Annotated in this window: 97 protein-coding genes and 12 pseudogenes (1 of these 109 running past the window's edge); 48 read left to right on the top strand and 61 right to left on the bottom strand. The window is 43.0% G+C overall.

Going from position 1 to position 115343, the window contains the following annotated elements; genetic code table 11:
- Both QWZ07_RS00530 and QWZ07_RS00525 read right to left on the bottom strand, forming a co-directional pair.
- Positions 1-319: the start of an ATP-binding protein gene (locus QWZ07_RS00530; RefSeq protein WP_192854281.1), read on the bottom strand. The gene continues 2000 nt to the left of window position 1, outside the view; only the first 319 of its 2319 coding nucleotides appear in the window; it begins with the start codon at positions 317-319; its stop codon lies beyond the left edge, outside the window.
- A gap of 16 nt (positions 320-335) precedes the next feature.
- The gene (locus tag QWZ07_RS00525) at positions 336-644 is read right to left on the bottom strand and encodes an Hpt domain-containing protein (protein ID WP_192854282.1); all 309 of its coding nucleotides are present in this window, start codon (positions 642-644) and stop codon (positions 336-338) included.
- A 192-nt stretch (positions 645-836) separates the two neighbouring features.
- On the opposite strand from QWZ07_RS00525, the gene QWZ07_RS00520 reads away from it, so the two are divergent.
- From QWZ07_RS00520 to QWZ07_RS00510, 3 genes are all read left to right on the top strand, one after another.
- Positions 837-1430 carry a TfoX/Sxy family DNA transformation protein gene (locus QWZ07_RS00520; RefSeq protein WP_225998574.1) on the top strand — a complete coding sequence of 198 codons (594 nt, stop codon included), beginning with the start codon at positions 837-839 and terminating at the stop codon, positions 1428-1430.
- A 324-nt stretch (positions 1431-1754) separates the two neighbouring features.
- A complete protein-coding gene (locus QWZ07_RS00515) occupies positions 1755-1997 on the top strand; it encodes a hypothetical protein (RefSeq protein ID WP_192854284.1) in 243 nt (80 codons plus the stop codon).
- A gap of 117 nt (positions 1998-2114) precedes the next feature.
- On the top strand, positions 2115-2408 hold the full coding sequence (locus QWZ07_RS00510) for a winged helix-turn-helix domain-containing protein (RefSeq protein WP_192854285.1): 294 nt from the start codon (positions 2115-2117) through the stop codon (positions 2406-2408).
- A gap of 31 nt (positions 2409-2439) precedes the next feature.
- On the opposite strand, the gene QWZ07_RS00505 is transcribed toward QWZ07_RS00510, so the two are convergent.
- Complete coding sequence (locus tag QWZ07_RS00505) at positions 2440-2817, bottom strand: four helix bundle protein (RefSeq protein WP_225998575.1); 378 nt, start codon at positions 2815-2817, stop codon at positions 2440-2442.
- A 90-nt stretch (positions 2818-2907) separates the two neighbouring features.
- Here QWZ07_RS00505 and QWZ07_RS00500 point away from each other — a divergent pair, with 90 nt between their 5' ends.
- Positions 2908-4050, top strand: coding sequence for an RNA-directed DNA polymerase (locus QWZ07_RS00500; protein WP_225998576.1), 1143 nt, complete (start codon positions 2908-2910; stop codon positions 4048-4050).
- Positions 4051-4074: 24 nt separating this feature from the next.
- Here QWZ07_RS00500 and QWZ07_RS26540 read toward each other — a convergent pair whose 3' ends face one another.
- From QWZ07_RS26540 to QWZ07_RS00450, 11 genes are all read right to left on the bottom strand, one after another.
- Positions 4075-4215 carry a hypothetical protein gene (locus tag QWZ07_RS26540; protein ID WP_494403568.1) on the bottom strand — a complete coding sequence of 47 codons (141 nt, stop codon included), beginning with the start codon at positions 4213-4215 and terminating at the stop codon, positions 4075-4077.
- A 195-nt stretch (positions 4216-4410) separates the two neighbouring features.
- Positions 4411-4902 carry a hypothetical protein gene (locus QWZ07_RS00495; RefSeq protein WP_192854297.1) on the bottom strand — a complete coding sequence of 164 codons (492 nt, stop codon included), beginning with the start codon at positions 4900-4902 and terminating at the stop codon, positions 4411-4413.
- Positions 4903-4996: 94 nt separating this feature from the next.
- Positions 4997-7588, bottom strand: coding sequence for an adhesion domain-containing protein (locus QWZ07_RS00490; protein ID WP_192854286.1), 2592 nt, complete (start codon positions 7586-7588; stop codon positions 4997-4999).
- Between the two features lie 192 nt (positions 7589-7780).
- Positions 7781-8497, bottom strand: a complete 717-nt coding sequence (locus QWZ07_RS00485; protein ID WP_225998577.1) for a hypothetical protein — start codon at positions 8495-8497, stop codon at positions 7781-7783.
- 387 nt (positions 8498-8884) lie between these two features.
- On the bottom strand, positions 8885-9916 hold the full coding sequence (locus tag QWZ07_RS00480) for an OmpA family protein (RefSeq protein WP_192854287.1): 1032 nt from the start codon (positions 9914-9916) through the stop codon (positions 8885-8887).
- A gap of 216 nt (positions 9917-10132) precedes the next feature.
- Positions 10133-10930, bottom strand: coding sequence for a LysM peptidoglycan-binding domain-containing protein (locus tag QWZ07_RS00475; RefSeq protein WP_192854288.1), 798 nt, complete (start codon positions 10928-10930; stop codon positions 10133-10135).
- Position 10931: 1 nt separating this feature from the next.
- Positions 10932-11963, bottom strand: a complete 1032-nt coding sequence (locus QWZ07_RS00470) for a hypothetical protein (protein WP_192854289.1) — start codon at positions 11961-11963, stop codon at positions 10932-10934.
- Complete coding sequence (locus QWZ07_RS00465; RefSeq protein ID WP_192854290.1) at positions 11963-12685, bottom strand: fimbrial biogenesis chaperone; 723 nt, start codon at positions 12683-12685, stop codon at positions 11963-11965. The genes QWZ07_RS00470 and QWZ07_RS00465 overlap by 1 nt, the downstream gene beginning before the upstream one ends.
- Positions 12686-12695: 10 nt before the next feature.
- A complete protein-coding gene (locus QWZ07_RS00460) occupies positions 12696-15446 on the bottom strand; it encodes a TcfC E-set like domain-containing protein (RefSeq protein WP_192854291.1) in 2751 nt (916 codons plus the stop codon).
- Entirely contained in the window at positions 15446-15961 is a 516-nt protein-coding gene (locus QWZ07_RS00455; protein WP_192854292.1) for a hypothetical protein, read from the bottom strand. The genes QWZ07_RS00460 and QWZ07_RS00455 overlap by 1 nt, the downstream gene beginning before the upstream one ends.
- Positions 15962-16030: 69 nt before the next feature.
- A complete protein-coding gene (locus tag QWZ07_RS00450; protein ID WP_192854293.1) occupies positions 16031-16546 on the bottom strand; it encodes a hypothetical protein in 516 nt (171 codons plus the stop codon).
- Between the two features lie 301 nt (positions 16547-16847).
- Between QWZ07_RS00450 and QWZ07_RS00445 the strand changes: the two genes are divergently transcribed.
- From QWZ07_RS00445 to tnpC, 6 genes and pseudogenes are all read left to right on the top strand, one after another.
- Positions 16848-17765 (top strand): helix-turn-helix transcriptional regulator, encoded by a 918-nt coding sequence (locus tag QWZ07_RS00445; RefSeq protein WP_192854294.1) that lies wholly within the window; start codon positions 16848-16850, stop codon positions 17763-17765.
- A gap of 680 nt (positions 17766-18445) precedes the next feature.
- Positions 18446-18658, top strand: a pseudogene (locus tag QWZ07_RS26450) (transposase domain-containing protein); the annotation flags it as partial.
- A gap of 139 nt (positions 18659-18797) precedes the next feature.
- Positions 18798-19559, top strand: coding sequence for an IS5 family transposase (locus QWZ07_RS00440; protein WP_192854765.1), 762 nt, complete (start codon positions 18798-18800; stop codon positions 19557-19559).
- A gap of 347 nt (positions 19560-19906) precedes the next feature.
- Complete coding sequence (tnpA, locus tag QWZ07_RS00435) at positions 19907-20260, top strand: IS66 family insertion sequence element accessory protein TnpA (protein WP_261891224.1); 354 nt, start codon at positions 19907-19909, stop codon at positions 20258-20260.
- Entirely contained in the window at positions 20257-20613 is a 357-nt protein-coding gene (gene tnpB, locus QWZ07_RS00430; protein WP_192854740.1) for an IS66 family insertion sequence element accessory protein TnpB, read from the top strand. The genes tnpA (QWZ07_RS00435) and tnpB overlap by 4 nt, the downstream gene beginning before the upstream one ends.
- A 55-nt stretch (positions 20614-20668) precedes the next feature.
- The gene (tnpC, locus tag QWZ07_RS00425) at positions 20669-22252 is read left to right on the top strand and encodes an IS66 family transposase (protein WP_192854739.1); all 1584 of its coding nucleotides are present in this window, start codon (positions 20669-20671) and stop codon (positions 22250-22252) included.
- A 253-nt stretch (positions 22253-22505) separates the two neighbouring features.
- Here the strand turns inward: tnpC and QWZ07_RS00420 are convergent, their stop codons facing one another.
- The 3 genes and pseudogenes from QWZ07_RS00420 to QWZ07_RS00410 all read right to left on the bottom strand — a co-directional run.
- A complete protein-coding gene (locus tag QWZ07_RS00420) occupies positions 22506-24251 on the bottom strand; it encodes a hypothetical protein (protein WP_290253189.1) in 1746 nt (581 codons plus the stop codon).
- Positions 24252-24295: 44 nt separating this feature from the next.
- Positions 24296-24514 (bottom strand): hypothetical protein, encoded by a 219-nt coding sequence (locus QWZ07_RS00415; RefSeq protein ID WP_290253187.1) that lies wholly within the window; start codon positions 24512-24514, stop codon positions 24296-24298.
- A 161-nt stretch (positions 24515-24675) separates the two neighbouring features.
- Positions 24676-25440 (bottom strand): annotated as a pseudogene (locus QWZ07_RS00410) (IS5 family transposase); the annotation flags it as partial.
- 61 nt (positions 25441-25501) lie between these two features.
- On the opposite strand from QWZ07_RS00410, the gene QWZ07_RS00405 reads away from it, so the two are divergent.
- Positions 25502-26652 (top strand): IS3 family transposase gene (locus QWZ07_RS00405; RefSeq protein ID WP_192854759.1). Its coding sequence is split into 2 segments (ribosomal slippage): positions 25502-25745 and positions 25745-26652, totalling 1152 coding nucleotides; the frame shifts between segments, so codons are not numbered across the junction.
- Here the strand turns inward: QWZ07_RS00405 and QWZ07_RS00400 are convergent.
- From QWZ07_RS00400 to QWZ07_RS00390, 3 genes and pseudogenes are all read right to left on the bottom strand, one after another.
- Positions 26636-26842 (bottom strand): annotated as a pseudogene (locus QWZ07_RS00400) (transposase); the annotation flags it as partial. The gene QWZ07_RS00405 and the pseudogene QWZ07_RS00400 sit on opposite strands and share 17 nt — an antisense overlap.
- Before the next feature lie 324 nt (positions 26843-27166).
- The gene (locus QWZ07_RS00395) at positions 27167-28201 is read right to left on the bottom strand and encodes an IS110 family RNA-guided transposase (RefSeq protein WP_261891392.1); all 1035 of its coding nucleotides are present in this window, start codon (positions 28199-28201) and stop codon (positions 27167-27169) included.
- A gap of 94 nt (positions 28202-28295) precedes the next feature.
- Positions 28296-28447: pseudogene (locus tag QWZ07_RS00390) on the bottom strand (IS4 family transposase); the annotation flags it as partial.
- Positions 28448-28759: 312 nt separating this feature from the next.
- Here QWZ07_RS00390 and QWZ07_RS00385 point away from each other — a divergent pair.
- Positions 28760-28954, top strand: a complete 195-nt coding sequence (locus QWZ07_RS00385; RefSeq protein WP_192854693.1) for a hypothetical protein — start codon at positions 28760-28762, stop codon at positions 28952-28954.
- 203 nt (positions 28955-29157) lie between these two features.
- On the opposite strand, the gene QWZ07_RS00380 is transcribed toward QWZ07_RS00385, so the two are convergent.
- From QWZ07_RS00380 to QWZ07_RS00355, 6 genes and pseudogenes are all read right to left on the bottom strand, one after another.
- A complete protein-coding gene (locus QWZ07_RS00380; RefSeq protein ID WP_225998623.1) occupies positions 29158-31641 on the bottom strand; it encodes a dermonecrotic toxin domain-containing protein in 2484 nt (827 codons plus the stop codon).
- Positions 31642-31866: 225 nt separating this feature from the next.
- Positions 31867-32658, bottom strand: coding sequence for a hypothetical protein (locus tag QWZ07_RS00375; RefSeq protein ID WP_192854697.1), 792 nt, complete (start codon positions 32656-32658; stop codon positions 31867-31869).
- A complete protein-coding gene (locus QWZ07_RS00370; protein WP_225998624.1) occupies positions 32655-33173 on the bottom strand; it encodes a hypothetical protein in 519 nt (172 codons plus the stop codon). The genes QWZ07_RS00375 and QWZ07_RS00370 overlap by 4 nt, the downstream gene beginning before the upstream one ends.
- Before the next feature lie 144 nt (positions 33174-33317).
- A complete protein-coding gene (gene tnpA / locus QWZ07_RS00365) occupies positions 33318-33755 on the bottom strand; it encodes an IS200/IS605 family transposase (RefSeq protein WP_192854770.1) in 438 nt (145 codons plus the stop codon).
- A 114-nt stretch (positions 33756-33869) separates the two neighbouring features.
- Positions 33870-34838: pseudogene (locus tag QWZ07_RS00360) on the bottom strand (NAD(P)-binding protein); the annotation flags it as partial.
- A gap of 441 nt (positions 34839-35279) precedes the next feature.
- On the bottom strand, positions 35280-35936 hold the full coding sequence (locus QWZ07_RS00355) for a hypothetical protein (protein WP_192854428.1): 657 nt from the start codon (positions 35934-35936) through the stop codon (positions 35280-35282).
- An 889-nt stretch (positions 35937-36825) separates the two neighbouring features.
- Between QWZ07_RS00355 and QWZ07_RS00350 the strand changes: the two genes are divergently transcribed.
- The 18 genes from QWZ07_RS00350 (at position 36826) to QWZ07_RS00265 (ending at position 54304) form a co-directional block, all read left to right on the top strand.
- On the top strand, positions 36826-37197 hold the full coding sequence (locus tag QWZ07_RS00350; RefSeq protein WP_192854426.1) for a hypothetical protein: 372 nt from the start codon (positions 36826-36828) through the stop codon (positions 37195-37197).
- Positions 37198-37371: 174 nt separating this feature from the next.
- The gene (locus QWZ07_RS00345; RefSeq protein WP_132960179.1) at positions 37372-37674 is read left to right on the top strand and encodes a type IV conjugative transfer system pilin TraA; all 303 of its coding nucleotides are present in this window, start codon (positions 37372-37374) and stop codon (positions 37672-37674) included.
- Between the two features lie 41 nt (positions 37675-37715).
- Positions 37716-38021, top strand: coding sequence for a type IV conjugative transfer system protein TraL (traL, locus tag QWZ07_RS00340; protein WP_016800278.1), 306 nt, complete (start codon positions 37716-37718; stop codon positions 38019-38021).
- Entirely contained in the window at positions 38021-38581 is a 561-nt protein-coding gene (gene traE / locus QWZ07_RS00335; RefSeq protein ID WP_048663622.1) for a type IV conjugative transfer system protein TraE, read from the top strand. The genes traL and traE overlap by 1 nt, the downstream gene beginning before the upstream one ends.
- Complete coding sequence (gene traK, locus QWZ07_RS00330) at positions 38578-39300, top strand: type-F conjugative transfer system secretin TraK (RefSeq protein ID WP_192854424.1); 723 nt, start codon at positions 38578-38580, stop codon at positions 39298-39300. Before traE ends, traK begins: the two co-directional genes overlap by 4 nt.
- Positions 39300-40706, top strand: a complete 1407-nt coding sequence (locus QWZ07_RS00325) for a TraB/TrbI/VirB10 family type IV secretion system protein (RefSeq protein WP_192854423.1) — start codon at positions 39300-39302, stop codon at positions 40704-40706. Before traK ends, QWZ07_RS00325 begins: the two co-directional genes overlap by 1 nt.
- Before the next feature lie 10 nt (positions 40707-40716).
- Positions 40717-41097, top strand: coding sequence for a type IV conjugative transfer system lipoprotein TraV (traV, locus tag QWZ07_RS00320; RefSeq protein ID WP_192854421.1), 381 nt, complete (start codon positions 40717-40719; stop codon positions 41095-41097).
- 4 nt (positions 41098-41101) lie between these two features.
- Complete coding sequence (traC, locus tag QWZ07_RS00315; RefSeq protein WP_192854419.1) at positions 41102-43645, top strand: type IV secretion system protein TraC; 2544 nt, start codon at positions 41102-41104, stop codon at positions 43643-43645.
- Positions 43642-43989 carry a TrbI F-type domain-containing protein gene (locus QWZ07_RS00310; RefSeq protein ID WP_048663628.1) on the top strand — a complete coding sequence of 116 codons (348 nt, stop codon included), beginning with the start codon at positions 43642-43644 and terminating at the stop codon, positions 43987-43989. The genes traC and QWZ07_RS00310 overlap by 4 nt, the downstream gene beginning before the upstream one ends.
- A gap of 4 nt (positions 43990-43993) precedes the next feature.
- The gene (traW, locus tag QWZ07_RS00305; RefSeq protein ID WP_102333071.1) at positions 43994-44719 is read left to right on the top strand and encodes a type-F conjugative transfer system protein TraW; all 726 of its coding nucleotides are present in this window, start codon (positions 43994-43996) and stop codon (positions 44717-44719) included.
- Positions 44720-44751: 32 nt separating this feature from the next.
- A complete protein-coding gene (traU, locus tag QWZ07_RS00300) occupies positions 44752-45732 on the top strand; it encodes a conjugal transfer pilus assembly protein TraU (protein ID WP_390227546.1) in 981 nt (326 codons plus the stop codon).
- Positions 45733-45743: 11 nt separating this feature from the next.
- Positions 45744-46427: a type-F conjugative transfer system pilin assembly protein TrbC gene (gene trbC, locus QWZ07_RS00295; RefSeq protein ID WP_192854416.1), complete on the top strand. Its 684-nt coding sequence runs from the start codon at positions 45744-45746 to the stop codon at positions 46425-46427.
- Complete coding sequence (gene traN / locus QWZ07_RS00290; RefSeq protein ID WP_192854415.1) at positions 46424-48184, top strand: type-F conjugative transfer system mating-pair stabilization protein TraN; 1761 nt, start codon at positions 46424-46426, stop codon at positions 48182-48184. The genes trbC and traN overlap by 4 nt, the downstream gene beginning before the upstream one ends.
- Before the next feature lie 243 nt (positions 48185-48427).
- Positions 48428-49237 (top strand): type-F conjugative transfer system pilin assembly protein TraF, encoded by an 810-nt coding sequence (gene traF / locus QWZ07_RS00285; RefSeq protein ID WP_225998589.1) that lies wholly within the window; start codon positions 48428-48430, stop codon positions 49235-49237.
- A 15-nt stretch (positions 49238-49252) separates the two neighbouring features.
- Positions 49253-49690 carry a conjugal transfer protein TraF gene (gene traF / locus QWZ07_RS00280; RefSeq protein ID WP_192854413.1) on the top strand — a complete coding sequence of 146 codons (438 nt, stop codon included), beginning with the start codon at positions 49253-49255 and terminating at the stop codon, positions 49688-49690.
- Positions 49687-51048 carry a conjugal transfer protein TraH gene (locus QWZ07_RS00275; protein WP_192854412.1) on the top strand — a complete coding sequence of 454 codons (1362 nt, stop codon included), beginning with the start codon at positions 49687-49689 and terminating at the stop codon, positions 51046-51048. Before traF (QWZ07_RS00280) ends, QWZ07_RS00275 begins: the two co-directional genes overlap by 4 nt.
- An 11-nt stretch (positions 51049-51059) precedes the next feature.
- On the top strand, positions 51060-53765 hold the full coding sequence (locus tag QWZ07_RS00270; RefSeq protein ID WP_192854410.1) for a conjugal transfer protein TraG N-terminal domain-containing protein: 2706 nt from the start codon (positions 51060-51062) through the stop codon (positions 53763-53765).
- A gap of 86 nt (positions 53766-53851) precedes the next feature.
- Positions 53852-54304, top strand: coding sequence for a hypothetical protein (locus tag QWZ07_RS00265; protein ID WP_192854408.1), 453 nt, complete (start codon positions 53852-53854; stop codon positions 54302-54304).
- 167 nt (positions 54305-54471) lie between these two features.
- On the opposite strand, the gene QWZ07_RS00260 is transcribed toward QWZ07_RS00265, so the two are convergent.
- On the bottom strand, positions 54472-54744 hold the full coding sequence (locus QWZ07_RS00260) for a helix-turn-helix domain-containing protein (RefSeq protein WP_192854407.1): 273 nt from the start codon (positions 54742-54744) through the stop codon (positions 54472-54474).
- Positions 54745-55062: 318 nt separating this feature from the next.
- Between QWZ07_RS00260 and QWZ07_RS00255 the strand changes: the two genes are divergently transcribed.
- Positions 55063-55884: a restriction endonuclease gene (locus QWZ07_RS00255; protein ID WP_192854405.1), complete on the top strand. Its 822-nt coding sequence runs from the start codon at positions 55063-55065 to the stop codon at positions 55882-55884.
- 590 nt (positions 55885-56474) lie between these two features.
- Here QWZ07_RS00255 and QWZ07_RS00250 read toward each other — a convergent pair.
- The 6 genes from QWZ07_RS00250 to QWZ07_RS00225 form a co-directional block, all read right to left on the bottom strand.
- Positions 56475-57074, bottom strand: a complete 600-nt coding sequence (locus QWZ07_RS00250) for a Fic/DOC family protein (RefSeq protein WP_192854403.1) — start codon at positions 57072-57074, stop codon at positions 56475-56477.
- The gene (locus QWZ07_RS00245) at positions 57064-57216 is read right to left on the bottom strand and encodes a hypothetical protein (protein WP_165901749.1); all 153 of its coding nucleotides are present in this window, start codon (positions 57214-57216) and stop codon (positions 57064-57066) included. Before QWZ07_RS00245 ends, QWZ07_RS00250 begins: the two co-directional genes overlap by 11 nt.
- A 319-nt stretch (positions 57217-57535) precedes the next feature.
- Positions 57536-57973: an IS200/IS605 family transposase gene (gene tnpA, locus QWZ07_RS00240; protein ID WP_192854767.1), complete on the bottom strand. Its 438-nt coding sequence runs from the start codon at positions 57971-57973 to the stop codon at positions 57536-57538.
- 312 nt (positions 57974-58285) lie between these two features.
- Complete coding sequence (locus QWZ07_RS00235; RefSeq protein WP_192854731.1) at positions 58286-59317, bottom strand: IS110 family RNA-guided transposase; 1032 nt, start codon at positions 59315-59317, stop codon at positions 58286-58288.
- A gap of 307 nt (positions 59318-59624) precedes the next feature.
- Entirely contained in the window at positions 59625-59828 is a 204-nt protein-coding gene (locus QWZ07_RS00230) for a hypothetical protein (RefSeq protein ID WP_016786656.1), read from the bottom strand.
- Between the two features lie 368 nt (positions 59829-60196).
- The gene (locus QWZ07_RS00225) at positions 60197-60667 is read right to left on the bottom strand and encodes an arsenate reductase/protein-tyrosine-phosphatase family protein (RefSeq protein WP_192854732.1); all 471 of its coding nucleotides are present in this window, start codon (positions 60665-60667) and stop codon (positions 60197-60199) included.
- A 921-nt stretch (positions 60668-61588) separates the two neighbouring features.
- On the opposite strand from QWZ07_RS00225, the gene ltrA (QWZ07_RS00220) reads away from it, so the two are divergent.
- Together ltrA (QWZ07_RS00220) and QWZ07_RS00215 are read left to right on the top strand one after the other, a co-directional pair.
- Positions 61589-63061 carry a group II intron reverse transcriptase/maturase gene (gene ltrA, locus QWZ07_RS00220; RefSeq protein ID WP_290253144.1) on the top strand — a complete coding sequence of 491 codons (1473 nt, stop codon included), beginning with the start codon at positions 61589-61591 and terminating at the stop codon, positions 63059-63061.
- Positions 63062-63799: 738 nt separating this feature from the next.
- Entirely contained in the window at positions 63800-64384 is a 585-nt protein-coding gene (locus QWZ07_RS00215) for a hypothetical protein (protein WP_225998629.1), read from the top strand.
- Between the two features lie 124 nt (positions 64385-64508).
- Here the strand turns inward: QWZ07_RS00215 and QWZ07_RS00210 are convergent, their stop codons facing one another.
- Positions 64509-65708 (bottom strand): IS4 family transposase, encoded by a 1200-nt coding sequence (locus QWZ07_RS00210; protein WP_132982278.1) that lies wholly within the window; start codon positions 65706-65708, stop codon positions 64509-64511.
- Positions 65709-65848: 140 nt separating this feature from the next.
- On the opposite strand from QWZ07_RS00210, the gene QWZ07_RS00205 reads away from it, so the two are divergent.
- Positions 65849-66394 (top strand): hypothetical protein, encoded by a 546-nt coding sequence (locus QWZ07_RS00205; protein WP_192854645.1) that lies wholly within the window; start codon positions 65849-65851, stop codon positions 66392-66394.
- Between the two features lie 277 nt (positions 66395-66671).
- Here QWZ07_RS00205 and QWZ07_RS00200 read toward each other — a convergent pair whose 3' ends face one another.
- Positions 66672-68228, bottom strand: coding sequence for a carboxylesterase/lipase family protein (locus QWZ07_RS00200; protein ID WP_106341060.1), 1557 nt, complete (start codon positions 68226-68228; stop codon positions 66672-66674).
- Between the two features lie 121 nt (positions 68229-68349).
- Here QWZ07_RS00200 and QWZ07_RS00195 point away from each other — a divergent pair, with 121 nt between their 5' ends.
- The 5 genes and pseudogenes from QWZ07_RS00195 to QWZ07_RS00175 all read left to right on the top strand — a co-directional run.
- Entirely contained in the window at positions 68350-69261 is a 912-nt protein-coding gene (locus tag QWZ07_RS00195; RefSeq protein ID WP_192854647.1) for a LysR family transcriptional regulator, read from the top strand.
- 396 nt (positions 69262-69657) lie between these two features.
- Positions 69658-71697, top strand: a complete 2040-nt coding sequence (traD, locus tag QWZ07_RS00190; RefSeq protein ID WP_192854649.1) for a type IV conjugative transfer system coupling protein TraD — start codon at positions 69658-69660, stop codon at positions 71695-71697.
- Between the two features lie 183 nt (positions 71698-71880).
- A pseudogene (traI, locus tag QWZ07_RS00185) lies at positions 71881-76410 on the top strand (conjugative transfer relaxase/helicase TraI); the annotation flags it as partial.
- A gap of 110 nt (positions 76411-76520) precedes the next feature.
- Positions 76521-77720, top strand: coding sequence for an IS4 family transposase (locus QWZ07_RS00180; RefSeq protein WP_132982278.1), 1200 nt, complete (start codon positions 76521-76523; stop codon positions 77718-77720).
- A 9-nt stretch (positions 77721-77729) separates the two neighbouring features.
- Positions 77730-78995 (top strand): annotated as a pseudogene (locus tag QWZ07_RS00175) (DUF7146 domain-containing protein); the annotation flags it as partial.
- A 20-nt stretch (positions 78996-79015) separates the two neighbouring features.
- Here QWZ07_RS00175 and QWZ07_RS00170 read toward each other — a convergent pair.
- Positions 79016-79375 carry a hypothetical protein gene (locus QWZ07_RS00170; RefSeq protein WP_166672906.1) on the bottom strand — a complete coding sequence of 120 codons (360 nt, stop codon included), beginning with the start codon at positions 79373-79375 and terminating at the stop codon, positions 79016-79018.
- A 702-nt stretch (positions 79376-80077) separates the two neighbouring features.
- On the opposite strand from QWZ07_RS00170, the pseudogene QWZ07_RS00165 reads away from it, so the two are divergent.
- Positions 80078-81321: pseudogene (locus QWZ07_RS00165) on the top strand (IS1634 family transposase).
- 153 nt (positions 81322-81474) lie between these two features.
- On the opposite strand, the gene QWZ07_RS00160 reads toward QWZ07_RS00165, so the two are convergent.
- The 6 genes from QWZ07_RS00160 to darA all read right to left on the bottom strand — a co-directional run bounded on the left by QWZ07_RS00160 (position 81475) and on the right by darA (position 89174).
- Positions 81475-83214 carry an ABC transporter ATP-binding protein gene (locus tag QWZ07_RS00160; RefSeq protein WP_192854370.1) on the bottom strand — a complete coding sequence of 580 codons (1740 nt, stop codon included), beginning with the start codon at positions 83212-83214 and terminating at the stop codon, positions 81475-81477.
- 9 nt (positions 83215-83223) lie between these two features.
- Positions 83224-84516, bottom strand: a complete 1293-nt coding sequence (darE, locus tag QWZ07_RS00155) for a darobactin maturation radical SAM/SPASM protein DarE (protein ID WP_192854368.1) — start codon at positions 84514-84516, stop codon at positions 83224-83226.
- A 9-nt stretch (positions 84517-84525) separates the two neighbouring features.
- Positions 84526-85191 (bottom strand): ABC transporter ATP-binding protein, encoded by a 666-nt coding sequence (locus tag QWZ07_RS00150; protein ID WP_192854372.1) that lies wholly within the window; start codon positions 85189-85191, stop codon positions 84526-84528.
- 1 nt (position 85192) lies between these two features.
- A complete protein-coding gene (locus QWZ07_RS00145) occupies positions 85193-86431 on the bottom strand; it encodes an efflux RND transporter periplasmic adaptor subunit (RefSeq protein ID WP_192854363.1) in 1239 nt (412 codons plus the stop codon).
- Positions 86432-86433: 2 nt separating this feature from the next.
- Positions 86434-88740, bottom strand: coding sequence for a darobactin export ABC transporter permease subunit (darB, locus tag QWZ07_RS00140; RefSeq protein WP_192854361.1), 2307 nt, complete (start codon positions 88738-88740; stop codon positions 86434-86436).
- Positions 88741-89012: 272 nt separating this feature from the next.
- Positions 89013-89174, bottom strand: a complete 162-nt coding sequence (gene darA, locus QWZ07_RS00135; RefSeq protein WP_192854358.1) for a darobactin family peptide antibiotic — start codon at positions 89172-89174, stop codon at positions 89013-89015.
- 181 nt (positions 89175-89355) lie between these two features.
- Between darA and QWZ07_RS00130 the strand changes: the two are divergent.
- Positions 89356-90116 (top strand): annotated as a pseudogene (locus tag QWZ07_RS00130) (transposase).
- Between the two features lie 218 nt (positions 90117-90334).
- Here the strand turns inward: QWZ07_RS00130 and QWZ07_RS00125 are convergent.
- From QWZ07_RS00125 to QWZ07_RS00110, 4 genes are read right to left on the bottom strand one after another with little or no spacing between them, the layout of a single operon-like run.
- Positions 90335-93562: a type I restriction endonuclease subunit R gene (locus QWZ07_RS00125; RefSeq protein WP_192854355.1), complete on the bottom strand. Its 3228-nt coding sequence runs from the start codon at positions 93560-93562 to the stop codon at positions 90335-90337.
- Positions 93559-94707, bottom strand: coding sequence for a DUF4268 domain-containing protein (locus QWZ07_RS00120; protein WP_192854354.1), 1149 nt, complete (start codon positions 94705-94707; stop codon positions 93559-93561). Before QWZ07_RS00120 ends, QWZ07_RS00125 begins: the two co-directional genes overlap by 4 nt.
- Before the next feature lie 17 nt (positions 94708-94724).
- Positions 94725-95957, bottom strand: a complete 1233-nt coding sequence (locus tag QWZ07_RS00115) for a restriction endonuclease subunit S (RefSeq protein WP_192854352.1) — start codon at positions 95955-95957, stop codon at positions 94725-94727.
- Positions 95947-97653: a type I restriction-modification system subunit M gene (locus tag QWZ07_RS00110; protein ID WP_192854350.1), complete on the bottom strand. Its 1707-nt coding sequence runs from the start codon at positions 97651-97653 to the stop codon at positions 95947-95949. Before QWZ07_RS00110 ends, QWZ07_RS00115 begins: the two co-directional genes overlap by 11 nt.
- A 110-nt stretch (positions 97654-97763) precedes the next feature.
- Between QWZ07_RS00110 and QWZ07_RS00105 the strand changes: the two genes are divergently transcribed.
- The 4 genes from QWZ07_RS00105 to QWZ07_RS00090 all read left to right on the top strand — a co-directional run bounded on the left by QWZ07_RS00105 (position 97764) and on the right by QWZ07_RS00090 (position 100326).
- The gene (locus QWZ07_RS00105) at positions 97764-98360 is read left to right on the top strand and encodes a tyrosine-type recombinase/integrase (protein ID WP_192854349.1); all 597 of its coding nucleotides are present in this window, start codon (positions 97764-97766) and stop codon (positions 98358-98360) included.
- A 46-nt stretch (positions 98361-98406) separates the two neighbouring features.
- Positions 98407-99351: a phospholipase D-like domain-containing protein gene (locus QWZ07_RS00100; RefSeq protein ID WP_192854347.1), complete on the top strand. Its 945-nt coding sequence runs from the start codon at positions 98407-98409 to the stop codon at positions 99349-99351.
- A gap of 22 nt (positions 99352-99373) precedes the next feature.
- The gene (locus QWZ07_RS00095; protein WP_192854345.1) at positions 99374-99724 is read left to right on the top strand and encodes a hypothetical protein; all 351 of its coding nucleotides are present in this window, start codon (positions 99374-99376) and stop codon (positions 99722-99724) included.
- A 146-nt stretch (positions 99725-99870) separates the two neighbouring features.
- A complete protein-coding gene (locus QWZ07_RS00090; RefSeq protein ID WP_192854344.1) occupies positions 99871-100326 on the top strand; it encodes a hypothetical protein in 456 nt (151 codons plus the stop codon).
- A gap of 214 nt (positions 100327-100540) precedes the next feature.
- Here the strand turns inward: QWZ07_RS00090 and QWZ07_RS00085 are convergent, their stop codons facing one another.
- The 6 genes and pseudogenes from QWZ07_RS00085 to QWZ07_RS00060 all read right to left on the bottom strand — a co-directional run bounded on the left by QWZ07_RS00085 (position 100541) and on the right by QWZ07_RS00060 (position 105008).
- The gene (locus QWZ07_RS00085) at positions 100541-101836 is read right to left on the bottom strand and encodes a tyrosine-type recombinase/integrase (protein WP_192854343.1); all 1296 of its coding nucleotides are present in this window, start codon (positions 101834-101836) and stop codon (positions 100541-100543) included.
- Complete coding sequence (locus QWZ07_RS00080) at positions 101833-102966, bottom strand: tyrosine-type recombinase/integrase (protein WP_225998583.1); 1134 nt, start codon at positions 102964-102966, stop codon at positions 101833-101835. The genes QWZ07_RS00085 and QWZ07_RS00080 overlap by 4 nt, the downstream gene beginning before the upstream one ends.
- A 349-nt stretch (positions 102967-103315) precedes the next feature.
- On the bottom strand, positions 103316-103759 hold the full coding sequence (locus QWZ07_RS00075) for a lytic transglycosylase domain-containing protein (RefSeq protein WP_192854342.1): 444 nt from the start codon (positions 103757-103759) through the stop codon (positions 103316-103318).
- A 54-nt stretch (positions 103760-103813) separates the two neighbouring features.
- Positions 103814-104148 (bottom strand): annotated as a pseudogene (locus QWZ07_RS00070) (type I restriction endonuclease subunit M).
- Between the two features lie 78 nt (positions 104149-104226).
- On the bottom strand, positions 104227-104613 hold the full coding sequence (locus QWZ07_RS00065; protein ID WP_261891404.1) for a DUF7659 family protein: 387 nt from the start codon (positions 104611-104613) through the stop codon (positions 104227-104229).
- Positions 104614-104651: 38 nt separating this feature from the next.
- On the bottom strand, positions 104652-105008 hold the full coding sequence (locus QWZ07_RS00060; RefSeq protein ID WP_192854757.1) for a hypothetical protein: 357 nt from the start codon (positions 105006-105008) through the stop codon (positions 104652-104654).
- 468 nt (positions 105009-105476) lie between these two features.
- Here QWZ07_RS00060 and QWZ07_RS00055 point away from each other — a divergent pair.
- Positions 105477-105892: pseudogene (locus QWZ07_RS00055) on the top strand (transposase); the annotation flags it as partial.
- 66 nt (positions 105893-105958) lie between these two features.
- On the opposite strand, the gene QWZ07_RS00050 reads toward QWZ07_RS00055, so the two are convergent.
- The 9 genes and pseudogenes from QWZ07_RS00050 to QWZ07_RS00010 all read right to left on the bottom strand — a co-directional run bounded on the left by QWZ07_RS00050 (position 105959) and on the right by QWZ07_RS00010 (position 114282).
- Complete coding sequence (locus tag QWZ07_RS00050) at positions 105959-106858, bottom strand: Rpn family recombination-promoting nuclease/putative transposase (RefSeq protein WP_261891405.1); 900 nt, start codon at positions 106856-106858, stop codon at positions 105959-105961.
- Between the two features lie 445 nt (positions 106859-107303).
- Complete coding sequence (locus QWZ07_RS00045; RefSeq protein ID WP_192854761.1) at positions 107304-108053, bottom strand: alpha/beta fold hydrolase; 750 nt, start codon at positions 108051-108053, stop codon at positions 107304-107306.
- Between the two features lie 376 nt (positions 108054-108429).
- Positions 108430-108567, bottom strand: a pseudogene (locus QWZ07_RS00040) (JAB domain-containing protein); the annotation flags it as partial.
- A gap of 51 nt (positions 108568-108618) precedes the next feature.
- On the bottom strand, positions 108619-110373 hold the full coding sequence (gene ltrA, locus QWZ07_RS00035; protein ID WP_192854734.1) for a group II intron reverse transcriptase/maturase: 1755 nt from the start codon (positions 110371-110373) through the stop codon (positions 108619-108621).
- 542 nt (positions 110374-110915) lie between these two features.
- On the bottom strand, positions 110916-111302 hold the full coding sequence (locus tag QWZ07_RS00030; protein ID WP_225998628.1) for a JAB domain-containing protein: 387 nt from the start codon (positions 111300-111302) through the stop codon (positions 110916-110918).
- 663 nt (positions 111303-111965) lie between these two features.
- Positions 111966-112181 (bottom strand): hypothetical protein, encoded by a 216-nt coding sequence (locus QWZ07_RS00025; RefSeq protein ID WP_225998632.1) that lies wholly within the window; start codon positions 112179-112181, stop codon positions 111966-111968.
- 8 nt (positions 112182-112189) lie between these two features.
- Positions 112190-112699, bottom strand: coding sequence for a hypothetical protein (locus QWZ07_RS00020; RefSeq protein WP_192854758.1), 510 nt, complete (start codon positions 112697-112699; stop codon positions 112190-112192).
- A gap of 493 nt (positions 112700-113192) precedes the next feature.
- Positions 113193-113492 (bottom strand): hypothetical protein, encoded by a 300-nt coding sequence (locus tag QWZ07_RS00015; protein ID WP_192854728.1) that lies wholly within the window; start codon positions 113490-113492, stop codon positions 113193-113195.
- A 16-nt stretch (positions 113493-113508) separates the two neighbouring features.
- Positions 113509-114282 (bottom strand): ParA family protein, encoded by a 774-nt coding sequence (locus QWZ07_RS00010; protein WP_192854726.1) that lies wholly within the window; start codon positions 114280-114282, stop codon positions 113509-113511.
- 175 nt (positions 114283-114457) lie between these two features.
- Here QWZ07_RS00010 and QWZ07_RS26370 point away from each other — a divergent pair, with 175 nt between their 5' ends.
- Together QWZ07_RS26370 and QWZ07_RS00005 are read left to right on the top strand one after the other, a co-directional pair.
- Complete coding sequence (locus QWZ07_RS26370) at positions 114458-114631, top strand: Fic/DOC family N-terminal domain-containing protein (RefSeq protein ID WP_353959757.1); 174 nt, start codon at positions 114458-114460, stop codon at positions 114629-114631.
- 36 nt (positions 114632-114667) lie between these two features.
- Positions 114668-115240, top strand: coding sequence for a DUF2913 family protein (locus tag QWZ07_RS00005; RefSeq protein ID WP_192853988.1), 573 nt, complete (start codon positions 114668-114670; stop codon positions 115238-115240).
- Positions 115241-115343: the final 103 nt, after the last annotated feature.

The raw sequence follows: 115343 nt of genomic DNA, 5'->3' as shown, positions 1-115343 counted from the left end.
GCTTAGTGTTAATATGAGCCAGCTGTTTGTTACGCAATGCCTCGTTTTGCGAGTCATTGCCAAAATCATGAGCAAAATCGACCGCTACATGCTCCACTTCCGCAGTGATCAGCTCAACCTCTTTATCAAGCCCTGCACTTTGAGCTTTCACAAAGGCAAACAGAAGCTTTTTGTTATTCCCAGTAATGCTCTCCTTTATCTTTTCAAATTGGTTTTGCGAAGAACCCTGAACAATTTCGCTAGCGAAGTACGTAAGCAATGCAACAAATAAAACCAATATTGTTGCATTAACGAAAATGATTTTATTTTTAAAAGACATGTTTCTATTCTCCAACTTAAGCTTCACAAAGGTGAATCATGGCGTTAGACATATCCATCAAAATTTTCTTTCCGGCACTTTCATTAATTACCACGTCGTAATGCTCCAACTTCAGGCAGATTCTTGCAATCTCCATAGCCCCGCAAGATAACGCAATGCCTTTAACTTTATGGGCGAGATCTCGATTGGACTCACGTCCTTGAAAAATATCATCACTAACCTTGTGCAAACTCCTAATGGCAATCTGACGAAATCTAACTCCAATATCCGATTGAAAGTTACAACCCGTCGCCATAAGAAATACATTTGTGTCGATGCTATACATACCTAATTCTCTCACCTTCATGACACCCTAAATTTTGAACGCCTGTCACAAAACCGATATGGCAGATGGAGAATAAAAATAACCAAAATGCCGAATGGCATTGTCTATTTTTTAAGTTAGCTTATGCCATATTCACCAAGGGGGGATATTTGAAAAATAGATCACACTATTTACAATTATCGAGTGAAAATAATGGCTCATCTTTTCAGACAGACTTTTAGACGCTTGGAACAACTAGGGCGGGTGTCTATAAAACAAATATTTGGCCTTACTGCCTTCTATGTAGATAACGTTTTGCTCGTTCTACATAAAAGTGGGGAACTGTACCTCAGGGGAACATCGGCACAAGAAAGCTACTTTATTTACAAAGGCTACCCCAAGGTGAATGCAGGTACTCTGGGGGTAAGCCAAAATGCGGACTACTACAAGTTACCAGTAAACCCTTGGAGCAAATATTCTTTGACTCTATGTGAAGCGGAAGTCACACTAGACCAAATAGAGAGATCACGTAGCAGTTACCTTTCGGTTCCCAAAAGGCTCAAAGACTTACCCAACATGCGATTTTCAACAGAACAACTTCTTGAGAAAGCGGGCATAAACTCCATTGAGAAACTCAGAAGCCTAGGTACGATTGGTGCTGTAAAGGCTATCCAACACCATACCCGCTATAAGCCAACCATCGAGTTGGTTTGGTCATTAGAGGGTGCTATCCAAGGTATACACCGTTCACAGCTACCGACAAACCTAAAAAACGCATTGCGCGCCCAAGTTCAAAGTTATTGTTAATACAAAGCTATCGTTAATGTAAATTCCAAACGCGGTTAGTTTGATGCCATGGCTATTAAGCTAGGGGTTATTAAGCTAAACCGCCTTTCCTTAAGTGATTTCCCTCAAACTGAATCTTGTTAACTTAGCCTATCCATTCACTTAATAGTTCGCTCCGTTTTAATTCGCATTGCCTTCCTTTATTTTGGTTTCCTATTACTTCCTCGGTTTAAAATCACAATTCAATTCCCAATACGACTCAATTTATAACTATTTATTTTACAATCTACCCTACCGGCACCAAACTAGGCATATTAACAAAACATCTAAACAAGGTGCCTAGGTATGCGTTCGTTACTCTTTGCTTCAACAGCAGTATTATCAACTATTGTCTCTTTTCAATCGGCTGCCGCAAATGTCACTGTGCGCTGGACAGGGAAAGTTCCGACTTCTGACTGCGCCTCAAACCCTATTAGCAACCAAGTCGCGTTCAACTCATTAAGTGAACGCTGCAAGCTAGAGCTCAAACAGAGTAAAACAACCACGACGACCAAAAAAGAGAACAAGATGGTCTTATTCGACCTTTAATTTAAAATGATAAGCCACTAGGTAGGCATACCAACCAGTTTGATATTCAATCCGACCTTGTCTGCAAACGCAGCATAGAAATAATAAAGGTACGATGATTAAACTGGTTGTTTATTTATGAAAATCACTTTGCAACATGGGGCGCTCAGGCTCTCTATTGAGGGTTGTCCCACAATAAAAACCATTCAACTCACACTCAGTGAATTTTTAGTCCTCGAAGAGTTGCTCGCTCATCAAGGGGAACATTTAACAAAACATCACCTACTTAAAGCCGGTTGGCCCAATTCATACGTTTGTAATAATGCACTGAATATGGTGATCATGTCTTTAAGAAAGAAGCTTCTTAGGCTAGGTGGATGGATTGAAATCAGTACTATCCATAGAGTGGGCTATAGTCTACATATAAATTGACGATATATGTGTTTTGCCGTGAGTTTGCGCGCTATCCCCCTAAAAACCAACGTCGCCAACCCACAACTTGTCTTTGAATATTCCCGATACATTCAGTCAACACAGCCAGTCCGCCGTGAGACAAAAACTTCATTTCCCAAGCTAATAACAGCAGTGCCGAGATAGTTTCTAACGAAGCATTAACCTCCATCAGCAACTTTGCAGCCCGCTCTTTTCCAACCGTTGTTGACTTGCTTTGTAAATTCGCTAGCACTACGTTACGAATCGCGGACGTTATTTCCTTAAGCAATTGCTCACCAGTTGTAAACCGAAATGCTCTGGGAAAATGCTTATGTTGGTTCCAATATAACTTATACAATTTCTGTAAGTCATAGTATATTCGATTATGTTTAAAAGGTTGCCCCATCATTATCCCTCCTCAATTCGTCACAAACTTGTCTCTGAGTTATTCCGTAGTGCGCAACTTGCAGGTCGTAGCCAACAAAAGGCCACACAGACATTGCAGTTACCAACACACTGCCACGAGCTCTGTCATGCCATACTTAGCGGTACCTATAGCCCTGAACCCTACCAACACTTCGCCATTACCGAACCCAAATTCAGAGAGATTTACGCTCCTTCATTCAAAGACCGTATTGTTCAAATGTGGGTGTGTAGTCATTTAACTCCACTAATGGAAAAGCGTTTTATTGACGACACTTACGCAAACCGCAAAGGTAAAGGAACCTACGCGGCTATAGAAAAAAGCCAAAAATTAATGCGGCAACCAAAGCACCAATGGGCTATGTCGTTAGATATATACAGCTATTTTAACCAGATAGATAAATCCCTTTTACTCAATAAAATAGAACGGCTTATTGCCAATGCCACCATTCACCCACTTAAACAACATTGCCTTATTGAAGTGACCAAGCAAATCATTACTCATGATACCGCACGTGAAGCTCTTACCCGAACCGGGGACCAGTCTCTTTTGCACGCCATCCCGAAACATAAACGGCTTATTCACAGCCCAAAAGGAACAGGCCTGCCGATAGGGAGCGTTACAAGCCAATTAATGGGCAATTATTACCTCAACGACCTAGATCATTTTATTAAGCACGAGTTAAAAGTAAAAGGTTACGTGCGTTATATGGATGACCTATTTTTACTTGCCGACTCTCCTGACACCTTACGAGACTGGCAGCAAGAAATTAAGTATTACCTTAAAGAACACTTAAAGCTTAAACTGCACCCAACTAAGGTTCGCCTTGATAAAGTTACACATGGTTTTGACTACTTGGGTTATCGCATTTATGGACACCACAAATTTATACGCCAATCTACAGTACAATCACTCAAGCAACGATTGCGTTACTTTCGTTCTTTACTTGGGCCAAATAATACGTGTTTAAACGTGCTTCCACCCGAGCGAGGTCAATGGCAACGATGGTACAGAGCAAGCAACACGCCCCCATTAGGGCTTCCTTTATATCGCGCAATGCTAAGCACGATTAATAGTTATTACGGGTTATTAAGCCATGCTAACCACTGCAGATTACGTAAGTCGCTTTACCATCATCACTTCGGTGAATTAAAAACACTCTTTATTCCTGCGAATGCACACTATACCAGTGTTAAACTTCGTTCTTGCCACTTTTGATAAGGCGACACCGCTGGGTATATGTCAGCCTGATACGCACGAGGCGTAATTCTGATTGGATGGGTTGTTGCTGTTGACGTTGCCATTGTTGAGGTTCACGTTGTAGTAGTTGGAACCATTAGCCGTCGACGACCAGTAGTTGTTGTTGGTCGCCCAACCCTTCACGTTTGCACTTATTGTTTATACGGAGTGTTGCCTTTCGACTTGCTCCCCTTTATTACCTTTTAAGGCCATAAGTGCCGATAACATACCAGGGCCCGCTCACCAATGCCGTAACAAAGGTGCTCTCTAGGCGCAGCAAAGCTGCTATGTTCCCTGTTTTTTAGCGTGTCGCCTTATCAAAAAATATCATTACTACGTTTATCTTTCAGTCCAGCGAATAACATCAAGTAGCAACCTACCCTCAGGGTTAGATGTGTCCGGTGTGCATTCGTCTAACTGGTGCACTAACCATTGTGGCATCCAAACTTTAGAGAAACTGTTATCTGTTTTTAGTCTGGGATTTAAGTCAGACCGTTCATGTGCGGGTAAGTCGTTTTTGTGCGATAGATACCACTCTTCCCAATGCGACATATCGGCATAAAAATCAATGCTGATGACGCCTTTTTCGTTAGGATACACGCCGACTTTCGCAAGGCTACTTGCGGGTAACCCGCCCGATAGAACACATTGTGAACCGAGTTTTTTCACCACTTTAGCCGAGACTTTTAAAGCAGGTAAAGAGGGGCGAGTTTCCACCCACTGCTGCCATGCGTAAAGTGCTTGGTCATAAAAGCGAACAAATATGCCTTCATGAATACCGATGATTTTACCTTGTTGCTGACTCAGCTTGAGTTTTGTTTCAATATCCATCTCTATCCTTACTGAGTTTAAAAATAAACCGTTAATTTTTGAAAAGAAAAAACGGCCCTGCGGGCCGCAAACTCTAAACGTTGAACGTTAAACCCTAAGAACCTGAGACGCACGAGGCGTAATTCCGATTGGATGAGCTGGTGCTGGTGACGAAGCCAGTGCTGAGGGTCACGATGGAGAAGTAGTTGTAGTAGCCAACAACAGCCGTCGACGACCAGTAGTAGCTGTAGGCCGCCCAACCCTTCGCATTGAACATGTTGCCATTGTTTGCATAAAGACTACTCAACTCACCTTGCGTTGGTAAGCGCCAATCATTCTTACCATTGAGCGCAATGGTGTTATAGTGTTCGCAAAGTTGGCCGGCCTCGGAATTTGTGAAACGACCAAACTCGCCTGTAGGGCCAGTTGTACCTGTTTCATTCCACGTTTCGCTATATTCATCGAACTCTAACCCTTTTAAAAAGCTGACGCTTGGACTTCCGGTATACAGCATTCCGTCGCTTTCCGCCATTTTAATGCAGTCGCCTGCGCCGTTTGTTCTGTCATCATCGCCGACTTGCCCCCCACAAAGGTAGGCATTAAACGTCACTTGGCTTGTTGATTCCGTCTGCTCGCCCACCGTCGTGGTATAAGACGAGGTAACATCAAATGTCATTTTGATTTTCGGCGTTTGATACTGCGGATCCCATTTTACGCGAACTTTTTGCTCGCCCTGTGCATCGGTTTCCGTTGTCTCATCCACCAGAAGGGGGGTGACAATATCCGACGTATCGGGGTGCTCGCCAGTACTTACCTTTGACTCAACCGAATAACCTTCTACCGGGTTTTCATAGGCATCTTTCAGGGTTGCCGTTACCTCGTTACCTTCAACTGAGGTGTAGGAAGCGTTGTTGATCGTCGCTTCCGATGTCACACCTGCAGTCTTTTCATCACCGATGAAGTTTACTTCATGAGTTTGAGTCACACCGCCGACATCAAAAGTTACGGTCACCGTCTCAGCTTTCGTGCTGGTTAATGTAAACTCAGCAACACCTTGGCTATCAGTTTCTTGCGTCGCAGGGTCTAGTGTTGCATTAGAACCAGAGACCGATGCACTGATTTGCGTATCTGGCCTAACTTCATCGCCAAGTTTCAGCGCCACAGAGACCGTACCAACATCGGTACCATTCGCCACCACCTCTGTACTTGAGTCAGGTTGTACCTGAATCAGGCCTTGCTTGATACATGTAGCATAGTAATAGCCAGTCGGACTAAGGGCTCCCGCCTCAACGCTACCACTGTCAGACAAGTCTACCCGCTTAGCCTCTTCAGCCACATCGTCATAAGCAAGGTACGCGTATTCCGCTGGCCAATTGTGCTGCGTTTGCACATTGATGTTCCTTGCCATCTGCGAAAGTTCCTCTACCGTTGGCAGCGAGGCACCGCTTTGCTGACAATACTCTACCGCTGTTGGGTAACGCACCCCTGCCATGTCGATTGCCGGCGAGTACGCTGTATCACTGAGTTTGGCATCGTAAACTAGGCCTTTATTTGCTGCGTCAACCGTAGTAAGGGGCGCAGTAAACACATCCGCTAAATAAGGAATGTCTCCCCATTTACCTGACTGGTTTGGGTCTACAACCTCTACACGAATCAAACCCATATCATAAACGCCATTATGATCACTGACGGCAAAACTTATGTAGTGATAGCCCGGCTTTGGTGCTTGAAAGACGATCTTTTTGTTCCCGGTGTTCAGCGGATCTTTAGAGGCTGCTTCGGCGTTGAATGTATTAACGTAAACTAATTGATAATCATCACCATCATCAGATGTTACAAATTCACTGATGTCGATTTCTATTTCCGTAGAGACGTTAACAGCATCGGGATATTCAATAGTATCATTAATCGTAAAGCCTTGGTTCGCCTCATAGCCTACTGCGATATCCAAAACACCCATTAATACTAAGCCGTTCCCTGAATCTTCGAAGGTATAGAGCACACGGTCAATGCCGGTAAAACCTTGCGGCGGTGTATATTCCAAGACCTGATCATCTGTATCATTTATTTTAACTGAACTAGAACGAGCATACGGCAGTGTAAGTTCCCTTAATACAAACTCGTCACCTAAAGTAAAGCCAACTTTATCCAGTTCGCTTTTCAGTGAAACGCTCACATCTTCATTAATCAGTGTTGTCGCGCTCACTGGAACCAATTCGGTTGAGCTAGGATCGCTACTTACCGCAATGCGTGCGATCGCAGAGCTCGAATCCTCTCCACTACTATTATCACTCATTGCCATTGGCGCTTCAGCCACACGTCCCATTGGCGACAATGTTCTAGGGGTCACATGATACCGATAATCACACACCTTGGTATCAGAGGCCTGAATTACAAACCCAGTTTCTGTCATACTTTCTACTTGGCAGCTATTGTCGTTAGACAAGACCTCGACTTCACTCAGCGCAAAACCGCCGCCAGTAGATGAAAAGATCTTTGATGATAGGTCAACTTCAAATAATTCTGAATAACCAGTTGAGTAAGTGGCATTTTGAGCTGAAACTGTTGCTAATTGAGTTTCAGAAGACTGCCCGGTACTACTTTCGCCGCCATCGCCGCCACCGCCACACCCAACAAGACCAAGTGTTACTGCAAAAGCCAAGCTCGGACCTATACCGCTCCTCAAGTTTTTATTTAAGTCGTTCATAGTTTTTCTCACTAATTTCTTCATACATTTTTAAATTTCACATTACCCTTTGCCAACAAAAGCGCATTGGGCATATGTGATTTTTTGTAAATCAAAGTGCCATACCTGTAATTTTTAATTTATCAAAGACCACCCCAAAAAAATTAAAAACAATCAGTTAAAATAGATATTTAATAATATAATTAGCCACTCTTAGTGAATTAACTTCATTCCATTAGAGTAACTCTTATCATAAGACGTGACAGTCACATTAAGCTGCTCTCTTTGAACACCACTCAATAGAGAAAACGTTTTATCTCTGCCTGACATAACAGTGAATTTTTGCTTACATTGCACTTTATTATCGATATTACATGAATTAACATCGACATAAATTAACGTATTACTCTTATTATCGATGCGTAAATCCTCACCTTGATTGTAAATATTATAATCAAAATTTGGCATTGTCGTTAGGATAATATAAACAGGTGAAAAACCATAGTTTATCTCGACACCGTGAATTTTCTCTCCCTCTTCTTTATAACGACTAGGAGTAAATGGCAGCATAAACATCAAATCTTTGCTGTTATCGCAAGACGTGTTGTGGCATAAGCTACGAATACCCACGTCTTTCTCTTCGCCAGGTTTTAAAACTAACCTTGGATGCGTAAGAGATATTTTCCAATCATCCAGGTTATTTCTTGTATACCGATGGCGAACGATCTTGTCGCCATCAACCACTTGAATTTCTTCTACTTTTCCATCAACAAAAATCGGGTGAGGCTCGTCATTAATAAGTGTCACGACACCATTGCCCTTTTGATCCGCGACGACTATCATTTTATCGACATTAAAAGCATTGGCTGCGGTAGAAGTCATTGCCGCACTAATTGTAAAAGCTGTGAATAGATTAGATTTAATTCTCATGTTACTCTCTACTAAAAATGATATACTTGATGATATTACTCGTCTATTTTACTGAGTGCGTATATAACACCAAGCGCGACTAGAATGAGTACATACATGTTTAAAATATTTGATCCGATCATTACTCCGCTCTCTTACATTTGACCTTCATGTATATAACTGAGGTATTAATTGGCATATTTACGAGCCCAAACCATAAAAAGTGAGTAGCTCGATTGGTGAGCAGTATCGCGCGTTCAGGTTTGAAGGTATTGGGCATTTCTCAATTTCTAAGATGCGGGATGCGGGATGCAAGGTGTCAAAAATGAAAAGATTATAAAATTTAAGATGCAGAAAACAGTAAAAAGGGCACAATTGTGCCCTTTGTATTTATGTCAACACAATCATCTAGTTATAAGAAAATCCGATATTAACGCGACGGTTTTTGGCACGTCCAGCATTAGTATTATTATCTGCGATTGGGTTGGTCTCGCCATCAGAAAAGACATTCATTCGATCACGGCTAATCTCTGCGTTTTCAAGATATTGAGCAACACTACTTGCACGCTTTCCTGCTAGTTGCTTATTCAAAGTTTCCGAACCTTCATTGTCAGAATGGCCAACGATAATCACTTGCAACTCTTGCCTCTGTTTCATCAATTGAATGATTTTATCTACCTTAGAGGCCTGTACTTTTGATAACTCATAACTCGACACCGCAAACGAATCGATGCCAACGCTAGTAGGTAGCACTAAAGGTACTTTATTTGTATTTTCGAACTCTTCTGACTCTTCTTTTAGTTTGCTTTCAACAACGGTAGGTTCGATTAGTTGACTAGGGCGCTGACTCTCAATAACTTCATTCGATGTTTCCTTACCTAATCCAAATCGATATTTTAACCCTAACAGTGCGCTGTGGTTATTAAACAACCCAATCGAAGGTGAGTTATTACCTACCTCATGAACGTATTGGTAGCTAGTATTCACCTGCCAATGTTTTGAAATATCATACGCTAAGCCAACTTCACCTAATGGCGAAAGACCAGTCTCAGTTTGCTCAATACCTGAACTGTTGTCTTTATTCTTTAAATCCCAATATGCAGCGCCAATTTTACCAAATAGTGACCATTTTTCTGCAAACATCCAGTCATAACGAATACCAGACTGGATAATACTGGTGTCGATGTCAGTTGCCTTGTTATTAGCTTCCAAGGTACTCCAATGTTGATAGCCAAGGTCGATGCTCCAGTTATTGTTCCATTGATAGCCACCATAGATACCGAGAAGCCAGTTGTCTTCCATATCATCAACATCTTTAACTTCATCTGCAAAGTTATAGCCGGATTGTAGCCCGACAAATACATCGCTTTGATTTGGCTGAGCGTATGCGGTTGCTGATGATATTAATGCTGTACAAATAAATAAGTAATTTAATTTCATAATTCTATTTTCTATTTTCTATTTTCTATTTTCTAACTTGATGAATTGAAAGGTAAATTATAGAAAATCTTATAGTAAACTAAATAGCATTCCTAAAATCGATTTTTAACAGGTGATATTTAGAGATAGTCAAAGTTTTATAGCTACGAAAAAAAACACTGCCCAAAATGGCAGTATTTCTGTTTCAAGAAAGGAATTTTAATATAAACAGCCAATTTACTCTAAACAGACAATTTTGGGATAAACTATTTTCTCACCAGGGTAAATAACATTCAAATTACGGTTATAAAGGTATTGATTTACTTCGACTAATTCATCCAATGTAATATCAAATGTTTTTGCTATTTTTAGTAAATGGTCGCCAGAAGCTACTCGGTATTCAATTAAACTCTGTCGACATGATGGCGCTTTCTTAGTTGGGACAATAGACGCCAATTGGGTTTCCGGCGTTGTTACTTTAGTTGGCTCTTCAATTGGCTGCTCAACATTAGGCCTTGGATTGATATCGGAAAGGCCCTCTGCCGCTTCATTGCTTGAAAAACGATAAACCAATAGCGCATTAAATGCGTATAGATCATCTTGTTGACGAACTAAATCAAAGACGCCTTGGTAACCAAGGTCGGCATACCAATTTTGACCCAAATGATACTTAAGACCAAGTGATGCCGTTAAATTGGTATCATCACTAGAAAGCGCCCCTCCGACTCCTGCATATAAGGAAGCAAAATCACTAACAGGTAACAGTAAATCTGTTTCAATCATCACCGCTCGGAGGCTATCTATTCCAGGGTCAGAAAAAGCAGAAAAATCAGCATAGCCAAGTTCAAATAGTACGTTTTCATTAATGTTATATCCAACCGACGCCTTGTAACCAACCGCTTCAGTCTGTCCCATGTTGTCATCAAATGCAGAAAGCGTCATGCCGCCACTCATCTGAACAGGCAGATCCTCTGCTGACGTACTAATGGATAAGAACACAGCGACAATCGATGTCATTAGGTTTATTTTTTTCATATTAAATACCAGGCTCCAACATGATCGTAACTTCATCAAAATAATCACCGGAAACAGCTGAGCTGCCCTCAATATCGTAATCAAAGTCCAACGTGAAGTTGATACTTGTTTGCACTCCAGCACCTTCTGAAATAGCGGGGGTTTGATTCCTTAATTCCCCTTCATTGACTAAGTTACTAAGGTCACACTGATCGCAATTTATGCTATAAGGAATAACCACACTAGGGCTATTTGAATTAACCAATTCGTATGACTGTTGGGGCATGGTTAAAACAATTCCATCATTAAAATAACCGTTCGCTGTAATATCGAATGATGTTGTCGATGTTATTCTTTTCCCAATTGTGTCGTAGGCTGGCGTCATGACACCATCTCCAGTTACAAACACGCTATCGAGTTGAACAGGCTGATAATCAAATGAAAACAACATCACTTCATTGATGTTGCGATAAGTCATAATGCCGTCATTTTCGTAGTAGTAACGAATATTTACTGGCACAGAGGCGGAATATAGCCCCTCTGGTAGCCCACTAAATGCCGACACTATTTCACTTTCGCTAATATCGAAAATAGGTCTCAGGAATATAAATGGGCTCGATTTTTGTTTGTTAATTAATCGAACAGACGAAACACAACTCGTACCTTCAACAGTCACAATCGGTAGTGACACCTCATCAAATGAGCAGCCACCACTCACGGTATTCGCTGACTGAGCAAATTCAATTCCAGTGGTATTGTATTGAACGCCAGATATATCGATCGCTATTGATTTTGGGGTATTCCCATCCCCGCCAATTAAAGTCATCTCAGTTGGAGGTGTACCCGAAAACGTCGCGGCCGCCCACGCCTCTGAAGCCTGCAGCATAGGAGGAGTTTCCCACCTACTTGGCAGCATTTTACCGTTGTAACGTGTCACATTGTCCCAGCGAACACCACCAGCCTTCACTTCCGCGCGAATTTCAAACGCAGCTTGAGCCATATTTGTCGTCATTAATGCAATAAATGCTGCAATATATAGGATACGTCCAGACATTAGATTTTTCCTCTCATCACCGTTTCTTTCTTTGAATAGCTTTTGTCGTGAGATGTCACGGTGATCGTCAACTCGTTATTTTGCATACTTTCAATTAGAGGGAACGTCTTGTTTCTTCCCGATACAACAGTAAACTTTTGTTTGCATTGGACTGTATTTACAGCGCTACATGCATCAACAAAAAAGTTGAGCATAGTATTACTTTTATTTTCAACTCTCAAGCTGCCACCGTTATTGGTCAATTCGTAAGCATAATTAGGCTGTGTTGTAGGAATAATATAAACGGGTGCGAATCCGTAATTAATTTCCACACCACTCACTACTTCATCAGGCCTGTATTTACTTGGAGAAAAAGACAACATAAACATCAAATCTTGCGAATTATCGCATGCAGCGTTGTGGCATAAACTACGTATGCCAACGTCTTTCTCTTCTCCGGGTTTCAAAACCAACTTCTGGTGCGTTAATGACACCTTCCAATCGTTTAAGTTGTCTCTTGTATACTGCTTTTTTTCTACCTGCTCTCCGTCAACAATATTTATTTCATCAACCTTCGCTTGGACAAATATTGGTTGAGACTCGTCGTTGGTTAACGTAACGATACCGTTCCCTTTATCATCAGAAACAATCACCATTTTATCTACTGTAAAAGCTTGTACACTTATAGATAACAATATAACGGTGAGTGATACTAAATTTAGTAATACTTTATTGGATTTCATCTCGCTCTCCTTAATTAACTTGTGCAACAGGGTATGTAATGGCGTTGGTGCGATAAAGTCGCTTTGCCAGCAATTTTAACTGATCGATATCTCTTTTATGAAGCGCTATTGTTTCCGCCATGTTTATAGATTCATGAGCTATATAGATTGCCTTAAACGAACCGACTTCTTTCTGAATAACTCGATAACCGTGTGACTCGAGCTTTTTAAGTGCTTTATTCAGTTCAATCGAGCTTTCGTATGCACCTAAATACATCGCTTGCAGTCGTTCATCTGCATCAATCAAATCTATCCGCTTGTCTTGAGCTATTGGCAAACAATAGTTTTGACCAAAGTTCATCTGATTTGTTGAAGTAAACTCATAAGGCAGTAAGCATTGACTTTCTTTCGCTGACAATTCAAAGTTCATGCCTTCCAATACGGTTACTCGATAGACACCATCGGCCATTTCATTGACTTCGATACAACCTTCTCCATGACATTCCACTTCTGTAATCGATTGTTCTGAGATGTCATTAAAAGCACTGACGAACGAAACGATTCGACTGACTCTTGGCTCTATAGAAGCCACCGTTCCTGGGTGTGTGAACACGGTTACGTTGCTATCTCCAGAGTTATAAAGGTCAACGCTCTCTGAATCAAAATTCGCGCGATATTGACTATAATCTTCCAAAGGTACAATGGTTTCATCGTTATATACGATGAACTTACTGTTGTTTCGCCCTTCTTTTTTAAGAGAGAAGTAACCTTTTTCATCAAGCGTCTGCTCTGTGTTCTGCGACTGATGAATATCGACAAGCGTATAAGACGTTGCCGCTTTATCGGTAATATAAACGCCATCCGTCGTCACTATTTGAGTGCTAGACAAGCCCGCATTGATACCATTCGCGCCATTGGTTGACGTATGGGCGGAGGCATTCATTCGAGCGTATTTAGTTGTGCCGCTTGTCGCCAATAATGCATCTTGATACATATCATCTTGTTGTCGATTGTAGGTGTTGCTCACCTCAAGCGACGTATTAAAAGAGTCTGAGTCAATTAACTGATTTCGTCTTACTGTTGTTTTAAATTGATTAATGTCATCACTATCACTCGTCAGTCCCACGATGGTTTCTACTGTGTCTGACAACGGAACGCTCCATAACAAATTAATTGATGTGTCGTCCGTGGCCTCAGAGTAATCGACGTTAATATTAACTCGCGAATCTAAAACTGTAGCTGTGCTGTAACCAACGGAAATAAACTGCTGCTCCTGTTCATCCGAGTTACCTAAATTGTCTAGCTGCTTGTCGTTATTAAGCGAGTAAACCGCATACACAGATTGTCCACCAAGGAAGCTGTACGAAGAATTCAACGATAGACGTGAATAATCAGCATATCCGTACATATAAGACGCAACTGGATCTCCAAGCTCATTATCTAAAGATTCGTAAGAGAGACTTAAATAAGGGATACCAATATTAGCGTTCAAGTGAGATGCATCTTCGAATTGGCTGTAAACGGCTTCGGTACTCAAATCCCAATCAATCAGATTATATGCACCACCAACGGTGTACATGGTGCCACTGTCCGTTACCAATCCGCCCAAGCCTATTTGTAGCGAACGGGAGAGTTGGTAGTTAGCTAATGCCTTGCCATAAACATCGTCTTCAATATTTTGAATGCCAAGTTCCGTGTAGTCGTAATGGCTTCCTGAAAACATACCGGCAGTAACAACGAAATCCACTTCCCCTTGAGCCAGAGAGTCACTTTTGGTGTTATATACTTGATAAGTCTGGGTGTTGATAACTTGTCCACCACTTGTCACTTCAAGCACGACTTCATAGCGACCTGATGGCAACTTGTTGTAGGGGATTGAGTTTTGCCCTTCAGGTACGTTATCTTGAAAAATTAATCGACCATCGCGGGATACTTGTACTCCACCACTTGTTGGTGCATAAAAGCTCAAAACTTTATCGTTATTATGTCCGCCTACGAGTAACTTTTTAGAGGTACCTACCGTAATCGAGTTTTGAGCAACACGAGCAGTGTTATTCAAGAAGTCGGTAGAGTTAACCTCTGGCTCAAATTCAAAATGGCCCGCTTTCATTGAGTAAGAATCGATATCTAAGTGATACGCCGCTTCATACAATTCAGAACCGTTATCACTGTTGTTTGCATTGAAATCCGTTTTGAGGTGCCCGTAAGGCAGTCCAAGTGTCGTTTCATTATTTAAAGAAACGACCGAGTCTTGATCTTGATATTCACTCACGTACAGATCAAATGAATTGATTAACCCATTGTGTTGGCTCAGAGACGAGTGGTATACCAGTTCTTCATCGAGATTCGAGTATGACAATATCTGTGGAGATACAAAAACATAGACTTCTTGATCATTATAATTATGAACGATTTCAAACGTTTCTGGGTACAACTCACATTTATCGAGCTTACCTAAACACTCAGACTGATCTTGTATGCCAACCATTAATTGTTCTATGATTTTCTGCTGGTACTCAGCCGACACTGCATTATCATTTAAATAGTCAGATACCTGTGCGATCGCTTTTTTATTATTCGAGTCTAATTTTAACGTGTTAAACGACGTTAAAAATGGGACTGGTGAAGTAAGGGAACCATCTAAATTACGCATACGGACCGTTGATTTTTTCAATTCAAACAGTTCTTCAAAACCTTCTGGAATGTTTTGGCTATAACTTGAATAAGAATACAAAGGCAATAGCATTAAAATTGCCATTGTTGTGAGTTTGAACCTGAACATTATATATCTACCTCAATATTGAACTCTATCTCACCATTACATTCCTCCGGTTGGCCTGTTGTGGTGATATCTTTAAATGACTTAAATTTTAATACAATGTCATGCTCACTGTACTTATTATCGCCATCATTTAAATTGAAATTTGAAAAAGAGACGGAATCCCCCTCCGATATGCTTTGCCCATCAATCGTTAATTGAACGAAATCATCCTGAACATTGCTCACTCCAGAGTAGTCAATACAAGTCGACATATTTTTTGTTAACGTTGAAACATAAGGAATATCCGAAGACTCAAATGGAATATCTGTTTCAATTCTTAATGTGGTATTAACGTCATCAAACTTTGTTTTATCTTGATTTGACGCCAACTCCAGAAATGCTGGAATCAATTCAACAGAAGTAATTGAGTTTGTATAAAGATTGCCTACGTCTAGGCTCGTGGTAATGTTGAGCACTTTAAAAGCGGCGTTGGCATTCATACTCATGAAAGCCAATAGTATTAAGACTTTTTTCATATTAACTACCGTGCAGACAGATAAGGCTCGTAATTATTACGAGCCTTTAATTCGGGAATTGTCTACAAATCAAACAACGTCAGCCATAACCGTTAGCGACGCTTGTACAGTAGTATCAGCAACGTCGCTTGCATCTAGTTCAGCCGTTTGCTTTAGTGAAACTGAGATAGACTGTTTACTAGCGACAGAGTCTCCTTTCGCTACTTTACTACCATCCACGTAGGCTTCAAGAATTTGACCTGGTTGTACTATGTTGTCGTAGGTAGCGTTCATACTATGAACTGTCCAGGTAGCTGAAGCTAGCGCACCAATTATAGGTTCAGCTCCTGATGTAGCCGTATTACTATGAGCTTCTAGAACAACATTTGATGTCTGAAATGTACCATCAGCTTCTGCAACGATTTCACCTGTTAGTTCGAGTGTGCTAGAATCTTCACCAGTGATGATTAACGAATCTGATGCAATAGAACCTGGAACTAGACCAGTCCAAACAACTGTGGCTTTTGCAGGGTCTGCTGCGTTAGCGTTTGCCGCCATACCCATTAGAAGAACTGATGCTAGTGCGCTTTTTTTGAAATTTGACATTTTTACTTTCCTTTAAGGCTGTATATTTGATTAATAGTAACTTCCGTATCAAAGCGCAGTTTCCTTAACGCTCCTTGATAACCGGATGAAATGAATTATGCGGAACCACCGATAAAAAATATTGGGCATTAACAAATTTATAAATACAATTGTGCCAAGTTGATTCAACGCTCACATGCGAGTTTGTTTTATCCTATTTAGTTGACACAGCTCTCAATCATTTAATCCAACTCCCCTAGAGCGCTTGAACTACGAAATGAACTAAACAATACTAGAATTAAAAATAATCAGAGGAAAAAGAATGAGACTCACATTTTCCCAGTTTTTAGAATACGTAAGAGCAGATAAAAAATTGACACAACAGGAAATGGTCGACTTACTTAGTAGTTGTGAAACAGATTTTTCTAAGCTTGATCTCACGACCTTCAGTCGCTGGGAGAGAGGAGTAACAACACCCAAATTATCTAAGCAATTACTCATAGCGAGATTGATGGATGAAGACGTCTTAAAACTCATTGATCCAGAAGTTGAAGCCAAAATAAAGAATAAACGTCATTTTGAAAAAATGACCAACCGTATCCTTCACCCCTACTCAACAACTCCTAAAACGTTTTCTCATTACTATCACGGCCCATTAGCTAAACAACATAGTTTGTGTGAGCAGTTGGTTGGATTTCACCAAGACTATATGGGTATATGTGTCGACGCTGGGGATATACAACAAAGTAAAATGGTTTTGAATACATTTAGTGACTCTTCAAGTATGTTAATAGGACATTTACTTTACGGTTTTGTGCCGATCGAGCAGCAAGCTTCATCACTTAATCCAAACCAACTATCAACCTGCCCCTTTCTAGATCTAGAAAAAAGCATGGAACAACCTGTAGATCTGTATGTAATCTCTACGTTCGGTTCTTTGCCTACTCCTAGAATGGCTAGTATTATGTTTATGTTGGATATATTGTGCCAAAATACTCGCATCAAAAATCTAGTATTAAATTGTCATGATCAAGAAGCCTATGCGCTGTTCGAAACGAGTACAGACTGTGAACTTGTATCAAAAGGTAACGAAGTCCCTTTCGGAGGCGTTAAAGTTTTTGGGAAAAATTACAAATATGCGCAAATTAGAATCAAATCTGAAAGTATTCTCTCATTGAAAGTAATATCAAATATTCTTCCATTTATTCAGGATTACATTCAAAATTTATTAGGAGATTAGATACCCCGATGTATGCACGGGGTATTTACAGTGACAGCTCCATGCGGAGTTGGCCAGAATCCTTGTCGCCCTAATGTCTAATGTAATTAGCCATGACTTACTCGCTACTGACAAAGTAACCTGACGACAAAACAATGTTCTCTTTCCAGTAAACCTTACTTATCGAATCGAACGTTTTTCGCATGTGGTGCGAAGATTGGCTTTTAGTTTACCCATAACGTCTAAAATGCCGTATTTAGGTACATAGGCATCTACACATGTTGAACAGTCGACTTAGTTTAGGGCGCTGCTCTCAGGAGCAATAATCAAGTGAGTTAACTATTCTTTCAGTTGTACTGTGCATGAGTATTTCCATCACATCAAAGCCCATCGTGGGTCTAAATCAACTTCCACCTAATTACGTCACTAAGTCTTGCCATTGCACCTTCAACTAAGAGATATGAAGTATGCCAATAATATTTAACACCCAATAGCAGTATCATTTTTCTTTTATTAGCTCTGTTGTGAACAAAGATATGACATGTAATTGCGTTGAAAAAAGAATTGTTAGACTCCATAGAACTCTTATAGAAAAATTTGTTGGCATAAAAGAAAAATACAGATGCGAAAAGTGTTCTACTGTGTTTAAGGTCAAAGGCAAAAAGTAACTAAGACACATACAATATGGAGTATGGTGAGGTGCTGTGCTGCACAGTCTTAGCGAAACCGCTAAGGCTAACGACTGTCAGCCCTATGAGTCCCTCGAATACGTGCTACGAGAAATCCCGAAACTGAAGAGTGGGGTCCTTGTAACATGCCAAAAACGAAACAGTCCGTCACTCAAAATATGCCATTCAGTTAAAAGCTCCTTTCCTCAACAGGGGGCACATGAGCTTTTATTATCAGTTCTATAAGTCAAAGCTTCCTACAAACTTCGACAAGGTAACGGGAGCTTTGCTTACTAGGGCGTGTTGATCTTTCGTGAGTGTTTTTTGAACAGCATGGTAAAGAGTTATAATTTGCTTCGCCAAAAGTAAAACCATAACCAATACCATGCCAAGAACAATGCTAACTGATATTCGCTGGGAACTGCTACTCCAAGTTATGAAAAGTACGGGTCGTATTTACGATAAAACTGAACATCGAATGACATTTGAAGGAATACTTTATCGAATGAGAACAGGCATTCCTTGGCGGGATCTGCCCTCTGAGTTCGGAGAGTGGAGTACCGTTTACAGACGATTTAATCTTTGGTCAAAGAAAGGGGTTTTAGATAAACTTTTCAAAAGCTTATCTAGCATGGCAGATTTTGAATGGGTCTTTCTTGATGGCTCTATAGTTCGAGCGCATCAGCATAGTACAGGTGCAGCGACTGAAAGCTCAGAGCAAATAGGAAAAAGTCGCGGGGGCAACTCAACCAAAATTCACTTAGCCGTGGATAGTGGTGGCCTGCCGATTTGCTTTGATTTATCAGAAGGACAACGCCACGATATAGTGCATGCCGAAAGCTTAGTTGAGCAACTCGATGAAGTGAATACCATCGTTTGTGATAAAGGATATGACAGCGAACCTTTCCGCATTTTTGTTAAGGAACGTGGCGGAGAAACAGTAATTGCTAAACGCAATTACGGACAAGATATAGACAAAGACAGTATGGATTGGTGTCTATACAAGTATCGTCACTTGGTCGAAAATGCCTTTGGGAGAATTAAGCATTATCGAGCTATTTCAATTAGATATGACAAGCTAGAAAGGAATTATGCCAGCATGTTATCGCTGGCATTCATGTTAATGTGGTTACCGATGTATTGTTGAACGCGAAATGTACAGCAAAGATCAACACGCCCTAGCTAAACTGATTACTTTTTTTTGATGTTAAACTATGATGTTTTATTATTCTAAATTTTTCTGCTCATATTTTTAGGTCTACTCCTCTAATTTAGAAAACGTCAAAATCCTACATTACTGCACTAAAGATCGTAAAGCTTCACCTAATGTGGCAGCTGCGACATCGACTTTCCCTGCTAACTTAATTGCTTCGGCTTTAAATTCAGGTGCATGTTTGATTCGTGTTTTCTTAGGTAAGCGTCTTTAAATCGACTCATTCAATCCTTTTAATAAACGTCGTAACCTTTAACTTTTATCGTTAAAGGTACTCGAAAATGTCTCAGCATAGATCTCAGCAAGAATGGCTACGCCTTGTTCAGAAGTATTACAATAGTGAGCAGTCTGCCGCTCAGTTTTGTTTAGAGCACAATCTTCATCCAAAAACATTTGATAACAACCGTCGCAAACTACACCACTTAGTCAACCTGCCTAAAAAACGAGAAGATTCACTTTCTGAATTCGTTGTTGTTGAAAAAACAGCCATGCTAAACACCAAAACCGAGCAACTGCCTCCCTCTACGTTACCTACGGAATTACGCCTTGAAGCGGGGGCGTTCTCTCTTCATGTACCTCGTGATGTAGCACCTCAGTGGCTCGGTCTTCTATTGAAGGAGCTTGCTGTTGTATGAAAATGTTCCCTGATATCTCTGTTATCTATCTCCACAAGGCGCCCGTCGATTTTAGAAAGGGCATTAACGGCTTGAGCTTTATTGTTGAACAGAATATGAACCTTAATCCCTTCTCCGAAGCGCTATTCGTCTTCTGTAATCGCACGCGGGATAAGCTCAAAGTTCTCTACTGGCAGCGTAATGGCTTTTGCCTCTGGCAAAAGCGACTCGAAAAAGACAAGTTCGCTTGGCCAAGAAAAATGCCAGGGAAAACCCTCTCATTAACGGAAGAGCAGTGGTATTGGTTGCTTGATGGGCTCGATATTGAAAAAATGAAACCCCATCAAACATTGAATTACCAAAGTCTTAATTAAATTAAAAAATAATAGCGGATAAGGAACTTTCGCGGATCTCTGCGATCTTCCTTATATGCCATATAAAAATAATCCAGATGAGCTAGCGCTCTTACGTTCAAAAGTGACTGAGCTTGAATCTACGGTACTCACACTTCGCCAATCTCTAAACGAGAGCGAAATAACCATCCAATCTCTGGTTGAAAAACTCAACCTAGCGCGGCGTAAACGCTTTGGTAGCAGTAGTGAAACCCTGCCTCCTCAGGACTTAGAGTTCAATGAGGCGGAGACTCATGCCGATACGACAGGTGAAGAGGGAGCGCCCGATAATACGAATGATGACGCCTCGGAAGCGGAAAACACCTCATCCGAGACAAAACGTCGTGGTCGCCCAAAGCTTCCCGAAGACCTGCCACGAGAGCGAGTCGTGGTGGACATACCAGAATCAGAAAAAACCTGCTCGTGTTGTCAGTCGATACTCTGCAGGATGGGGCAAAGCACCAGTGAAAAACTGGTGTATATCCCGGCGAAGTTGTACGTTGAAGTCACTGAAAGACCCAAATACGTCTGTCGTCAATGTGATGCGTTAGGAGAGAAGAGCGTTGTTGCAATGGCTCCACCGCCAGCATCGATTATCCCGAAAAGCATCGCGACGCCCTCTTTGCTTGCGCAAATTATCACGAACAAATACCACTATGCCCTGCCTCTCTATCGTCAAGAATCGCTGTTCAGACAATATGGGCTAGCGCTCAGCAGAAAAACGATGAGTCAATGGATACTGCGTTGCGCTGATAAGGTAGAGCCGTTAATCGTCTTACTGAAAGAAACCCTCCTTGCACAAGATGTTCTGTTCGCGGACGAGACCACGTTGACCGTGCTCGATGACGAAAGAAAGAAAAGTTACATCTGGTTGTATGGGTGTGGTCCAGACCGGGGCGGTAATGCGCAATCTCCCGGTATCGTCTTGTTCGACAACCAGGAAGGGAGTCGGGGGCACCACTGCCCTGAATCGTACCTGTCAAACTACACTGGATACCTTCATGTTGATGGGTATAAAGCGTATGAAAAGACAGACGCGAAGTTGGTGGGTTGCTGGGCTCATGCAAGACGTAAGTTCATAGAGTCAGAGCAGAGCCAACCAAAAGGAAAGCAAGGAAAAGGGGGTAAAATCCAGTGGGCAGTCAGTTGGTTCCAAAAGCTCTATCGTGTTGAACAAGCCCTCAAAGATAAGACGAGGGAAGAGCGATATTTTATCCGCCAATCAAAGACTCAGTCTCTGCTCAATGAGTTCAAGGCGTGGTTAGATAAATCGGTCACTCAGGTGCCCCCTAAAAGTAAATTGGGTGAGGCGATTAGCTACAGTCTCAATCAATGGTCGAAGCTAGTAAGAGTTATCGATGATGGCGGGTTAAGCATGGATAATAACCGAGCGGAACGTTCAGTACGTCCGTTCACGGTAGGACGGAACAACTGGTTGTTCTCAAAGACTCATAATGGAGCCCGCGCCAGTGCAGTGTTGTACAGTCTTATCGAAACCGCGAAGGCTAACGGCTGTGAGCCGTATGAGTACCTCGAATACGTGCTACGAGAAATCCCGAAACTGAAGAGTGAGGATGACCATGGTCATCTTCTACCTTGGAACATGCCAAAGACGGAATAGTCCGCCCCTACAAAATACCGCTCAGAATGACAGATACCGCCTTAGTTGGCGGTATCTGCGTAGATATTAGAAAGTCAATGAGTCGGTTCGTAGACGCTTACTTTCTTAGTTGTCATTGTTTAGCTCGTTAATGGTTATACTTAGAGAGCATACAACATGGGTAGAGCTACAAGTAAAGCCCAACTGAGTGATAACCACCTACTGAAGTAGGTGGTTTGGGGCTGAAAATAAAAAGTAGTGTATCTTCGCAACCTTAATAGTAACGCGTACCAGGAAAACCTTGATGCAAACCTGTACGAATTACTTCATAACTATTTTTACCGAAGTGTGGGAAAGGCGAAAAAACAGTTCTGGGTATATTTACTGAAGGCCATTGAGCTAAGTAGCCTCTAGGAGCTGCAATAAAGCCTATATCTATACCCACTTTTTTTAGTTCAGTTTCAAGCTTAGAAAGATAGAACCCTCCTCCTACATTGCAAGATTGAACCTTAAGAACACCTAGTTGACGCAACCCTAGAGCATAAAGCTTGCGTGCGAGATCTACAGGTGTTATTGGCGCGTATGATCCATTCTGATTTGCACATATCGGACCATAAGGGTTACCATGAGCGACTATGTCCAAACGGTGATCAAATGTTAAAGATGAAAGCTGATTTGGCGCGGTTCCCGGAAACAATTCCTGTAGTGATTCCGATACCAATTCGTTACTACTTGAAAGGTTTTGCGTCGGAATACTATAACGATTTATCGAACTCTCACCAAAATGACGAAACAAAGACTCCGGCTGCCCCTTTCCTAATAGTAGGATATGTCTATAGCTCCCATCTGATGTCCAGTTTTTCAATGCATTATTTACTTCAGCTATAGCCCAACCTGACGTATTTCTGACAACTTTATGAGCACCTAACGAACCAACACCTTCGTACAAAGCATAATCGGTGCTCGAAGGAAAACGTCGAACTCTATGCCAACTTCCTATGATATTGGCTATATAATCTACCCCCTCTATCGCGCCCTCTCCGACATAATGATGAAGCTCAGATTCAACCTGCTTACCAACTACAGCTTCGAAATCACTTACAAAACTTGTTGCTAATGCCGATGAGTGTGAAACTGGTGCTAAAGCAGTCGCTTCTGAAGATGTGAGCTCGAGCGCCTCATTGACATATGCCGCATCCACAGTCTCTTCTCCTGCAAACATTGCCCTCGAAAAAATGGCGCCTTGGGCCGCCTCCCCTACAGCTAGCTCCCCTACAATTTCAGGAACAAAAATACCTAAAGCTTCAGGCGCAACCAAAGCGACCAACGTGATAGCAACCAACTTGGTTTTATCAAAATTCCAACGGCTATGGTGTGGCAGCCTTTCAGACTGGTGAGCACGGTTAACAATTGCTTCTCCGACTATCGAAAAACCAAACTTGTTATTCGGTAAGTCGCTCAATTGCGCGTGCCAACTTTGTAATGAATTACGTTTAAACTGACTAAATGATGCCCACTGTTGTATTAACATCTTTTGGGCTAATGCGCCCACTCTCGCATAAGGGTGAAAACCATTTTGCATAATAGAATAGTCATCGTATTGTGGCTTCCAAATAGATGCAGCGTCCTTTAGCTCAGCTAAAAGCGCAGCTTCTAACCGATCCTTGAACCCTCTCCCCCTAGAAAAGCCAGAAATAAAAAATTGGCGTAAAGCGTCTGAGCGTCGATTTCCGGTTTTATTCGCAAGCCTTCTAATAACCTCCATATGACTATAATTTTCCAACATCGTATTTAACGCTATGGAGTAGACTGCTAAATCCAAAGGGTCTTCTGCATAGTATCGGTGTAAATACAACTCTTCTTCTTCAGAAGGAGGAGAAGCGAACTCAAGTTCCACCTTCAGGCGATCTAAGAAGATAGTCCGCATATGATCAACATGAAGAAGCTCGTGAAAAGACAAATTAGGAGCCTGTGAAGCAACAAATATTATTGCAGCTTCATTTATAACTGATTGATTCAAGGAGGTAAGATTTTCACTTAGAAAATCAAAGTTATTGCGAGCTTTTAGATTAAAAAAAATTCTTCTGGTAAGTAAGCCACTCCAAACTTTTGCTTTGTCACATTCAAGGCATCGATAGCACTAAGTGCTTGAGTTTGCAGCTCCCAGTCCACCCAATGGTCTATATTTTCACGCCATATTTTATGGTGTTCGTAATGATTATAAGTTGAGGCTTCCGCAAAGAAGCTTACTATGAGTAGTGTCAAGCACAATATTCTTTTCATAATATATTTCCTTTTGTTCAGAACACCAGATTAAACACTGTTGCATATAAAGCTCAATTGGCAAATAAAAAACATAGATAACAATAATGCTAATTGAGTAGTATATTGGCTTTGTTGCTTAATTCTGAGACAATGTATGTCTGCCCCATTGTGCTTGATTCCTAAACGATATACTGAGTTTCAGGCATACCTAGCCCCGTAAGCTTATTCAATGCTTTGATCATTGCGTAAGTCTCACCAACCTGAGCGTTGTAGTTCCTCAAGCTTAACTTTCCGCCTAACAACTGTTTCACTCGATACATTGCTGTCTCTGATAGTGAGCGCTTATGATAGCCATACCGCTTTTTCCACTTCTTGTTGGAGCCGTAGAGCTTCTGGCAACCTACCGCTAAGTTACGAGGATGCCCTTGCTCCCAGAAGGCTGCCCCTTCTCTTGGATGGATGAGCGGAACAGCTCGCTTGATCAGTATGGCATCATGGCAATTCCTTGTGTCATAAGCGCCATCACCTGATATCTCAATGATTTTCCGACGTGTTTGCTTGAGTAAGTTGGGGAGCACTTCGGCATCGGTTACGTTAGATAAGCTCAGCTCTGCTGCGATTATTTCGTGGGTGCTTGTATCTACTGCGATGTGCAGCTTACGCCAGACTCTGCGCTTCCCATCAGTTCAATGCTTCTTGACCTTCCATTCCCCTTCGCCATAAACCTTGAGACCTGTGGCATCAATGGCTAGGTGTTGTATCGCACCTCTGGTTTTAGTTTTAAATGAAACCTCAACTTCCTTAGATCGACGGCTTATACATGTGTAGTGTGGGCAAACCAGCGGGATGTTAGCCAGCTTAAATACGGAGTCTAGAAAACCTTGCAGCGCTCTCAATGGCATAGAGAAAACGCGTTTCACCATCAGTGCGGTAGTAATGGCCATGATCCGCACCAGCAGTTTTGGACACTGAGTTAAGTGAGTACAATCACTAATGAGGTGAACCATGACAATTAAGAAGAAACGTATTATCCATTCTCCTGAATTTAAAGCAGAAACCCTGAAGCTGGCAGAGAAAGTGGGAGTCGCTGCAGCCGCAAGACAGCTCTCGTTACATGAATCTCAGATCTACGGTTGGCGAAAAGCCACAAAGAAGAATTCGAGTATTAGCCAACGAGAACAAGAATTGGCCGTTGAAGTCGCTAAGCTAAAGAGGCAGTTGGCAGAGCAAGCAGAAGAGCTAGAAATCGTAAAAAAGGCCGCCACCTACTTCGCGAAAAATCTAAAGTAAATTGCTATGAATTTATGCTCGAACACCTGCTGAGTTTCAGTATTTCCCGTATGGCTAAGGTGTTCAGAGTTTCTCGAAGTGGGTTTTATTATTGGGTTGAGAATCGCCACAAGGCGATTCAACGTGAGACAGAGCGCCAAAAGCTTGATACCAAAGTAAAAGAAGCTTTTGACGTTAGCAAAGAGCGAGATGGCTCAAGACGTATTCAGAAAGAGCTGGCAGAGAGCGGTGATAACCATAATGTTAAGACCATTGCCGCCAGTATGAAACGTCAGGATTTAGTAGCGAAAGCAGCACGCAAGTTTAAGTGTACAACAGACAGTAAGCATAAAATGCCCGTTGCTCCGAACTTGCTCGCTCAAGATTTTAACGCAACGGCTCCGAATCAAAAATGGGCAGGAGACATCACCTATGTTGCCACAAGCGAAGGCTGGCTGTACTTAGCTGTCATTATTGACCTTTATTCAAGGCAAGTTATTGGTTGGTCTATGGATACGAGAATGACGGCCTCACTGGTCTGTGATGCCTTATCAATGGCTTTATTCCGTCGAGGGTTTCCTGAGCAGGTTATAACTCATAGCGATCGAGGTAGTCAGTACTGTTCGAAAGACTATCGAGACCTCATAAGTACTTATAATTTAAAACAAAGTATGAGTAGAAAAGGGAACTGTTGGGACAACGCATGTGTTGAGAGCTTCTTCCACTCAATGAAAGTTGAAGCAATCCAATATGAGCCGATCATGACGAGAGAGCAGATGCGCCAAACGATCTTCGAGTACATAGAAGTTGATTATAATCGAACGAGAAGGCACAGTGCACTTGGGTATCTAAGCCCAATGAACTTTGAAAAGCAAAATGTCGCTTAGCTAAGTGTCCAGTCTGACTGGAGCAGATCACCAAGTCGCTGAATCGGCGAAGTCTACCACGCTTGCCTTGTTTGTTTTGCTTCCACTCGGCTATCGCTTTCTCATCAATCCAAAAAGTCAGAGAGCCACGGTTAATGAGTGATTGGTTGTATTGCTTCCAGTTGGTTGTTTTGTAGAGAGGTTTAGGCATAGGGCTACGAGAGAGAGTGGACGTAGCTGATCAGATCGTAGGTTCTTGCTTTAGTTCCATTGAATTACGCAACATATATGGACGCACCTCAGGATGCAATGGCTAATTGAAGGGTACGGTCGCTAACATATATCCGACGTCTTTTTAGATCGATAATAGACCTGCGCCATGATGTAATCCGCCCCTTACTGTCTTTTCAAAGCCACGGTTTCAATAACCCTGTTGCGTCTCAGAGTGTAGTAAGGATGGTTCACCGTTTATTCATCAGCTATTGCAAACTCAGTTGCTTCTTAAGGGAATTCCCCTTGAACTTACTATTTTTAATCAAACAGGCTTAAAGGCCTGATTAATATCGTATTCACTATTTTTCGCCAAGATGTGCCTTGCTACCCGCCCTAGTTTGTTTGCAAGAGCGACAATCGCTTTTGCTTTGCCTCGGCGTGCAATGAGTCCTCTTAACCATGCTCCCATAGCATCCGATTTTTTAGCTCCGCACCGAACCACTGCGCGAGCACCGTGAATAAGTAATGTTCTTAATTCACGATTGCCATTTTTCGATAGAGAGCCAAGAGTACTTTTTCCGCCTGTACTATTTTGTTTAGGAACCAGCCCACACCATGCAGAGAACTGACGACCATTTTGGAATTGGTTTCCAGCTCCTACTTCACTAATCAGTGCTGCTGTCAAAATCGGTCCAAAACCAAGAATATTCCGAATAGCCTCATACCTTGGATTTTGCTGACTCAATATGGTGACACTTTGAGTCATATCATCTATCTCTTCGCTCAGGCTGATAAAGTCATAGTATAAAGTTTGCAGTAAGTTCCTAATTACTGGAGAAAGCTCATTCTCTGCATCTTCAAGAGCTAGCGGTAAATGACACCGTAAAGCTTTAATGGAAATAGGAAATACAACACCGTACTCAGCAGCCAATCCCCTGATCTGGTTCGCCAAGGCAGTTCTGTTCTCCACCAAACGTTTACGGACACTGCGTATCGCTTTGAGGTCTTGTTGCTCAACAGATTTAACAGGAACGAAATAAATGTCAGGTCTAGAAAAGGCTTCGCAAATAGCTCTTGCATCATTGGCGTCGTTCTTTTGCCGCCCAACAAATGGTTTTACGTGCTGAGCTGGAATAAGCGCTACTTTATATCCCAGCTCTTGAAATATTCTGCCCCAATGATGAGAAGTTGCACATGATTCCATTGCAAGAGCAGTTTGCTCTGGTAGTTGGCGGATAGTATCAAGAAGCCTATCTCGCTTTATCTTTCTGTTTGACAAAATTTGTCCATCAGTACTCAACACACATACTTGGAAGAGATTTTTTGCTATATCGATACCGACAACTTTAATAGAGATACTTGTTACTCCTGTTCTCACTGGTTGTACTATTAGTTTGGTACAACGACGCTAGAAGGGAGGTGCGTCCATCACATCAAAGCCAGTTTACGCTTGCAAGCATTAACCAATAAGTATTTTCCGCACTTTCTTGCCACGACAACCAAAGGTCTGCCGAGAAATAACAACGATCAAATAAGGTCATGAACGTGCGGGGATATCATTGAATAGACGCTTAGTTAAGGTCGTTTCACCGATATGACAACCGAGGTCTGAACGACAGGGGGGAAGTAAGAAACTCAAAATAACAAATACCGCCTTATCTGCCAGTATTTTTGTTGATACTAGAAAGTCAATGAGTCGCTTCAAAAGCGACTGCTTGCAAGCTAATCACCAGGCAGGCAAAAATGCAAATATAAAAAGATGCCAATAGCCAAAGCGCTGACAATATGAAATCATGTTTATATAATGAAATTAAGAGCTATTAAGCTCCTCTCATTATACTCATAAACGTTACATTCAAATAGGTTAAGATTTCAAAACGTCTTGGCTTTTAATCAAATTCATAAGGTGACCAATATGAAAAAACTTAACACTTTAAGCTTAGTTGCATTATTCATTTCTGTGTCGGCTGGGGCTAAGCAACTCCCAGAAAATGACATCAACTCTAATACTTTAGTTACACCACTACTTTTAAATAGCAGTGGTGTACATAATTATGACGATGATTTTACTTATTACCAATGTTACTTAAACCCTGTGAGTTGCTTCTGATACATACAAAGGAACCCTAAAGCTCAATATGGAACCAACAAGAGCAAGGAGCTCAAAAACTTGGCAGGAACGCTATTTTTAGTAAGCCAGTAACGTAAGTTACTGGCTTTTTATGTGCATCTTATTTGGCATCCATTACATCAAAGCCTATAACAATCTCTATAAATTTATCTTTTGCCTAAAAACGCAGAGAGAAGTCCGAGTTAATGATATGTAGGCAGTGTGGCTTCAGTCTCATGCCAAAATAAATCGGCTCTGTTTATGTATCGTTCGCTAAAAGACATCTCAGGACTGAGTGGGTACTTCAACGTGGCTTTTATCTTCTCGAAAGCCCTTTCTGCCACTTCTAATGAAGCCTGTGAATGAGGATTAATCATCAGTTCCGCCGTTCTAAGTTCTTCGCTCTCTATTAATGTTGAGTACGATGTTTCAGCACCTGAGAAAGGTCCTAGTGCGAACATAATGTCTTCTGGCGGAATATTTAAGGTCGCAATCTCACTGAGGGACTTCCCTCTCAACAACGTATCCACCGACTTCCCACCATGATTCAACTCTATCGCATACACATAGCCACGTTGATTATGTAATGCGTAGTTGACCGCAATACGTTGATCGGTTGTGGTTGAAATCACGCCGCGGATCCCACGAGTGTGGTGAGCATGACTAATATACTCAATCGGCTCTACTTTACGATTGAAACCAGAATGAAATAACTCATCCGGTAGACGGTTATCGCCTCGAAAGACTAATGAGCCTCTCACCTCGGGATCGTAATTGCGATAAAATGGAAGGGAGTGAATTTCCTGCTGTGCTCTAGCACTCACTTCATGAAGCTTATCGACGTCGGTTAGGTAAGCATAGGGGTCGACCTTCTGCTCTAGCTCGAAAAAATCTTTCAATGCTTCGTCTTCTCTTCCTCCCCCCATATCAGCGTAGCCAGACCCACCCATGCCAGGGCGTTCTGGCAAATCTTCCGGTAAGAATAGTTCAGGTAACGTACTTCTCTCGCTTTCAGAACTCACATCATTGTTGACGACATCACCTCCCCCTCTGAGTCCAGCATTCTCTAGCCATTGTACTTCTCCAGTATCAGGGTTAACGGTTCTGACAATACGCGTCTCCGTTATTAATCGCCCACTAGAAGGATCGACTTCGCGATAGTAAGCAAACCCATCTGAACGAAGTAAAGTACTTCGACCACTATTGGTTAACTTGACACCTAAGAGCTCTTCGCTTGTTTGAGGGTGCACGATTAAACGAGGCATCGAGGTGAATCCTTCCATCTCTTCGATGGGAAAACCAGAGTTGGCCACCATAACATTAGGGAGAGACTCCGTCGCAATTTCAGTCGCTTCTGCTAATGCACGACCATATTGTGCAAGGGCGGGCAAAAGCGGCGTCGCTCCAATGATAGCGGCGTTGATCGAGCTCATCTTTGTGCCTTCTAAACGTTCTTGCAATGTGTCACCGTGTAACGCTTTGTCAAGACTCAACCCAAACAGGTTTGCACTCAAACCAATGTTCAATGGAATACCCATCTCAGGAGCAATAACATCAACCACCGGCAATAGGGTCATGACGCTATAAGCCACAGAAAGTAGGTAATCGCGTTGTGCCTCAAGATCGGATTTGATCATGGTATCTCCGTCACTGACTAAACGCGCTTTCATCTGTTCCGTCATTCGAGCAAACACATTCCCGTCGATACGATGACGCTTCATCATCATATAGCCCTCCGACCAATTATCAGTGGCAAATGCTTTTAAGGCCGTATCCACACCGGAATACGTTGCGCCATCTTGCCTTAAATAAAGGCTGAAATGTGACTGTAAATGTTTTCGGTTTGAGGGACTTCTTAAACTCTTGAATAAGTGTTTTTTGAGCTGACGTTCACTGCGGTATGCCCAAAATGGTTGTTGAGCGCCTGGAGTATAGAGCAAGCCCCCTTGGCCGTCTTTAGACTCAATCAATAAGATATCAGTCGAGTCATAACCGTAGACATCAAAACGATACACACTGACCTCTCTTCTTTGAGAAGAAGAGAGTATGGCGATGGCGAGTTGATACTGAGCTTGGTTGAGCAAACCATGATGGTACTGCTGATAGGCTGAAAAGGCGTAACTGTCTCTCACTAGTTGGGTGTAGCGTGTTGTATTCTCCGACCAAAACGTTGTTAACGCCTCACTATAAACGCCTTGAATATCTAACTCGTTGTAAGCGATATTCCACAGGGTCGATGAAAGTAAGCGGACTTCATTTTTTTCATCGAACGCTTCACCAGTCGCGCCTTGTGTATAGATCCCAGTATCAACATTGATGGTGCCAGGATACGAGTCTCGATAACGACTGAAGGCATTAAGCATAACCGCTTGAGTGAGTGTATAAGATTCGCTTGGGTGCTCGTAATGAGCCCAACCATTATAAGTTCGATGACTGCTCTGGGCCCCGTCAAAGTGGTGATAAAAAACTGCATCAGGATCAATATCATGGTACCCGTGTTGAGTTAATACTTCTTTTATCTTATCTGACGCCACTCGTATAGGGTCTGGCAAGGAAAGAATCATGTGCGCGTAATCTTTCGCAAAATCAAGCCGCCACGCTTTATCAAAGGGAGGGAGGGACTCAAACGGTAAAGAGGTGTTAACACTGACGTTATCCTTAGCAAGAGCGGGATTGTTTGACGTCATGAAAGCTATGCTCATAGCAAGGACAAGCATTATTTTTTTATACATAAATTGCCTTTATGGTGAAGATATTTTTCTAGAGTGAGAACAGGCGCTGTCGGGTTATTATCCGACATATCAAAAGCATTACACTCTATTTTTTACGACATCAAAGTCTTGATGTTTCACGAAAGAAAGATGTTTAATGCGGATTCTATTTTGGTCAAATAAGGCACCAGTACGTTCAACCTATAGGATAAAAAGACTGAGATAGGTGCTCGTCACCAAGACCAGAAATAGCTTAGAAAGAGCGGTTCGAATAGCAAGACCTTGAATAAATTGATTCAAATGATTCGAAGTTGCGAAACTACGTCCTCCCCAATCGATACTTTTTAGGTTAACGCACAAACTAAGGAAAAGAAGATGACTGGCCGTTACGATGCGAGCATGGAAAAAGTCATCGGCTCCAATCGCAATCAAAAATGAGGCTAAATGGCCAATAATCAATGTCAACTTGGGTAAGACAGCACGATACTCCACCAACAAAAGTTGTATCAACCAAACACCATAAATAACACTTAACTGCCAAGGTATCGCCTTGCCAACTAATAATAGTTTTCCCTCACCAAGTAGGCTCGTTTGCTCACCAGAGCACATCCAATGCGCGATCGTCGCTGCAAGCACCACCGAAATAAGCATCGAGAGATACGCTTTTTTTTTGAACTGCACCAAGATAAAACCAACGGATTGGAGAACAAAAAACACCATCAACCCTTTATCAAAGTCCGTTAGGCTGAGCCACTGGCTCACCGCGAGAAAACACAACAAGTTAAACCCCGTCTCTAAGCACAGGATACGCTTTATCTCGCCCGCATTTTCAACAGGTTGAGTCAACGGCCAAAACAGCAAAGGCAGCACTAATGTGAGCATTAACGCAAACCAAATCGAGCTCTGTACAAGCCAATAAAAACCATAGCCATACACACCACACAGAGTTAAGAATAAACCGGAGGATAAGGGAGAATACAAGGCAGATTTCATGCATTTTGCTCCTTATAGCAGGCCGCGCGCTCGGCTAGATCCATCATACACAGGTTGGCTGTTTCAATGCATCGCTCTAATGTCACAGGCACTCGCCAAGTTTGTCTCGGGTCCGACAAATATTCCCCGCTTAAGAAAACGTTCGAGAAGTTTTGCACAGTGGTCGTCAGTGTATTCTGAGAGGTCGGCTGAGTTAACGCGTGTTGCAGAACCCAATGGCGAGCCTGTCCTCGTTCATTAATAACGGCATCGCCATAAAAGTGATCGGCATATAAGGTTTTTAACTCTTCTGGCGTGACCATTTTCGCACCGAGGCCCACCCTAAATCCTTGGTAAGCAGGGTGCTCTAATAAGTCTAATCGCCCAAGAACTTGATACAATAGTTCATCTCTCACTTGCTCTTCAGTGCAGGACAGCATCGGTTTTTGGTAGAGGAGACCTCGAGCTTTATCGAGTGCCGTTGCCGTCACCGACAGGCACGTTGTCTCCCCTTTTGAGTGAGAGCGAGTAGTCACGTGATAGCTCAATCCCCAAGGAGAATCGAGTACCAAACCAACTGTCCTGCCCTTCAATGCGTCAGGTCTTCGAGAAAAAAAAATATCCGCCTTCTTAGAAGGCGGTTTTGCTTTATAACCCCCTAGAAGGGGGCGTCCACGCTATCAGTTCTTCAATAACTGCAGTTGTTGTTCATACTCTATGTCCTGTTTATCTTGGTGTCGGACATATCGTCGAATGACTTCTTCATTCACACCGACCGTATCTACAAAATACCCTCTAGCCCAAAAGTGATTTCCCCATAGTTTCTTACGTATATGTGGAAATTTATTGAAAAGTCTAATTGCTGTCCGGCCCTTTAAAACTCCTAACAAACTCGAGATCGACAACTTGGGAGGAATAATGACAACAAGATGAACATGATCTGGTTGAACATTTAACTCTAAAACCTCGCAGTCTTTCATATTGCACAAAATATAAATTGAACGATAAAGCTCCTTTCCAACCTTATCTTTCAAAATCTTATATCTATACTTTGGAGTCCAAACTATATGGTATTTGCAACGCCAATAGACATGTGATGAACTTCTGTAATCGCCCATGTGGTTGTTTCCTCTTACTTGTGGTGAATAAGAGGTTACTTCTAACATGGGCACTTCTTCAGGCTATAGCCTAGAGGAACAATCACCACCGCCCTAGGCGGTGGTTTTGAGGAGCCAATAAAACTGAAACCCGTGGCTCAGTACGAATTCATAACTCAACGCAGAGCTTACCTCTGAAAGTAGAGACTGGGTCACGTGAGCTGGGAGTGCCAACACGTAAAAATCGGCCTGAGCGGAACGTTCACCTTGCAAAAGTACGCCATCTATACGAGTTCGAGCTTTATTGGGATAAAGAGATTTCACTTTATGACCAAGGTGAAATTGAACACCTTGCTTTTGTAGGTAATGAGTCAGTGGGGAGATAAGTGCATCGCTAATCGGCTCCCTCGTCCCCAAACTGTACGCTTCGGGGGCTAAACCGTGCAACTCTCCCACTTTATTATTGAGCAAATCCAACACCGCCAAGGCTGGTGTATTGTCGGTGGCTCCAATCCAACCTAATAATACCGGTCGGAGGAAAGCTGCCAGTCGCGGCCTGGAGTCATAGGAGAAAAAGTCACTCACAGAAACACCAAGTAAGGCCTCCGTTGTGTAAGGCTTTTGTAATTGTTGCTTAAACCAGAGCGTATCCGTCAATGATACTTGAGCGTAAATCATTGAATAAGCGGATTTTGCATCATCCCATAGCTTTTCCAAGCGGGTAAAGTAGCCGCGTTGAAACTGCATTGTCTTGTTACTTTGTGCCCACGAAAACTGGACGAGCTCCTGAGGGTAAAGCGAATCCAAACAACTTCCAGAGCCCGAAGGGATCTCTTTCAGAAAATTAATCAAATTATGATTTTTCGCAAAAAACTGCCGATGAGTGAGTTCGTGAACCGCACCGCTCTCATCGACCGTTCCGATACACTTACCTCCGGTGAAGAGCTCTTTGTCGTAAACGGCAACATCAAAGCCGTGTTTGACACAATTATGAGCCATTGCTAAGCCAGAAATACCCGCCCCGAAAATGGCAACTTTGGAACGTAAAGGAGTCGTGTTGTCACAAGCGATGACTCCCGTTTCTTTAATGACATCACAAGTCATACGGCCTCCTCTAAGTAATCTAATGCTTGCGATGTTGGGGGAAGGATGCCGTCTTTAGACTGAACAATAAAGCCGGTAATGCCGGTCACAAAGCCAATAACACTTTTCATTTAAATTTTGTCCATTGTTAATTTTGGGAACATTCCCAAGGTGAAGGTTACCTCAAATTAGAATAAGCAACAATATGCATTTCAGCTAATTCTTTAAGAAGGTGGCTTGTAGTGATTTGTATGATGAGTAATCAATTAAGTTATCTAAGGCTTTATTTAGTGCCGTCTCTCTACGGAGCATTGACCTAAGATTGAGACAGGCTTATATCAACTCTAACAAACATTAATCATGAAAAAACCAGCAGCGATTACTACTGGCTTACTAATTAAACTCAACCTCTTTTAGAAGAAGCTGTTACTTGTTTTTCTAATGTTGATTCAATGCCATTGATTAAATTGAATCAAATCTAACAAGGCGCTCGCTGTAAGATAAATCAGCAGGAGTATGATTGAGCTCCACGGTAATATTTCCTGAGAGCTCTCCGTCAGCTTTGTAGACAGGGCAAGAGGCAATATCTGACAAGTAAGACTCTTCCATTGGGGTACTAAAGTAGTAGACCTTTTGTAGGTTACATTCGCCCACTTTCATCCCCAAATATTCCACTTGCGAACGCTGACGATAATAATGCGGGCTAATATCAAGCAGGTATTCAGGGGTATGGGTAGAGATTTCGCTGGTGTAGCTCTCATTGAACTCTCTCCCTGGGATAAAGTTTCCGTTCTCTACACTGTAAAGCACGTTGAGGTGCCAATAGATTAGCTCAGATTCGTCACTTATTGAATTCCCCGGTTTTGAATAAACACACAAAACCTGGCTATGCGGAATGTTTAAACCTTGATTGAATTGAAGGTCGCTGACGAGAGTCTTGATACCACAACGATGTAACGTAAAACCATTTTGCCTCATCGATTCGGTAACTTGGTTAGTTGATTGGTATTTGAGGTAGACCCCCTCAGGTGAATTACTGGTGATAATGTTACTTTCATTAGCATAAGTAAGCGAACTTAAACAGGCCGTTACAGACACTAAAAGTGTTTTTCTTTTCATTACTTTATATCCTTTATGATTGGCGGAAGAAAAATAACCCATAAAGGAAAAATGAAACAGAGCTCATATATTAATTTATAACCCAAACCCCGCGATCAATTGATCTCGCGAATGCTTAAATTTTCATTCACTTGTAGCGTCATTCTGTGAAACTGGGTCATGGAGCGGTAATCAGATAAGATACGTTCACTTCCAGCCCAAACTTCTTCACTAAAAAACCAACTAAAAGCAATACAAACTATTGCTCAATAACCATACCTTTATTATCACTGGTGGTTGATAAATAAGAGATAAGTCGATGGACGTAGCTGCTCAGGTAATAGGTTCTTAATTTAGTTCAACTGCATTACGTAACAAAGCCACTCCATTAAGCAGCAATTACGTTTTGGTTATAGCTCACTTATGCTGAGCTATAACGATATGTCGAAAAACAAGTCCATTGTGCGCTTCTTACATATTCAAACATTGCCGTCCTCATTTATGTTGATTCATACTGACTACGTTGATATCGCAGTCTTTGAGATCAAAGTCGAAAAACACATTCGTCGGCTTTTGGTTCCATCTGCATACCAACACCCGCATCACCGTAAGAGTGGCTGCCTTCACTATTGCAAAAAGCGCCGCAGATGGGCGCAGGCCTGCGTAATATGCCTAAAAAGTTCAGGAGCCTTACCTGGGGCGACGTCCAAGGCTGTTTTTCGACTCAATTAAGCATGCTTGTTAAGTGGTTCAACAGAGTTACTTGGGAATACCAGACACCACACCCTTTGGGTGTGCGTATTCTACTACAAGAATGCACAAGCCAGTTTGTAGCACGGCTCTTGAGAGAGAGCCCATTGTTTTGTTCTTTTAAAAGAGCAAAACAATGTCCTTAAAAGGAGTTTAAATAATGCAAATTGTATACGGATATTGTCGTGAAGATGAGGCGGGGAGTTTATTGGACCGCTTTGTTGAACAAGGGGATTTTGTCAGCTTCAAAGAACTGGGCTCGGTCGGGCGTGAATACATTGCATTTGCTGCTTTGTTACCTTTTACTGACCGCCTCCCCTTTCCTTTCTATTGGAAAGGTGTTCATTTCGTTTCGGTTCAAAAACACACCCAATCAGTCCGTCAACTCACGCCACCACCATCAAAGAATGCTCGCAAAAAACATTATCGTAAACTCAAGAATACGATCATGACCCCTCAAAATTGGAAACAACACGTCAGTCGCAATCGCGGTTTGAAGTATGTAAACGCTTCCTTGTTGCCTTTAATGTAATCGAGAAGAACCATGGGGCTCAACGGCAACACCTTCACTCATGCGGCCCAAAGCATTCCCCAAAATATGGGGAACTAACAACGTCCATTTTTCAACCCACCAGATGCACGACACCCCTTTTGATAAAGGCGGTGCGATGTCGTGCCTCTTTTATTTACATTTAAAGGTAACCACATGAAAGATAAAACCTCACGCTTCAACCTTCCTCTTACGTATTGGCGTCACTTTTGTACGCTCATGGCCGTCTACTTTGCCTGTGCGTCACCCGCTTACGCTGATGACCTTTTTGCCAGTGGTAAAGATACCGTGACCAACACGGTCGGAACGGGGTCTTCTGGCGAGTTCTACATTCTGGTGGCAGGCCTGATTGGCGGCATCATCGTTGGCATCATGCAAAAGAACTGGGTGGGTGGCATCATCGGCTTTTTCGTTGGCGTGGTGTTCTGGGAAGTCGGTAAAGGGTTTGTAGGCTTATAAACCACACAAGGAGAGCGCGAAACTATTCGCCTTATTTCACCATGGATCATCAAGACAAACAAACCCTCTTCGCTTTTCCAAACTACTTACAAACCGACGTCAAAATAGTCGGATTTCCAATCGATGAAATACTCCCTTCTATCTTGTTGTTTTTGATGTTGTTCAACATCAATCGGTTGGTCGCGGTCGCCGTGTGTATCGGATTTTTCCTCACCATTCGCAGCTTAAAAGTCCGACACGGCCCCAAATTCATCATTCACTTCATCCACTGGTATGGGGATGACACAGCGAATAAAACCATTTTTAAACGCACGCCCCCCGCCACAAAAAAATATTGGATTTACTGATGCTCAATGAACATAACGGCGAGGCGCTTAAAGCGGCTCGCTTTATCAATTACGTCCTCACCGCGGTGGTGTTGATCACCGCCTTAGGAACCGCTGGGTTGAGTTTTGCTTTATTAAGTCAAAACCAAGCGGAAAAGCGCACCTTCGTGCCACCTCATATCGACCGAGCGTTTACGATCTCAAGCGATGCGGTTGATGAAGCGTATCTTTCTATGATGGCCGATTGGTGGATACACCTAAAATTTAATGTCACGCCCTCTAACGTTAAACGTCAATTCAACTTACTCATTACCTACGTGCCGCCTAAATACTGGAGCGGCTTACAAGACAAGTTAATGCGAGAAGCCGAATTTATCATCGAGAACGACGTCACCAGTTTTTTTGAAGTTGACACACTGTCTATCAATCTCAATGAAATGAAAATACGGGTCAGAGGCACACTCAACAAAACCATCGCCGGGCGCACACTCGACCCTGAGCCCGTGACGTATCTACTCCAAGCCAATTATTCAAGTGGCTTGATTGAACTTCACACCATCGCTAAAGAGATACCGTTATGAAAATACGCTTGATTTATGCTTTTGTTGGTTTGTTGTTACCCATCATAAGCCACGCCCATACGATTGACGCAAAGACCTACTATTTTGAGCAAAATGACACCATTGTGTTGCCCTTATCCTCGGTCAACACCAATCGTTTAGTGGTGAAAGACGACAAGATAGTAAACCTTCATTGCCCTAGAGGATTTTGTCTCGCTAAAGCCAATCAACGAGACCAATCAGGCTCTATTACCGTCAAACTCAACATCGCCTTGCCTTTTACCGCGCACGTCACCACAGAAAAAGGCCAAAATTTCTCGCTTTTTATTAATCCTAAAGCCGTCCCTGCGGTGGTCAGCGAGTTCATTTCGCTTCGCTCTACTGAAGAGAAAAGTGTCTTTGAAAAAGACCTCGAATACCCTTTGGCCTTGGGGCAACTCTCCAAACAAATGATACATTGGCAGCGCTCCAAGACGCCTATCCCAGGGTTTCGTGTCCATCCGATTGACCCAGAGACACTCCCTAAAGACACGTCACCACTGGCCATTATTCCGCAAACCCTGTTTGTCGGTCGCCCTTTCTCAGGGCTTATTTATCAAGTTAAAAATCAATCCAGTGACACCGTGACACTGACCGAAGCGCAATTTTACAGTTACGCCAGCCGGAGCGCCTCGCTTGATCGTTATACCTTGGTCCCAGGTGAATCCACCCATCTGTACATCATCACAGGAGGACACTAATGAGACGATTTAAACAGTGGCTTTTAAGAGAGTCGGACTTAGAGGATGGAGTCAATGCCAATAAGCAAAGTAAGCAACGCAACCAAATACTCAGCTTATTGACCGTTGCGCTCTTGGTCGCGGTTTTTTTTGCATTTAAAGCCTTTAAACAACCTCGCTCCTCGCTTGATATTGCGCAAGAGGTCGTTGAGTCAGCCCCCAATTTTGGGGAAATCATTACTGATGATTTTACCGACAAAGACAACCGCTCAGCCTTGACCTTACAAGGTCAAGACATTGAAGACGTCAAAGAGAAGATGGAAAACCTCAATCGAGACGTCGAGCGTTTGATAATGAGCAATGAAAATACGCTCGCACAAATGAAAAAAGAGAACGAAACCTTACGCGATGAAATACGCAATAATCAAGAAGCGCACCGCACCGTCGCCTTGCCATCAACCCCAGCGTCAGCCTCGAAGGAAGCCAGTCACCTGACCGTCATGGGAGATCCGGCGCCATTTGGTTCGCGCCCTCTTCCTCCCAAACCTTTGCCCTCTTACGCCACCAATGATCTGCAAAAAGAGAGCTTTCAATACAGCAACGCCGATAAGGCCTCGTTTGATGACCAAGGACAAGCGTTTGACTCGTTTGATTTTTTTTGGACAGCCTCTTCAGAGTCAGCCTACCAACGCACCGTTGACAATTACGTCCCGTCGGGCACCTTTGTGACCGCCAAAATCACCGGTGGCGCGGATGCCAATGCCGGAGCATTCGGCCAAAGTGATACCGCCCCCATCGTGTTTCAAACCGTGCATGAAGGCGTGTTGCCCAATGGAGAAAAGAGCCACCTCAAAGACTGCACCATCATTGGAAGCGTGTACGGAGACCTCTCTTCGAGTCGTGGCGTGGCCCGCACTCACACCCTCAGCTGCATTCGAGACGGTCGCATTTTAGACATTCCTGTACAAGGCACTGTCTTTAACTTTGGTCGCAATGGCATCCGTGGTACTTCGATTTTACGTAACGGCAAAATCGTCCAAATGGCGGGGATCTCAGGCATCTTAACCGGACTGGGAGAGGCGGGAGCGGGATTGGCCAGCACCACCTCGACCTCAGCGCTGGGCTCAACGTCCAGCATCAACAGCGAAGATGTGGGATTAAGTTTATTGGGCAACGCCACCTCAGAAGTAGGGAGCAAGCTTTCGGATTACTACATTGCCTTAGCCGAGTTATACCACCCCTTCATCGAAATCAATCCAGGGGGCATCGTGAATATCGTCTTTACGAAAGGGTTCCCTCTCGATGATGAGGAGGCGATCAAACGCTATGTTGCTCGTCAGGAAAAAGAGCAAGCAAAACCGGACACCCTTTTAGAAACCATCACTCTCAACCCTCTTGCGGCAGAAGTTAACCAACAATTAAATTAAGGTCCGCTTTATGACTATCAAGCTTTTCACCGCGCTGCTTGTCAGCGCCCTCGCCGGCTGCTCGGCGGGCTTTCAAGACGAATTCAGCTGCCAAAAAATCGGCGGGACACCCGGCTGCGCCAGCATGGATGACATTCGCAACATCTCGACCCACCCAACAACCCAACAAGTCGTCGAGGCTAACGTCCTGGCTTCCCACCCTTTTGCCTTACTGCCAAGACGCACGCGTGAAGGCCACCCGATTCGAACCCAAGACACGGTTAGGAAGGTGGTGGTTTTTCCCTTTACTTCGGATGACACCACCACTTACCTCGACACAATGGATATTTACATTGTGTTAGACGAGTCTACCTGGACAGGTCGTCCTGTTCAGGCTATCAAAAAGGATTAACGTCATGGGCGTATCAAAAGATTTAAAGGGTTTTTATCAAGAAGCCAAACGTGAATATAACCACCTGCATTCTGAACTGCCTTACCGGACTTTTGATGCGCAGGACGGCCTCTTTCATAACAAAAAAGGCGTAGGATTTGGATTCAAATTAAGCGTCTTAGCGGGGGCGAATGACGATATGGTGGAGGCGTTTAACCGTCTCATCATGGATTTACCGACTGGCCACAAATGGGACTACCATGTTTCCATGATGGGCCACAACCACGTGAGTCATTTGATTGAGCAAAATGCCGCGTTGAAATCCGCTCGTGCGGGGATTTGCAGTGAATTAGCAAAACAAGAAGCCGATTACGCCAACTTTGCGGCTCACCACGGCTTTTTTCATCGTCAGAAGCATTACTTTGACATCAAAGATTACAGCGCGTGGTTGTTTGTCTCCAGTACCGACGATATTGACCAGGTGTTGGATTGCAAAGAGGCGCTCACCACGTCTTTATCCCAAATTGGACTGGAGCTCACGCCGCTTACCCCCGAAGGCTTAATCAACTACGTCGAAGGGATTCTCAATTTTGACCCCACACAAACCGCCCCTCGTGAATCTGACTACGCCCCCGAAGCGTTGATTTACAAACAAGTCCTCTCTCCTGATACCGAGTTTTTAACGCGCCGACATTACACCGACGTTCGCTTTAGTAACCGCCAACATCAAACGGTGACCTCGCGGATCATTTCCTTGGGCTTACGCAGTACGCCTCGCACTTTCCGCCTGTACGCCTTGCCCGATTGTTTTGCGTCCTTAAAGAGCGTGGCCAAAAATGTGCAATGTCCACACCTCATGACCCTCAATTTTCGCCATCAAGAATCGGGCAGTTTTGCGACCAAAAATGGCGGACGCATTGGAGAGCTAGAAGAAACGCTCAAGTCCCCGATGGCATTTTTCTTCCCTCAAGCGAAGAAAGAGCAGAGCGAACGCGAGCAAATTCGAGATGAAATGTCGGATGGCATCAACAGCATGGCATACATGCACCTGACGCTGACGTTATTTACCAACAAAAAATCCGAGCGGCTGCACCGCACTACGGCCATTAACGCCTTTCGCTCTGGCGGGCTTGATTTACAAACCGTCTCGATGCTGCAAGGCCAAGCACTCATGACGACCTTACCGTTCATGATGACCGATGGGTTTTGGGCCGATTGCGACCGTGCTGGACGCATTCAAACCGTAAAAACCGGCAATGTGGCCAACCTCTTGCCTCTAGTGATGGACGTAAAGAATTTCAGTGGCGGTATGATGCTGCCCACCATGCGCCAACAAGCCTTTTGGTTTAATCCGTTTAATTGTGGTTCAGATAACTACAACATCGCCCTGACCGGAGGCTCCGGGGCAGGAAAATCCTTCTTTGTGCAAAAGCTCGCCGAAACCCTCTTTGCCATGAACGGTAAAATCTGGGCGTTAGACAAAGGAAAGAGCTTTAAAAAGCTCACCTTGATGCTTGGCGGACACTACATGACGGCTGAGAAGATTTACCTCAATCCATTTACTCACCTGGAACGCATTGCTATGGGGGATGACTATACCGATGAGAAAGGCGAACAGGTCAACCCTCTTAAGGAAACGCTGCACACCATCACCGGACTCTTTGCGACCATGGCCTGCCCCACGCATGAAATGGGGGATTTTGAAAAATCGGTTCTCGGGGATTGCATCATTACCGCTTGGCAGGCACACAAAAGCGAGACGTTGGTTGACCATGTGCAAGAAGCGCTGTTTGCGGCAGCCGAAAAACAAGGCGGTGATCGCCGCCTTTCTGATATCGCCATGCAACTGAATAAATACCGCTCAGAGGGGATCTACGGGGACACCTTCAATAAACCGTCCATGCTGGATCCCAATGTCCACTTTACCACCATTGAACTGGACGGATTTCCCTCGGACATCATGCGACCGGTGATTTTTGCGCTGATGTCGAGCATTACTCAGCAGATGTACCTGTCTGGCTCTCGTTCAACGCCGAAGATGTGCATCATTGAAGAGGCGTGGTCTCTGATGGCGGGCTCTAATGCACAGGCGCAAGAATTCATCAACACCGGTTACCGCACCGCCCGAAAATTTGGGGGATCGTTCTGCACCGTGACGCAAGGGATTGAGGATTTTTACAGCACACCCGAAGCGCTCGCCGCGTTCAATAACTCCGATATTCATATCACTCTGCGTCAAGGCAGTGGATTGACAAAATTCATCAAAGACAACCCTTCACACTTTTCGCCCTATGAGCAGTTTGTCATCAAGAGCTTTGAAAAGTCCTCCATCGCCGGTTACAGCTCTGTCATGCTAAAAACCGGGGATGTGACCACCTTTCATCGCTTGTTTGCCGACCCCTTTACCCGAGCATGCCTTTCAACAGAGCCGCATGAGTTTGAATACTGTGAAAACTTGATGAACCAAGGCCTATCACTGATGCAAGCAGTCAATCAAACCGCCGAGCATTTTTACGGAAAGGAAATTGAGACCTTTAATACCCTCATCTATGGCAAGGAGGCCAAATGAAATCCATCCGTCACCCACGTCTTATCTATGCCTTGTTGGCTATAGCGTTAATGATGTTCACCCTGATAGCCATCAAGCTCAATACAGCGCCTCAAATCGTGGTCTTCGATCTCGAACAAACGTTATCGCAATATCAAGACCAACTCATTGAAGCCAACCTCGACGATCAAGAGCACAGCGCGCAACTGGCGACCTTTGATACGGATCTCAGGCGACTCTTGAAAGAATACGCGCAAGTGCACCACCTCGTGATCTTCGTGCCAGGCGCGCTCATCAGCGGCGCGCCAGATAGAACCACTGAGATCCAACATTACGTTATCGAGGCGCTTAAAAAGGAGTCATGAGCTTATGATTGTTCCCAGTCATTCATCCCTCACACCCACCGCCCTCTTAAAAGTGGTCAGTGTCACTTTACTGACCATCGCCCCCACCGCGCTTGGCCAACAGTTTGGGCGTCAAGGTGAACTGTTTCCTATTGCAGAAGTGGACATGTTGCAATGGATCAACAACCGATTGACACACTTAGAAGCCACGGGAGAAACCGCAAAGATGCAACAACAGTTTGTGGAGAGCGTAGAAAATAGCGTGCGAAGGCCCACTCCCGTAAAAGGGTTGACCACCACCACCGCGCCCAACACCTTTTACATCGATCCATCATTAAAGCTGGCCACCGATATCAAAGATGCACAAGGCAACCTCCTTTATGCCAAAGGCGTCATCATCAACCCCTTTGATACTGACACTTGGCCAGTCGACATTCCCAAACAATCATTCGATTACTCGCATGTGATTGTCTTTCTTGATGGGGACGACCCAAGACAGCGCGCTTGGGCCAAACAATACCGCGCAGATAAGCCGATAAAATGGACCCTCACCAACGGCAGTCCAGAAGACGTCGCCAAGGAGTTTGACGCCCGAATTTATTTTGACCAACAAGGTCACTACAGCCGTCAATTTCAAATCTCACACATTCCCTCTCTGATTGAACAAGATGGGGCGCGGTGGAAAATCACAGAGATCGATGTGACGCCGTTCACCACAGCCATGAACAAGAGTGAGACGGAAATAAAATAAGGAGAAAGACCTTGAGAACCCATGGGTTATTACTGTTTAGTTTGTTCCTATTTCCTTGGCAAACCCAAGCTCAATCCGCCGCTTGCACGGGGCATTTCTTAAATCCATTGTCTGACATTTGCTGGGACTGCCTATTTCCTATGACACTGGGCAGCGTGCCTCTCATTAGCTCGACATACCCTGACACCACCAATCCAAGTCTGCCTATTTCCTATTGTCCTAAGCCCCCGCCCATTTTTATGCAAATTGGCTTAAACATTGGGTATTGGGAGCCGTATTCCTTAGTGGACGTGACGCGAGCCCCTTATTGCATGGTCAACATGGGGATGCAGTTGAGTAATGACAATAGCCAACAAATAGGAGGCTCGCAGCACGACTCAAGCAGCAAAACCAGCGGCAATGCTTTCTATCACGTGCATTGGTACAAATATCCGGTGATTTATTGGCTACAACTGATGCAGTCGGCGGCCTGCATGGCCACGGATAATTTCGATGTGGCCTACCTCACCGAACTTGATCCCTTTTGGGATGATGATGAGATGTCGTTCATTCTTAACCCCGAGGCGATTTTATTCGGTCACCCCATCACGCAGCTCTCTTGTATCACCGAAGCCATGGCGACCACCACGGGGCGCGTTTTGCCTTTTGATGCACTTTTTTGGTGTTTAGGCTCACAAGGCAGCGTCTACCCATTAACCGGTAACAGCGCTTATTCTCATACCGGTCCTCAAGTTGGCACTCTAATGTTAGAGCGTTTTAATTTTAAAATGCACAGGCAAGGCATTGTATGGGAGACCTGGGGCGAGGATGGTGCGGTCTGTTATCAGTGGCCAGAGCCTATCTTACCGAAAAGTCGTTATCGCTATCAATTGTCGGCGCCGATTGGTGATGCCGCTCATTGTTATCCCTACGGCACAACGTCATCACTTTGGGAGCAAGGCAAAGATAACCCAACCACCGGCGGTAACTTCGGTTTTGTGAACTGGCGAAAACGTAACTGCGTATTTTTATAAGGAAAAAGACAATGTTATTTAACCCACGAGCCTCATGGCTGTTACTGATTCTGCTCACGAGCCCTCTGGCATTGGCCGAGACGGGTTACTCGCAAGAAGAACTCAAAGCCCTTGCCAAGCAAGAGCAAAGTATTGCAGCGCCAGCCCATCAAAGTGAACTGGCCCTCCTGCTAGAACGGAGTCAAAAACATAAGCAAGAAGCCCTGTCGATGAATCAACACCTCGATAACGCGTTGCAAGACTCGCCACTGGCGAGTGTTCTTGGGATGCCTCAAGTCAACCCAAACAAAGAGGCGCAAGGTGTGATGGTGTTTGTCTCACTTTCCATGCCAGATACCGCGCTCAAACAGCTACTCAAACAAAGTCAGCAATATCAGGTGCCTCTCGTGATACGTGGGGTACTGCCAGAAGGCATGGTCCCAACAGCCTCTCGAATACTGAGTTTGTTAGAAGCGAGCGACGAAGTAGCTATTGAGGGCGGTTTTGCCATCAGTCCACAGTGGTTTCGTCAATTTAAAATCACCCACGTCCCCGTGTTTGTGGCCATTGGCGACGCGTGCAATGAAGCGTATTGCCCACAAAGTGATTACGACATGGTTCACGGCAACCTTTCCCTACCCAACGCCTTAACGATTTTAAGCCAAGGCGATGTAGGACACATCGCCAAACAAGTGCTCAATAGGAGTTCCCCTTGAATACGCCCCTTTCACTCCCTTTTGTCTTGCTCTCTTTCAGCACCGCTCTCTTCCTCTCCCTTGATACCCTGGCCGACTCTCAAGAAAACACGTTTTACGACAACGTGGAATGGGCGAAAAACGCCCCAAATGAGGCTTACAACCCCTCAGAGATGACGCTTAACCTGTCCGACTTCTGCAGCGACAATAATCCAGGGTGTGAAAGCCAAATCCGACAGCCTGATGAAGCGGGGATGACTGACGCACAAATCACAAACCAATCCACGTTGGAGTTTGGCAGCAACGAACACGCTCAAGCGATACAAGAGGGGTTTGACAATAATAGTGCCACCATTAACCCCAATGATGACACGTATCGATTCGCCACCCTTGGCATCGATAATGCCTATGAGATCAGCCATGGTCAGTCTAATCAATACGTGGATTGTGACAACGCCACGCAGTGCGTCATCGATAACATCGCAAAGCAATGTCACCGGCCGACTCACAACCCAGTACCGTGTGAAAAAGTCCCCGTCGCCTCCGTGAGCCTCAGTGAAGTACTCTACCGCTGTCCATCCGGCTGGACACAGCAAGGGGAGGATTGCCAACGTCCCCTCCCACAATGCCGATACAATAATAAACATTATGTGAGTCAAACGGGAGGTGATGGCATTTTTTCATCGTCACGAACCACGTATTTATGGGGCGGGAAGCGAGTCTCTCCCAATCAAGGCTACACGCTTGGCGAGTTAAAACAGACCTATCACGTTAATTGGCAAGGGAGCGAACGCTGGGATAAACGCTACGAGATTTGTCGACCCACCACACAAACGAAAAAAGCCACGCTAAGCTGCTCAAACGGGTTCACCTTATCTGGTGGGAACTGCATTAAAAACACCATAACCTGGCGAACACAATGCAGCCTGATGAACTCGTGCAATGTCACTAATCAGCAATGCATTGAAGGTCGAGCCACTCGCACCATTAATGGCATTCCGACCACGCTTGATTGCTGGAAGTATCGGGTTGACCACCAATGCACTCGACCCAATACGTGCAACGCCCTGCCCGCCGATTGCACCACGACGTCAACCCATTGCAGCCTCCAGCAAAACGGTGTGTGCATTGAGGAAAAAATCAAAAAGTATTGCCCACAACGGCGCTGCAGCGCCACCCAATTAACCTGTGGAGAAGAGAGCTTTTGTCTGGATGGCGATTGCTTTGAAGCGATGGAGACCACTTCAAACCGCTTTAATGAAAACACCTCGGCATTAGCCGCGCTCGCAGAAGCCGCTGACGGTATTGGCGATCCACCAATGATATTTGCAGGACAAGGTATGAAATGCACAGACGCGGCTTTTGGTTTTGCCGACTGTTGTAAAGACGGCGGATGGGGCACCGACTTGGGTGTCGCTCAATGCAACGATGAAGAGAAGGCACTCGGTCAAGCCAAAGAGCAAGGCATTACGATAGCCCTTGGCAGTTATTGCTCCAAAAAGATCTTGGGCGCGTGTACCCGGAAAAAGAAGACCTACTGCGTCTTTGATAGCAAGTTGGCGCGCATCATCCAAGAGCAAGGCTCGAAAGGCCAACTTGGGATCAGTCTGGGAACCGCCAAACACCCCATTTGCGGCGCCCTTACTCCCGAGCAGCTTCAAGACATAGATTTTGAACGACTCGACTTTTCGGACTTTTATGACGACATGCACAGCAACACCAACCTGCCTTCGGCCTCAGAAATCCAAGAGCGATTACAAAGCGCCTATCGCCATTAACTTAATCTATGATGAGGATATAATATGGACTCCCTCCTACTCCCTTTACTTGTGGGCACCCTATCGACAACCGGGTTTGCTACCACCCTGATCCGCCATCTTCTGTTCAAACGACAACTCCATCAGCTCAAGCAAGAAATGATGAAGCACCAACAAAAACACGGCAACGATGAAGCACTTTGGACATTATTTCACACGCGCACCCATAAGATGCTGAGTTTCTGGCAAGAATGAGGTCACACCATGAAGGACTTATCCACAAAAACGGTGAACAACTCAATTAACCGATTAACAATCAAGTCCCTACCGTTGATGTTGTTGTCTGTGTTTGCCTTTCATAGTTTCGCCAATGAGCCCCCCAAAGGCTGGCGCTGGTATAACGAGGCCAAAGCGCCGAAAGCCCCTCCCAAAGAGGAGGAGCGCCTCCCCCCCAATCGCGTGTCTACTGTGATGAGCGCCACCGAGCAGATGCAATGGTTCCACCGTACATTTGAGGAAGCGTTAAACGATGCCACGATTAACCCAACCAATGAAGAGAAAAATCTAAAATTGATGAAGCTGAAAAAATTCATCGATGGCAAAACCACTCAAACGGGCATGACCTTCAAAAAGCTCATCAACGAACACCCCGAATACTCGTACACCAAAGACCGCCCCACAGAGCAAGCCGCAAGAGCGACGTACTATCAAGGTATCCAGCTCAAAAACGAAGCCACTGTGCGTCAATTAGTGCAAGAAGGTTGGGGCCTCTACTTCATCTACGAGGGGCAAGACGCCTTATCTCAAACTCTGGCGCCCTCCATCCAAGACTTTGCCCACCGATACCACATCGAACTGGTGGGGATCAGCAAAGACGGTCAGACCTTTGAGGCGATTGATGAAAACCGTATTGATAAGACAGGGCGAGTACAGGTGCGCTACACACCGGCTTTAATGCTGGCCAATGTTCACACCAAAGCGCTCAGACCCCTCGCCTACGGCTTCATTTCACAAAAAGACTTGCTCTCTCGCTTTCATAACGTCGCGACCGATTATCAAGACAGCGACTTTTAAATTAAGGTGCCCCTTATGAACGTTTTCCTTCGCACGTTATTGTTGAGTGCGCTGATGATGCTCGCCTCAACCTCATTCGCTCAAGCGCAACCTCTACCAGTGATGACAGGTCAATACGCCTTGGTGTTCTTCCATTTTAGTCAATGCCCTGAGTGTCACCACTTTGCTCCGACCATGAAACGACTCGAGCAAACTACCCAATTGCCTGTGTACGATTTCTCCTTTGACGGACAGCCCATACCCGGTTACACCACGCCGATCCCGACCACTTCTGACATCACCGCCGCGTTTTTTGGTGAGCTCAAACACGCCATTACGCCCGCCACGTTCTTAATCAACGTCAGCAACGGTAAGTACGTGCGTTTGAGTGAAGGCAATGTTCCGTACCCCGCGCTACTTAATAGCTACCAAGCCTTGCGCGCCGATGTGACCATCATGGAGAGTTTACAATGACGCGACCTACCCTCCTGGCTCTCTTAATGAGTCTTTCATGTTCACTTCATGCCGGCGGGCTGGGCGACGCCATGGACAACTTTTGGGATGACAGCAGCTTTAACAGCAACATCACGAACCCAAGTGCCTATCAAGGCCAATCCGCCACTTACTATAATGCGGGCAGCTTGTTTGCTCGCACCAACATCAAAAACATTCAATTGGCCGCCATCACCCTGCCTTCTGTCAGCGCAGGATGCGGTGGCATTGATGCCTTTATGGGCGGTTTTTCTCACATTAATTCGGACCAACTGGTGTCTTTTGGTAAAGCCGTCATTGCCAACGCCGTGCCCTTCGCGGTGGATTTAGCGCTGCAAACTTGGGCGCCGAGCATCAAAGAGAATCGGGACAAACTGCAGGCGATTGCTGACCAATTCCTCACCACCTCGATGAACTCTTGCCAAGTAGCACAATCGGCGGTCTCAGGTTTAGCGGCCTTTACCGATGGGGAAGCCAAGCGCCATGCCTGCGCCACACTTGGCACGCAAAGTAATGCCTTTTCTGACTGGTTAGAAGCGCAACACGAATGTCGCCACGTCAGTACCAATCAGAGCATGCTGGCCGGCAACACCGATGACGCCACTGCGCACGCAGTGAAAGTGAACTTAAATGTGGTGTGGGATGCGCTCATGAAAAGCGCTTACCTTCAAGACAATCAAGAGGTCGCCGAGTTTATCGTAAGCCTCACTGGCACCGTCATTTACGACGCGCAGGGGACGCCAAGCTACATTCCGGCGATGTTAGTGGGTAACGACACCGCCATTAACGCCCTTTTGACCGGAGGGGATTTGGAGGTGTATCGATGCGAAAACACCGAGACCTGCCTTTCGATGAGCCTAAGCGCCATCCGCTTAAGTGAAAGCCAAGCCTTTAACGCCAAAGTACGCCACACCGTCGATACGCTCTACGCCCACTTACAATCTGACCAACCTATCACCGACTCAGAGAAAAGCTTTGTTGAACTCAGTGACATTCCTATCTTGGCGATGCTCATTGATGATGCGCACCTCAACCTGCAACCAGAAAGCCATTTATACGCTCAAAATATTGCCGCCGATCTCTTGCATGCCTATCTCAATAACATGCTGATGATCGTCAATCAATCCATGACCAACCTCGCTTCGGTGAACCCAACCGACGTCAATCACACTCTCGAAGGCATCAACCGTGCAAGAGATTACTTACAAACCCTTCGAGACCGTCACAAAACGAAATTGAACGCGTACTTAGCCCTCACTGAACGCCTAAAACGCAAACGAAAGCTCCTTAGCCAATCGGCCAGTGACGCTACCTTATCGAACCTCACCTTTGGCCATTAAAGGAGATCCCCATGACCTTAGACTTTTATCTCTATGGCGCAGGCCCTCAATTACAACGAGCCTTGAACGCTGTCGCCACTTTTTTTACCACCAACACCTTTGGCTCGTTAATCGAAATCGCCTTACTACTGGCTTTTATCATCAGTGCCACTCTGTTTTTTGTGTCTCGAGACGCGAAACATGTGATGCGTTTTATGTTCATTTACTTGGCTATCCCCACTTTTCTTATCAGCATGAAAGCCACCGTCCATATCAATGACGCGCAAAATCCCATGCGCATTTATTACGTGAATAACGTGCCTTACATCGTCGCGATACCCGGTTGGGCGGCCACCACGTTCATGCACGGCTTAACCGAAGGCATTGAAATCGTCTTTAGCAGTACAGAGGATGAAAGCTACAGCTCCTCAGGCATGGTGTTTGGTTCGAATTTATACACGTTGCTTCGTAGCGCCAACGCCGAAACCATTGACCTGCAACGCTATTGGAAAGACTTTTATCACAACTGCATCGTCGGAGACATTCGAATTAACAAAAAATACACCATGCAAAACATCCTGCAAGCACCGGATTTACTCGGTTTTCTCGCCACAAAATCGATGTCCCCCATTCGTGGACTCTATAACCCCCAGGGTCAATACAGAACCTGCCGCGACGCTTTTCCTGAACTCACTCAACAATTTGATGAAGAGGCCAATCAAACCATGAATAAACTGGGCGCGTATATCTTGGGACGAGAGAGCAACATCCAATCAACGTTCTTAAGAAACGCCATCGAGAACAGTCACCAAGATTTAATTGGGGTCAGTAATAGCGCGGTCGATATTTTAAAACAGAACATGGTCATCAACATGACGCGATGGAACATCGAAAACACGCACCGAGGTATCGCGGCCAACTACGCCTACACCGCCAACCAAATGCAAACCACCACCATGTGGGCCAACATTGGGCTGCAAGCCAAAGAGTTCATTCCAATGATGCACTCAATCGGGGTCATTTTGTTTGTCTGCTTTGGGGCGATCATTGCCATCATCGCCTTGCTGCCACATATGGCGCTGCCTGTCCTTAAAAACTACGTGGGCAGTTTTTTCTATCTGGCCACTTGGCCGATGATATTCACCATCCTCAACGCAATCATGATGTGGTTCTTAGAAGGGGCGACCCAGGGCGCGACACAAGGATTACGCGGCATCACCCTCTCGAACATGAGCGGCATTGATTACGTCAACACGCGTTACGCCGCCATCACCGGTTACTTGATGATGTCCACCCCCGCGATTGCTTTGGCGTTAACCAAAGGAGCCGCGGCCATGATGAGCAGTTTAAACTACCAACTGGCGGGAATGATAAACCAAACCAATGCCCGCACGTCAGCCGCGGCCTCAAGCGGTGACATCAGCCACGGTAATACGCAACTGCAGACCCACACGTTTAACAACGTCAATGGCAATAAGTTTGATACGTCGACATTGCTGAAACAACACGGCAGTACCACGCAAAGCGAAGACGGTATGCTTTCAACGCAATACGGTGATACAACCGTGTATGACACTAGCCCTACCGCGTCGAATTTCCAGTGGAACGTCGCCAGCTCTAGTCAATACAGCGAAGCGGTGCAAGACTTGCACACTCAAGCTCAATCCAACCTCTCGACGCAACAAGCGGCCTTGTCGCAAAGCACACAAAGTGGCTCTCAATTGCTGGCCGATTGGAAAGAGAATTATTCGTCAACCCAAGGTTACGGTTTAACCCATGGACACGGTGCAACTGCAGCGGCTTCAAAAGGCTTAGAGCAGGTCAACTCCGCCACTGAGCAAGTCAGTGCAGCAACCGGATGGAGTCATGAGAAAGCGAATGCCTTCTTACACTCAGCGTACGGCGGTTATGACGTGAACGCTGGACTGTCAAGCGGCGCTCTCGGTGGTGCTATAGGATTTAATGGAAGTGTGAACGCGTCCACGGGACAAAAATGGACCCAGGAAGACCGCGAAACGCTCAGCAGCATGAGCAACGAACAACAAAGCCAAATACAAGCCGCCATCGAATCCTACCGCTCTGGTGCCAACCAAACCATTGAGGCGAGCAACCGCCTCACGGCCGATGAACGTAATACGGAGATGGGCACTTACGCCACTGGCTTTACGGCGAACTTTAGTGAGACACAAGGCTTAATAACGTCCACGACACAATCTCAACAAGAGGTCGATACGCTCAGTCAAGTCAACAGCCAAGAGCAACGTCATATGGCCAGCCTGACTGAGAAACTGGAAATACCATTCCAAGATTTTGTGGAGGAGAAATATCAATCTGAAGTAGGCCGAGCAGAGCAGATTCTTACCGGTAGTAATGATAAATCACGCCAAGCCCGCGCTGATGAATGGGAAAAATTTAAAACAACCGACACGTTTAAAGATTTTGTGCTCGCCAGCGTCCCCACTCAAGAAGAGCACGAACGTACCTTTAATCCTGAGCCGACCCAATCCGAGTGGCAAACAATGGTGGGCGAACAATACAAAGGTAAGGCTCTAGGCAACACCAGCCAAACGGTGATTGAGCAGCATGAGCAACGCGGCGGCACTGAGCGTTATTACACCCCCGACAACCACTCGCAAATCGTGCAGGAGACACGTGAACAATTTGAGAGTACCAGTAACCGTGTTGAGCCACCATCAACCTTACAACCAACACAGAAGGAGGAGCAAACCCGCTCTTAACCTATAAATAATGATTAATTATTGAGCGCTCCAAGTGAGATATCAAAGCAACCTAGTATTATGTACAGTATTAAATGGAGGGATTAATGATGAAATGGCTCGTATTAGGCTTAGGCACATGTTTCTCTTTTTTGAGCTTAGCCAATAGTCAAATTCCAGAAATCGACCGACTCAGCAGCGGCAAAAGCCCTGCAGATATGAGTTACTATGTTGAACATTATCAAAATCCGGGGAGTCCTGAGTATCGAGATTTATTGATTGGTACTCGTGTCGCTGCTAACGCCGTGAACTTTTATACCACCCGTTTAGATGCTCGCGGCCAACGCATTGATTATTGCTTGCCAATGAAAGATGCAGCCAGTCGCGAAACATTATGGGAATGGAAAACCAAAGATCTGATGACAATTATCGACAACAGACTTGAACACGATCCTCGTTTAAAAAAATACGGCAAAGCAGGCATTGGTGGCAGTATCGCCAGCTATCTAACCGCCGCGTTAAAAGAGCAATACCCTTGCCCAGTACAAAAGCAATTTTAAGCTGTCGATTTACCCTGCCAAAAGGTTATCCGTTCTTATCATGCTGTTCGCTGTAAACCCCCGTGATATATCACGGGGGTAAATTAGACCAAGCTACTGACTGGCGGCGTTTTTCAAGGTAATGATGGCTACGTCTTCTGCAGTGTCCTAATAGGCTTGATGTATACCTATAGGCTTTCAACCAATCCAAGTTTATTACTTGTGATCTGGTTTAATTTTTTGCTGAAACTCCCCCTGTTGATCCCCAACATCCTAGCAGCCTTTGCTTGATTACCACGCGTATGAGTTATCAACTCAGTAAACAATGTTTCCAGCACCGTAGGAATAACCCAAGACATATCAGGGCTAGCTGATTTATTATCAAACCATGTTAGCTCCAGTTCTGCTCGGATAAGTTTTTTCAAATGGTCTTTGTTGATAGGGGTTAGTTGGTCATTCATATAAATTGAAGGTTGTTAATCGATTTTATCATGTTGACAAATTTATCATGAAAGTGCCTTAAAACCTGCTGACTCCCAAATTTGATGTCATGCAGACTTTGATTTGTAGTCGCTTGGTGAGCACAGTCATCTTGACTTGAGTATGTCGTCTACTCGACAACTATGAGTTAGAAGTGTTCGGAATCCGAATTCAAGCGTTGCCTTCCCTGCCCTAGCTCATCAATAGCTATCATACTGATAAGTATCACCTTACAAACTATATCCATTATCTACCTCTTGTGTTTTAATGCATCTAAATGCTTATCGGGTAATCTTCAAATGGCACGAAAAAACGATGGAATCATATGGCACTTAATGGACGCTCCATGGTGGTTAAGCGTAGTGCTCTCTGCTTGTATTTATTTTGGGCTTTCATATCTATTGCCTAGCTTGGCCGTGGATAGCAATAATTTCATCTTTGAAGCTATTGCTCCAAACTTGCCCTTGATGACTCCATATTTTACGTTCTTATTTCTTATCCCCGCACCGATAGCGTTTTTCAAGCAATATCAGAGGAAAAGAAGCTATCTCAAGACGAACACTCAGATTAAAATTCAGAGGAATACTTCCCCACTAAATCACCTGACTTGGATCGAATTTGAAAGTTACATAGGAGAATACTTTAAGTCTCAAGGGTATGCGGTCAAACAGTCTTTCGCTCAAAAATCTGATGGCGGTGTTGATATTTGGCTTACAAAAGATAGTGAGTTAAGCCTTGTACAATGTAAGCATTGGAAAACTCGCAAAGTGGGTGTGCAAATTCTAAGGGAAATGTACGGTGTCATGATCGCGAACAATGCCAGTAAGATGATTATCGTAACTTCAGGAGACTTTACTTCTGAGGCTGTCGCTTTTTCCCTAGATAAGCGCTTGTGGCTAGTCAACGGCAGCGAACTAGTACATATGATTGAAGATGGGCGCAGCTTTCAAAATAAACCATCAATATCGCCCCAAACACACAGGGCAGGCGTCGAATCTATGATTTGCCCTAGTTGCCAATCTAAGCTTGTAATGCGTGTTGCTAAGCGAGGAGCTAAATCTGGTATGTCTTTTTATGGTTGCTCTACGTATCCAAAGTGTCGTTATACTTGCGACTGCTGAGTTTTAATCTATTCGCAAAACACGTTTGTTGTAGAAAGTAATCTTTGATGGCCCGAAAGTTGCTACTGGCATCTATGCTATTTGGCATGACCAACAACTGATTTATTGCGGTATATCTGGAAGACAAGGCTAAGTTTGGCAAGATATTGGAGCAATTGCCTCTTTTAAATGAGCCTTGTCCAGTTCTGAGTCAGCATGTCGTCGCGACTCATGTTCTCAATCTCTATTGTTATGCATCCTTGAAAGTGTAACATCTGTCTTAATGGTTAATATCTACGGTTGTTCCTCGTGAACAAAAATATGTGCTCAACACAAAACATCCAAGTTATCCAAAACTCATCAAAACGGCCAAAAAACACGAAAGTCTTTCGATACCCGGCTTCTATAAATCAGCGACTCCCACTGTAAATGTCCGAGGGCATTAAAGTCTGTTCATTTCCAATTTAGTTTGATCTGGTTTTGGCTACATCAAGTTAGACGGCGAAGATAAGTTAAAACACTTTCGCCCCGTTATTTTTCACAGAAAAAAAGCGGTTCAACACTCCTCAGCTGAGTTTAGGCGATTAAAACTAATGCAATCGCACAAAAATTCAGTCTTGTTTTTCATTAGATAGAGCTAAACGAAATATTGTAATTAACGGTTCTAAATCGAGTGATACCCCTGCAATATTTGCATCAATCCATTCTTGTTGAGTAATTTTAGGCCACTCGATGGTGTAGCCAAGGATAAATACGAGTTCTTCAAAGAAAAAACGTAAAGTTCGGCCATTACCTTCCCTAAAAGGATGTAACAAATTTAATTCGCAAAATAGACTGGCTAATTCTTCGATAAGATCAGGCAAAGCCAAATTGTCTAACGAAGGGATAATATCAAATAATTTTGAAGCTTCAGCTTCAATCCTAGAAACGGTACAGAATCGAGTGTAGCCTTTAGATATATCCACTTCTCGAACTTGACCTGCCCATTCAAAAATATCTTGGAATAGATGGTGATGTAGACATTTGAGGTGATTAAAGTCTAAATGCTTGATTTCAGAAACATTACTTTTGTATGAAAGGTACCTATAACTCGTAAACTCAACTTCGGCTTTTTCAAGTTCATCCGAGTCAAGTATATTCAATCTGTTAATTAAAACATCAGAATTTGAGTAACAGTATTTGTCCTGATCAGCACCATATTTATCTCGCATACTTGCGTTTTAAATCTTCAATGGTTTGAACGTTCGATTTCTTATTTATCGTCATGCCTTCATAACCCAAACTGGTTTTGAAGTTCTTTAAGCTAGGGGTAAATGTAGCTTTTTGGCGCTTCGAATTTGAGACATTGGCCATATCAATGTTCCTCTTGTTGGTTGCATTAATTGTACATGACTAATCAGCTAATGTCATGAAGTAGCGATTTTCGCAAAGCCAAGTGAGCCGCGCAGAAGCAACCTATTCTAGTAATGTCACTGGCAAAGTTTTGTCCAGAGGCTTCATTGGCCTGAAGTTTTACCCGTGGCACTTTTCTCTCAAAGTGCCAGCTAGCTCAGATCTGCCCCATTATTGTATATGGAATCCACGTATTTACAAAGTGATAAAATAAAAAAATATCCGCCTTCTTAGAAGGCGGTTTTGCTTTATAACCCCCTAAAAGGGGGCGTCCGCGCTATCAGTTCTTCAATAACTGTAATTGTTGTTCATACTCTATGTCCTGCTTATCTTGGTGTCGTACATATCGCCGAATGACTTCTTCATTCACACCGACCGTATCTACAAAATACCCTCTAGCCCAAAAGTGATTTCCCCATAATTTCTTACGTATATGTGGGAATCTATTGAAAAGTCGAATTGCTGTTCGGCCTTTTAAAACTCCTAACAAACTCGATACTGATAACTTGGGAGGAATAATGACAACAAGATGAACATGATCTGGTTGAACATTTAATTCTAAAACTTCGCAGTCTTTCATATTGCACAAAATATAGATTGAACGATAAAGCTCCTTTCCTACCTTATCTTTCAAAATCTTATATCTGTACTTTGGAGTCCAAACTATATGGTATTTGCAACGCCAATAGACATGTGATGAACTTCTGTAATCGCCCATGTGGTTGTTTCCTCTTACTTGTGGTGAATAAGAGGTTACTTCTAACATGGGCACTTCTTCAGGCTATAGCCTCAAGGAACAATCACCACCGCCCTAGGCGGTGGTTTTGAGGAGCCAATAAAAAGTTAAGATGCGTTCGTATATTCGGCTTCTTGTTGAAGGAGCTACCTTCTAGCCTTTGATGTTTGCGCACCTACTGTCCTTATCAGTTTCTCAGCCTCTTAAAGCGTTACACAATGGCCAGGTTTTCAGTAGGTTGGTCTTACCTTTTATGCATCATCATTTTGTAAAATATTAGAAATTTATTTCTGATTAATCGTTGAGTAATACTGGTTTATATTCGGTTTCATACCGAAGCATTGCCCACGCAGTACGTACCACCTTGTTAGCCAGTGCAATGCAAGCTTTCTTGAAGCCAATACGCTCAATGATACTCTTCAACCAAGCGTCTTTCTGAGTTTTTGGCTTTTCGGGTAGCCGTCCAACATAAGACATGGCACCAAGATAAAGAAGAGAGCGTAGTTCCTTCACACCGCCGCATTTATCGATCCCAATCATAAAGACCTTACCGCCCGAACTGTGTTGCTTTGGTGTTAGACCAACAAATGCTGAAGCTTGTCTTCCATTCTTGAACTGCTTTCCATCACCAAGAGTTGTATAGAGCATCGCAGCAGTTGTTTCACCAACACCTTCAATGTCCATTAATCGTTGGCACGGCTCTATCTGGCGGGTTAAAGCATTTTTCTCTTTTTCGAACGCGATGACTTTTGCCTTCAGTTCTTTATATTGCTCCCACAATATAGACAGGACAGATACGACATTTTCTGGTATTGATGTGTCCCCATCAAGCACAGTTTGAACCGACGCCTTTAAACCTTTTTCACCCTTAGGGTTTGCTATCCCATAGCTTAAAATGGTGCCTCGAATATGCTGCCCCAATGAAACAACACTGCGTGATAAGAAACGGCGACTGCTTTCTAAAGATTGCATAGATTGCTGTTCGAGAGATTTGGGTTGACTGTATTTGATACCGATTTGAAGAGCAGCATTAGCGATGGCGAGAGCATCATTATGATCTGTTTTATGACCTTCCAAATACCCTTTCACTTTCTTAGGGTTGATTATCCTAACTTCGTGGCCAAAACTTTCGGCTAATCGTCCCCAATAGTGGCTACCGCAACAACCTTCCATTGCAACGATAGAAGGTTTAGCCTTTACCAGAAACTCTTTCATTTTTTGACGGCTCAAAGGCTTGTTCGATAGCAGCTCACCGTGAACATTGATATGGCACGCTTGCAGAACATTTTTTGCTAAGTCGATAGCGATAACATTTTTAGTCAACATATTGGAACCCTCGTTATAACGTTACTCTGCTAAGTGTAGATTGGCAGAGAGGGAGTGGATTCCATACATCAGTTTCGGCAACATGTTAGCGTTTTTAGATTTCACATGAATTTCCCCAGATACAATTCATGTGAAATCTAAAAATCATAAGGTATCAATTATGGGCGGCATGATGTGTGTAAGCACAAAGTTGAAATGTCCAATCAGACTGGACACTTCGCTAAGCGACATTTTATATATCTTGATATAGGCTTTATATAAACACCTATTTGAAATATAGAGACTTAGTTTATGGCGGTCGTCCGTCTTAGAGGTTCATGAGGCTTTCAATAGATTCCTCAATCGAATCAAAATGATAGGAGTGAATATCATAACCATCACTAGCATCGATCTTAACTTTAGAAATACCATTGTTAAATTCAGCTTCAAGAAGATCAAGAGAATGCTCGACTGATTGACAAATAAAGATGCTTTGATTGGTTAGAGTGATGCGGCATGATTGTAAAACCATAGTAGTGTGTCCCTTTTTAGCCTTGGCGACAGAATCTTTGTGTTCTGATTGCCAGTTGATGACGTTGTTAGAAGAATCCCTTCTGTTTTTAACAGTAGACTAGATTGTAAAAAAATGTAGTTTATTTTCGGATGAACATCGAAAGTGTGACTTTGAAAAAATAAGGCTCTGTTATCACGGGATTTAACACTTGTAGTGATAGTAAGGTACGGAAACGTGATGGCAGAAAGAACGCGTTGAATGAAGCCCGTAACTTAATAGTACTATGCGCCGTTTGTAACTGGGATAAGTAACATCTTCAACTTATGTTTACACTAGCCTTGTTGTTGCTTCAGCAGCTTAAGGTGTAGCCTTACATGAGAAGTTGTTCAGCTCTTTACTTGAGTGTTTGCAACGAGTTGCGACACTTCAAAGGTTATTTGGTCTACGACCTCTTTTACAAACATGGTTCTGTCATTCCCTGATAATTCTAGGGCGGCTCCAAGGTTGGGGATATTCCAGCGAAGCTTGTTTGGTATGTGTGAATAAACCACGTTTACGCATTCAACAAACAAATTACACTGCTCAATACTTATTTGGTCACATAGCGTAATCACGTAATCGAAATTTTCTTTTGTCTTTTTGTATTCAAAAACAGTTTTGCTTTCGGTCTGTATAGGTACACAAAGTAAGTTAGACAATTCGTCTAAGATAGCTTGGGGTGTTCCTCCAGTCTCAAACCCTGAGCAAGTTGCTTGTACCATCCCATTAGACTGCTGCTCTACAATTGCTTTAGCGATAGCCGCTCTTACGCCTTTTTTAACGCAAACAAACAGAATGTTGATAGGAGTTGTACTCATACTAAAAATAATCCTTACAAATTAATATCGTATATTAAACATAGATATTTTGAGGATCTTTTCAACATGGTGATGACTTTAGACACAAAAGAAGCTAAGAGCTTAGCTCATAACTGAAGTGGTTCGGTGAATTGGGCCTGTGATTTAGATTTAGAGATTACTCAAGACCTCAGATAATGCGCCAATCGCTAAATTAGAAACCACGCTCACCCATTCCTGTGCGAGTATATGAAAAATCACAAGTGATCTGATCCAACAATATAGAACACTAAATTGAGTGATTTTCCATATCTGTAGTTATCCATGAGTTGCTAATTTAGAAAAGCCACTGACACGAAATTGTCCGTGCGACCTGAAGTCGTATGAAGTGCTGTTCACCGCAACAAGTGTGAACCATCTGTATCACCAGATGACCCTAGGGTTCTGAATAAAGCAGCGAACCCGACAATGTAACGAAGTTCAGCCTTTGCTGAGCGGGAATGAATTCGTGAGAGGACGTTCCTCCTGATAACCACAATCGGGTGAGTGCTAGGGTGTTGGTATGATGAACGTAAGTGAATCCATTTAAGATGCGTTATACGTGGATCAGCGGAAGTGGTTAATACGCTGTGGCCAAAAGGCATGAGAGTAGGAAAGAGATTGGACAGTGCTCTTTCGTGATCAAGACGCTCTCCGCATTATAGTGGGCATCTAACCCGACGTTGCGCGACATACGGAACAGGGTAAGCCTGTACTTCTCCCTTTGGGAAAGCGGTCTGCAAAGACAGCCGATAGTGGTGCAGGTAAAGGAGGCTAGAAAAAGCGAAAGCCGTGTTGTAATGATGCGGATACAGGTTGTTATCTGGCGCGAAAGCGAGCTGACTTCTAGCTGGTCTCCCGTTGCAAGATAATTTGAAGAACTTTATTCAAGGAGAAATGCAAATGGTAGCTTCAAAAGAAGTTAGTGCCTCTCCTAACGGCACTCGATGGCAATCCATTAACTGGAAAGCCGTCGAACAAAACGTATTAAAGCTTCAAATACGCATTGCAAAAGCAACTCGAGAAGGTAAACGCAGTAAGGCGAAAGCATTGCAGTGGATACTAACTCACTCGAAAGCGGCAAAACTTCTTGCGGTTAAACGAGTGTCACAAAATAAAGGCAGCAAAACGCCAGGAATCGACGGCATCATCTGGAATACGGATGCTCGTCGTGTGGCAGCGGTTAATCAATTGAGTCGGAAAGGCTACAAAGCTAAACCACTCAGACGTATCTATATCCCCAAGAAAAACGGCAAACTCAGACCTTTAGGTATTCCGTGCATGATAGATCGAGCGCAACAAGCGCTTTATCTACTTGCCTTGGAGCCTATCTCTGAGACCATTGCTGACCTAAATAGCTATGGTTTTCGACCTAATAGAAGCACAGCCGATGCAATCGAACAATGCTTCAAATGCTTGGGTCTTAAACGTTCAGCACAATGGGTTCTTGAGGGGGACATTAAGGCTTGTTTCGATAAAATTGGTCATCAGTGGCTAATCGATAACATTCAAACGGATAAACGAATGTTGAAGCAATGGCTTGAGTGCGGTTTTATCGATAAAGGACTGTTTTACAAGACAGCAGAGGGGACGCCTCAAGGCGGTATAATTTCCCCAACGCTTATGCTGTTGACGTTAGCAGGTTTAGAAAATCTGGTTAAGTCGGTAGCACGTAAAACTGGCGATAGAGTCAACTTCATTGGATACGCTGATGATTTTGTAATAACTGGGACTTCAAAGGAAGTTTTGGTGAACAACATCAAACCGCAGCTAATTAGCTTTCTAGAAGAAAGAGGTTTAACACTTTCTGAAGAGAAAACACACGTAACTCATATAAATGATGGTTTTGATTTTTTGGGATTTAATCTCAGAAAGTACAAAGGCAAACTGCTTATTAAACCAAGTAAGAGCAACGTACTGTCATTTTTGGGTAACTTACGTGAACTCATCAAAAAGCACGCAACAATTCCAGTGAACGATCTGATTAAAATACTGAATCCAAAACTGAGAGGTTGGGCGAATTATTATCGTCATTGCGTGGCAAAGCGAACTTTCGACTATGTAAGTCATCAACTTTTCTGGTTGTTATGGCGTTGGGCGGTAAGGCCTCATCCAACGAAAAACAAAGATTGGGTGCGTAGAAAATATTACTTGAACCGACGAGGTGAATGGCAATTCCATGGTTGGCAAAAGATCGCGAATATGGATTGTCATTTTAATCTAGTTCAGATAGCCAAAACGCCAATTAAAAGGCATGTAAAAATTATGAGCAAGGCAACGCCTTATGATCCTTTTTACGAACCTTTCCTTAAAGAACGAAAGGCAAAGAAATTGGGACGAAACTCATGGTTCGAACCTGCTTTAGCTGCATTGTGATTGCTGGGTAACGTAATACGCCTTAGCGGAGGCTTGAGCTGTATGCAGTGAAAGTTGCACGTACAGTTCTTAGAGGGGCGGCACTTGGTAACAAGTGTCGTCTACTCGACAGAGGCTTCATAGACCTGAAGTTTCTCGTGGCACTTTTCTCAAAAAGTGCCAGCTAACTCAGATCTGCCCCAAAGTGAGCCAGGGGGTGAACTCAGTTTAAAACCCTGCACTTACCTTACTTTTCCTCATGCCTAGAGCTCCGATTACGTAGCTAAATGTTCTAATCCACAACAGACTAACCTTCAATCACACTCACGCACGAGTATGTTGTTCAACTATTTCTAAGCTATTGAATAATTGAGAACTAAAGGGAAGTTTTTGATTGATAACATGCCTTGAATTGGGAGCAATATGTACTTGCACGGTTTCAACTAGAAATTAGATTCAAAATAATTATATGCATAATTTTCAGTTGGTTAGATAGGGTTCTTGAGATATGCTGAATACATAAATTCGTGCTGGCACGATATTAAAATGTTAGCACTCAGGAGGCATTCGTTGGAAAAGTGTAAGTTGTGTTGTAGTAAATCAGAGTTATGTAATTCACATGCAATACCTGATTCTGTGTTCAGGTCGTTGTTTAAAAAAGGTAATGGTCAAGCAATAGAACTTTCATCCAAAGAATTAGTTCCAAATCGTAGATCTCAGGATAGTTGGGCTACTGACCAGTTGTGTAGTAACTGCGAAATGAAGTTAAACATTAATTACGACCAATATGGTTTGAATTTGCTGCGGGGTAAAGTTGGCAATATTAAAAAGGGCAATGAAGGAGTTCATGTTTCTGACATTGATACTTTAAAGTTCAAAAGCTTTGTTCTGTCTGTTTTCTGGCGTGGGGCTGTTTCTGAACATGAAAACTATAGAACAATTAAAGTATCTCCGCGGTTTTTGGAGCTTATTCGTTCTAGTTTGGTAAGGTCAACTAACGTTTCAAAGAACTCATGTACAGTTGTTGTTCAAAGGCTAGTAGATACAACAAAAGAGGGAGGATTCAGCGTAAGCAATCTCAGAGAGCTTGTTGTTTCTCCATTTCCAAGGACATACGAAGTTAGAGGGCAACTGTATAGCTCTATTACAATGTTATTCTTAGGCTTTTGCTTCGAAATATTTCTTAGCCCCATACGCACTGGTGACAAGGTATCTAAGTTTGCACTAGGTAGTAGTAAAACAAATTATACATTCTCTTATCTTGAGATCATGGAAATACCCGAAGTATTGGATTTAATGGTTCGTGGTTTACGGAAAGAGAATCAAGGTTTAAGCCATGTGTAATGAGCAAAGAGTGTTAACAAAGCAATCAACACAATGCTATTACACTCGGTATTCGCAGTTTAGGGTGTAATTGGTTTTGAAAGTAAGGCGTTCGAACGTGTTATTGCGGTGCTGACGGATCCCCTCATAATTTCCCTAGTCCTGCGTTGTGTGTGAGCCTTTGATATTCGAACATTCCCCATTGATATTGGGATTCATTAATTTGATATCGCCGATGATTTCGTACCTCTCTCCCTAGACGAGGTATGGATAGAACTCGGCGGTGTTTAATGCTGTTGGCTTGGAAGTCAAAATGCCATTTGGCTTGTACTGCAATTAGGCCATTCCACCACATCAAGATTTCAGCGAGCAACGCAATAAGAAGCAGGATATCTAATCGCTTAGTACAGCGAGTTCTGTTGTGACGAAGTGCGATCCCATAGGCGGTACTCTTTAGATCGCGGAAGGCTTCTTCTATCTGCATACGCTTGGCGTACAGATTGGTAATTTGTACTTCATTTAAGATATGTCGAGGGACATTAGTCGCGAGTAGCCACGGCTCCTTTGCACTGCGTTGATAGAGATGTGTAGCGGAGTGTTTTTGGCTGGTTCTACTATGGCGCTGGGCTTTTCGGCCTTTTTCTAATCCCTTATAAACATAGGCTTCACAAGATATCGGTGATCTCTTTGCTAATAAGCAGTTGCCAAGATATTTGGGTTTATGGACAGCGTTTGGATAAAAGGTTTTATTTGAGACCCAAGGTTTTTGAGGTTGTTTGATTGATACTTCACCTCGGACACGACCTAACCAAAACCAACCTTTCTCCTGAACTTGGCGGAACCAAGTATTTCTAAAACCCGCATCAGAAACGATGATCGGACTGATTTTATTCGGCAAAATACTCTGCAATTTATCGAGGAATGTTTGGTGACTTTTCGGTGAATTGTATTGGCCATACTCAAAAACTTGTTCAAAGATTGTGACGGCTCGACCATCAAGTGCAACGGATGCTCTTAACGTCATATAACGAAGTTGTTCACGAACATCAGACCAATCCACAAGGATCACAGGGCATGGGTTAGCGCCCGTTATTAAGTAGGCATGCCATTTATAAATAAGGTCTTTTTCACGATGTAGTTGGCGATTTCCAAGCAGTCTATCAACGCGTTTGATCGCATGTTTTACCGTGGTATTAGTTTCTAGTTTGCGACCTAGTTTAGTCAGCGTTAAGTCTGAGCCGTCAAGTACACTTTTTGTAGCAAGTATCAGAGAACTAACGCGTTTTTTGTGAATGGAGGGGCATTGGTTTTGTATGGTTTGTTGTAGAATCTGAATGTCGCGCATTATTAACCCACTTGTTCGAAATGTGTGTTCAGCGATATTCATTAGATCAAAGACGGCGATGCACGTCTACCTCATTGTTTTTAAGCCTGATTATGAGGGGATTCGCAAGATTGCGGTGTTATGTTCAAATGGAGTTTTAAGTGGGTTTTCTATCCTCAATTTTTGCTGAAAAAGCTCAGCAAGCACAGTTAATTTCGATAGGCGTTTCAGCTTTTGTAGCTCTGATAGTTGTCTTGCTAAATCAATGGTTTCTGAGTAGACGAGCCAAAAAAGAAGTTTATATTAAAAAAATAGAAGAGTTGTATCTCGCAATTGATGAGTATGAAGAAAGAGCATACGAATTTCTATCGCTGTTATACCAACATGACCAAAGCTTAGATGAAACCACTATCAGAAAGCACTTTAATCAGGTTTCAACATCTCTACAAAAGGTAGAGATGTATATGCAACTACATTTTCATTCGGTGAGTTTTGAACGCGAGAAATACGATAAATTGCATCATGAAGCCTATGAGCGTTTGTTTAAAAAAGGATTTAATCAGAACCAAAAGTCTTATCTAGCTAATGTGAGTGATGATTATCGAGAAGCCCTAGAACAGCAGACTCAAACCTACAGAGAGATTAGAAAAAATGCGCAAGAGATTAAAGCGTTAGCTAAGTATCTGATGCAAAAGTACAAACATTGACCTTGAACATACGAGCGTTTAAGGTTTCAAGGTACTTTTTCTGACTTGATCTGAACGAAACAATTTAGAGCAGTACACCTAAAACGTTTCTGTCCAGAGGCTTCATAGGCTTGAAGTTTTACTTGTGGCACTTTCCTCTCAAAGTGCAGCTAGCTAAGATCTGCCCCATTATCTTTAGCTAAATCTATCAACAGAAAAAACCAAGCCACGTGAGGACCTAGTTTTTTCTAATCTGAATTGTGTCAGCAACCATCATCCAATATTTGAATCGTTTCACTTAGAATTTAAAATCTTCCCACAATTTTCGAACTGAGCTATCAGGGTCATTGACCTGTTCCGATGTAACATCAAATTGCATTGTTGGTCGTTCCGATAAATTGTAAGGAGACCAATCAGCTTTACTTGTCTTGATGAATGTTAGCCATTGGTTGTGCATGGCATTAATAAGTTCAACTGGAGGCTGTGAGCCGACAAATGTTTTTGTTTGTTCGTTGTCAGTGGTATTAAACACAAACGGTACGTCAACAAAGTGCGCGGCTCCTAAGTGACCATCAAACGCAGGTGACATCCAAGAAAAGTTATAATGCCAAACTTTGTTGTCGTTTTTAGTTAACTGTTGAGCAATGTGAAGTGCTGGCATTCTAAACGTAAAATCAGATTGGATGTCGGCAAACGTGTCTCCAATAGACTTGCCATTGCCTTTTGTTGAATACACATCAGCAGGGCGGCCTTCCAGTGACAAGTCAGACAATAGTAGCGACTTCGTTTCTTCGGTCGTATTGTTTACGGCATCACTTGGTACAAGGTACAGTCGTGACTCTTGATCGGTGCTACCAACGATGACCGGAATGGAAGGTGATGCTTTGGTAAGATCTTTCATTGGAGACTCGACAATGATATCGCCATCAACAACGGGCAAAAATGCGGTGCCTCCCCATGACATCATTCCCCATTTGTTGCGATCTTGTATGGTATAACCCATATCAATAACGTTCTTAACTAATTCAGGAAATGGAATGGTCGATAAGCCTTCAACGGTGGCTGGAATGTTCAGTTTTTTGGTATAGCTTTGTGTGATTTGCTGAGCTTCTTTCTGAGTTAAAAATGCCATTGGAGGACTTTGCATAATAGCTTTTTGGAATAGGCCTTCTGCTTTTTCGGTACCCAATAAAATGGCAACACTTTCTGCCCCAGCAGATTGACCTGCAACAGTAACCTGGCTAGGGTCTCCACCAAAATCTTCGATGTTATTTTGTACCCACTCAAGAGCCATGATCTGATCAAGAATGCCGCGATTATCCGGTGCGCCCTCAAGGTGCATAAAACCATCAACGCCTACACGATAATTGATCGTTACAACAATCACGTCATTCTGAGCAAAGCTTGTTCCGTCGTAGGCTAACTCTGCCGCATCTTCTCGGATGAATGCGCCGCCAGGGATCCACACCATGACGGGCAGTTTTTTATTAGATGCCTTGTTGTTGGTAGCTACGGCGCTCGTAGGTGTCCAAATGTTCAGAGTTAGATCACCGGGAGCCCCCACCAAGGTGGTGTTTTTATCTCGGCTAGGCTGTGGGACAGGTTGACCTGCTTTTGTTGCATCTAATATTCCACTCCAAGCTTCGTATGCTTGCGGAGCTTGAAATCGGCGATCTGCCGTAAAAGGGTTTTGCGCATATGGGACGTCATAAAATGTGGCTACGCCATCATGGTTGCTTCCCATAAGTTTACCAGACTCAATGATTGCCAAAGTTGAGCTTTCAGGATTTTGAGCCTGGGCAAATAGTGTATTGCTTTGAATTAAACCTGCACTGAGGCATGCGACTAACATCATTGTTTTTTTCATTTTATTCGGCTCGGTATTGGAATAGAAGGTCAGTATAAATCCTAGTTTGAAGTTGATATATATGCTATACGTCAATAGATTGTTGCATAAATCGAACTATTGAGGGTGTATGGATAGAATTGTTTCAATGGAAGTTTTCGTTTCTACTGTCGGTCTAGGAAGCCTGACGGCAGCATCTGAGGCTTTAGGAATGTCACGCTCCATGGCGACTAGGCATATAACCGCGTTGGAAAAGTCTTTAGGTGTATGTTTACTGTATCGCTCAACAAGAAGCTTAGGTATCACTAACGCTGGTCGTGATTTATTGCCTTTCTGCCAAAATATTTTAGAGCAGAATGCCCAACTATATAGCTTAGCCCAAGAGCAGCAATCTCAACCTAAAGGAAGAATTTCACTGGTTACCAGCATTTCGTTTGGTCAGGGTTATCTTGCCCAAGCTATTGAACAATTCATGCTTAAGTACCCTGATATAGAAGTCGATCTCACGCTGTCGAATCAGTCACTGGATTTGATAAAACATGGGGTTGATATGGCTATCGAGTTGAGCAATGAGCTGCCCGAATCTTTAATTGGAAAGAAATTGGCTGATTGTCCATCGGTGGTTTGTGCTTCTCCTCAATATCTAGCAGAACATGGCACTCCTTTATCTCCCGAAGATTTACGCGATCACAATTGCTTGATCCACAAACGAATAGGCCATGATTGGCTGTTTGTTCCTAAGGTCGCTTCCAAATCCGCTCAGCCCGTTAATGTGACGGTCACAAGTAACTACTCGGTAAATGATAGTTCCATACTTCTTGATGCGACGACCAATGGTAAAGGCTTAGCGTGTTTACCGTTGCCCCTAATTGTTAACGACATACAAGCAGGGACTTTGACTGTCTTATTGAAAGACTTTGAAGTCAATCCAATTGGTATATGGGCTCTGTACCCTTCAAGGCAATATCAACCCAAACTGCACCGACTCTTATTGGATTTTTTACAAGAAGATTTATCGATTAAGCATCGAGCATATGCGTAATATTGATTCATGAAGCTGTGTTGTTATTACAAACAAGCAACAATGTCCCCAATCGGTTAGTTGCTACTATTTTTCTAAAGTTTTTGCAATATAAACATGTAATGAATGAGGTAACTTGGACTGCTACATAATTGCTACTCGTATAGTTGCGATACTAGAAGTTATGTGAAAGTTCAGCTTGTCCGATCGTTCGTAACTCACATTTGTCCAAAAACGTTTTGAAACTGGTCAATCTTAATTGTGATCACCAAGCGATTCTGTCGAACCTTAACCTTGGCACTCGTAATACACCTCCTTTGCAGCCTGTCACCTTATTTCTGATTTCATTCTACCGACCAAAAGCGCCGCACTCAGTGTGGGCGCTTTTTTTTGTTTTCCTTCACAAGGAGTTTTTCTATGTCTACGACTCGTGGTGGTCAAATCACTTTTCACAACATCCGTATGTGGTGGCAAGTGAACGTGACCACAATCAAGTACCTCAATATCATCGGAGCCTTGCTAGGGCTTCTCACCACCTACTTCATCACCTCGACTAACACATTCACGGGTGCCTACTACTACAGTCTATTTCAGCTTTTCAACAAGTTAGGTTTTAGCTTAGAGCGCAAAGTGGTGGTCGAATGGGAAGAGCAACGCTACAGCAGCACCCTTGGCCAACAACTACAAAACCCCATCTTGGCACAGTGCTACCAAGAATTGCTGCAAGCCCTGTTTGTTGGCCTACTGGTCTATGTGGCCGCTTCCACCGTGCTGTTTGTGATGATTAACCACTGGTTTAAGAGAAAAGGGCAGAAGCAGAGCGAAGATAATCACATTCGAGGCTTTCAATTGGCTGAGCCTAAAGCCGTCACCGCAGAGCTAAAAAAGAAGAAAAAACTCTCCCCTTTTGTGCTCGATGGTCACAAGCTTTTTGTTGATGGATTTGAAGTCAAACACCTGATGATTGACGGCACTACGGGGGCAGGTAAGTCCGTTGCGATTCGCAAACTCTTACGTTGGATACGAGCACGCGGAGACAAAGCCATTATTTACGATAAAGGCTGCGATTTTGTCAGTAAGTTCTATGAACCGCACAAAGACGTGATTTTAAATCCCTTCGATGAACGTTGCGCAGCGTGGGATATTTGGAGTGATGCTAAAGAGGCTCCGGACTTCGAATCCCTCGCGGCCGCGCTTATTCCGCAACACGGGGAAGGCGACCCATTTTGGGTAGACTCCGCACGAACCATTTTCGCGGCAACCACCTATCAAATGATGATCGATGACAAACACGAATGTACGATTGAAAATTTGCTGCACATTATCTTAACGTCTGAGCTTTCCACTCTCGGTGACCATTTAAAAGACACCGAAGCCAGCTCACTGGTCTCAAAAAGTATCGAGAAGACGGCTATTTCCATCAAATCAGTCCTAGCGACTTACATTAAGTCCTTACGTTACTTACATGGTTTGGATGAAAAAGACGCCCAAGGCCACCGTAAACGGGCGCCATTTTCGATCACAGATTGGGTACAAGACGAATCACAACAAGGGTTTCTGTTCCTATCCAGTAATGCAAGGCAACACACCGCCCTCAGACCACTGATCTCGATGTGGCTTGCGATTGCCTCCAACGCCATTCTAGGAATGGAGCCCGATGACGACCGCCGAATTTGGGTGATCATCGATGAAATGCCTACGTTACATAAACTGCCTGAACTCACGCACATTATTTCTGAAGTGCGTAAATTTGGGGGGTGTTATTTACTGGGGTTGCAATCTTACGCTCAATTAGAAACCACTTATGGGCGCAACGCGGCCAGAGTCATTTTTGATTTGCTCAACACGCGCTTTTTCTTCCGCGCCCCTTCAAAAGCGATGGCCGCCATTTCCTCGGAGGACCTTGGTGAGCAAGAAATCGATATCTCACGAGAAAATATTTCTTACGGGGCGAACGCACTGCGTGACGGTGTCTCACTCGGCCATCAAAACAAAACGCGCCCTGTGGTATCTCCAGCGGAAATCCAAGGTTTGGATGATTTAGAGTGTTACTTGCGCACACCTAACTCCATGCTCATCACGAAACTGCAACTGAAATACGATCGCATGAGCAATCTCCAACCCTCCTTCATCAAACGCAGCATACTCGGAGGGAAAGCAATGGAGAGTATCGATCAAGCCTTAATTTTCCATGAATTAATTGCTTTGCATGAACTCGATGAAACCCAAAGAAGCCGATTGCTTGCCATTCAGCAAAGTACGTACGAAAACGAAGAAGAGCAGCAGCAAACCAGAGCCCGTCAGAAACAAACCCTTGCCAAAGCCTCGAAAAAGAAAAACCTGACCACCAACGCAACCCAAAACCAACAGCTCGCAGAAGACACACAAAATACACTTCAGCGAGAAACCGAAGAGGCGTCCATAACACAAATAGAACCGGGCGAGATGTACGATTAACCACACGAAATGCAACATCCATGCTCACTGAGAGCAAAAACAATGTTGCCCTCCCCTGTAACAAGCCCTGGCCACCCTATCATTCGCATCAACGCCGTCCGCTAACCTATTCGTCTCCCTCCCAATCACCGGCATTTCGCTGACGTGGCGGTTTGCGGCGACCCAACAAAAGGAAAACACCTTATGATGTCCATCAGTCCTCTCAAATCCGCCTCTGGCGCCGCCAAGTATTACTTGAACGAAGAAAACACACCAAATACCTTTAATACGTCACTCGAGAAAGACAGTAACGACAACTACTACCTCAAAGAAAGCAGTACCAATGAAAACACTTTTTGGCACGGTCAGTTAGCCAAAGAAGCATGCCTAATCGGTAAACCGGTTAACCAAAAAACGTTAGAGTCCGTTTTATCTGGACACTTAGGCAATGAAACCATCAAAGGTAAACGGGGCGACCATAAATGTGGTTTTGACCTGACTTTTTCAGCACCAAAAAGATTAAGCACGCTCGCACTCGTTGGCGGGGATACTCGCCTTATTGATGCACATAATGACGCGGTCAAATTCGCGCTATCGCAACTAGAAAAAGACGTGGCACAAGCCACGCACATCAATGACGAAGGCGCTCGTGAGTTCATCAATACCGAATCGATGGCCTTTGCGGTCGTCCGCCATAAAACCAGTCGTGAAAACGATCCACAACTCCATTCCCATACCTTAACGGCAAACATGACCCGCGACAAAGAAGGGCAACTGCGTACACTCGCCTCTTCTCTCAAACAAAAAGGCGGCGTCATCAATGGGACAGGCGAGCGCATTTACCATTTCCAAAAATACTACGGTATTTTATACCAGAGCCAATTGGCTAAAGAAGTTATAGAGTTAGGCTATACAACGCGAGCCCTCGGCAATGGTCAATTTGATGTTGAAGGCGTTCCTCAAGTATTAATCGACACCTTCTCCACTCGCTCACAACAAATAGAACAACAAACCTTAGACTTAGGCTTTGAATCCCGCGCGGCAAAAGACGTAGCCAACCTTGATACGCGCAAGTCCAAAACCTACGAAAGTGAGGCAACCCTCAATGTTCGCTGGCAACAAACGGTGCGCAACGCAGGACATAAGCCCGAAGAACTGGTTAAAAACGCTCTGGGGATCACTCCACAAGAACAGAACCCTGAAGAAATCGCTAAAGACGCGTTTGGTCGCGCCGTTGAACACTTAGGGCAATACAACACAGCATTAAAACTGGAAAAGATTATAGAATTAGCCGCGGCCGAGTTTACCAAAGGCGGCGTACAAGCCAATGCGATTGACCTTAAAATGGTCGCTGACCAATGGGTGAAAAACGATGCTCTCATCCCTCTTTCAGAAAAAGGTCAATACACCACTCAAGCCATGCTGAAAACCGAACAAGCGTTAATGGCGGCCAGCAAAGGGCGTTCGCGCCATATGCGCACGCCAGTCAATGACGCCACGTTAGATAAACTGAACCTCACTCAAGGCAATCGCCAAAAGGTGGCGGACATTTACCAGTCCACCAAACAGTTTCATGTGGTCAATGTGTTTGGCAACAATGAGCAAATCGCGCAAAACTTATTGAACGTCGGCAACCATGTCGGTAAACGTGTCCACTTAGTGTCACAAAACGCCAAAGACAAACACCGTCATAGCCAAACCATCCAACGTGAAAGTCATACGGTCGCCACCTGGATAAAACACCGATTTCAAGAAGAGCAGCGCCACTCTGTCCATAGTTTGTTGCACTCAGACGTCCCTATGACCAACAAAGACATCCTTCTTGTCGACAGCGCCCACAAAATGAGCGCTAATGAGTTGATGGCTTTAAACGCAAAAGCTAAGGGATCGGGTAGCAAAGTCATCTTGCTGAACAACACGTCCAGTCGCCAAGGTTTTAAATCTTATAACGCCATCGAGCTTTATCGCAGAGGCAACGTCGTCTCGCACTCTTGGGTAGACAGCAAACAGCAAGACAGTAAGGTTACCTTGCACAACAGCGATACACGCACCCTCGCTAGAGCGTATACCCACTTACCAAACAAAGAAGACACACAAGTGCTGGCGACTTCTCACCTTGAACAACGACGATTGACGGACGCGATCCGGTCCTCTCTGCAGAACGAGGGTCAACTTGCCCGCAGCGGTATCACCTTGTTCACTCAGCAGCCTCATTATTTGTCTAAGCCCCAACAAGAGTTAGCGCAACATTACAAGCCAGGTATGACCCTTCGCCATTGGGAAGACGGACAACCTCAAGAGTTAGTGGTTTCAACCTCGGATAAGGCAAACAATCGACTCCATGTCCTAAGCAAAACCGATGGACAAGAATACACCCTCGATCCCGCTTCCGCCGGATTCAAAGCCCTCAACATGCAGATCTTTAAACCTGACTCGCTGCAAGTTAACCAAGGTGAACGCCTCATGACCACAGGTAAGCACTTTCCATCTGAGTTGAACGCCAATGAGCGTTACGTAGTCACGGATATTTCTAAAGAAACCCTAACGTTAACGGACACGCAGGGCGAATCGAACACCATCCCCGTTGAAGCCCTGAAAGACGCACCACTACAATACGACTATGTCCATACCGCCAGTCATATCGAACCAAGGGCGCACACCCTCCTTTCAGGCAAAGCCTTTACGCTTTCGAAAGCGCTCTTTCACGAGCTGACCGAGAAAAGCGCGCGCATCGATGTGTTTACCGACAACCCCGATAAAGCCCAGGCCGCGCTTGAGAAAAGCGAAGTGAAGCTTTCTGCCATCGAGCGAGTCATGCAGACTCAAAACGTCAACGACCGCTACCTCTCTGAAACCACCGCCGCCACAGTCAAAAGCGACATCGAGCAAGCCCTCACTCTCTTAAACAAAGAGCACAATTCACCACTGCAAGAGAAAGCGTTGAACTTTGCCCTGGGTCATCTTTCTGAAAAAGAAGCGGCGTTTACACAAAAAGAGTTAGTCGTCGAAGCGATCCGTTACGCTTTTGAAGAGGCCAATCAACCGATAATCAAAGAGCAAATTGAAACAGAGCTCGCCAAACGCAGTGACGTCCTCTCTGCCGAATACAGCGATGGTACACGCTGGACCACCCAAGCGGCACTCGATACCGAAAAACACATTTTACGAAACATTGATCAAGGGAAAAATCAACACAAGCCGTTTGCCACCCACCAACAAGTCAAAAATTATCTCGATGCACAGCCTCGCCTTACCCAAGGACAAAAGGACGGCATCACCCTTATCTCAACGACCAAAGACAGTTTTGTGGCCGTGCAAGGTTTGGCGGGCACCGGTAAATCCACCCTGCTCGAATCCAACATTGAATTGATTCAACACGCCACCCAAGCCAGTAACCAGCCACCTTCGCAAGTGATTGGTCTGGCGCCAACGCACGCCGCCGTCAGCGAACTGGAAAGCAAAGGACTACAAGCGCAAACGCTAGAAAGCTTACTGACCGACCTAAGACGTGGCATCACCTTACCAGAGGAGTACAAAAACACCCTCTTCTTTTTGGATGAAGGCTCTATGGTCAGCAACCAACAAGCCAAAGAGCTCACCGACCTTATATTGCAAAGCGGCTCCAAAGCCACCTTGCTTGGGGATAAAGAGCAGCTGCTTTCTCTTAATGCCGGTAAACCGTTTGAATTGAGCATAAGTCAGGGCCGTATCGATACGGCTTACATGACCGACATCGTTCGTCAGAAGAATGAAATACTGCTTGGCGCCGTACACAACATTGTAGATAAGCAGCCAGACAGCGCTCTCGATAAACTATCTCAGCAAGGCCCTGATACACTCGGTAGCACGCAACATATTGTCTCAACCCTCGATGAAAATGCGAAAGACCAAAGCAAAGCGCAACTCATCGCCACCGAAAAGCTGCCATACGCGGTGGCGCAGGACTACCTTGCCCGTACGCCCGAGACGCGAGAAAACACGCTGATCATCGCTTACACAAATAATGAGCGTGACCACATCACTGAGCACATTCGTGCCGGACTGATGAAAACACGGGAGATAGGCCAAGAAAACATCATCACCACCCGATTACGCTCTACAGGTGATAGCAAAGAAGAGCTGACCACCATGATGCCTTATCAGAAAGGGCTCATTTTAAGCACGAAGCCAGGAGAGTACGACATCATTACCCACGTTAATTCGGAGCACGGTTTGGTGACTCTTCAAGACGTAAATACAGGTAAGACAAAGCCATTTTTGCCACGCAACAAAGACCACAAATACACGTCACTCTTCGTTCAATCAGAAAAGCCACTTTCAACCGGTGACAAAATCATGACCCGATTTACCGACAAAGCGCGAGGCATTAAAGCCAATGTGGAATACACCATCAGTCATGCCACCAAAGAAGAAATCACCGCGCTGTCGAAAGAGGGGCAAACGTTAAGCCTTAATCCAAACCAACTGAAAGACGGGCATTGGGATTACGCTTACACCAGAACCGCAGATATGGCGCAAGGCGCGACGTATCAGAACATCATTACCACCCTAAAGGGTAAAGGCGCACTGACGAACTTAAGACGCGCTTACATCGATTTAAGCCGGGCGAGTAGTCATGTGAAACTCTTTACTGACAGCCCAAAACAGATGATGAAGAGCTGGTTATCGAAAGAGGTCAATAAACACAGTGCCATTGAAACCATCGAGAACATTGCACCACACAGTACGCCTTACTCTTGCGAATCCCCTCATAATCAGGCTTAAAAACAATGAGGTAGACGTGCATCGCCGTCTTTGATCTAATGAATATCGCTGAACACACATTTCGAACAAGTGGGTTAATAATGCGCGACATTCAGATTCTACAACAAACCATACAAAACCAATGCCCCTCCATTCACAAAAAACGCGTTAGTTCTCTGATACTTGCTACAAAAAGTGTACTTGACGGCTCAGACTTAACGCTGACTAAACTAGGTCGCAAACTAGAAACTAATACCACGGTAAAACATGCGATCAAACGCGTTGATAGACTGCTTGGAAATCGCCAACTACATCGTGAAAAAGACCTTATTTATAAATGGCATGCCTACTTAATAACGGGCGCTAACCCATGCCCTGTGATCCTTGTGGATTGGTCTGATGTTCGTGAACAACTTCGTTATATGACGTTAAGAGCATCCGTTGCACTTGATGGTCGAGCCGTCACAATCTTTGAACAAGTTTTTGAGTATGGCCAATACAATTCACCGAAAAGTCACCAAACATTCCTCGATAAATTGCAGAGTATTTTGCCGAATAAAATCAGTCCGATCATCGTTTCTGATGCGGGTTTTAGAAATACTTGGTTCCGCCAAGTTCAGGAGAAAGGTTGGTTTTGGTTAGGTCGTGTCCGAGGTGAAGTATCAATCAAACAACCTCAAAAACCTTGGGTCTCAAATAAAACCTTTTATCCAAACGCTGTCCATAAACCCAAATATCTTGGCAACTGCTTATTAGCAAAGAGATCACCGATATCTTGTGAAGCCTATGTTTATAAGGGATTAGAAAAAGGCCGAAAAGCCCAGCGCCATAGTAGAACCAGCCAAAAACACTCCGCTACACATCTCTATCAACGCAGTGCAAAGGAGCCGTGGCTACTCGCGACTAATGTCCCTCGACATATCTTAAATGAAGTACAAATTACCAATCTGTACGCCAAGCGTATGCAGATAGAAGAAGCCTTCCGCGATCTAAAGAGTACCGCCTATGGGATCGCACTTCGTCACAACAGAACTCGCTGTACTAAGCGATTAGATATCCTGCTTCTTATTGCGTTGCTCGCTGAAATCTTGATGTGGTGGAATGGCCTAATTGCAGTACAAGCCAAATGGCATTTTGACTTCCAAGCCAACAGCATTAAACACCGCCGAGTTCTATCCATACCTCGTCTAGGGAGAGAGGTACGAAATCATCGGCGATATCAAATTAATGAATCCCAATATCAATGGGGAATGTTCGAATATCAAAGGCTCACACACAACGCAGGACTAGGGAAATTATGAGGGGATCCGTCAGCGCCTTACTTTAATGACAAAGCCCTATCTCATGAAGACGTGCGTTATCACAATAGAAACGGAGATTTTGACTACAACCAATTTAAAGAACACATCAGCCAAACGTTACCGAAATACACGGAAAGCTTAGCCATCAACCTCTTGGGGCAACCGAACCCATCTAAATCAGACCGTGATTATCTCACCTTTGGTATTGGAAAATCGGCAATAAAGGTATCGTTAACGGGGGAATATCGAGGGTATTTTAAAGACTATACCACCGGTGAAAAAGGCTCATTAATCAATTTAATGATGATTCATAAGGAAATAAATTATAAGGAGGCAATGCAAGAAGCCCACAACATCCTTAATGATCCTGATAAATACCAACTCACCGCCAACCCCAAACATGACCAATTACTGAATACGACGCCAAAACACATGGCACAATTTGAAGAGAGAGCGAAAGAATATATACAAACCAGCCAGCCACTCACAGGCACATTAGCCCAAACTTACCTCAATAAATTGGGGATTGAACACCCTAAGAATGACCATGTTCATTTTCATCAAGAGGTATATTCCTCAGAGGACAAAACATTTCACCCGGCGATGATAACTAACATTCACGATAAAAAAGGAGAAACAAAAGCGATTGAAGTGACTTATTTAGACGGGCAAGGAAATAAAGATCCGGCACTCGACATCAATCCACGGACATTAGGCACGAAATCCAAACAAATAACGCGATTTCATCAAGGCCGTGATTTACACACCACCATCATCAGTACCTCAATCGAGAATTCTTTTATGATTAATCAAGCGCATCAAGGCCAATACGACATTATCAATGTCAATCATAATAATGACATTCAGAATATATCCACCGATGAACTCAGACAGAACATTATGATTGTACTGAGTCAAGGCAATACTGATTTAAATCCCAACAACATTGAAAAAATCATGTCCAACTTTTCAGGGAGAAATATTCAATTTATTTCGCCTGACAATATGCTTGAGGAAATCAAACAGGGTATTGAACAATACCATCAACAAACGTATCAACAAAAAGAGGAATTCGACACACCCACTCAAGACTATGATTCATTAACCAACAAGCCGGACACTGATATTAATCAACACACAAAAGAAATCAAAGATAAAGAGCTTGAACACTTCGACAGCAAAGAACCCTCCCCTCAAAAATCGTTTGATTTTAATCAGGAGCGTGACAACAACAATGACCAATATAATAAACCAGACAGAGAGTTAGAGCGGTAGAAAAAGGGGTGTCCAATGGACTACCCTTTTTTTTTGCCTGCCAGAAACTCATCGACTTTATTATCGATATCAGATTTCACCTGTTGCCTAAAGGGTTTGGATTCTTTTTGTTCTCGGAATAATTTTTCACCATCAAAAGTTTGTCCATGAACCACATCAGTGATCGCAGATGAACCACGAACGACACGATAAATCTCTTCCATCAACTCACGATTCGATGGACTATCATCCTCACTGTCATTGAGTTTAATGCGCAGTGCCAACATCAAAAGTTGCCGCGTGGCCTCGGCATCACTTAACGCTTCCTTATCCCTAAACGTCTTAAAATCTTGCGCTAACTTTCCACGTAATGAGCTTTGTAATGGATAAGAACGTGTCATATTACCCTCCTCTACCCCAATTAAAAGCATTGTTATTCCAATGAAATTTCAATCAATTAATTTTATAAAACACCCACTGAGCCTTGTCAATAAGGGGCTCAATCAACATTCAATGATTTCCAATTAAAATAGCATTGAAAACGCTCTCATCGCTTTATATATAAGGGATCAATCAATATTCATTGAAAATATATATTTATCCATTGAAATTTAAGCGGCTAATTAGTGTAATTTTTGAAAATTTTTCCACGTTACTTTAAACGACTATTATATCTTTAAATTATTGTTTTTATTGTCTTTATTTTTTTAACAGACAACCATTTGCATTGATTTCAATGCGCCGTGGTGTGTGGGATTGGATTGAGGGGAAACAGGGCCACTTCGTTAACCGCTTGCATAATTTGTGCTTTCTCTAAGGCTTTATATTATTAGGTAAAGTCGCCCATATTAAAAGGGGTTGGGGTGAAAAATGGATCACACTACTAAAAAGTCACAACACCTTTTAGGAATTCAGGGCCATTCGTAAAACGAAATAACAGTAAAATATGACTTTAGAAAGGCGATATTGTATCCGTCATTCCGCCCCCAATTTAATAATTTAAATAGTGTTCTCCAGCGTTCATTTATCAGTAAAAAAAACGACACCATCTTGACCGCGCTCGGCAGTTTTGGTTTATTACTGTTATTTGACAGTCTCAAAATATGCCTACTCAACCTGTTATGAAACGCTTGGCTCATCTTGGTCTCATTGCAGCATTTTTCCATGAAATCGGCCTGCCACGAATGATGGACTCGGAGAGCACAGCAGAACACTTCACATGTTCTCCGACTTTTCAACGCTGACCACGCCCGTGTCTAGATTACTCGCCAAGGATGTTAAAGCACATCATCTTACCGATGATGTACTAATGCCCTATACGAAGCCAATGTCTCAGCGCTCTCTCAGGCTCTTGCTGAACGCGTTGTTGATAAGCTAGGTTTGACTACTGATTCTGTTCATCTTGATATCACTAGCTTTCACGTTGATGGCGAGTATGCTCAAGAGGAAGATACCAATGCTATTAGGCTCGTGAAAGGTTATAGCCGAGGCCATCGGCTTGAGCTCATTTGTGAAAACCAAGCCGGTCTTCCTGTTTATATGCAAGCGCTCAGTGGTAACACCAATGATGCCAAGGCATTCGCTGAGGTCACTAGCAAGCACATTCATTGTCTAAAAGACGTGCAAAATAGCCGTTACTTTATCGCTGATGCCGCCTTGTACACAGAAGAAAGCATCTCCTCGTTAGATGAACAAAAGCAAAAGTTCATTACCCGCGTCCCGATGATCATCAAACTCGCAAAGCAATTAAGCGCTATAGGAAATGGCTACTCAGGGTGCTGGATAGACTCTGACTACGGCAAGGTTATTCAGCGCTGGTTGCTAGTCACAATGGGCAAGCTACGAAGCAAGAAGAGATCACATTTAAAATAACTTAAAGAGAAATTTAGCAACATAAATCAATGTGTTAGATAAAATATGCAAAAAGCTATTCGCTTGCGATGCTAATGTAGAGTTGGCGCTCAAAGAGTTCAAGAAACAATGCCACTTACTGGGATTTGAACAGACCGCGACCATAAAAGTCCCTACTTTCTCTAGTCCTGGTCGCCCAAAGAAAAATGAAAAACCAACAGGGTATCAATACTTCATAGAGGCAGGACCGTTTACCGAGCTAGAAAAAGCCACAGCGTATTGAAGCATTGCTAATGATAATGACGTTGAGCCTGCTTAGCTACCCCAGCTTAGAGCACAAAATCAGAAAGCAATTAACACAAACCGAGGAGTTCTTCCCGAGCATGGTAAAGAACAAGCCAACGTCGAAACCGACGGCACGTTGGCTCTTCTTGAAGTTCGAAGGTATAGATATCTTGGAGATCAACGGTCAGGATTTATAACAGAGCTTCAATAGCATCCAACTCGGCTTTCAAAATTGTTAGGTAGACTCTATGAGGCCGTTTATTCCTGAATTGGATGCGGAAACTCGGATTAACATCTCGAATTAATAATAATTTTCAGGTGCTCAAGCTTGCATCTTCAAGTTGATTAGGTATGTGCCAACGCATTATTCAGATCCATGGCTTCGTTGATTGCCTTTACTTATACGCTTGAAATACTTATTACTAATGATTTTATGAGGGGGATCAGCTGCAACGATGTGTCCAGAATCAACGACAACAACTTGATCCGTTAGATAAATATTATTTAGATTATGGGTAACTACTAGAACAATTTTATCTTTAGAGATCTCTTTTAGATGTTGGTGAAAACCTATCTCAGTAGCGAAGTCCAATGAATTCGTTGCTTCATCAAATATCAGTATATCCTGTTCACTATAGAGCGCTCTCGCAATCGCAAGACGTTGCTTTTCGCCACCCGATAAGTTAGCAGCATTCACATGAATATAACTGTTAAAGGTTAGATCATTGTTTAGCATTACTGTGTCGAAATTTGATAGCTTAGACGCACGTTTAAGTCTGATCTCATCAACCTGAGTATACCGCGGCAATAATGTGATGTTTTCCCATAGTGTACCGCTAAAAAAGAAGGGGTCTTGCTCAACAAGAGTTACCCGTTTACTTCCTTGAAGAGTTTTTCCCTCGACTTCTCCCAACATTATTTTACCATGGTAATTATAGTATAGGCCAGATATGAGCTTTATAAGTGTACTTTTACCAGAGCCAGAACGCCCAACTATTGAGTAAATATGGTTTCTATAGAAGGTGTGCGATACGTTTTTTAATGCTGGAAACTCTGAGAAATTATAATAAAATGATAGATCAATCAGATCGATCTTATCCCCGTGAATCGTGTTGTTTTTTTTAATTCTAGTGCATTGATTATAGTCTGGCTGCAATAGAAAATTAAGATGTTTCATAGCACTTTTTGCTTTAAGTGTAATTGAATTAATATCACTAATAGAGGCAAAAGAATATGACATAAACAGTAAAACCATCACGAATGCGACTAATTCACCTGATGACATTGAGCCTGTTATAACATTCTGCCCTCCAACCCAAAGTACTAAAATGACACTGGAAAATCCACCGAATATTATCATTATAGATATGATGGAATCAAAAAAATGCAATTTTTTTGATTCTATATAGACTGTTTCAGCTTTGGATTCGATTTTATTACCCAGTAATTTCTCCATTTTGTGTATTTTTATAGACTCAATGCCAGACAAAGTTTCAATAATAGCTGAGTTAAACAGCGACGATGCATTTCTTTTTCGGTTGTTAGCTGCCGTAGCATTCTGACTTATCCGAAATATAACCAGAATCAAAACCGGCATAACCACAACAGACACTAAGGTCATATATAAATTGGTAGAAAGCAAATAAATTAATCCGCACAGTAAGGTACCAGAGGATTGAACAAAAATACTAAGAATAAAGTGAAGGTAAACATTGATAGCGTTAATATCATGGTCGACATTTGCATGCAAACTAGAGGGTGAGACTTCATCGAACAATTGTTGTTGCTTGAACATAAGCTGTCGAATAGCGAAGCTCTGAAGTTTGGTACTGAGCATTTCCTTTACATCAAAAACTAGTTTTTTTCTAAGTCCACTGCTAACTACAAAAGTGACTAATAAAAACAAAGTCATGACAACAAAATAGTTGAGCCGATCTATTGTCACTTCTCTATCAAACAACCGTTCAATCGTAGAAGCTATAAAAAACGAACTGCCAACAACCATAATGTTTAATATGATTATCAAAACTATGTGCCAAAATTTTTCGGCGCATAGCGACTTCAACTTCGCATAAACAATATTATCTGGAATAGTTTTTTCCATTATATTTGATTATTTTACTAATGATTCTTTAATGACTTTTAACAATTCACCTGTACCACAACACTTATCATTATAGCCTTCAACATGACGGGAATTAATAACACGGTCATGTGGGCAACCGCCATTACAAAAAGAAAACCACTCACATTCACCCATACGATTATGGGATTCAACCTCTTCTTTTATTGAATCTTTATTATGACGAGAATTTTCTAATAAAGTAGCCAAATCGGATTCCATTAACGAACCGTAGATACTACCAACCTCTCCAACATATTTATCACATGGAGAAACATCTCCATTAGGTTCTATAGTAACAATCTCTTGTGAACAATTACCTGACCAATAGCATGCAGACAATTTTTTTTCTTTGCCTGATAATACATCAATAAAGTTATCGAACATACGAATTTGTATTTTTTGTTGATATGAAGTATACCAAACTTTATATACACCAATCAAAAATTTAATATACTCCTGATAACTAATATAGGCTGTACCAATATCATCTCCTGGTTTAGCACGGTTATCAGGCACAATGTTTAGAAATTCAATATCATTCAATTCAATCGAAGTTAAGTAGCTGAGGAGTTTCTCCGGCTCGATATTGTACAAATCTCGGTCGACTACAATTAGCGCACCATATGGTATGCCATATAGTTTCAATTGCTTAATTCCATTTGCTACTTTATGGCTGGTTGGCCGTCCTCTTACATCGAGACGTCGGCTATCATGTATCTCCGGTACACCATCGAAACTAATACCGACAGACATGCCCATTCCTTTTAAAAAGGTGAGCCATTCCCGTGAGATATTCACAGCATTCGACTGCATAGTATTGGTAATAACATGATCTTTACGTTTAAACTGCTCTTGCAACCATATAAGCTTTTTGAAGAACTCAGTCCTTAACAAAGTCACTTCACCACCATGCCAGACAAACTCAACCCGCGATACATTAGGTATTGACAATATACGCTTCACAATTGTCACTAGTCTCTCAAACTTGATTGTTTGATTTGGTCCTTCAGCCCAAGAATGACAGTAAGTACATCTGAGGTTGCATAAACGCGTTGCCTTAAGAACAACTACTAACTTGTTTGCTCTCAATGGCTTTGCATCAAAGCTCTTATTCATTTGAAAATTAAATAACTCAAGTTCCTCGTCATCTAAAATATCACTACCTTTGATTTCACCAATCATTTGTGAAGCCAATCTATTATATTGAAAATCAGTCACTTCTAATTGATCAATCGAACTGATTGGCTCATCTACTATCTTAACAGAAATATCTCCGAGCATAATTCCCCCCTAAACTACTAGTGTTCCTTCAACCATTTTTAGTTGCCTGTTTGCCACGCTTGCCGCTTTTTCACTGTGCGTGACCATCACGATGGTGGCGTTACATGCAGTGTTCGCATACTGCAAAATATCGAGAATATTTTGTCCTGTTTTATCATCTAAATTTCCTGTCGGCTCATCAGCAAGAATGAGTTCTGGTTTACAGGCCATGACCCTTGCAATCGCAACACGCTGCTGCTGCCCCCCTGATAATTGACTCGGGTAATGTTCTTTTCGACTTGATAGCTCCATCAGTTCGAGCTCTTTCTCGGCAAGGGCGATACGCTCTTGCTGTGCGATACCACGAAACTTGAGCGGCAACATGACGTTTTCAAGTACCGTCATATCAGGAATGAGGTTGAATGACTGGAAAACATAGCCCAATAGTCCGCGCCTGTAGTTCAATTTCTGTTTTTGAGAGAGCCCACAGACATTGGTGCCATTGAGCTCAAATTGCCCTGAATCAATATTGGAAAACAACCCAATCGCATTGAGCAGGGTTGATTTTCCTGAGCCCGATTTCCCCATAATTGCCACAAACTCGCCTTTTTCGATCTGCATAGAGACATTATTTAAGGCCGTTGTTTTTAGCTTTTGGGTATAAAAGTGTTTATAGACATTCTCAAGCTTAATCATGTTAGTCAATGTATAGCTCCTCTTCGTAATTTTTATCCCAATCTAGAACAATCAACGTTTTACCAAGAAGATCCATGTTGTCTACCAGTAGGACATTACCAATGGTATTTTTGATAGAGATGGGGGTTTTTACGGCCTTAGATTGATTTTTGGAAAGCAAATAGACAAACATATTACTGTTTTCTTTGAAAGTCGCATTCACAGGGACACTGGGTTGCAACGTTTCAGTTGCGTTGGTTAGTTCGATTTCTATGGATTGTCCGACTTTGATATTTCGGGCAACGCGTTCAAGTAGGCGCACTTCAAGGTGCATACGAAACTGACCTTGTTTTACCTTTGGGAATATCTTAAGAACATTGAGTTCGACATTACGATTATCGAACGTGGCAAGTACTTGCATCGATTCATTGACGCGATCCAAGTAGAATTCACTGAGCTCGACTTCGATTAAGAAGTTATCAATGATGTCTAATGATCCAAATTCCTCTTTGGGGAGTATCTGTTGCCCTAGCTCAATGTCAAAACCAACCAAATTCCCCGAAATTGGGGCGCGAACTACTAAATTTCTCTCACTTTCCTGAAGCTTTAGTAAGAAGTTTTTTAGAATATCAACGGTCTCATTAAGCTCCGTCAGTTGATGTTGGATCTTGTTTTTCTGAGACTGGTAATAGGTCGACAACACCTTTTGCTTGGCGATCCAACGAGAGAGGTCATCTTGCAAATATTGAACATCCGATTTACTAATGAGACCTTTCGTTAGCAACCGCTCTTTTTGTTCCAGTTCTCGATCAATGGCCCTGACGTTGAAGATGGCATCTTCAAGTGACAATTGTGTCGATTTCATCTCACTAGCAAGGTTGAGACGGGTATTTCTGAGGTTACTAATCTGTTCAGAAACCTGGGCCACCTTCTCTGTAATGTTCAAAGTGTAGTCATAGTTCTCCAACTCAAGGAGTATGTCACCTTGCTGAACATAGGACTGTTTTTTGTTAATGTAGTACTTTACCCGCCCGCCAATATCAGACGACAATTTAATCGATTTTCTTGGTTTAATTGTCCCCATGGTGGTGATCTTGGTGCGAAAGCCCTCCACGGTGACTAGCTCCAACTCAGAGCTTGAGACCGTTGATATCATTCGATGTTGACTAACACCCATGAGCACAATAACAACCAGCAACACAAGGATCGCCAGTGCTATTTTGGTCTTATGGTGATGTTTTGGTTCTCTTGCCGAATCCATAATCATTCCTTCAGGTCAGCAAGAAACTGTTTTCTACTGATAACGAGGCTTAGAGAAATGATAAAGGCGATCGTTGCAGCCACAACCAATAGTGACATGACGTAATGACTTAGGCCAAATTGCACCCCATCAAGCGCCAAAATTTTCCTACTGATCGCTGCGTATCCCAACAGCACACCAACGCCAGAAGCACTGAGGTAAATGAGTATGTTATTCTTAAACACATACCAAAATATCGATTTTAATCCAGCACCTAGCTGCCTCATGATGATCAAGGCGAACCGGTTTCTCTCAACTTCAACCAGTGAATTCGTCATGGTGTTTAGCAAAAGCAGGACAATATTTAACACGATGACAAACAAAAGATAAATAACGATTGTACTCAAATCTGAATACTCTTCATCTCGGGCATCAAGGCTGGATATAAAGGTCGTATCGTTTAAGACCACCTTGGTAGCATCATCATTCACGATAAGATAATTAGCTTTTGTCTCATCAATGATGATCATAATGGGTTCAAAGGATGGCTTGGCTTTGCCCAGATAAAAGTTACTCACAACGTCAACAACTTGAATCTCTGTGACATCATCACCAAGATTGGTGTAAAAGGTATGATCAATCAATTTCTCAGCGCTGATATTGGCGAATAAGTGAGAAAACGCCTCAGTGACGATCACAAATACTCTTTTAGACGTGTCTTTTTCACGTAAGACTGGCACAGCATGGTTTTGTGTCAGTACCGTGAGTCCTAAGACGTCGACAATCTTGGGCCCTGCATAAAAATATTTGACCGGTATGATTTTTTCATCCATGGTTTGTTGCGCGGTTGAGACCGAAGCGTAACTCACCGATCTATCAAACGGATACCAACTAGTGGCTTCGGAAACCTGACCTTGTTCGGCATTAATGCGATCCCTTAAATGACGAGCCTTGCTGTCATTATGCCCATTCAATTTAGCATAATGCGTGCGTTTGATATCGTATCCATAATCGACTTGTTTAACAGAGAGCAGCTCGTAGGTCACACTCACAGAGATGAATATGACCATCGTTATTATAACGATCTGTATCATCATTATAAATTTGGTAATGTGCACCATATTGAGATCAGAAAACCTTGAGATGCCTTGGCCTTCTTGTAATGCAATCGCTTGAGAGACCACCAGAGCGATCACGGTGACATAAACGACTACCAAACAAATCAGCATCACGGCAGACATGACCCACTGAACTTCGGTACTGAGCACAGATAAGAAGGTGAACGCCTCAGTTAAAAAAAACAAAACCACATTAAAAATAGAGATCGACAGCACTGCACAACCCAGCAACGCTATTCTTCTTTCCATTAATGCGTTAAGAATGATTTGGTAATAACTTCCACCAATACTTAACATTGTTCTAATTCGCTCAACTTGCGATAACTGTATGGAAATCATTGAGCTCACAAAACCAACAAAGCCTAATAAAAAGGAGAAACCACAAACGCCATAAATTAGGTATAAGCTAGATTTGGAAAATGTCAGGCCAAGCGCATCAGAAAAGTTCAAATCATAATGTAGCTGTGAGATAGGCCGCTGCGATAATTGTATAAAAGATTCAGGGGTAAAAGGCGCACCGGGAATTTGTGGCGCATTTTCAAGGATAATCTGGTTGAGATTCAAAGGAGTTTTGTTTTTTAAATCAACAAAGACATCGACATGCGTATCATACCAGTTGTCATATTGGGACTTGATGACAGAATCAAAAGTGGGAGAAAAAGCGATGATCATATCTGGTCTGATGGATGAGCGCTTATCTAACTTAATAATGCCTTCTACTTGGTATAGACCCAGTTCGTTCAGTTTAAGCCTTTTCCCGATCAATGAACGAGGGCTTCGAGTGAGTTTTTTTGCAAAGGGCTCTGACAAGTAAACACCGTTACTACTCATTGCGAACTCACCGTCATTGGCAAGTTTTAGCATCTTCCTAGCCGATTCATCCATCGCAAGTACGTCGACACTTTTCACTTCTTCAGTGCCATAGGAGATAGTGACCGATTCACTTTTAACCCTACCGACGCTTTTAACCTGTGGGTGTTCACGAAGTTTTGGAAGTAAGGCTGCTGGGGCTTTTGAACTCTTTACATGATCGCCATTAGGTAGGTTAAATTGCGTCTCTATCTTAAATACAGTCTCGCTAATATGGCTATTTATATCGTGATCGGACCACATAAATACCAGCATCACACCAAGTAAAACCGTGCCTAATAAAATAGAAAACATACCCGTTGTGGAAGACAATGTCTTTGGGCTAGTAAAATTTTTCAACATCTAAATTCCCTATTTGGAATAATTTACTGAAAAAATCATAAGAAAAGAGTTCGATATCTTTTAATTTTTTATCTGACTTACTAAAGCGAACTAAGTATTAATAAGCTTGCCATTGACACCAAACATTGTATATTTTTAAACTAAAGCAATAAGGCAAGGTAGAACTGTGTGCTTAGATAATGTTTACAATAATCAATTACAATAAATATCTCCCATCTTATTTTCACATTGGTATAGACTGCCAAGCCATCTGACAGTCTATACCAAGAATTCTAGAATGATTTCGACCAGTTCCAAGCTGTAATAGGAGGGGCTATATTAATACTGTTTACTTTCTCCTGATCAAATTTTCTAAGTTCTAAGTTCATTTCTGAAAAACTACTCATTAACGCATCTAGTTTCTCAGAAATTGATACTTTTTCTACGATAATCATAAATTTGTTCCTTATTCATTTTACAAAAACATATACCAGCAAGGAGTAACGTATCATCGGTAGGACTGGTATGAAATTAAATTAATATAAATTATATTTGGCTTTGATGTTGCGTAATTCAGTGGAACTGAATCCAGAACCTACGAGCTGATCAGCTACATCCACTCCCTCTCGTAGCCTTATGCCTAAGCCTTTTTACAAAACAGCCAACTGGAAACAATACAACCAACCAATCACTCATTAACCGTGGTTCTCTGACCTTTTTGATTGATGAAGAAGCGGTAAGTGGCTGGACGCAAAGCAAACGGAATAAGTATGGTTGGCCTCGTCGATTCAGTGATTTAGCTATCACGACAGCGCTCATGGTGAAACGCGTATTTTCTATATTACTGAGAGTGCTACAAGGATTTAGCAATTCGATATTTAGGCTAGGCCATGTTCTGTTAAGTTGTCCGCCTTACACTTATATCAGTCGTAGAGCAAAACAAGTTGAAGTTTCATTTAAGACAAAAACGAGAGGAGCGATACAGCACCTAGCCATTGATGCTACTGGCCTTAAGGTTTATGGCGAAGGTAAATGGAAAATCAAAAAACACGCCGAAGTCTCTTTGAGGTGTCTGTGATGACGCTTAGGACACTAGAGCCTCTCACGAGGCAATTAAGATTAAGCGAGCAGCCTCCAAGAGAAGGGGCCGCCTTCTGGAAACGCGGTCATCCACGAAATCTCGCAGTGGGTTGCTAGAAGTTATATGGCTCAAATAAGTATTGGAAAGAGCGGTATGGATAACACAGACGTTCACTCTTAAACAGCGATGTATCGAGTTCAACAGTTGCTCGGGGGACGATTGAGCTTAGAAATTACAATGCGCAAACTTACGCGATGATAAAAGCGTTGAAAAGCTTACTAAGTTAGGTATGCCTGAAACTTGTCGTATTGACTAAGAAACACACGAAACGGGGCGACTCTGTATCTAAACTGAATTACGCAAAGCCCAAAAATACCTAAAAATTGGACAGAAATCATTTAGAGTCGATAGCCTACATAATCCTCAGTTCATTACTTTATGTATTCTGACCCAGCCAATACCACACTACATGTGAAAATCAGTAATGAATAAATACGTAAAAGGCAAGGTTCTAAAACCTTGCCTTTATTCTATTTAAGCAACATACCACCCATCAGCCAATACTTCAGCCTGCTCCAACACAAGCTTAATCGCTTCTTCAGCCGCATCAGGTGGGTACTTCCAACGGCGAAGTAATCGACGAACGAGGTTGCGCATACGAGCACGAACACTATCCCTCTTTTGCCAATCAACAGTGGCTGATTTACGCAGTTGGTGAGTTAACTCAATAGCAAGTTCACGTAAGTTGTCATCACCAAGCTCTCTGACCGAAGATTCGTTGTCGACCAATGCGCGATAGAAGGCAATTTCGTCGACAGAAAGGTTGAGCTTATCTAGTAACTCTCCATCTTCTTGCATCTCTTTGGCCCATTGAATCAGCTCTTCAATGACCTGAGCCGTTTCAATACTACGGTTATGGTACTTTTGCAGCGTCGACATAATACGTTCAGAGTATTTCTTCTCCTGTACGACATCATTCTTCATGCGAGATTTAACCTCATCACGAAGCAATTTTTCTAACAGCTCTACCGCGAGGTTCTTCTCTTTCATGTTCTTTACATCTTCTAAGAACTCCTCAGACAGAAGCCCAAGGTTTGGCTTATCCAGCCCAACCATAGAGAAAATATCATCAACGCCATCAGCTATAACTGCATTATTTAGAATTTGCTTTAACGCTGTATTGCGTTCTTCATCGGTGCGTTTTTTGTCTACCGTTGAATGTTTAATGAAAGCTGTCTTAATCGCAGAATAAAAAGCAATTTCGTTCTTATAACCGTGAGTTTCATCCATGGTATTACATAGAGAATATGCCTTAGTTAACGCTGCCATTACATCAAGAAAACGTCTCTTACCATCTCTTACTTGTTTGCCATTAGCATCAGTATGAGACAGTCCTGACAAATGGTTTACTGCTCCCGGTAACAAGCGCAATGCATCCGTTTCAAAGTCTGGACGGTAATTGAAGACCTTTGTATCAACGGGTGTTGCGAACATCCCCCTGATGATATCAACTTTCTCCATCAATACTGAAAACGCTTCTGCCGTATCGACGGTGGGTTGTCCTTTTCCTTGGCTGTTGGTATAGGTTTTCAATGCATTTTTAAGCTCATTTGCGATACCAATATAATCGACAACCAAACCACCGGGCTTATCTTTGAATACTCGGTTAACACGAGCAATAGCCTGCATCAGGTTATGCCCTTTCATTGGCTTATCGATATACATGGTATGACAACAAGGCGCATCGAATCCTGTTAACCACATGTCTCGAACGATAACGAGTTGAAGCTCATCGTCAGTATCTTTGTAACGCTTCTCGAATAGTTTTTTGGTTTTCTTATCGTGGATGTGAGGCTGCATCTTTTCTTTATCGGATGCAGAGCCAGTCATCACAATCTTGATTGCACCTTTATCTGTATCTGGGTGATGCCATTCTGGTTTAATTGCCACAATAGTATTATAGAGATCGACACAGATTTCTCGACTCATCGAAACAATCATCGCCTTACCGGGAAAGGTCGACGTTCGAGTGGTGAAATGTTCAACGAGATCTTTTGCGACTTGTTCAATACGAGGCTCTGCGCCTACAAGTTTTTCTAACGTCGCCCATTCTGATTTAACTTTTTCACGATCTGCCGTTTCTTCATCTTCACCGATTTCATCATCGACTTTATCGTTAAGTTGCTCTATTTCATCTTGATTGATATCAAGTTTAGCAAGGCGAGATTCGTAATAGATAGGAACCGTGGCACCATCATCGACGGCATCTTGAATATCATAGATAGAGACATATTCGCCAAATACACCACGCGTGTCTTTATCATCCATCGCGATTGGTGTGCCTGTAAAGCCGATAAACGAAGCATTAGGTAAAGCGTCACGCATATACTTAGAATAACCATAAACGTACTTGTGACCCGTTACCGTGCCATCCTTGTCCTTCACCTCAACCATTTTAGATTTATTGCCATACTGGCTTCGGTGCGCCTCATCAGAAACGACAACGATATTACTTCGTTCAGATAGTCGAGGGTGCTCTGTCTCTTCATCTAATAAAGCAAACTTTTGAATCGTCGTGAAGATAATGCCGCCAGATTGGCGAGTTAAAAGCAGTTCACGTAACGCATCACGATCATCCGCTTGCTGAGGTATTTGCTTTAACGTCTCTTGTGCCATCCCGAAGGTGTTGTAAAGCTGACCATCTAGATCATTTCTATCCGTCACCACCACGATCGTTGGGTTATTCATTGAGGCTTGCTGTAACAGTTTACTCGCGTAGCAAACCATAGAGATGCTTTTGCCACTACCTTGAGTATGCCAAACAACCCCAGCCTTACCACTGCCTTGCTTAATCTTTTCTAGTGCAGGGATAGTGCTCTCAAGGAAGTTACCAGAGGTATTTGCGGCACGAACCGTCGCCTCAACAGCCGCTCTCACCGCGTGGAACTGGTGATAGCCTGCAATCTTCTTGATAATTTTGTCATTGTCAGTTTCAAACAACACAAAGTAGCGGATGTAATCGAGCAATAGATCTTGCTTGAAGAAGCCACGAACCATGGTTTCTAATTGAAACTCTAATAACGGTCTGTCGTCCTCTGTGGTAACGGTTTTCCAAGGTAAGAATCGCTCTTTATTAGCAGTTAAAGACCCAACACGCGCAGTCCAGCCATCGCTGACAATCAAAGCTTCATTGAAAACAAACAGATCTGAAATTTCATCTTTGTAGGTCTGAAGCTGATTGAAAGCATTCCAAATATCGGCATGCTCATCGGCTGGATTTTTTAACTCGATAACAGAGATTGGTAAGCCGTTAATAAACACCACAACATCAGGGCGGCGGTTTCCTTTGGTACCTGTAATCGTAAACTGATTCACGATAAGGAACTCATTGTTATCAGGCGTCGTGAAATCCATTAACTGAGCATGAGCATGCTTCGTTTTCGATTCACCGTCTTCAACAGCCGTGTATTCAACAGGCACCCCTTCAATCACAAACTTATGGAAGGCGCGGTTATTTTTAATAAGAATTGGCGTATCAGGTGAAGAAACCGTGTTAACAACATCGTTCAGAGCCTCTATCGGCAGCTCTGGGTTGATTATTGTTAACTGATTTAATAGCCTTTGTTTTAAAACAACTTGATGGTAATCATCACGCTCTGGAGAATCTCCATCAGGTGCGATGTCATAGCCATTTTTATACAGGTAACCTTGGTCGGTGAACCATCTAATACATTCTTGTTCTAACTGGTCTTCAGTGATCATGCCTCGGCTCCACCCTCAAAAGTAGTATTTTTTAATTTATCACTTGCCACTTGAAGTGGAGATTTAAACGCTTTTTCGAGTAAGATCATGTGCTCGACTAACCAGTCAATCATCTCTTGCCATTGTTCTCGATCGTACCCATCAAACTCTTTTCGTAGCTGAACTCTAGATGCTTTTTTATCATCTAACCGCAACCACTCCAAAGGTTGACCAAAAGAGGATTCGATTGAACTGATCTGTTCTAGTAACTGGTCAAACAAGAACTTGTTTTCTAAACCTCCAGTACGAGTCATTTCAAGTTGAACTCGAACCTCTCTAACACCAAAGATCAAAGTAAACGGACAAGAACGAACACCAGAGCCAGCACTTAGCCAGTGATCTTTGCTTGGATTGATATTGTTGAACAAATCGCATTGGCTACTCTTCATGGATTCTAATGCTCTCTCCCAAAAGGCCATTCGGATTCGGTGTCGATTCTTAAGTTCTGCTTCTGTGTTCTTTTCTTCAGCTTCTTTGGCATTCATTCCAATCATCAATTCCTTAGCTTCAGGAGTCGGAATGATCTGCTCAACGTTAAGAAAAAGATCTTCAGCCATTGAATAAGGCGTCACTTTAAAGCATTGAATTTGAATGCCGTGATTCAATAACCACAATGCCGTACTTGTCACTTCCTTTCTAAAGTTGGCTGCAACTAACATCAAGCGTTGATTCATACCAGAGTTAAGAACGACTTCACTCAAATCAGGAGCATCTAGAAATTCACATAATTGAGATTTTGCATCACCACCACCGCAATACTTAATTAGATAGCCCTGATAAATATCGACAATTTGTGACTTGGTTAGATTAGAACAATAAGACGCATATTTAAGAGCCTGCCACATAACATCACGACCAGTATCATCAAGCTTGTTTTCTATAATGATAAGGTTCCCGTCTTTATCCATAGCTAATAGATCAAGACGCTCTCTCGTATCATCAAACCCATCGAATTCTTTTTGAATGATAAGTAGCTCTTCGCCTAAGGCGTCTGGTTGGTTCGCTAGCCATTCTTGCAGGTGATCACGTTCTCGAAAACCAAGATCACTAAAACGTTTAGTTTCTATTCTTGAAATTCGGTTGGATTCCTTATCAATTTTAAACACGTCTTATTGTCCTTATTTTAAACGTCTAACACTTTGTCTAAGTCAATTTCGCCGGAAAGCAATTTAGGAAGTAGCGTATCGCGCAAGGCAGCAAGAGTTCGATTCTCACTACCGTGGCTCTTAATCATCTGCATATTTGGAGCAACAAACTCATCAAACTTTTCCAAGATTGAAATCGGAGGGAGAGCAAACGGCATTGTTTCGACTGTTTTGGCTTGTGCTCTTTGACGCCCACTTGTACCAGTCATACTTTGAATAGCAAACTTTCTAAAAGGTTCAAATCGAACCATGTAATAACTGAAATACTTATAGCTATCTAACTTCGATCTCATCACGATATATTCAGTAGAACCCCAGCCAACTTGTTCATCTTCAAGGAAATCAACATATGCACTTTTACCATTTTCTAAACATGGAGTGATACGTGCCAACAGTGAGTCACCGTTCATGAATTTTGTTCCGCTTCCCATTTCACGGTCATAAATATCTAACGCAAGATGACCAGAAGTTGGCATATTTTTCATATCCAAATAAGGTGCAATTGTGCCTTTTTTAAGAATTCTCTTTGGATTGAAGTCCATCAAGTCAGATAGAGCACCAACCTCCCAACCTTCAGGAATCAAACCCAACTCAGACTCAACGAGTTTTTCTGGGAATAGCGAGGCAGTGACTGCGTCCATACCCACTGGTTGCTCGCCATTCATCTTAGCTTTGACAGGATCAAAATCGACAAACCATGATTTGAAGATGGCTTGTGCCATTTGTTCTAAGGTTTGGTTGGTTTGATTGCTTAAATCGAGTTTATCCTGTAATCCCCATAAAATCTGAGCCTGTTGTTCTTGAACTTCTATAGGAGGAAGCTCAATCTCATATGCATCCAAAATTTTCTTTGTTAAGAATTTTGTAGCTGTTCCGACAGACATTTTTTGTAATTCAGAGGTTACATGCTTAATTCTGAAATAAAGCCATTTAACACATACTACAGACTCATCCAAAGGAGTAATGACATACGTTCGCTGATAAGCATTGAACTTTCCTTTGTAATACTTAACCGCAAATACGCCATTTGCATTATTACCAGCTAGTAAAACTGCTTCTGTATCAAATGCATGAGTGTTTATTTCTAACGTTGTTGGCGAGCATGTAAAGAAAGGATATTGCCCACCATCTTCTGCTGCATTCGAATCTAGCTTACCTGTTTTAAACTGCACAATATCCTTAAGCTGGACAGTCTCCCAATTAGAAGTCATAACCCAACCCCGCTAGATTATTCTTTATCTCAGCCTCTAACGCTGCCGACTCTGCAAACTGCGCTGCCAACTTTGAAGTCAGCGTTGCCATCTTTTCACCAAATGGAACACCATCGTCTTCTTCTTCAGCAGCAGCACCAACATAACGACCCGGAGTCAGTATGAAGTCATGCTTAGTGATATCTTCCAGTGTTGCTGATTTACAGAAACCTGCCTGATCTTCATAAGCGACCCCATGGATTTCTTCACCTGTTTTCCATGCATGAAATAGGTCAGCTACTTTCTTAATGTCATCAAAGCTAAAGTCGCGTAAAACGCGGTCTTTCATGAAGCCAAGGTTACGCGCATCGATAAACAGCACCTCACCTTTACGACCACGTAGTTTACGACCCGCTTTATCAACACGAGGGCTCTTGTTCTTAGTTAAGAACCAAATACACGCGGGGATCTGTGTGTTTGTAAACAGTTGACCGGGAAGCGCCACCATACATTCAATCAAATCATTCTCGATTAATGCCTGACGAATAGTGCCTTCGTTGTTGGTCGTTGAACTCATCGAGCCATTTGCCAACAGAAGCGCCTGAGAGCCTTCAGGTGCTAGGTGATGAAGCATATGCTGCATCCATGCGAAGTTAGCGTTACCTGATGGCGGTTGGCCGTATTTGAAGCGAGGATCGTTATCATCAACACCAGTGTTCCATTCTTTCATGTTGAATGGAGGGTTAGCCATGATGAAGTCAGCACGAAGGTCAGGGTGCTGTACGTTAGTGTAGGTACTGGCAGGCTCTTTACCGAAGTCGTAATCAAGACCACGGATCGCCATGTTCATCGCCGCTAACTGCCACGTTGTATGGTTATATTCCTGACCGTAGATAGAGATCTTCTGTTTCTGGGTTAGAGCATCAACCTTCTTCTCATTCGCATGGCGCTCAATGAACTTCTCTGATTGGACAAAGAAACCGCCAGAACCCATTGCTGGGTCATATACACGACCTTCAAAAGGTTCAATCATCTCAACGATAAGCGTTACGATTGATGCTGGCGTGTAAAACTGACCGCCTTTTTTACCTTCCGCCAGTGCGAACTGACCAAGCATGTATTCGTATACATGACCTAAGATGTCTTTACTGTTTAGGTCAGCATGAACAAACGGGATTGTCGCAATCAGGTTGATAAGCTCATTCAGCTTAGCTTGGTCAATCTTCAATGAAGAGTATGACTTGTTAAGTACGCCTTTCAGTTTCGGGTTATCGCGTTCGATACCTTCAAGTGCGTTATCAATTAAATGGCCAACAGAAGTGATTTTTTTAGGTTTACCATTGATATCTAGCTCAGCGCCGCCAATAACCAATGGGCCGTTATCTTGCAGGAACTGCCAACGAGATTCAGTAGGTAGCCAGAACACGTTTTTCTCTGTGTAGAAGTCGCGCTGTTCCAGTTCAATCGCAATCTCTTCTGCTAGTTCTTCTTCAGAATAATCAGCAGGATCTAAGTAGTATTCGTGCTCAGGGTTAGCAATGTCAGCTTTAATCTCATCCTGACGCAGCTTAAACGCATCAGAGACGTATTTAACGAAGATTAGACCTAGCACTGCGTGTTTGTACTGCGCGGCGTCTAGCGTTGAGCGTAGCTTGTCTGCGGCGTTCCAAAGCTTGCCTTCAAGCTCTTTCAAATACTGTTGTTCTGTTTGATTCATTAGAAGTTTTCTTGTTATAGAAATATTCCGTCAATCATACCACTGGATGCAGCATTGTCTTTGATTTCTGCCTTACTTAAAGAGCATTTTTAGGAAGTAAGGAGCACATTATGGAAGCTTGGAATAAAGGAAAGCGTGTAGGTCAGAAGAAAGCCTTCAAACTAGAGGACATTTGGCGCATCCGTATTCGACTTGAATTGGAGGAACGCTTGTTTGAGTTGGCACTGTTCAACCTAGCCATCGACTGCAAGTTGAGATCCTGTAATTTACGTAACTTGAAAGTCCAAGATGTCAGTCGTAGTGGTTGTGTGATGTCGAGAACAATCGTCAAACAGCAGAAGACCCAGCAGGAAGTACACTTCGAGATAACACCCAAGACTCAACAAACATTGTCGCAGTGGATCATTCAAAATTCATTGTCACCAACAGACTACCTGTTTCCAAGTCCACGCCGTGAAGGACAACCCATCTCGTACCATTACTACACCACCATGGTTAACCGATGGGTTACTGATATCGGGCTAGATAAAACGCAATACGGCACACATTCACTGCGCCGAACAAAAGCTTCTTTGATCTACGCTAAAACCAAGAATCTTAGGGCTATTCAATTACTTCTTGGTCATGCTAAGTTAGAAAGTACGATTGAGTACCTTGGTGTTGAGATTGAAGATGCGCTGAGGATTTCAGAGAGTTGTGAGACTTAATACTCATGGGTCGAAAAGCGCGTTATTTTAATTCTGGGGGGTATCAATGCTAACAACCATTAAGACTAAAGCATACTTCGAAGATATTGGCTTTCATTTAAGAAATGAGTTACGTACAGCTAAAGAGAGCGTAAAAATATGTGTAGCATGGATTAACTGGTTTGACTATGCACCCATATTTGATCAACTGATAGCAAAAGGGGTGTCTGTCGAGGTTATGTACTTTGATGACCATCTCAATAAGAAAAATTTTTTTAGGCCATCTAAAAACGTCGTACTTTATCCAATAAAAACTAGATTCATAATGCATAATAAATTCTGCATTATTGATAACAGCACGGTTATTACGGGAAGTTATAATTGGTCACGGATGGCACGAAAACACTTTGAAAACATTATACTAATTAACAATGACTTTCGTTTAGTAAAGCAATATTTAAGCGAGTATGAGGATCTCATAACTTACTTTAGTGACTATGCAAAAAACTCCAAAATTACGTGTATGTATGAAGATCAATACACTGAAAGAAAATGTCGTGCATCCTCATTCAACCTAGGTATTTGGGGGCATGAATCAGGGAAATATGACGAATCATTAATAGAAGTTTGGAATGTTTGCTTCAATTACGATCATGGTACATTTCTTTATAGTGTCGATGAGCAATTTTTGGATACGCGTTTAGGTTTGAAGGACGCACCAGATTTATTTCATGGTGGAGTTTACACCAAAGAAATTATGCTAGACGAGTTCGTTCAAGAAAGAGAAAGAATGTCTACACTACATGATTACTTTTCCTCCGGTTCAGACCCCATACATGCTATTGGTGTCATTGCCATCAACAATGAATATGAACATTTGGAACACAATGAAGACGCTGAATATGTTGTCAAAGTCATATGGAAAGATATGTACTATCGAAAGAGAATTCCAGACGAATTTTATGATGATGGCTTTGTTAGCGAAATAATAGAAAGACAGTTAAGGTACTAACTGTTCATAAGGTATTGGCTATATGGACAAAATTCTCATGCGGAGCTTGGTTGTATTCTTGATAACCTTTAGTCACCCGTCTTTTTCTCAGGATGCGATAAACGATGGAAAATCAATCGCAGACAACTGTCGTGAAGTCGGTAAAACAGCACAGTATTTCATGACTTTTCGACAAATGGGAATGGAATACAACACGATGGAAGAAACCCTAAAGGGAACCACAAAAAGTGTTGATGAGTACATCAGTGGTAAAATTATTATTGGAGACGTATTTGAATACCCAATTGTTCAAGGAAAAGAAGAAAAACAACAAATGGCCACGCATTATTCAGAATATAAAGCAGGTGAGTGTTTAATGGGTTATGTCAAGTAACATTGTCCAATTCTTCACTACGGTGTGATTTTGAGTCACCAACGTTTTAAGGCAATAGCTCTAAGGCGCTTTTGTCCCAATAATGGAGGGTTAACGCCTAACAAATAGTAGCCTTCCTCTCACATAGCTCTAAGAAGGAAAAATCTGTGGTGACATCTTACATATCGCAACATGATTCTGTAGTGGATCTTGTATCTATCGACAAAGGCCACTGCGGCGAAACTGAGAAGTGCAGCATCTACATCCTAGAATACTCCAGACTGCGAATCATAGGGATCTTTTACTCAGACAAATCCACCCTCAACATAGAGCAGATGATTTTAGGCTATCCGTTTGCACCAGAAAAATTGAAAGAATTTTCATTTAATAGCTGTGTTGTTGGGAAGTATATAGAATTAAATATTTTCAAAGAGTTAGATCATGCTAGGGTATTTAATCAAGATGAGTATGGAGCGATTCAAAGCAAAATGCTGGCACCTTCTCTCCAAGCCCAAAACATCGATATATCCCGATGTTTTTTTGGTTTTGATAAATGGGTTGACGCTGTGTGCCTCGATGCTGCTGAAAGCCCTACGCTTGAAGCTCTTTTCAACAATGATTAGATAAACACCTCATTTTCTGAGTTGCTTTTGTCCCGAAGCGACCTTACCAACATAAAAAGTCATTTTTACTGCATGAGTCTTGTTATCGTCACATGAGCAGGGGTTGGGTAAATTCCAGTTGTCTACGAACGCGCATGTTGCTAGCCGAATATAATAATGGGCAATAATAGGATAAGCCACTCCCAAAAAGTGGCTTTATAAGGATTCAAGATAACTACCAACTCAAAAAATCCAACTCAGCTCTAATATCACTTATCTGCTCATCCGTTAATTCTGGCAAAATGTTGAATTTCCCTTTTATTGCCTTTGGTTCGGGGCTAGGTTTGTCTGCCTTCAATGCCTTTGTGGTACGTTTTCGTTTTCTGGGCTGTACTTCTTTAGGCTCGACTAACATCCCCGTTATTACCGCCCCCAGAGTATCTACTGCCTCTGTCACATGGCGTTCACTGACATGCATATAACGAAGTGTTGAAGAGATACGTTTATGACCAAGGAGCTTAGCGACCATCGGGAGCGGATAACCTTCCAGTACCGCATAACTGGCAAAAGTATGGCGTAAGTCATGAATACGTACATCTGCAATATCGGCTAACACCCGTACTCTTTGCCATACCATCCCAACCTTAGTAGGCCGACTCACATAACGGCGAAGAGGTGGAAAAACATCATCACCATTAGAGTCAAAAAACTGTTTCCCTATTTCCGAAAGGAGTTTTCGAGCATCTTTACCCACATAAACCACTTTCGCCCCCGTTTTACTGTCTGGCAAATGCCATTCATCTCCTTTGATAAAGGACCATTGCAATCCCGTCACCTCTGAAATCCGACACCCCGTCAAAAGCACCAGCGTTATGACCTTACAGCAACACGCCTCAATTTCTCCCTGCTGACTAACCGTTCGTAAAGCCCCTTCAAGTCGCGATAATTCCTCCAGACTTAAAAAGCGATTCAACTTCTTTTTTCGGTTCTGCTTGATACCATCGCAAGGATTTTTCAAGCAATACCCTTGTCTCTCGGCATATTTAAAAATGGAACGCAGCACATCAAGAGTGCGATTAGCCGCTCCAGCATAGTCTTGGCTTAACTCATCAAACCAACGCTGCACATGACACGAATCAATACGAGTGACGGGGTAATGCCCAAATTCTGGTAATAAGTGTTTATTTAATGCCCCTCTTGCCCCTCCCTGTGAGCTGGTTTTCCATGTTGAGCACACTTTTTGTAACCATTCACCCTGTACCAATACATCAAAACGCATCACCCCGATTGCCCTACTCTTATTATTACCCTGCATCAGGCTTAACGTTTTTTGACGAGCTTGACGAAGAGACAGGCTATCGACAGGTGCTATAATCTTATTGCCACCGCCTGTCTTCATGACATAAAAACAGGAAGCGTCTTTGCCTACTCGCACCCCAAACCCATATTGCTTTGTATCCCAAACAACATAAGTTTTGGGTTGGGGCAATAAATCCTTAATCTTTTTCTGAGTGAGTCTGATATAGCTCATGAGCGCATCCCCTTAGCCAAAGTGGCTGATATATGAGAGGCTGCTTTACAAGCATCCAGACTGCTTAAGTGAGCATATTTCAGCGTCGTTTCTACTTCCGCGTGACCCAGTAAGCGACTAAGCACCGTCAGATTAATATTGGATTGAATTGCAATACTGGCGTACGTGTGGCGTAAATCATGTAAGCGCACACCAGCTAACTCGGCTAAACGGCGCACTTTACGCCAGAACGAACTCAAGGCCACTTCAGATATCGGTTTGGTATGGCATTGAGCAGGAAAAATATAATCACTCTCTGTTCGCCACTCTTTTAGATACGCCCTAACCTGTGAGCAAAGATACACCGTTTTTGCACCTGTTTTACTGTCTGATAAATGCCAATGCCCTCCCCTGTAATCTTTCCATTGCAACGTTCTCACTTCCGAAGAACGGCACCCTGTATATATTAACAATCGGATAATCATCACGAGAATCGGATTATCGGCTTTTAACGTTTCGAGTACATGCCATAGGCTACGCAACTCTTCCGGACTGAGGTAGCGTTCGACCTCTCCCGCTTTATAACGCTTAAAGTGACGACAAGGGTTAGTGTTTCTATGTCGATATCCCCACGCTTCACACTGCTGCATCATTACAGACATCAACACTAACGCCTGATTCGCTGAGCCTTTCACGTGATTCAACTGAGCAAACCACCCTTCAATGTCTCTTCGCTCTATGGAGTGAACCAGTTTATCGCCTAAAATAGGCGCGATATGTAAACGAAAAGCGCTCTTATTCTTTACCGTCGTTCTTGGTTTCCAGTGGCGAGGATAACGCTTAAAAAATTCCTCTGCGAAGACCCGAATCGTTATTGGTGGCAGCTCTTTTATATCTGCCAGATAACGAGTCTGGTGAACTTCATTCACCACTTGCTTTCGCACCTCTCGTAATGATAGGTCGGTTGCTTTACCAAGCTTGCGGTGAACCCTTAACCCTTCATGCTGAAAGCGAATATAAAATCGCTTCCCTCCTGACGGATAAACTCTTAAATACAACTCAGGGACTTTTGTATCGTAAAACTCTTGAACCAGATGGTTAGAAGGGATGCGCTCAACAAAGCGTTGTGTGAGTAAGACTTTTTTCATCATTTAGTACCTTCATATAGGGACATAGAATCACGAAATTTCGTGAAAACATGCCATATCAATGAAAGACACAAACTACACATCGCTTAGCTATCAAATACTTACTCCAGACAACCATCCATAATCGCCAGATTATGACGTGGTGTGTGGATGATTCCCAAGTGGTAACAATGACCTCCAATGAGTCTGCATCAAGTTTGTTTTCTTGGGGTGTGTTTTAGGGACGTCGAGCTCAAAAGCCGAACCGTTGGCGATTGAATCTAGGGTGATTGAGACCATTAGGGAAGGAATGTAAAACGGAAAAAGAAGATCGTGACACAACTAGCGCCGCACCGTTATGGTGCAAGAAAGGTTATTTTAATGGCGACTGATAATAGACTTTTTGAACTTTTTTGATGTATATTTTTCTGACGTTTTCGGTACGTTTAAGAAATCCTGCATTATAAGCACCTACGCTATTCCAGTTATAACCATGGCTGGCAAAGTTAGAGCTTAATACCCACGCACCTAATGAAACATTAAAACAAGGTTCGTAGACATTGGTTTCATTGACATTAAATTCAGTCAGTCGAGGAAACCAACTAGAGTTAATTTGCATGAGTCCAAAGTCACGACTGGTTACTTGACCTTTTTTATTTTTGTTTTCGTTATAAGCATTAGGATCAAGACTGCTTTCAACTTGTGCTATCGATCGCAGCAAATCTGGATCAACATTATAATGTTGTCCTGCTTCATCAAAACAAAACGAATACCCGACACTTGGAAATACCGACAATAATAAGATTAGTTTTTTCATAAGCTAAAAAATGGAGTCCAAAGGAACTCCATTATATCGCGTGAATTGACGTCATCAATATTCATTAGGGAGTAAAATCGTAGTGCAACTACGATCACGCTCGGTAATTATCCAGACTTGTTCATTACAAATGGTGTAACTGGATAAAACCCGCTCGCCTGTCTTGGTGGCTTCGTCATTGGTAAGTTTATCTTCAACACAGACATTTCCCCAATCACCATTTTGGTGACGATGTAAGTAAATCGGTAAATTCACACCAATATTGTTATTTAGCAGTTCAGCAATGCCTTGTGTACAAACAACTTTGCCAAGATCAAACGGCACAGCTGTACAAACATAATTTTTTCTTTTGTTTCTTCGTTATCGGATGTAACATTTTTAATGTTCATTTTATTTACCCCTGTATTTAAATTGAATTTGCCTTGATATTTGATACAGCAAATATCAAGGCGCTTTACTTTTAGCGTTTAATAAACGTCTTCCGTTTTACGAATGTGATTAAACACCTCATACACTTCATCGTAAGAAATGCCATACCCTTCGAGCTTTTCGACACAATCACAAATGTCATTGGTATAGAAACACTCGTGATTGAATAGCTCACGGCGAATGATCGCTTTTTTACCATTCTCTTCGATGTCTTCAGCGATCCCTTCTTGAGCAATAGAATCTAAACGGGTCATTAATTGCTTCGCATTATCAACAGGGCAAATTAAACCCATACCTAACGACGCATATTTCACGCCCTCTTTTTTTGCTTCATCGAACTGCTTATTAGAAAAAGCAAAAAATGCCCCAGCCTCATTAAATGCTTGCGTTTGTTTGGCTTGAATATAGTGAGAGAGATATTTCATGACTTACTCCTGACGTTAATACAAAAATATCCCAGTAATTAAAACGGGCAACGGTGGAACGAAAAGAGGACTCTCGAAGGGGTTGATACATCCTTCACAATAAAATTGTCAGTTAAGTCCCCTATTTTAAAGTGGTGTAAGATACTCTTCTCAACCTCAGCCAGAGTGGATGGGTAGAACTTAGAATCACGCGAAGTAAATCCTGCGATATTGAGTTCAGCTAAGGTAATGTCGCTACACGGCGTAAGAGAAAAGCCGTGCTCTTCTTCCTCTGTCCGCTGAGGAATTCGCAGTAAAGAGATATCATTTTTTGGTGAGCTTTCGTGCCCAGCGGCGAAACGCTGGTCGCTGAGCGTCAATGTAGAGAGAGTTGGGGTTGAGTTTTGTTGTGCCATGACAAGTTTCCTTTCTGTTTGAGTATCACTTTTATGGAGCCACTTGGCTGTCCAGATCTCAAACAGGGTTCTTCTCTGCAGGGGCGCGAAGCGTTTATTAACCCTTGCAGAGAAGGTTCTGATTGAGGATGGTGAACAGTCTGCGAGCGCCATCCAGTGATGCGAGTCGAAAGGAAAATCGGCACATAAGAAAACAAGCCCTTACTAGAACTTAATTGAAATCAGTGAAAGGTAACGAGGAGGCACGACGAAGCGCAGCTACGCAGTAGCGGAGGCGTTGGTGATTGTTCGCAGGAACTTAATGTCACATTGAGCTTGCTCGATAACAGTGCCATAAGTTATCGCGAGAGGGGTGAAGCGACGGAATGAGCCAACCGAAGGGAGAACGCCCAATATTTAAGTTTAATACGTACTTTATAGGTTGATTGGCGTTAGAAAAAGAACCGTCCGTACTCAATCTTCAAAGGTAAGCGTTCGAAGGCGGTTCAAGTCAAATATAGCAATAAATCTTAAAGGGCTGTTCGCCGTCTAGCCATTAACTCAATTAGCCCCCACCTTTTTGGTCAGGGAGAGTGGAAAGTGAAAAAGCTTGATGCAAAGAAACGCAGAACATAGCAAAAGCTACACTTAGCTGTTCATGTCGATATACTCGAAACCATGAGTGTGGAAGTCAGTTTTGTTGCGCCATGAGGTTCTGAAAAAGAAAGGTTTTACCTCATTGAGAGCACCTCGAAAGAATGCAAGGCGTTGGGAAGAGAGTTACTCAATAAATGAAGCGGAAAAGCGCTAAAGCGAGTTTGAGATATTACAACGCTCAAATAGGTGAAATGATAGTAAATGTCAAAACTATGAACAAAATTATAGCTCTAGGTATGCCAGTTAGAAGCCCACGGTTAGCCATAAACGATGTAGCTTTGTCTCCAGGCAGATTTTATCAACACAACCAGCGGCTAATGAGAAAGTTGTGCTAGTTCGTCTGTATTCAATCCCGTGACATCCATAATGGTTTGTTGATCTAGACCATTAAGCAGCATCTTACGCGCCATCTCCTTGAGTGCTTCTTGGCGCCCTTCTTGGCGGCCACGTTGCTCGCCTTGTTGGCGCAATTGTTCTGCAATAGTCATAAGTGTTTCCTCGTGTTTCGGTACTGATGAGACCAGTGACGTAATTAACGCTTCTAGGTTATTCGTTTCACCCACTTGGAGTAGGTAGCTCATCAATGACTGTACTTGCTTATCTGTAGTGTAATCGGTTAAGAGCAATGTGACCAGAGGCTCAAAGAAATCCATGATATCACGATGCCTTGCGTGCTTTTGTACAAGCTCAAGTAACGCGATGCGGCGATGCTGCATTATCTCATCATCGGAGATGACCGTGACATCGACCAATGGAAAATCTTGAGTATAGAGAGCCTTAGCCATCTTAGGGTTAGCAAATCCTTTTAACCAATTCATTTCATATGGGTAGGGCGAGACTTGGCCATGGTAAAACTGCAAAGGTATCACCAAGGGTAAGTGCTCATGACCCGCTTCAATATGCTGTTGCATGGCAGCGATAGCATAACGTATCAGTCTGAATGCCATGTGTTTATCTGGCCGACTCTGGTGCTCAATTAACGCATAGACGTACCCTTCCCCCTGAGACGTTGTGAGAGAATAAAGGACATCCGAATAATAAGGCCGTAAGTTTTCTTCAATAAAGCTGCCTGATTCGAGCTTTAAGGTCGACAAATCACAGATTTCACGCAGCTCAGCAGGTAGGTGAATATCCAATAAGTCCTTAGCGGTTTCAGGATGAGTGAGAAACTGCTTAAAGAGCGCATCATGTGGCGTTGGCGTGGTCTTTTTCATACCGTTACCTTAACACTAAAATAAGTCAAATCAGTACCAGGATAAAAATTCTGCACCACGTTGGTTTCTTTCTACACATCAATTTAGTTCATTTACTCTAAGTGATCTTTGCCCCATTATTGGTTTCGCCAAAAAAGCCTACGTTATCGGTCGAGTGAATTTTGACCAAATATAACTAATCTGACACCCAAAACTCACAAAGTACGAAAAATGGGGGTCATTGTGCTGTTCTTGACCCAAATGAACACGCTGATTTTTGCCCTATAAATCGCTCTGAAATCGTTATAAATTTTTAAGACAGTATGGAATTATATCGCTTGATTAAGCGTCTAAAATCTTCGCTAAGAGCGTTTGACGTGCTTTAAGGGCTGTTTCTGATAGCAAACCCACAGATTTTACATAATAGGAATAATAAACACCGACTTTTGTAGGCACGCGTTGCGAATCACTCTTGAACAATTTGTTTGGCTTTGAGCCAAATGGACCCTACAACTTTCAGCAACCACTCAGGGTTGTCTAACGCTACATCATGCCCATCTATTTCATTAACTATTACCCGAGCACCCCACTTCTTAGCCATCGCTTGAGTGGCATTAGAATTCACAAGCCCATCATTTAACGAAGCAACAAAATGTAGTTCACATTGTGGCCTCGAGACTACGAACCCAGTAGCAGCTCTCAATTGTCGCCAAAAATTTGCAACACTTATCGGATATTTTTGACCGTGGTTCGCCCACTCGTTGACTGTCTTTCGATTAAATGGTTGGTTCGAAACCATCTGATAAATCGCACCTTCTCGACTCAACGACGACGAAAACAAAGCTTTCACAATTCTTAAATAGTTTCGTGGCAATAGTCTTTCGTAAAAAGGGCTAAAGTCCTTTGCCGTTGTATTAACGCAAATGACTGACTCGACCTCCTGTGGGTATAATTCTGCCCATTTAAGACCTACCATCCCTCCCATTGAAACAGCTAAGATAAGAACTTTCCCTTGACGATTGCGTTGATTTCTAACACTTTCTACCATTCCTGAAATGGTATTTGGAGATATTTCCGAAGACAAATAGCCATTGCCGGGAATATCAATACAACTAATTGGGCAATCAGGAAAAATAGTGGATAAACGCTCCGTGAAATTACCCCAATGATAACTTCCTCGAAATAAACCTCTTAGTAATATTATTTCAGTAGTCATACCAAAAACCTCTCGGAATCCTAACGCTTTCTCTACGGCGAACGGCCGTATTTACACGTTTATTTATGCCTATTTAATCTTTCATGGTCAATTTGAAATCAAAGACTTAAACCGATTTTTGAATGTTAGATGGCTGCATGTCGCTTAATGTGAGGAACTTAATTTAACGTAACGTCACTTAGTACGCACCTAACATAAACCAATACTTTTGCTAGTGTGATGTTACTCATCGCACTAGCTCTTCACAAGTAAATTTGCCATACCTGTAGTTATTGATGATTTTCTAATTTAGCAAAAGCACTGGCAAGGTTTTGTCCAAAAATGTGTTGAAGGGTAGTCTCCTACCCTATTTCAATCAGCGGCCATAAGCCGCTTTTTAAATCCAGCCTCGCTCAGAAAAAGACACCACACACTCAAATGAAACCACAAAGTGGTCCAGTACTCGGATATCAACCAATGCCAACGCATCCGTCAGTTGACGGGTAATGCGTCGGTCAGCTTGACTTGGGGTGGCGTCGCGTAGAGTAGGGGCAAGTACGCCATACCAGCTTCACAGCTGGCGGTTTTACTCACTCCTCTCTCCGAACCGGACGTGCGAGTTTCCCCGCATCCGGCTCTCCATTTGACAATCATCAACTCGCAGTTTCTTGTGTTCCATCATGTGATGCTTTCGACATAATGTTACCAAGTCTTTTACCGCCCACGATTTAACGCCTCTACGGTGATGAACTTGGATGTCATTTTGTTCTTTGCATATCACACATGCAAAGCTATCTCGCTTTAGTACCTTTAGTCGTCTATAGTGCCAGTCCTTTGGATACTCTCTATTATCTTCACGGCTCATCCGTGCTGTTAGATATATCGAAGGCTCTGGACCTTTAAGTCCTAGTGGTGGTTGGATTTCGTTACTGGACGCGACTAGATAGGGATGTTCAAATCCATTTCTGCCACGATTCCAATAACGAGAACGATTGAGCTCTTTTGCTGATGGCAGCCATTGATGTACTTGAATACCGAATGTATTCGCTACCCATCGTTGACGTTTCATGATTGTGCATGTTTTGTCCTTGATGAGTTGCACCTTTCTACTTCCTTTGTATTTTGCCAGTAACCACTTGTGGTATCTGTGCCACGCATAGCGACTGATCGCTTCTAAATCACTGAGTAAAGATGTATGTTTATAATATTCACACCACCCTCTAACTACTTGATTTATTTGTTTCATCTTCGTAACTTCATCATATAAAGTTTGGTTTCGTGTAGTAAGACTTTTAAGCTTAGCTTTCACACGCTTCACACTTTTCATTGAGGGGCGCAAGTGTACCACCCATCGTCCTTCCGAGTAGTTCCGTTTAATATAGAACCCCAAAAAGTCGTATCCTTTGTTAACGTGTGTAATTAAAGTTTTCTCCTCAGAAAGAGTAAGTTTTAGCTCTTCCTCCAGAAATTCCTTAATTTCAGCTTTAGCTTGCCTTACTCCAGCTATCCCATCATTTGATACGACAACAAAATCATCGGCATAGCGAACCATGGTATAATTACCGCGACCCGCTTTCCTCGTATTTTGTCTTTCTGATTGAGATAGCTGCCATTTCTTCGCTGCCCATTGATCAAATTCGTTCAAGTATAGATTTGCTAGCAGTGGGGAAATGATCCCCCCTTGCGGTACCCCTTCACGAGTTTGAGCAAATAGCTGCTTTTCCATGACACCGGCACGAAGAAAGCGATGGAGCAGAGAGATGAGTTTCCTATCTGCTATCCGCTTTTTTAACAATTTGAGTAATATTCGATGATTAACAGTGTCGAAGTAGCTTTTTAAGTCCCCCTCAATAACATAGAAATGTTTTGATATGGAGTTAGCTAAGGGCATCAACACTGCAATCGCATCCATAGTGCATCGACTTTTCCTAAACCCAAAGGAATAGGGATGAAAATCCGTTTCGTATATAGGATCGAGTGCCATTCTTATACCTTCCTGAACAATACGATCTCGTAAAGCCGGAATACCGAGAGGACGTTTGGTTCCATTCGGCTTTGGTATATAGACCCTCTTTACAGGTAGTGGACGGTAATTCCCTGACTTTAACTGTTCTATGATCAAAGACAGTTGTCTTTCATAGGTTTGTTTAAAGTAGTCGCGAGTTTTACCATCTACGCCATCTGTCCTACTTCCTGGCCTAGATAACACATTAATAGCAGCCTGATGTATCCATGTCTCCCAATGAAGAAGATCGTATAAACGATTAAATTTATACTCTGGATTCTCAGTTGCTTTCTTTGCAAGTGTTTGTTGTTTTTGGGCGATCGTTGAAAGCAACATTACCGTTGTTCTCCTGCTTAATTCACTTTTACAAACGTTTTGTCAAACTGCCTCCCTTCGCCATGTGATTAGCTTTCCTAACCTCGGACTACTACGAAGGCTCCGCCCTTTCTAATTGCATGTAGGTTCAGGCTCCCAGATCTTGTTGCCAAGATAACAATAGAAAGTTCCCAAGTTCACATATGTAACGTCACCATCTTGCCTTAGACTCTGACTGTACCCCTTGCACGGCTCGTCGCCGTGCTCGTCACTGGGAGACTTGAACTCGTATCTCTGTAGGAGCGTTCAGTCTCTATCCAAGCGAGATTTCTCCCCCCGTCATAGGTGGAGATCCAGTGACTCTGTCTTGTCCCTACCTTCATAACAGACAGTCCAACCTTCGAGGCGTCAAACATCAGTTTCTTTCGTAGTCTTAGCAAGACTCTGATTAGCAGCTCTCCATTTCGTAGGGGAAATGTCAGCCACATTGTCAAAACGGCTTCACACAACAGCCAGCCTAATGGAAGTTGCATGCGTTTCTAATCATTGATTACTCCTTGAAATCAAGCAATTACATTGCGTTTTACATATGCGCTTCTTGGCGCACCACTTGGGTGGTTATGATAGAGAATAACCGCACTCGCGTTCGTGGCCAGCGACGCTTTCACGACTTCACGCGGATAGACCGAAGCGGCATTAACGGTACCGTAGAACATCTCTTTGGTGCGCAACACTCGATGTTGATTATCGAGGAAGATAATCCCAAACACTTCAGACTCACAAGCGGCCAAGGACGTTTGGCAGAACGATTTCACCAATTCAGGCGAGGTTAATGGCGTTTGTTCTGAAATAAACAGTTTGGATTTGAGAATACTTGCGGCCTGGTCAAGGATGCCCTTTTCTTCTAATGTGAATAACGAAACATTTGAGTATTGAACACGTGCTGACATGGTATTTCCTTTCGGTCTTGGTGAGCGTCTGACTGTCCGTACCCAGTTGCAGGTTCTGTAGCGCAAGGGCGCGCAGCGGCGAAGCCTCCCTAGCGCGAGGGTTCTCAAATGGGACGGTTTAAAGGAAGCCGCGTCAACATGCCAAAGGACAGCCTAAGCCAGTACCTCAACCCAAAGCACGTCGCCCAGTTAGAAAGATCCCTTCCCCACCAAAAGGGCGCCCTGCTGGTTACTCGACTTACGCCACTCAATATTAATGCCTGCTCGTGACGAGCGTTTTTCTCGGTTTACTTGATTGGATGATTGCACACCGAATGTTCGCATCCCCCTCAACCAAGGACTCCCCCTCCGACGACGCGCTCATATTTGTCATAAAAGAACCTAAACGTGCTCACACACTCGATAACGTTGACCACTTAGTACAGGACCGAACAAGGCGTTGCTCGTCGAAAAACACAACCCGTTTGAATGTCGCGAACGGCTAGAATATCGAAACAAAATCCAGAAACATTAACGACCTTCTCTTATGAGTGTTTGATGACGTTACACAATAAGCAGACTTCAGTCGTCATACAGAGAAAAGAGTAAAGCCTTTGCAGACTCGCGATGCTCGGAGGTGGTTTCTATCGTCCTTTCCATTTTCTTCGCGTAGGCGTAGTCTTCTCACATCTGCTTAATGGTGGTAGTGTTATCACACATACTGATACTCACCCCCTTCCCTCGGTTGCCTTCCTCTAGTATTAAAGAGTCGGTATACCCAAACTCATTCACCAAAATCTCATGAACCTTGACGGCCTTTACGGTGGAGTAAAAGTCGGTTGAATTCACCCAAATCACGTACATGGATATGTCAGCGGATACCGTAGAACGAACTGTCATGTGACCCCCTAAGCGCCAAAACGCACATCGAAACAAAATCCTGAGCACTTAAACGTTCCCTCCCCCGTTGTCACAAAGCGTAACGCTGGAAACACAGACCCGTAAGTGGTGTACATAATGATGTGCTCCACTCGCTCGTGAAGAAACCATTCACCAAAGCCAGCACCATTTAATTCGATGAAAAAGTCACGGATTTCATGGAAAGCAAAACGACGCGACACCAATTGCGGAAACTGCTGCTTGATAGCGTCAACGAACCCTTGTTTTTTTAACGCCGTGATATCAGCCTGTTGCTCTGGCGACTGACGACGACTAAACATTTTCAAACGCTGGATTTTGGAAACAAAATCAGACTTTCTTTTCACCTCATCACGACACTTTTTGACTTGATAGCGCAACTTCAATACCGCCAAAGGACTAGAGATATCATTTTTTGGTGAGCTTTCGTGCCCCAGCGGCGAAACGCTGGTCGATGAATTTAAATTAGAGAGAGTTGGGGTTGAGTTTTGTTGCGCCATGAGAGTTTCCTTTCTGTTTGAGTATCACTTTTCGGAGCCGCTTGGCTGTCCGCTCTCTCAACATCGTTCTGCTTTGCAAGGGCGCGCAGCGGCGAAGCCTCCCTTGAAAAACAGGTTGTGGGGAGAGACGGTTAACAGCCTGCGAACCCGAAAATGAGGCGAGTGAAAGAAATCGGCGCATAAGAAAACAAGCCCTTATTCGAACTTCTTCAAAGACAGAGAGATTAACGAGGAGGGAGCGACAAGGCGCTAAGACTCTTAGGGCAGCCAGACCTAGCCCGCAGGGTAACGCCTAAGGCAACGATAAGAGTCGTGATAAAGACACGTTTAAAGTGTTTGTCTTTACAAAGAGAGAAGACTTAGAACAATGAACAAGACTCTTCAAGTGTCATGTTCATCAGTGTGAGAAGTTGAGTCCGAGGTCGGCTCTATGACATCTATTAAAACATTCAGAGCCTCTAAAGTAATTATGCATTACAGGTGTAATACACATTCAGTTCATTTTGTTGATCAACTCGATGAGATCTTCATCATCGATCTTGTCTCGATATAAAGCCAACGCTCGGTACAGTTTTGCTGCAGACACATTTCTCTCTGTCTGCTCTTGCAGATTTGCTACCCAATCGGTTATCCGTTCTTTATCCGTCAGTGACATTCTAAGAGTCAGAGGAGGCACCTTATAAGATGTCATCACTTTCTTTTTGACAGTCGTAATTCCAGTCGACTTACTTGAACCTTCGTGCTTGTCACTAGAGATAGCGGTTATCGCTCCTCGTTTCTTTAACCTGCTCATGTGTATTACCTATGTATTACATTAAACTTAAAAGAAACGCAGCGAGTTTTCGGTAATCGTTATTAACAAGAGAGCCCGATTTATAAAAGCGCACAGGAGAAGAAACGGCATTAGCTTGTCCGACATGCTCAGAACGACGGACAGATACTGGTAGCAACTTATCTTGTACTACCTCCAATTCCTCATCAATGAACTCATTGATAATAGTGTTTCTTGAGTCGACCTCGTTCCTCAGGATCAGATAGTTGCCTTCGTCATCCTTAATTTCAGAGACAGCTTCGAGTAAAGGGCTAATGCCATCTAATGAAAATGCACCTGAGTCAACAGGGATTAAGATAAGGTCTGAAGCCTGGATTGCGTTAAGAGTCGTTAGGGATAAGTTTGGTGGTGTATCAAGAAGAATGAAATCATAGGTATCACCTAACTTCGCCAATTGCTTCTCTAAAATTCGTTCACGGTTAATCTTTGTCAGTGATGTTTCGATGACACGTGACAACTGAACATCAGCGGGAACAACATAGAGGTTTTCAATGGAGTTCCCATTAAGCTTTGCAGGTTGAATTAAATCGACAATGGACACGACTTTAGGCTTATCAAACAAAGCAGCAACCGTCTCTTCAAACTTAAAATCACGTTGTCCGGTTAACGTTTTGGAGCAGTTCCCTTGAGGATCAAGGTCAATGACTAACACTTTTCGTTTTCGTGCAAGCTCAGCTCCTAAATTGACAAGAGTCGTGGTTTTTCCAACGCCACCTTTTTGGTTCGCTGCGCTGATGATCTTTGTTTTCATAGTAGACACCTCATGTATTACATGTGTAATACACAATAAAAAACGCACATCGCCCTGTCAATGTCTTACATAGGTAATACACTTTTCATTAAAAGTTATCCATCCGTTACTAATCGATAATATCAAGGCTGTAAAAAACCTAAAGAAGATGGCACCAGCCGCGTTGAATTAAGTTATTAGGCTTCTCACCAACCAATACCTGTTGTTTAACCTAACCTCAAGACTAGAATCAAAGTCGAGTTCTAAAATTGAAAATATTGTGATTACGATGGGTACACGGTTTAAGCATTACAACGAACAACTAGCAAGTTACGTTGCTTTCTGCCATAGAGCCTTGCTATTTTCATGATAAGATACCCTCACCAATAAATAGTCCATGTGAACAATGTCAGAACATTCATACCATCAACTTCTTAAGTCGACCTTCGAAAACACTCTTCTTCACCTTTACTTCAAAGTAAACATTGCCAGTCACTTTGTTAAAGAAGAGCAACGAAACAAGATCATCATTGACTTCTTGAAGCCAAAAATCAAACAAACTCGATATAGCATTATCAAGAAAAAGCTTAAAACGGTTTGTTTGATGAAGAATAAATTTGGCTCAATCGAAAAACACTTAGAAAGCGTTCTATCTCAATATTCAGCGATAGAGAGCAAAAACGACGTTGATAAACTTTATGCCTTGTTAGAACGTTTTGAGAAGAGCGGATTAGAAACAAAACTGATTGAAGAGACCCCTAAACAGGAAATGGACGTTGTTTATATCGACAGAGCACATATTGATAACTGCTTCGATAATGAAAACCGTCAGATTGCACCCATTTCGCTGTTTATACATACGAATGAATTAGACAGGTTCACTCAGTGTTTAGTCACCCAGCCTTATTTCACATTTGAGTTGTGCCAAAGAAGTGAAGAGTTGAAGAACTATCACTATCAAGTTCATCCAATTAGCTAACACAACCAAATCTAAAAAGAAGGGCACTTCCAACCTATCTCAAGATGTGTTTGACGCGATTTACCAAGTGGTACTACCACCCTTTTCCTTTTATCATCACAAT

The organism is Vibrio lentus, from assembly GCF_030409755.1.
Lineage (GTDB): Bacteria > Pseudomonadota > Gammaproteobacteria > Enterobacterales > Vibrionaceae > Vibrio > Vibrio lentus.
This window is presented reverse-complemented; position numbering and strand designations above follow the sequence as displayed.

Coding starts and splice junctions, on each gene's coding strand:
- QWZ07_RS00525 (WP_192854282.1), bottom strand. CDS start 644: ATGTATAGCATCGACACAAATGTATTTCTTATGGCGACGGGTTGTAAC.
- QWZ07_RS00520 (WP_225998574.1), top strand. CDS start 837: ATGGCTCATCTTTTCAGACAGACTTTTAGACGCTTGGAACAACTAGGG.
- QWZ07_RS00515 (WP_192854284.1), top strand. CDS start 1,755: ATGCGTTCGTTACTCTTTGCTTCAACAGCAGTATTATCAACTATTGTC.
- QWZ07_RS00510 (WP_192854285.1), top strand. CDS start 2,115: ATGAAAATCACTTTGCAACATGGGGCGCTCAGGCTCTCTATTGAGGGT.
- QWZ07_RS00505 (WP_225998575.1), bottom strand. CDS start 2,817: ATGATGGGGCAACCTTTTAAACATAATCGAATATACTATGACTTACAG.
- QWZ07_RS00495 (WP_192854297.1), bottom strand. CDS start 4,902: ATGGATATTGAAACAAAACTCAAGCTGAGTCAGCAACAAGGTAAAATC.
- QWZ07_RS00490 (WP_192854286.1), bottom strand. CDS start 7,588: ATGAACGACTTAAATAAAAACTTGAGGAGCGGTATAGGTCCGAGCTTG.
- QWZ07_RS00485 (WP_225998577.1), bottom strand. CDS start 8,497: ATGAGAATTAAATCTAATCTATTCACAGCTTTTACAATTAGTGCGGCA.
- QWZ07_RS00480 (WP_192854287.1), bottom strand. CDS start 9,916: ATGAAATTAAATTACTTATTTATTTGTACAGCATTAATATCATCAGCA.
- QWZ07_RS00475 (WP_192854288.1), bottom strand. CDS start 10,930: ATGAAAAAAATAAACCTAATGACATCGATTGTCGCTGTGTTCTTATCC.
- QWZ07_RS00470 (WP_192854289.1), bottom strand. CDS start 11,963: ATGTCTGGACGTATCCTATATATTGCAGCATTTATTGCATTAATGACG.
- QWZ07_RS00465 (WP_192854290.1), bottom strand. CDS start 12,685: ATGAAATCCAATAAAGTATTACTAAATTTAGTATCACTCACCGTTATA.
- QWZ07_RS00460 (WP_192854291.1), bottom strand. CDS start 15,446: ATGTTCAGGTTCAAACTCACAACAATGGCAATTTTAATGCTATTGCCT.
- QWZ07_RS00455 (WP_192854292.1), bottom strand. CDS start 15,961: ATGAAAAAAGTCTTAATACTATTGGCTTTCATGAGTATGAATGCCAAC.
- QWZ07_RS00450 (WP_192854293.1), bottom strand. CDS start 16,546: ATGTCAAATTTCAAAAAAAGCGCACTAGCATCAGTTCTTCTAATGGGT.
- QWZ07_RS00445 (WP_192854294.1), top strand. CDS start 16,848: ATGAGACTCACATTTTCCCAGTTTTTAGAATACGTAAGAGCAGATAAA.
- QWZ07_RS00440 (WP_192854765.1), top strand. CDS start 18,798: ATGCCAAGAACAATGCTAACTGATATTCGCTGGGAACTGCTACTCCAA.
- tnpA (WP_261891224.1), top strand. CDS start 19,907: ATGTCTCAGCATAGATCTCAGCAAGAATGGCTACGCCTTGTTCAGAAG.
- tnpB (WP_192854740.1), top strand. CDS start 20,257: ATGAAAATGTTCCCTGATATCTCTGTTATCTATCTCCACAAGGCGCCC.
- tnpC (WP_192854739.1), top strand. CDS start 20,669: ATGCCATATAAAAATAATCCAGATGAGCTAGCGCTCTTACGTTCAAAA.
- QWZ07_RS00415 (WP_290253187.1), bottom strand. CDS start 24,514: ATGAAAAGAATATTGTGCTTGACACTACTCATAGTAAGCTTCTTTGCG.
- QWZ07_RS00385 (WP_192854693.1), top strand. CDS start 28,760: ATGAAAAAACTTAACACTTTAAGCTTAGTTGCATTATTCATTTCTGTG.
- QWZ07_RS00380 (WP_225998623.1), bottom strand. CDS start 31,641: ATGACGTCAAACAATCCCGCTCTTGCTAAGGATAACGTCAGTGTTAAC.
- QWZ07_RS00375 (WP_192854697.1), bottom strand. CDS start 32,658: ATGAAATCTGCCTTGTATTCTCCCTTATCCTCCGGTTTATTCTTAACT.
- tnpA (WP_192854770.1), bottom strand. CDS start 33,755: ATGGGCGATTACAGAAGTTCATCACATGTCTATTGGCGTTGCAAATAC.
- QWZ07_RS00355 (WP_192854428.1), bottom strand. CDS start 35,936: ATGAAAAGAAAAACACTTTTAGTGTCTGTAACGGCCTGTTTAAGTTCG.
- QWZ07_RS00350 (WP_192854426.1), top strand. CDS start 36,826: ATGCAAATTGTATACGGATATTGTCGTGAAGATGAGGCGGGGAGTTTA.
- QWZ07_RS00345 (WP_132960179.1), top strand. CDS start 37,372: ATGAAAGATAAAACCTCACGCTTCAACCTTCCTCTTACGTATTGGCGT.
- traL (WP_016800278.1), top strand. CDS start 37,716: ATGGATCATCAAGACAAACAAACCCTCTTCGCTTTTCCAAACTACTTA.
- traE (WP_048663622.1), top strand. CDS start 38,021: ATGCTCAATGAACATAACGGCGAGGCGCTTAAAGCGGCTCGCTTTATC.
- traK (WP_192854424.1), top strand. CDS start 38,578: ATGAAAATACGCTTGATTTATGCTTTTGTTGGTTTGTTGTTACCCATC.
- QWZ07_RS00325 (WP_192854423.1), top strand. CDS start 39,300: ATGAGACGATTTAAACAGTGGCTTTTAAGAGAGTCGGACTTAGAGGAT.
- traV (WP_192854421.1), top strand. CDS start 40,717: ATGACTATCAAGCTTTTCACCGCGCTGCTTGTCAGCGCCCTCGCCGGC.
- traC (WP_192854419.1), top strand. CDS start 41,102: ATGGGCGTATCAAAAGATTTAAAGGGTTTTTATCAAGAAGCCAAACGT.
- QWZ07_RS00310 (WP_048663628.1), top strand. CDS start 43,642: ATGAAATCCATCCGTCACCCACGTCTTATCTATGCCTTGTTGGCTATA.
- traW (WP_102333071.1), top strand. CDS start 43,994: ATGATTGTTCCCAGTCATTCATCCCTCACACCCACCGCCCTCTTAAAA.
- trbC (WP_192854416.1), top strand. CDS start 45,744: ATGTTATTTAACCCACGAGCCTCATGGCTGTTACTGATTCTGCTCACG.
- traF (WP_225998589.1), top strand. CDS start 48,428: ATGAAGGACTTATCCACAAAAACGGTGAACAACTCAATTAACCGATTA.
- traF (WP_192854413.1), top strand. CDS start 49,253: ATGAACGTTTTCCTTCGCACGTTATTGTTGAGTGCGCTGATGATGCTC.
- QWZ07_RS00275 (WP_192854412.1), top strand. CDS start 49,687: ATGACGCGACCTACCCTCCTGGCTCTCTTAATGAGTCTTTCATGTTCA.
- QWZ07_RS00270 (WP_192854410.1), top strand. CDS start 51,060: ATGACCTTAGACTTTTATCTCTATGGCGCAGGCCCTCAATTACAACGA.
- QWZ07_RS00265 (WP_192854408.1), top strand. CDS start 53,852: ATGATGAAATGGCTCGTATTAGGCTTAGGCACATGTTTCTCTTTTTTG.
- QWZ07_RS00260 (WP_192854407.1), bottom strand. CDS start 54,744: ATGAATGACCAACTAACCCCTATCAACAAAGACCATTTGAAAAAACTT.
- QWZ07_RS00255 (WP_192854405.1), top strand. CDS start 55,063: ATGGCACGAAAAAACGATGGAATCATATGGCACTTAATGGACGCTCCA.
- QWZ07_RS00250 (WP_192854403.1), bottom strand. CDS start 57,074: ATGCGAGATAAATATGGTGCTGATCAGGACAAATACTGTTACTCAAAT.
- QWZ07_RS00245 (WP_165901749.1), bottom strand. CDS start 57,216: ATGGCCAATGTCTCAAATTCGAAGCGCCAAAAAGCTACATTTACCCCT.
- tnpA (WP_192854767.1), bottom strand. CDS start 57,973: ATGGGCGATTACAGAAGTTCATCACATGTCTATTGGCGTTGCAAATAC.
- QWZ07_RS00235 (WP_192854731.1), bottom strand. CDS start 59,317: ATGTTGACTAAAAATGTTATCGCTATCGACTTAGCAAAAAATGTTCTG.
- QWZ07_RS00230 (WP_016786656.1), bottom strand. CDS start 59,828: ATGGTTTTACAATCATGCCGCATCACTCTAACCAATCAAAGCATCTTT.
- QWZ07_RS00225 (WP_192854732.1), bottom strand. CDS start 60,667: ATGAGTACAACTCCTATCAACATTCTGTTTGTTTGCGTTAAAAAAGGC.
- ltrA (WP_290253144.1), top strand. CDS start 61,589: ATGGTAGCTTCAAAAGAAGTTAGTGCCTCTCCTAACGGCACTCGATGG.
- QWZ07_RS00215 (WP_225998629.1), top strand. CDS start 63,800: ATGAAGTTAAACATTAATTACGACCAATATGGTTTGAATTTGCTGCGG.
- QWZ07_RS00210 (WP_132982278.1), bottom strand. CDS start 65,708: ATGCGCGACATTCAGATTCTACAACAAACCATACAAAACCAATGCCCC.
- QWZ07_RS00200 (WP_106341060.1), bottom strand. CDS start 68,228: ATGATGTTAGTCGCATGCCTCAGTGCAGGTTTAATTCAAAGCAATACA.
- QWZ07_RS00195 (WP_192854647.1), top strand. CDS start 68,350: ATGGATAGAATTGTTTCAATGGAAGTTTTCGTTTCTACTGTCGGTCTA.
- traD (WP_192854649.1), top strand. CDS start 69,658: ATGTCTACGACTCGTGGTGGTCAAATCACTTTTCACAACATCCGTATG.
- QWZ07_RS00180 (WP_132982278.1), top strand. CDS start 76,521: ATGCGCGACATTCAGATTCTACAACAAACCATACAAAACCAATGCCCC.
- QWZ07_RS00170 (WP_166672906.1), bottom strand. CDS start 79,375: ATGACACGTTCTTATCCATTACAAAGCTCATTACGTGGAAAGTTAGCG.
- QWZ07_RS00160 (WP_192854370.1), bottom strand. CDS start 83,214: ATGGAAAAAACTATTCCAGATAATATTGTTTATGCGAAGTTGAAGTCG.
- darE (WP_192854368.1), bottom strand. CDS start 84,516: ATGCTCGGAGATATTTCTGTTAAGATAGTAGATGAGCCAATCAGTTCG.
- QWZ07_RS00150 (WP_192854372.1), bottom strand. CDS start 85,191: ATGATTAAGCTTGAGAATGTCTATAAACACTTTTATACCCAAAAGCTA.
- QWZ07_RS00145 (WP_192854363.1), bottom strand. CDS start 86,431: ATGGATTCGGCAAGAGAACCAAAACATCACCATAAGACCAAAATAGCA.
- darB (WP_192854361.1), bottom strand. CDS start 88,740: ATGTTGAAAAATTTTACTAGCCCAAAGACATTGTCTTCCACAACGGGT.
- darA (WP_192854358.1), bottom strand. CDS start 89,174: ATGATTATCGTAGAAAAAGTATCAATTTCTGAGAAACTAGATGCGTTA.
- QWZ07_RS00125 (WP_192854355.1), bottom strand. CDS start 93,562: ATGATCACTGAAGACCAGTTAGAACAAGAATGTATTAGATGGTTCACC.
- QWZ07_RS00115 (WP_192854352.1), bottom strand. CDS start 95,957: ATGACTTCTAATTGGGAGACTGTCCAGCTTAAGGATATTGTGCAGTTT.
- QWZ07_RS00110 (WP_192854350.1), bottom strand. CDS start 97,653: ATGAATCAAACAGAACAACAGTATTTGAAAGAGCTTGAAGGCAAGCTT.
- QWZ07_RS00105 (WP_192854349.1), top strand. CDS start 97,764: ATGGAAGCTTGGAATAAAGGAAAGCGTGTAGGTCAGAAGAAAGCCTTC.
- QWZ07_RS00100 (WP_192854347.1), top strand. CDS start 98,407: ATGCTAACAACCATTAAGACTAAAGCATACTTCGAAGATATTGGCTTT.
- QWZ07_RS00095 (WP_192854345.1), top strand. CDS start 99,374: ATGGACAAAATTCTCATGCGGAGCTTGGTTGTATTCTTGATAACCTTT.
- QWZ07_RS00085 (WP_192854343.1), bottom strand. CDS start 101,836: ATGAGCTATATCAGACTCACTCAGAAAAAGATTAAGGATTTATTGCCC.
- QWZ07_RS00080 (WP_225998583.1), bottom strand. CDS start 102,966: ATGATGAAAAAAGTCTTACTCACACAACGCTTTGTTGAGCGCATCCCT.
- QWZ07_RS00075 (WP_192854342.1), bottom strand. CDS start 103,759: ATGAAAAAACTAATCTTATTATTGTCGGTATTTCCAAGTGTCGGGTAT.
- QWZ07_RS00065 (WP_261891404.1), bottom strand. CDS start 104,613: ATGAAATATCTCTCTCACTATATTCAAGCCAAACAAACGCAAGCATTT.
- QWZ07_RS00060 (WP_192854757.1), bottom strand. CDS start 105,008: ATGGCACAACAAAACTCAACCCCAACTCTCTCTACATTGACGCTCAGC.
- QWZ07_RS00050 (WP_261891405.1), bottom strand. CDS start 106,858: ATGAAAAAGACCACGCCAACGCCACATGATGCGCTCTTTAAGCAGTTT.
- QWZ07_RS00045 (WP_192854761.1), bottom strand. CDS start 108,053: ATGACTACTGAAATAATATTACTAAGAGGTTTATTTCGAGGAAGTTAT.
- ltrA (WP_192854734.1), bottom strand. CDS start 110,373: ATGTTGCTTTCAACGATCGCCCAAAAACAACAAACACTTGCAAAGAAA.
- QWZ07_RS00030 (WP_225998628.1), bottom strand. CDS start 111,302: ATGTCAGCACGTGTTCAATACTCAAATGTTTCGTTATTCACATTAGAA.
- QWZ07_RS00025 (WP_225998632.1), bottom strand. CDS start 112,181: ATGACAGTTCGTTCTACGGTATCCGCTGACATATCCATGTACGTGATT.
- QWZ07_RS00020 (WP_192854758.1), bottom strand. CDS start 112,699: ATGGCGCAACAAAACTCAACCCCAACTCTCTCTAATTTAAATTCATCG.
- QWZ07_RS00015 (WP_192854728.1), bottom strand. CDS start 113,492: ATGAGCAGGTTAAAGAAACGAGGAGCGATAACCGCTATCTCTAGTGAC.
- QWZ07_RS00010 (WP_192854726.1), bottom strand. CDS start 114,282: ATGAAAACAAAGATCATCAGCGCAGCGAACCAAAAAGGTGGCGTTGGA.
- QWZ07_RS00005 (WP_192853988.1), top strand. CDS start 114,668: ATGTCAGAACATTCATACCATCAACTTCTTAAGTCGACCTTCGAAAAC.